This is a genomic window from Acidianus brierleyi, assembly GCF_003201835.2.
Classification (GTDB): domain Archaea; phylum Thermoproteota; class Thermoprotei_A; order Sulfolobales; family Sulfolobaceae; genus Aramenus; species Aramenus brierleyi.
Window position 1 is genome coordinate 1,325,717 of record NZ_CP029289.2, and the last position, 114,220, is coordinate 1,439,936.

General features: G+C 32.1%; 141 protein-coding genes, 10 tRNA genes, 1 other RNA gene and 1 pseudogene (2 of these 153 cut by a window edge). 40 read left to right on the forward strand and 113 right to left on the reverse strand.

Annotated elements, in window-relative coordinates:
• The 30 genes from DFR85_RS22835 to DFR85_RS22980 form a co-directional block, all read right to left on the reverse strand.
• Window positions 1-140: the 5' portion of a 50S ribosomal protein L34e gene (locus DFR85_RS22835; protein ID WP_110270257.1), read on the reverse strand. Its footprint begins 124 nt before the window's first position; 140 of the gene's 264 nt are visible here — the first part of the coding sequence; the start codon lies at window positions 138-140; the stop codon falls past the left edge of the window.
• Window positions 141-615: 475 nt separating this feature from the next.
• Window positions 616-1,203: an adenylate kinase gene (locus DFR85_RS22840; RefSeq protein ID WP_110270259.1), complete on the reverse strand. Its 588-nt coding sequence runs from the start codon at window positions 1,201-1,203 to the stop codon at window positions 616-618.
• A 3-nt stretch (window positions 1,204-1,206) separates the two neighbouring features.
• Entirely contained in the window at window positions 1,207-2,607 is a 1,401-nt protein-coding gene (gene secY / locus DFR85_RS22845) for a preprotein translocase subunit SecY (RefSeq protein ID WP_110270260.1), read from the reverse strand.
• 72 nt (window positions 2,608-2,679) lie between these two features.
• Window positions 2,680-3,111, reverse strand: coding sequence for an uL15 family ribosomal protein (locus tag DFR85_RS22850; RefSeq protein ID WP_110270261.1), 432 nt, complete (start codon window positions 3,109-3,111; stop codon window positions 2,680-2,682).
• Window positions 3,112-3,582, reverse strand: a complete 471-nt coding sequence (locus DFR85_RS22855) for a 50S ribosomal protein L30 (RefSeq protein ID WP_110270262.1) — start codon at window positions 3,580-3,582, stop codon at window positions 3,112-3,114.
• Between the two features lie 8 nt (window positions 3,583-3,590).
• Complete coding sequence (locus tag DFR85_RS22860; RefSeq protein ID WP_110270263.1) at window positions 3,591-4,235, reverse strand: 30S ribosomal protein S5; 645 nt, start codon at window positions 4,233-4,235, stop codon at window positions 3,591-3,593.
• Window positions 4,236-4,237: 2 nt separating this feature from the next.
• A complete protein-coding gene (locus DFR85_RS22865) occupies window positions 4,238-4,834 on the reverse strand; it encodes a 50S ribosomal protein L18 (protein ID WP_110270264.1) in 597 nt (198 codons plus the stop codon).
• 6 nt (window positions 4,835-4,840) lie between these two features.
• Window positions 4,841-5,296, reverse strand: a complete 456-nt coding sequence (locus tag DFR85_RS22870; RefSeq protein ID WP_110270265.1) for a 50S ribosomal protein L19e — start codon at window positions 5,294-5,296, stop codon at window positions 4,841-4,843.
• A 6-nt stretch (window positions 5,297-5,302) separates the two neighbouring features.
• A complete protein-coding gene (locus DFR85_RS22875) occupies window positions 5,303-5,707 on the reverse strand; it encodes a 50S ribosomal protein L32e (protein ID WP_110270266.1) in 405 nt (134 codons plus the stop codon).
• Entirely contained in the window at window positions 5,697-6,251 is a 555-nt protein-coding gene (locus DFR85_RS22880; RefSeq protein WP_110270267.1) for a 50S ribosomal protein L6, read from the reverse strand. The genes DFR85_RS22875 and DFR85_RS22880 overlap by 11 nt, the downstream gene beginning before the upstream one ends.
• A gap of 12 nt (window positions 6,252-6,263) precedes the next feature.
• On the reverse strand, window positions 6,264-6,665 hold the full coding sequence (locus DFR85_RS22885; RefSeq protein ID WP_110270268.1) for a 30S ribosomal protein S8: 402 nt from the start codon (window positions 6,663-6,665) through the stop codon (window positions 6,264-6,266).
• A 5-nt stretch (window positions 6,666-6,670) separates the two neighbouring features.
• Complete coding sequence (locus DFR85_RS22890) at window positions 6,671-6,835, reverse strand: 30S ribosomal protein S14 (protein WP_110270269.1); 165 nt, start codon at window positions 6,833-6,835, stop codon at window positions 6,671-6,673.
• A gap of 14 nt (window positions 6,836-6,849) precedes the next feature.
• The gene (locus tag DFR85_RS22895; RefSeq protein ID WP_110270270.1) at window positions 6,850-7,380 is read right to left on the reverse strand and encodes a 50S ribosomal protein L5; all 531 of its coding nucleotides are present in this window, start codon (window positions 7,378-7,380) and stop codon (window positions 6,850-6,852) included.
• Window position 7,381: 1 nt separating this feature from the next.
• On the reverse strand, window positions 7,382-8,107 hold the full coding sequence (locus tag DFR85_RS22900; protein ID WP_110270271.1) for a 30S ribosomal protein S4e: 726 nt from the start codon (window positions 8,105-8,107) through the stop codon (window positions 7,382-7,384).
• Window positions 8,107-8,493, reverse strand: a complete 387-nt coding sequence (gene rplX, locus DFR85_RS22905) for a 50S ribosomal protein L24 (protein ID WP_110270272.1) — start codon at window positions 8,491-8,493, stop codon at window positions 8,107-8,109. The genes DFR85_RS22900 and rplX overlap by 1 nt, the downstream gene beginning before the upstream one ends.
• A gap of 14 nt (window positions 8,494-8,507) precedes the next feature.
• Entirely contained in the window at window positions 8,508-8,924 is a 417-nt protein-coding gene (locus tag DFR85_RS22910; protein ID WP_110270273.1) for a 50S ribosomal protein L14, read from the reverse strand.
• Entirely contained in the window at window positions 8,925-9,272 is a 348-nt protein-coding gene (locus DFR85_RS22915) for a 30S ribosomal protein S17 (protein WP_246253046.1), read from the reverse strand. It lies immediately after the preceding gene.
• A complete protein-coding gene (locus tag DFR85_RS22920) occupies window positions 9,260-9,517 on the reverse strand; it encodes a ribonuclease P protein subunit (RefSeq protein WP_162582715.1) in 258 nt (85 codons plus the stop codon). The genes DFR85_RS22915 and DFR85_RS22920 overlap by 13 nt, the downstream gene beginning before the upstream one ends.
• Window positions 9,501-9,731: a 50S ribosomal protein L29 gene (gene rpmC / locus DFR85_RS22925; RefSeq protein WP_110270276.1), complete on the reverse strand. Its 231-nt coding sequence runs from the start codon at window positions 9,729-9,731 to the stop codon at window positions 9,501-9,503. The genes DFR85_RS22920 and rpmC overlap by 17 nt, the downstream gene beginning before the upstream one ends.
• Complete coding sequence (locus tag DFR85_RS22930) at window positions 9,712-10,401, reverse strand: 30S ribosomal protein S3 (RefSeq protein WP_110270277.1); 690 nt, start codon at window positions 10,399-10,401, stop codon at window positions 9,712-9,714. The genes rpmC and DFR85_RS22930 overlap by 20 nt, the downstream gene beginning before the upstream one ends.
• 5 nt (window positions 10,402-10,406) lie before the next feature.
• On the reverse strand, window positions 10,407-10,877 hold the full coding sequence (locus DFR85_RS22935) for a 50S ribosomal protein L22 (protein ID WP_110270278.1): 471 nt from the start codon (window positions 10,875-10,877) through the stop codon (window positions 10,407-10,409).
• Window positions 10,878-10,879: 2 nt separating this feature from the next.
• On the reverse strand, window positions 10,880-11,302 hold the full coding sequence (locus tag DFR85_RS22940; protein ID WP_110270279.1) for a 30S ribosomal protein S19: 423 nt from the start codon (window positions 11,300-11,302) through the stop codon (window positions 10,880-10,882).
• Window positions 11,303-11,335: 33 nt separating this feature from the next.
• A complete protein-coding gene (locus DFR85_RS22945) occupies window positions 11,336-12,052 on the reverse strand; it encodes a 50S ribosomal protein L2 (RefSeq protein ID WP_110270280.1) in 717 nt (238 codons plus the stop codon).
• A gap of 12 nt (window positions 12,053-12,064) precedes the next feature.
• On the reverse strand, window positions 12,065-12,316 hold the full coding sequence (locus DFR85_RS22950) for a 50S ribosomal protein L23 (protein WP_110270281.1): 252 nt from the start codon (window positions 12,314-12,316) through the stop codon (window positions 12,065-12,067).
• On the reverse strand, window positions 12,313-13,104 hold the full coding sequence (rpl4p, locus tag DFR85_RS22955) for a 50S ribosomal protein L4 (RefSeq protein ID WP_110270282.1): 792 nt from the start codon (window positions 13,102-13,104) through the stop codon (window positions 12,313-12,315). Before rpl4p ends, DFR85_RS22950 begins: the two co-directional genes overlap by 4 nt.
• Window positions 13,105-13,110: 6 nt before the next feature.
• Window positions 13,111-14,133, reverse strand: coding sequence for a 50S ribosomal protein L3 (locus DFR85_RS22960; protein WP_110270283.1), 1,023 nt, complete (start codon window positions 14,131-14,133; stop codon window positions 13,111-13,113).
• Between the two features lie 51 nt (window positions 14,134-14,184).
• Window positions 14,185-14,922, reverse strand: a complete 738-nt coding sequence (locus DFR85_RS22965) for a putative RNA uridine N3 methyltransferase (protein ID WP_110270284.1) — start codon at window positions 14,920-14,922, stop codon at window positions 14,185-14,187.
• A 2-nt stretch (window positions 14,923-14,924) separates the two neighbouring features.
• A complete protein-coding gene (gene ileS / locus DFR85_RS22970) occupies window positions 14,925-18,068 on the reverse strand; it encodes an isoleucine--tRNA ligase (protein WP_110270285.1) in 3,144 nt (1,047 codons plus the stop codon).
• 76 nt (window positions 18,069-18,144) lie between these two features.
• Window positions 18,145-19,155 (reverse strand): isocitrate/isopropylmalate family dehydrogenase, encoded by a 1,011-nt coding sequence (locus tag DFR85_RS22975; protein WP_110270286.1) that lies wholly within the window; start codon window positions 19,153-19,155, stop codon window positions 18,145-18,147.
• Between the two features lie 12 nt (window positions 19,156-19,167).
• Window positions 19,168-19,761 (reverse strand): DUF447 domain-containing protein, encoded by a 594-nt coding sequence (locus DFR85_RS22980; RefSeq protein WP_110270287.1) that lies wholly within the window; start codon window positions 19,759-19,761, stop codon window positions 19,168-19,170.
• Between the two features lie 10 nt (window positions 19,762-19,771).
• Here DFR85_RS22980 and DFR85_RS22985 point away from each other — a divergent pair, with 10 nt between their 5' ends.
• Window positions 19,772-21,187, forward strand: coding sequence for a M28 family peptidase (locus DFR85_RS22985; RefSeq protein WP_162582718.1), 1,416 nt, complete (start codon window positions 19,772-19,774; stop codon window positions 21,185-21,187).
• Here DFR85_RS22985 and DFR85_RS22990 read toward each other — a convergent pair.
• From DFR85_RS22990 to DFR85_RS23065, 16 genes are all read right to left on the reverse strand, one after another.
• Window positions 21,170-21,895 (reverse strand): HAD family hydrolase, encoded by a 726-nt coding sequence (locus DFR85_RS22990; protein ID WP_110270289.1) that lies wholly within the window; start codon window positions 21,893-21,895, stop codon window positions 21,170-21,172. The genes DFR85_RS22985 and DFR85_RS22990 overlap by 18 nt on opposite strands.
• Window positions 21,896-21,901: 6 nt before the next feature.
• Window positions 21,902-24,112 carry an elongation factor EF-2 gene (locus tag DFR85_RS22995; RefSeq protein ID WP_110270290.1) on the reverse strand — a complete coding sequence of 737 codons (2,211 nt, stop codon included), beginning with the start codon at window positions 24,110-24,112 and terminating at the stop codon, window positions 21,902-21,904.
• An 80-nt stretch (window positions 24,113-24,192) separates the two neighbouring features.
• The gene (gene xpf / locus DFR85_RS23000; protein WP_110270291.1) at window positions 24,193-24,882 is read right to left on the reverse strand and encodes a 3'-flap repair endonuclease Xpf; all 690 of its coding nucleotides are present in this window, start codon (window positions 24,880-24,882) and stop codon (window positions 24,193-24,195) included.
• 25 nt (window positions 24,883-24,907) lie between these two features.
• Window positions 24,908-25,294 carry a prefoldin subunit beta gene (locus DFR85_RS23005; protein ID WP_110270292.1) on the reverse strand — a complete coding sequence of 129 codons (387 nt, stop codon included), beginning with the start codon at window positions 25,292-25,294 and terminating at the stop codon, window positions 24,908-24,910.
• Window positions 25,295-25,519, reverse strand: coding sequence for a hypothetical protein (locus tag DFR85_RS23010; RefSeq protein ID WP_246253047.1), 225 nt, complete (start codon window positions 25,517-25,519; stop codon window positions 25,295-25,297).
• Window positions 25,516-25,950 carry a hypothetical protein gene (locus tag DFR85_RS23015; protein WP_110270293.1) on the reverse strand — a complete coding sequence of 145 codons (435 nt, stop codon included), beginning with the start codon at window positions 25,948-25,950 and terminating at the stop codon, window positions 25,516-25,518. Before DFR85_RS23015 ends, DFR85_RS23010 begins: the two co-directional genes overlap by 4 nt.
• 49 nt (window positions 25,951-25,999) lie before the next feature.
• Entirely contained in the window at window positions 26,000-26,218 is a 219-nt protein-coding gene (locus DFR85_RS23020; RefSeq protein ID WP_110270294.1) for a 50S ribosomal protein L37ae, read from the reverse strand.
• Window positions 26,219-26,232: 14 nt separating this feature from the next.
• Window positions 26,233-27,060 carry an exosome complex protein Rrp42 gene (gene rrp42 / locus DFR85_RS23025; RefSeq protein WP_110271812.1) on the reverse strand — a complete coding sequence of 276 codons (828 nt, stop codon included), beginning with the start codon at window positions 27,058-27,060 and terminating at the stop codon, window positions 26,233-26,235.
• 1 nt (window position 27,061) lies between these two features.
• Window positions 27,062-27,796, reverse strand: coding sequence for an exosome complex exonuclease Rrp41 (gene rrp41 / locus DFR85_RS23030; RefSeq protein ID WP_110270295.1), 735 nt, complete (start codon window positions 27,794-27,796; stop codon window positions 27,062-27,064).
• Window positions 27,774-28,502, reverse strand: a complete 729-nt coding sequence (gene rrp4 / locus DFR85_RS23035; protein ID WP_110270296.1) for an exosome complex RNA-binding protein Rrp4 — start codon at window positions 28,500-28,502, stop codon at window positions 27,774-27,776. Before rrp4 ends, rrp41 begins: the two co-directional genes overlap by 23 nt.
• Window positions 28,503-28,504: 2 nt before the next feature.
• A complete protein-coding gene (locus tag DFR85_RS23040; protein ID WP_110270297.1) occupies window positions 28,505-29,203 on the reverse strand; it encodes a ribosome assembly factor SBDS in 699 nt (232 codons plus the stop codon).
• 9 nt (window positions 29,204-29,212) lie between these two features.
• Entirely contained in the window at window positions 29,213-29,938 is a 726-nt protein-coding gene (gene psmA / locus DFR85_RS23045; protein WP_110270298.1) for an archaeal proteasome endopeptidase complex subunit alpha, read from the reverse strand.
• 97 nt (window positions 29,939-30,035) lie between these two features.
• Window positions 30,036-30,470: an Rpp14/Pop5 family protein gene (locus DFR85_RS23050; RefSeq protein ID WP_110270299.1), complete on the reverse strand. Its 435-nt coding sequence runs from the start codon at window positions 30,468-30,470 to the stop codon at window positions 30,036-30,038.
• Window positions 30,451-31,008, reverse strand: a complete 558-nt coding sequence (locus tag DFR85_RS23055; protein ID WP_110270300.1) for a PHP domain-containing protein — start codon at window positions 31,006-31,008, stop codon at window positions 30,451-30,453. The genes DFR85_RS23050 and DFR85_RS23055 overlap by 20 nt, the downstream gene beginning before the upstream one ends.
• Complete coding sequence (locus DFR85_RS23060) at window positions 30,977-31,423, reverse strand: RNA-binding domain-containing protein (protein ID WP_110270301.1); 447 nt, start codon at window positions 31,421-31,423, stop codon at window positions 30,977-30,979. The genes DFR85_RS23055 and DFR85_RS23060 overlap by 32 nt, the downstream gene beginning before the upstream one ends.
• A gap of 2 nt (window positions 31,424-31,425) precedes the next feature.
• Window positions 31,426-32,070 carry a 50S ribosomal protein L15e gene (locus DFR85_RS23065; RefSeq protein ID WP_110270302.1) on the reverse strand — a complete coding sequence of 215 codons (645 nt, stop codon included), beginning with the start codon at window positions 32,068-32,070 and terminating at the stop codon, window positions 31,426-31,428.
• A 68-nt stretch (window positions 32,071-32,138) separates the two neighbouring features.
• Between DFR85_RS23065 and DFR85_RS23070 the strand changes: the two genes are divergently transcribed.
• Window positions 32,139-33,341 (forward strand): redox-regulated ATPase YchF, encoded by a 1,203-nt coding sequence (locus DFR85_RS23070; protein ID WP_110270303.1) that lies wholly within the window; start codon window positions 32,139-32,141, stop codon window positions 33,339-33,341.
• Here DFR85_RS23070 and spn read toward each other — a convergent pair.
• Genes spn through DFR85_RS23110 form a run of 8 tightly spaced genes read right to left on the reverse strand, consistent with a single transcriptional unit; the run spans window position 33,338 to window position 38,372 of the window.
• Window positions 33,338-34,540, reverse strand: a complete 1,203-nt coding sequence (spn, locus tag DFR85_RS23075; RefSeq protein WP_110270304.1) for a bifunctional sugar-1-phosphate nucleotidylyltransferase/acetyltransferase — start codon at window positions 34,538-34,540, stop codon at window positions 33,338-33,340. The two genes, DFR85_RS23070 and spn, sit on opposite strands and share 4 nt — an antisense overlap.
• The gene (locus tag DFR85_RS23080; protein ID WP_110271813.1) at window positions 34,512-35,162 is read right to left on the reverse strand and encodes a 30S ribosomal protein S3ae; all 651 of its coding nucleotides are present in this window, start codon (window positions 35,160-35,162) and stop codon (window positions 34,512-34,514) included. The genes spn and DFR85_RS23080 overlap by 29 nt, the downstream gene beginning before the upstream one ends.
• Window positions 35,163-35,195: 33 nt before the next feature.
• The gene (gene trmJ / locus DFR85_RS23085; protein ID WP_110270305.1) at window positions 35,196-35,882 is read right to left on the reverse strand and encodes a tRNA (cytidine-2'-O-)-methyltransferase TrmJ; all 687 of its coding nucleotides are present in this window, start codon (window positions 35,880-35,882) and stop codon (window positions 35,196-35,198) included.
• Window positions 35,842-36,453, reverse strand: coding sequence for a HemK2/MTQ2 family protein methyltransferase (locus DFR85_RS23090; RefSeq protein ID WP_110270306.1), 612 nt, complete (start codon window positions 36,451-36,453; stop codon window positions 35,842-35,844). The genes trmJ and DFR85_RS23090 overlap by 41 nt, the downstream gene beginning before the upstream one ends.
• The gene (locus DFR85_RS23095) at window positions 36,405-37,061 is read right to left on the reverse strand and encodes a 16S ribosomal RNA methyltransferase A (protein WP_110270307.1); all 657 of its coding nucleotides are present in this window, start codon (window positions 37,059-37,061) and stop codon (window positions 36,405-36,407) included. Before DFR85_RS23095 ends, DFR85_RS23090 begins: the two co-directional genes overlap by 49 nt.
• Window positions 37,054-37,680, reverse strand: coding sequence for a DUF655 domain-containing protein (locus DFR85_RS23100; RefSeq protein WP_110270308.1), 627 nt, complete (start codon window positions 37,678-37,680; stop codon window positions 37,054-37,056). Before DFR85_RS23100 ends, DFR85_RS23095 begins: the two co-directional genes overlap by 8 nt.
• Window positions 37,681-37,721: 41 nt before the next feature.
• Window positions 37,722-38,060: an RNA polymerase Rpb4 family protein gene (locus DFR85_RS23105; RefSeq protein WP_110270309.1), complete on the reverse strand. Its 339-nt coding sequence runs from the start codon at window positions 38,058-38,060 to the stop codon at window positions 37,722-37,724.
• Window positions 38,061-38,063: 3 nt separating this feature from the next.
• Entirely contained in the window at window positions 38,064-38,372 is a 309-nt protein-coding gene (locus DFR85_RS23110; protein ID WP_110270310.1) for a 50S ribosomal protein L21e, read from the reverse strand.
• 87 nt (window positions 38,373-38,459) lie between these two features.
• Here DFR85_RS23110 and DFR85_RS23115 point away from each other — a divergent pair.
• Window positions 38,460-38,564, forward strand: a tRNA-Leu gene (locus DFR85_RS23115).
• A 936-nt stretch (window positions 38,565-39,500) separates the two neighbouring features.
• Window positions 39,501-40,548, forward strand: a pseudogene (locus tag DFR85_RS23120) (ISH3 family transposase).
• A gap of 365 nt (window positions 40,549-40,913) precedes the next feature.
• Here the strand turns inward: DFR85_RS23120 and DFR85_RS23125 are convergent.
• From DFR85_RS23125 to DFR85_RS23160, 8 genes are all read right to left on the reverse strand, one after another.
• Window positions 40,914-40,998, reverse strand: a tRNA-Leu gene (locus DFR85_RS23125).
• Window positions 40,999-41,039: 41 nt separating this feature from the next.
• Window positions 41,040-41,140 (reverse strand) — tRNA-Ser (locus DFR85_RS23130).
• 35 nt (window positions 41,141-41,175) lie between these two features.
• Complete coding sequence (gene speE, locus DFR85_RS23135) at window positions 41,176-42,087, reverse strand: polyamine aminopropyltransferase (protein ID WP_110270311.1); 912 nt, start codon at window positions 42,085-42,087, stop codon at window positions 41,176-41,178.
• The gene (locus DFR85_RS23140) at window positions 42,087-42,272 is read right to left on the reverse strand and encodes a 50S ribosomal protein L37e (protein ID WP_110270312.1); all 186 of its coding nucleotides are present in this window, start codon (window positions 42,270-42,272) and stop codon (window positions 42,087-42,089) included. The genes speE and DFR85_RS23140 overlap by 1 nt, the downstream gene beginning before the upstream one ends.
• 14 nt (window positions 42,273-42,286) lie before the next feature.
• On the reverse strand, window positions 42,287-42,514 hold the full coding sequence (locus DFR85_RS23145) for an LSM domain-containing protein (RefSeq protein WP_110270313.1): 228 nt from the start codon (window positions 42,512-42,514) through the stop codon (window positions 42,287-42,289).
• 55 nt (window positions 42,515-42,569) lie between these two features.
• Window positions 42,570-42,659 (reverse strand) — tRNA-Tyr (locus DFR85_RS23150).
• A 573-nt stretch (window positions 42,660-43,232) separates the two neighbouring features.
• A tRNA-Val gene (locus tag DFR85_RS23155) sits at window positions 43,233-43,307 on the reverse strand.
• A gap of 122 nt (window positions 43,308-43,429) precedes the next feature.
• Entirely contained in the window at window positions 43,430-45,349 is a 1,920-nt protein-coding gene (locus DFR85_RS23160; protein WP_432417925.1) for a beta-CASP ribonuclease aCPSF1, read from the reverse strand.
• Between the two features lie 73 nt (window positions 45,350-45,422).
• Between DFR85_RS23160 and DFR85_RS23165 the strand changes: the two genes are divergently transcribed.
• Window positions 45,423-46,481: an NAD(P)-dependent glycerol-1-phosphate dehydrogenase gene (locus DFR85_RS23165; RefSeq protein ID WP_110270315.1), complete on the forward strand. Its 1,059-nt coding sequence runs from the start codon at window positions 45,423-45,425 to the stop codon at window positions 46,479-46,481.
• Between the two features lie 2 nt (window positions 46,482-46,483).
• On the opposite strand, the gene DFR85_RS23170 is transcribed toward DFR85_RS23165, so the two are convergent.
• The 11 genes from DFR85_RS23170 to DFR85_RS23220 form a co-directional block, all read right to left on the reverse strand.
• Window positions 46,484-47,176 carry an FKBP-type peptidyl-prolyl cis-trans isomerase gene (locus tag DFR85_RS23170; RefSeq protein ID WP_110270316.1) on the reverse strand — a complete coding sequence of 231 codons (693 nt, stop codon included), beginning with the start codon at window positions 47,174-47,176 and terminating at the stop codon, window positions 46,484-46,486.
• A 56-nt stretch (window positions 47,177-47,232) separates the two neighbouring features.
• Window positions 47,233-47,318, reverse strand: a tRNA-Ile gene (locus DFR85_RS23175).
• A gap of 47 nt (window positions 47,319-47,365) precedes the next feature.
• Window positions 47,366-48,616, reverse strand: coding sequence for an adenosylhomocysteinase (gene ahcY / locus DFR85_RS23180; protein ID WP_110270317.1), 1,251 nt, complete (start codon window positions 48,614-48,616; stop codon window positions 47,366-47,368).
• A gap of 39 nt (window positions 48,617-48,655) precedes the next feature.
• On the reverse strand, window positions 48,656-49,939 hold the full coding sequence (locus DFR85_RS23185; RefSeq protein ID WP_110270318.1) for a TrpB-like pyridoxal phosphate-dependent enzyme: 1,284 nt from the start codon (window positions 49,937-49,939) through the stop codon (window positions 48,656-48,658).
• 64 nt (window positions 49,940-50,003) lie between these two features.
• A tRNA-Val gene (locus tag DFR85_RS23190) sits at window positions 50,004-50,078 on the reverse strand.
• Between the two features lie 41 nt (window positions 50,079-50,119).
• On the reverse strand, window positions 50,120-50,560 hold the full coding sequence (locus DFR85_RS23195) for a RecB-family nuclease (RefSeq protein ID WP_246253067.1): 441 nt from the start codon (window positions 50,558-50,560) through the stop codon (window positions 50,120-50,122).
• Window positions 50,544-51,515 carry a DNA cytosine methyltransferase gene (locus tag DFR85_RS23200; RefSeq protein WP_110270320.1) on the reverse strand — a complete coding sequence of 324 codons (972 nt, stop codon included), beginning with the start codon at window positions 51,513-51,515 and terminating at the stop codon, window positions 50,544-50,546. Before DFR85_RS23200 ends, DFR85_RS23195 begins: the two co-directional genes overlap by 17 nt.
• Complete coding sequence (gene tfe, locus DFR85_RS23205; protein WP_110270321.1) at window positions 51,493-52,029, reverse strand: transcription factor E; 537 nt, start codon at window positions 52,027-52,029, stop codon at window positions 51,493-51,495. Before tfe ends, DFR85_RS23200 begins: the two co-directional genes overlap by 23 nt.
• Window positions 52,026-52,538, reverse strand: a complete 513-nt coding sequence (locus DFR85_RS23210) for a tRNA methyltransferase (RefSeq protein WP_110270322.1) — start codon at window positions 52,536-52,538, stop codon at window positions 52,026-52,028. Before DFR85_RS23210 ends, tfe begins: the two co-directional genes overlap by 4 nt.
• Window positions 52,539-52,549: 11 nt before the next feature.
• On the reverse strand, window positions 52,550-53,614 hold the full coding sequence (gene hflX, locus DFR85_RS23215; RefSeq protein WP_110270323.1) for a GTPase HflX: 1,065 nt from the start codon (window positions 53,612-53,614) through the stop codon (window positions 52,550-52,552).
• Entirely contained in the window at window positions 53,611-54,102 is a 492-nt protein-coding gene (locus DFR85_RS23220) for a multiprotein bridging factor aMBF1 (protein WP_110271814.1), read from the reverse strand. The genes hflX and DFR85_RS23220 overlap by 4 nt, the downstream gene beginning before the upstream one ends.
• A 70-nt stretch (window positions 54,103-54,172) precedes the next feature.
• Here DFR85_RS23220 and DFR85_RS23225 point away from each other — a divergent pair, with 70 nt between their 5' ends.
• Genes DFR85_RS23225 through DFR85_RS23235 form a run of 3 tightly spaced genes read left to right on the forward strand, consistent with a single transcriptional unit; the run spans window position 54,173 to window position 56,577 of the window.
• Complete coding sequence (locus tag DFR85_RS23225; protein ID WP_110270324.1) at window positions 54,173-55,351, forward strand: proteasome-activating nucleotidase; 1,179 nt, start codon at window positions 54,173-54,175, stop codon at window positions 55,349-55,351.
• A complete protein-coding gene (locus tag DFR85_RS23230; RefSeq protein ID WP_110271816.1) occupies window positions 55,344-55,877 on the forward strand; it encodes a PUA domain-containing protein in 534 nt (177 codons plus the stop codon). The genes DFR85_RS23225 and DFR85_RS23230 overlap by 8 nt, the downstream gene beginning before the upstream one ends.
• On the forward strand, window positions 55,861-56,577 hold the full coding sequence (locus DFR85_RS23235; protein ID WP_110270325.1) for a proteasome assembly chaperone family protein: 717 nt from the start codon (window positions 55,861-55,863) through the stop codon (window positions 56,575-56,577). The genes DFR85_RS23230 and DFR85_RS23235 overlap by 17 nt, the downstream gene beginning before the upstream one ends.
• Here DFR85_RS23235 and tgtA read toward each other — a convergent pair.
• Complete coding sequence (gene tgtA / locus DFR85_RS23240; RefSeq protein ID WP_110271815.1) at window positions 56,551-58,038, reverse strand: tRNA guanosine(15) transglycosylase TgtA; 1,488 nt, start codon at window positions 58,036-58,038, stop codon at window positions 56,551-56,553. The two genes, DFR85_RS23235 and tgtA, sit on opposite strands and share 27 nt — an antisense overlap.
• On the reverse strand, window positions 58,038-58,475 hold the full coding sequence (locus DFR85_RS23245) for an Lsm family RNA-binding protein (protein ID WP_110270326.1): 438 nt from the start codon (window positions 58,473-58,475) through the stop codon (window positions 58,038-58,040). Before DFR85_RS23245 ends, tgtA begins: the two co-directional genes overlap by 1 nt.
• A 55-nt stretch (window positions 58,476-58,530) precedes the next feature.
• Here DFR85_RS23245 and DFR85_RS23250 point away from each other — a divergent pair, with 55 nt between their 5' ends.
• A complete protein-coding gene (locus DFR85_RS23250; RefSeq protein WP_110270327.1) occupies window positions 58,531-58,905 on the forward strand; it encodes a DNA-directed RNA polymerase subunit G in 375 nt (124 codons plus the stop codon).
• A gap of 30 nt (window positions 58,906-58,935) precedes the next feature.
• Here the strand turns inward: DFR85_RS23250 and psmB are convergent, their stop codons facing one another.
• Genes psmB through DFR85_RS23265 form a run of 3 tightly spaced genes read right to left on the reverse strand, consistent with a single transcriptional unit; the run spans window position 58,936 to window position 61,206 of the window.
• Entirely contained in the window at window positions 58,936-59,523 is a 588-nt protein-coding gene (psmB, locus tag DFR85_RS23255; RefSeq protein WP_110270328.1) for an archaeal proteasome endopeptidase complex subunit beta, read from the reverse strand.
• 34 nt (window positions 59,524-59,557) lie between these two features.
• Entirely contained in the window at window positions 59,558-60,826 is a 1,269-nt protein-coding gene (gene hisS, locus DFR85_RS23260) for a histidine--tRNA ligase (RefSeq protein ID WP_110270329.1), read from the reverse strand.
• 2 nt (window positions 60,827-60,828) lie between these two features.
• A complete protein-coding gene (locus tag DFR85_RS23265; protein WP_110270330.1) occupies window positions 60,829-61,206 on the reverse strand; it encodes a ribonuclease BN in 378 nt (125 codons plus the stop codon).
• A gap of 87 nt (window positions 61,207-61,293) precedes the next feature.
• On the opposite strand from DFR85_RS23265, the gene DFR85_RS23270 reads away from it, so the two are divergent.
• Both DFR85_RS23270 and thsB read left to right on the forward strand, forming a co-directional pair.
• Window positions 61,294-61,812 carry a TFIIB-type zinc ribbon-containing protein gene (locus tag DFR85_RS23270; protein ID WP_110270331.1) on the forward strand — a complete coding sequence of 173 codons (519 nt, stop codon included), beginning with the start codon at window positions 61,294-61,296 and terminating at the stop codon, window positions 61,810-61,812.
• Window positions 61,813-61,872: 60 nt separating this feature from the next.
• Window positions 61,873-63,534, forward strand: coding sequence for a thermosome subunit beta (thsB, locus tag DFR85_RS23275; protein WP_110270332.1), 1,662 nt, complete (start codon window positions 61,873-61,875; stop codon window positions 63,532-63,534).
• A 7-nt stretch (window positions 63,535-63,541) separates the two neighbouring features.
• On the opposite strand, the gene cedD is transcribed toward thsB, so the two are convergent.
• The 6 genes from cedD to DFR85_RS23305 are packed head-to-tail and all read right to left on the reverse strand — an operon-like array spanning window position 63,542 to window position 69,042.
• Window positions 63,542-65,140, reverse strand: coding sequence for a DNA-translocating ATPase CedD (gene cedD, locus DFR85_RS23280; RefSeq protein ID WP_110270333.1), 1,599 nt, complete (start codon window positions 65,138-65,140; stop codon window positions 63,542-63,544).
• Between the two features lie 23 nt (window positions 65,141-65,163).
• Window positions 65,164-65,535: a hypothetical protein gene (locus tag DFR85_RS23285; RefSeq protein WP_110270334.1), complete on the reverse strand. Its 372-nt coding sequence runs from the start codon at window positions 65,533-65,535 to the stop codon at window positions 65,164-65,166.
• A gap of 2 nt (window positions 65,536-65,537) precedes the next feature.
• Window positions 65,538-65,783: a Urm1-like protein gene (gene urm1 / locus DFR85_RS23290; protein WP_110270335.1), complete on the reverse strand. Its 246-nt coding sequence runs from the start codon at window positions 65,781-65,783 to the stop codon at window positions 65,538-65,540.
• A 2-nt stretch (window positions 65,784-65,785) separates the two neighbouring features.
• Window positions 65,786-66,007 (reverse strand): 30S ribosomal protein S17e, encoded by a 222-nt coding sequence (locus DFR85_RS23295; RefSeq protein ID WP_110270336.1) that lies wholly within the window; start codon window positions 66,005-66,007, stop codon window positions 65,786-65,788.
• A 42-nt stretch (window positions 66,008-66,049) separates the two neighbouring features.
• Window positions 66,050-67,201, reverse strand: coding sequence for a fructose-1,6-bisphosphate aldolase/phosphatase (fbp, locus tag DFR85_RS23300; RefSeq protein ID WP_110271817.1), 1,152 nt, complete (start codon window positions 67,199-67,201; stop codon window positions 66,050-66,052).
• Between the two features lie 38 nt (window positions 67,202-67,239).
• A complete protein-coding gene (locus DFR85_RS23305) occupies window positions 67,240-69,042 on the reverse strand; it encodes a ribosome biogenesis/translation initiation ATPase RLI (RefSeq protein WP_110270337.1) in 1,803 nt (600 codons plus the stop codon).
• Between the two features lie 565 nt (window positions 69,043-69,607).
• Here DFR85_RS23305 and DFR85_RS23310 point away from each other — a divergent pair.
• Window positions 69,608-69,949, forward strand: coding sequence for a hypothetical protein (locus DFR85_RS23310; RefSeq protein WP_110271818.1), 342 nt, complete (start codon window positions 69,608-69,610; stop codon window positions 69,947-69,949).
• 405 nt (window positions 69,950-70,354) lie between these two features.
• Here DFR85_RS23310 and DFR85_RS23315 read toward each other — a convergent pair whose 3' ends face one another.
• The 6 genes from DFR85_RS23315 to DFR85_RS23340 form a co-directional block, all read right to left on the reverse strand.
• On the reverse strand, window positions 70,355-71,107 hold the full coding sequence (locus DFR85_RS23315) for a hypothetical protein (protein WP_246253048.1): 753 nt from the start codon (window positions 71,105-71,107) through the stop codon (window positions 70,355-70,357).
• Between the two features lie 150 nt (window positions 71,108-71,257).
• Window positions 71,258-72,253 carry a hypothetical protein gene (locus tag DFR85_RS23320; RefSeq protein WP_246253049.1) on the reverse strand — a complete coding sequence of 332 codons (996 nt, stop codon included), beginning with the start codon at window positions 72,251-72,253 and terminating at the stop codon, window positions 71,258-71,260.
• A gap of 540 nt (window positions 72,254-72,793) precedes the next feature.
• Window positions 72,794-73,111, reverse strand: a complete 318-nt coding sequence (locus DFR85_RS23325; protein ID WP_246253050.1) for a hypothetical protein — start codon at window positions 73,109-73,111, stop codon at window positions 72,794-72,796.
• Window positions 73,098-73,475 (reverse strand): hypothetical protein, encoded by a 378-nt coding sequence (locus DFR85_RS23330; RefSeq protein ID WP_110270339.1) that lies wholly within the window; start codon window positions 73,473-73,475, stop codon window positions 73,098-73,100. The genes DFR85_RS23325 and DFR85_RS23330 overlap by 14 nt, the downstream gene beginning before the upstream one ends.
• Window positions 73,453-74,106, reverse strand: coding sequence for a CRISPR-associated protein Cas4 (cas4, locus tag DFR85_RS23335; protein ID WP_110270340.1), 654 nt, complete (start codon window positions 74,104-74,106; stop codon window positions 73,453-73,455). The genes DFR85_RS23330 and cas4 overlap by 23 nt, the downstream gene beginning before the upstream one ends.
• Window positions 74,107-74,155: 49 nt before the next feature.
• Window positions 74,156-74,320: a ribbon-helix-helix domain-containing protein gene (locus tag DFR85_RS23340; protein ID WP_110270341.1), complete on the reverse strand. Its 165-nt coding sequence runs from the start codon at window positions 74,318-74,320 to the stop codon at window positions 74,156-74,158.
• A gap of 297 nt (window positions 74,321-74,617) precedes the next feature.
• On the opposite strand from DFR85_RS23340, the gene DFR85_RS23345 reads away from it, so the two are divergent.
• The gene (locus DFR85_RS23345) at window positions 74,618-74,782 is read left to right on the forward strand and encodes a transcription factor (protein WP_110270342.1); all 165 of its coding nucleotides are present in this window, start codon (window positions 74,618-74,620) and stop codon (window positions 74,780-74,782) included.
• 24 nt (window positions 74,783-74,806) lie between these two features.
• Here DFR85_RS23345 and DFR85_RS23350 read toward each other — a convergent pair whose 3' ends face one another.
• From DFR85_RS23350 to DFR85_RS23365, 4 genes are all read right to left on the reverse strand, one after another.
• Window positions 74,807-75,172: a hypothetical protein gene (locus tag DFR85_RS23350; RefSeq protein WP_110270343.1), complete on the reverse strand. Its 366-nt coding sequence runs from the start codon at window positions 75,170-75,172 to the stop codon at window positions 74,807-74,809.
• A gap of 428 nt (window positions 75,173-75,600) precedes the next feature.
• Window positions 75,601-76,515 (reverse strand): hypothetical protein, encoded by a 915-nt coding sequence (locus DFR85_RS23355; protein WP_110270344.1) that lies wholly within the window; start codon window positions 76,513-76,515, stop codon window positions 75,601-75,603.
• A 133-nt stretch (window positions 76,516-76,648) separates the two neighbouring features.
• Complete coding sequence (locus tag DFR85_RS23360) at window positions 76,649-77,929, reverse strand: tyrosine-type recombinase/integrase (protein WP_110270345.1); 1,281 nt, start codon at window positions 77,927-77,929, stop codon at window positions 76,649-76,651.
• Window positions 77,930-78,028: 99 nt separating this feature from the next.
• A tRNA-Arg gene (locus tag DFR85_RS23365) sits at window positions 78,029-78,103 on the reverse strand.
• Window positions 78,104-78,144: 41 nt separating this feature from the next.
• Here DFR85_RS23365 and rpiA point away from each other — a divergent pair.
• The 8 genes from rpiA to rnpB all read left to right on the forward strand — a co-directional run bounded on the left by rpiA (window position 78,145) and on the right by rnpB (window position 81,411).
• A complete protein-coding gene (rpiA, locus tag DFR85_RS23370) occupies window positions 78,145-78,843 on the forward strand; it encodes a ribose 5-phosphate isomerase A (protein ID WP_110270346.1) in 699 nt (232 codons plus the stop codon).
• On the forward strand, window positions 78,800-79,150 hold the full coding sequence (locus DFR85_RS23375) for an SWIM zinc finger family protein (protein ID WP_110270347.1): 351 nt from the start codon (window positions 78,800-78,802) through the stop codon (window positions 79,148-79,150). Before rpiA ends, DFR85_RS23375 begins: the two co-directional genes overlap by 44 nt.
• Entirely contained in the window at window positions 79,147-79,302 is a 156-nt protein-coding gene (locus DFR85_RS23380; protein ID WP_162582720.1) for a hypothetical protein, read from the forward strand. Before DFR85_RS23375 ends, DFR85_RS23380 begins: the two co-directional genes overlap by 4 nt.
• A gap of 3 nt (window positions 79,303-79,305) precedes the next feature.
• Window positions 79,306-79,626: a transcription elongation factor gene (locus DFR85_RS23385; protein ID WP_110270348.1), complete on the forward strand. Its 321-nt coding sequence runs from the start codon at window positions 79,306-79,308 to the stop codon at window positions 79,624-79,626.
• A complete protein-coding gene (locus DFR85_RS23390) occupies window positions 79,580-80,338 on the forward strand; it encodes a phosphoglycerol geranylgeranyltransferase (protein WP_110270349.1) in 759 nt (252 codons plus the stop codon). The genes DFR85_RS23385 and DFR85_RS23390 overlap by 47 nt, the downstream gene beginning before the upstream one ends.
• A 3-nt stretch (window positions 80,339-80,341) precedes the next feature.
• The gene (locus tag DFR85_RS23395) at window positions 80,342-80,515 is read left to right on the forward strand and encodes a preprotein translocase subunit Sec61beta (RefSeq protein ID WP_110270350.1); all 174 of its coding nucleotides are present in this window, start codon (window positions 80,342-80,344) and stop codon (window positions 80,513-80,515) included.
• Between the two features lie 25 nt (window positions 80,516-80,540).
• Window positions 80,541-81,113, forward strand: a complete 573-nt coding sequence (locus DFR85_RS23400; protein ID WP_110270351.1) for a CBS domain-containing protein — start codon at window positions 80,541-80,543, stop codon at window positions 81,111-81,113.
• Window positions 81,100-81,411: RNase P RNA component (gene rnpB / locus DFR85_RS23405), an RNA gene on the forward strand. Before DFR85_RS23400 ends, rnpB begins: the two co-directional genes overlap by 14 nt.
• Here rnpB and DFR85_RS23410 read toward each other — a convergent pair.
• On the reverse strand, window positions 81,398-81,895 hold the full coding sequence (locus tag DFR85_RS23410) for a DUF367 family protein (protein ID WP_110270352.1): 498 nt from the start codon (window positions 81,893-81,895) through the stop codon (window positions 81,398-81,400). The genes rnpB and DFR85_RS23410 overlap by 14 nt on opposite strands.
• A 55-nt stretch (window positions 81,896-81,950) precedes the next feature.
• Here DFR85_RS23410 and DFR85_RS23415 point away from each other — a divergent pair, with 55 nt between their 5' ends.
• Window positions 81,951-82,199 carry an Lrp/AsnC ligand binding domain-containing protein gene (locus DFR85_RS23415; protein ID WP_110270353.1) on the forward strand — a complete coding sequence of 83 codons (249 nt, stop codon included), beginning with the start codon at window positions 81,951-81,953 and terminating at the stop codon, window positions 82,197-82,199.
• Window positions 82,196-83,506 (forward strand): tRNA(Ile)(2)-agmatinylcytidine synthase, encoded by a 1,311-nt coding sequence (locus DFR85_RS23420; RefSeq protein WP_110270354.1) that lies wholly within the window; start codon window positions 82,196-82,198, stop codon window positions 83,504-83,506. The genes DFR85_RS23415 and DFR85_RS23420 overlap by 4 nt, the downstream gene beginning before the upstream one ends.
• A 67-nt stretch (window positions 83,507-83,573) precedes the next feature.
• Here the strand turns inward: DFR85_RS23420 and DFR85_RS23425 are convergent.
• Window positions 83,574-83,647: transfer RNA gene (locus tag DFR85_RS23425), tRNA-Ala, on the reverse strand.
• 520 nt (window positions 83,648-84,167) lie between these two features.
• Here DFR85_RS23425 and DFR85_RS23430 point away from each other — a divergent pair.
• Window positions 84,168-85,358: a Cdc6/Cdc18 family protein gene (locus DFR85_RS23430; RefSeq protein WP_110270355.1), complete on the forward strand. Its 1,191-nt coding sequence runs from the start codon at window positions 84,168-84,170 to the stop codon at window positions 85,356-85,358.
• On the forward strand, window positions 85,336-85,854 hold the full coding sequence (locus DFR85_RS23435; protein ID WP_110271821.1) for an endonuclease dU: 519 nt from the start codon (window positions 85,336-85,338) through the stop codon (window positions 85,852-85,854). The genes DFR85_RS23430 and DFR85_RS23435 overlap by 23 nt, the downstream gene beginning before the upstream one ends.
• Here DFR85_RS23435 and DFR85_RS23440 read toward each other — a convergent pair.
• The 4 genes from DFR85_RS23440 to cyaB are packed head-to-tail and all read right to left on the reverse strand — an operon-like array spanning window position 85,833 to window position 88,566.
• Window positions 85,833-86,744, reverse strand: a complete 912-nt coding sequence (locus tag DFR85_RS23440; RefSeq protein WP_246253052.1) for an acyl-CoA thioesterase — start codon at window positions 86,742-86,744, stop codon at window positions 85,833-85,835. The two genes, DFR85_RS23435 and DFR85_RS23440, sit on opposite strands and share 22 nt — an antisense overlap.
• 4 nt (window positions 86,745-86,748) lie before the next feature.
• Window positions 86,749-87,273, reverse strand: coding sequence for a nicotinamide-nucleotide adenylyltransferase (locus DFR85_RS23445; RefSeq protein WP_110270356.1), 525 nt, complete (start codon window positions 87,271-87,273; stop codon window positions 86,749-86,751).
• A complete protein-coding gene (locus DFR85_RS23450) occupies window positions 87,228-88,034 on the reverse strand; it encodes an SAM hydrolase/SAM-dependent halogenase family protein (RefSeq protein ID WP_110270357.1) in 807 nt (268 codons plus the stop codon). Before DFR85_RS23450 ends, DFR85_RS23445 begins: the two co-directional genes overlap by 46 nt.
• Window positions 88,006-88,566 carry a class IV adenylate cyclase gene (cyaB, locus tag DFR85_RS23455; RefSeq protein ID WP_110270358.1) on the reverse strand — a complete coding sequence of 187 codons (561 nt, stop codon included), beginning with the start codon at window positions 88,564-88,566 and terminating at the stop codon, window positions 88,006-88,008. Before cyaB ends, DFR85_RS23450 begins: the two co-directional genes overlap by 29 nt.
• On the opposite strand from cyaB, the gene DFR85_RS23460 reads away from it, so the two are divergent.
• Genes DFR85_RS23460 through DFR85_RS23485 form a run of 6 tightly spaced genes read left to right on the forward strand, consistent with a single transcriptional unit; the run spans window position 88,565 to window position 93,701 of the window.
• Window positions 88,565-89,575: an RsmB/NOP family class I SAM-dependent RNA methyltransferase gene (locus tag DFR85_RS23460; RefSeq protein WP_432417927.1), complete on the forward strand. Its 1,011-nt coding sequence runs from the start codon at window positions 88,565-88,567 to the stop codon at window positions 89,573-89,575. The genes cyaB and DFR85_RS23460 overlap by 2 nt on opposite strands.
• A complete protein-coding gene (locus tag DFR85_RS23465) occupies window positions 89,554-90,063 on the forward strand; it encodes a hypothetical protein (RefSeq protein WP_162582722.1) in 510 nt (169 codons plus the stop codon). Before DFR85_RS23460 ends, DFR85_RS23465 begins: the two co-directional genes overlap by 22 nt.
• 48 nt (window positions 90,064-90,111) lie before the next feature.
• Complete coding sequence (gene radA / locus DFR85_RS23470) at window positions 90,112-91,086, forward strand: DNA repair and recombination protein RadA (protein WP_110270361.1); 975 nt, start codon at window positions 90,112-90,114, stop codon at window positions 91,084-91,086.
• 34 nt (window positions 91,087-91,120) lie between these two features.
• A complete protein-coding gene (locus DFR85_RS23475; RefSeq protein WP_110270362.1) occupies window positions 91,121-91,633 on the forward strand; it encodes an HIT family protein in 513 nt (170 codons plus the stop codon).
• Between the two features lie 26 nt (window positions 91,634-91,659).
• Complete coding sequence (ilvA, locus tag DFR85_RS23480) at window positions 91,660-92,874, forward strand: threonine ammonia-lyase (protein ID WP_110270363.1); 1,215 nt, start codon at window positions 91,660-91,662, stop codon at window positions 92,872-92,874.
• A gap of 53 nt (window positions 92,875-92,927) precedes the next feature.
• Window positions 92,928-93,701 (forward strand): prephenate dehydratase, encoded by a 774-nt coding sequence (locus DFR85_RS23485; protein WP_281351088.1) that lies wholly within the window; start codon window positions 92,928-92,930, stop codon window positions 93,699-93,701.
• Here DFR85_RS23485 and DFR85_RS23490 read toward each other — a convergent pair.
• The 5 genes from DFR85_RS23490 to DFR85_RS23510 form a co-directional block, all read right to left on the reverse strand.
• Entirely contained in the window at window positions 93,694-94,659 is a 966-nt protein-coding gene (locus tag DFR85_RS23490) for an Lrp/AsnC family transcriptional regulator (RefSeq protein WP_210433945.1), read from the reverse strand. The two genes, DFR85_RS23485 and DFR85_RS23490, sit on opposite strands and share 8 nt — an antisense overlap.
• 30 nt (window positions 94,660-94,689) lie before the next feature.
• On the reverse strand, window positions 94,690-96,090 hold the full coding sequence (locus tag DFR85_RS23495) for an NAD(P)/FAD-dependent oxidoreductase (protein ID WP_110270365.1): 1,401 nt from the start codon (window positions 96,088-96,090) through the stop codon (window positions 94,690-94,692).
• Window positions 96,090-97,106 (reverse strand): adenylosuccinate synthetase, encoded by a 1,017-nt coding sequence (locus DFR85_RS23500; protein WP_110270366.1) that lies wholly within the window; start codon window positions 97,104-97,106, stop codon window positions 96,090-96,092. Before DFR85_RS23500 ends, DFR85_RS23495 begins: the two co-directional genes overlap by 1 nt.
• Window positions 97,107-97,231: 125 nt before the next feature.
• Window positions 97,232-98,275 (reverse strand): formate--phosphoribosylaminoimidazolecarboxamide ligase family protein, encoded by a 1,044-nt coding sequence (locus tag DFR85_RS23505; protein WP_110270367.1) that lies wholly within the window; start codon window positions 98,273-98,275, stop codon window positions 97,232-97,234.
• A complete protein-coding gene (locus DFR85_RS23510; protein WP_110270368.1) occupies window positions 98,272-99,270 on the reverse strand; it encodes a formate--phosphoribosylaminoimidazolecarboxamide ligase in 999 nt (332 codons plus the stop codon). The genes DFR85_RS23505 and DFR85_RS23510 overlap by 4 nt, the downstream gene beginning before the upstream one ends.
• A gap of 52 nt (window positions 99,271-99,322) precedes the next feature.
• Here DFR85_RS23510 and purB point away from each other — a divergent pair, with 52 nt between their 5' ends.
• The 4 genes from purB (at window position 99,323) to tes (ending at window position 103,556) form a co-directional block, all read left to right on the forward strand.
• Complete coding sequence (purB, locus tag DFR85_RS23515; RefSeq protein ID WP_110271823.1) at window positions 99,323-100,693, forward strand: adenylosuccinate lyase; 1,371 nt, start codon at window positions 99,323-99,325, stop codon at window positions 100,691-100,693.
• 6 nt (window positions 100,694-100,699) lie between these two features.
• A tRNA-Thr gene (locus tag DFR85_RS23520) sits at window positions 100,700-100,789 on the forward strand.
• 14 nt (window positions 100,790-100,803) lie between these two features.
• The gene (locus tag DFR85_RS23525) at window positions 100,804-101,742 is read left to right on the forward strand and encodes a thiamine-phosphate kinase (protein WP_110270369.1); all 939 of its coding nucleotides are present in this window, start codon (window positions 100,804-100,806) and stop codon (window positions 101,740-101,742) included.
• Window positions 101,743-101,810: 68 nt separating this feature from the next.
• Window positions 101,811-103,556, forward strand: coding sequence for a tetraether lipid synthase Tes (gene tes / locus DFR85_RS23530; protein WP_110270370.1), 1,746 nt, complete (start codon window positions 101,811-101,813; stop codon window positions 103,554-103,556).
• On the opposite strand, the gene DFR85_RS23535 is transcribed toward tes, so the two are convergent.
• The 7 genes from DFR85_RS23535 to DFR85_RS23565 all read right to left on the reverse strand — a co-directional run bounded on the left by DFR85_RS23535 (window position 103,549) and on the right by DFR85_RS23565 (window position 108,370).
• Window positions 103,549-104,187, reverse strand: a complete 639-nt coding sequence (locus tag DFR85_RS23535; RefSeq protein WP_110270371.1) for a 2,5-diamino-6-(ribosylamino)-4(3H)-pyrimidinone 5'-phosphate reductase — start codon at window positions 104,185-104,187, stop codon at window positions 103,549-103,551. The two genes, tes and DFR85_RS23535, sit on opposite strands and share 8 nt — an antisense overlap.
• A 166-nt stretch (window positions 104,188-104,353) precedes the next feature.
• The gene (locus DFR85_RS23540; protein ID WP_110270372.1) at window positions 104,354-104,872 is read right to left on the reverse strand and encodes an MBL fold metallo-hydrolase; all 519 of its coding nucleotides are present in this window, start codon (window positions 104,870-104,872) and stop codon (window positions 104,354-104,356) included.
• Window positions 104,869-105,582, reverse strand: a complete 714-nt coding sequence (locus DFR85_RS23545; protein WP_110270373.1) for a phosphoribosyltransferase family protein — start codon at window positions 105,580-105,582, stop codon at window positions 104,869-104,871. The genes DFR85_RS23540 and DFR85_RS23545 overlap by 4 nt, the downstream gene beginning before the upstream one ends.
• Before the next feature lie 88 nt (window positions 105,583-105,670).
• Window positions 105,671-107,086: an Asp-tRNA(Asn)/Glu-tRNA(Gln) amidotransferase subunit GatB gene (gene gatB / locus DFR85_RS23550; RefSeq protein ID WP_110270374.1), complete on the reverse strand. Its 1,416-nt coding sequence runs from the start codon at window positions 107,084-107,086 to the stop codon at window positions 105,671-105,673.
• Between the two features lie 13 nt (window positions 107,087-107,099).
• Window positions 107,100-107,495 (reverse strand): cytidine deaminase, encoded by a 396-nt coding sequence (gene cdd / locus DFR85_RS23555; protein WP_110270375.1) that lies wholly within the window; start codon window positions 107,493-107,495, stop codon window positions 107,100-107,102.
• A complete protein-coding gene (gene upp, locus DFR85_RS23560; RefSeq protein WP_110270376.1) occupies window positions 107,470-108,120 on the reverse strand; it encodes a uracil phosphoribosyltransferase in 651 nt (216 codons plus the stop codon). Before upp ends, cdd begins: the two co-directional genes overlap by 26 nt.
• Before the next feature lie 4 nt (window positions 108,121-108,124).
• On the reverse strand, window positions 108,125-108,370 hold the full coding sequence (locus tag DFR85_RS23565; RefSeq protein ID WP_110270377.1) for a 30S ribosomal protein S28e: 246 nt from the start codon (window positions 108,368-108,370) through the stop codon (window positions 108,125-108,127).
• A gap of 68 nt (window positions 108,371-108,438) precedes the next feature.
• Here DFR85_RS23565 and DFR85_RS23570 point away from each other — a divergent pair, with 68 nt between their 5' ends.
• Window positions 108,439-108,624: a 50S ribosomal protein L24e gene (locus tag DFR85_RS23570; protein WP_110270378.1), complete on the forward strand. Its 186-nt coding sequence runs from the start codon at window positions 108,439-108,441 to the stop codon at window positions 108,622-108,624.
• Window positions 108,625-109,065 carry a nucleoside-diphosphate kinase gene (gene ndk / locus DFR85_RS23575; RefSeq protein ID WP_110270379.1) on the forward strand — a complete coding sequence of 147 codons (441 nt, stop codon included), beginning with the start codon at window positions 108,625-108,627 and terminating at the stop codon, window positions 109,063-109,065.
• On the opposite strand, the gene infB is transcribed toward ndk, so the two are convergent.
• Complete coding sequence (gene infB, locus DFR85_RS23580) at window positions 109,039-110,835, reverse strand: translation initiation factor IF-2 (protein WP_110270380.1); 1,797 nt, start codon at window positions 110,833-110,835, stop codon at window positions 109,039-109,041. The two genes, ndk and infB, sit on opposite strands and share 27 nt — an antisense overlap.
• Window positions 110,836-110,992: 157 nt before the next feature.
• Here infB and DFR85_RS23585 point away from each other — a divergent pair, with 157 nt between their 5' ends.
• The 3 genes in view from DFR85_RS23585 to DFR85_RS23595 are tightly spaced (at most 56 nt apart) and all read left to right on the forward strand, a layout consistent with a single transcriptional unit that may run on beyond the window.
• On the forward strand, window positions 110,993-112,213 hold the full coding sequence (locus tag DFR85_RS23585) for an NAD(P)-dependent malic enzyme (protein WP_110271824.1): 1,221 nt from the start codon (window positions 110,993-110,995) through the stop codon (window positions 112,211-112,213).
• Between the two features lie 56 nt (window positions 112,214-112,269).
• Complete coding sequence (locus tag DFR85_RS23590; protein ID WP_110270381.1) at window positions 112,270-112,521, forward strand: DNA-directed RNA polymerase subunit H; 252 nt, start codon at window positions 112,270-112,272, stop codon at window positions 112,519-112,521.
• A gap of 5 nt (window positions 112,522-112,526) precedes the next feature.
• Window positions 112,527-114,220, forward strand: partial view of a DNA-directed RNA polymerase subunit B gene (locus DFR85_RS23595; RefSeq protein WP_110271825.1) — the 5' portion only. 1,681 nt of this gene lie beyond the right edge of the window; only the first 1,694 of its 3,375 coding nucleotides appear in the window; its start codon is at window positions 112,527-112,529; its stop codon lies off the right edge, out of view.

Below are 114,220 nucleotides of genomic sequence, written 5' to 3' on the forward strand. Positions count from 1 at the left end.
GTGCCTCTAAGGGGTTTCTTACATATTGCACACACGGCAGGTGAATTTTTATGCCTTTCAAAATGTATACTAGATTTATTACTAGGTAATTTTATATGCACTTTTCTCCATGACCTAGATCTAAATTCAGGTTTGGTCATACTACTCAGTGTGAAAATATTTTTTATAGTTTAAATAATCTTCGGACGTCTTAGCGAAATAGGCGTGAATAACACAAATGATAATATAAATATTATCAGACTACCCAGTTCTAAATAATACTTATGACCAGAAATATGTGTTATAAATGGTATATTAAATGGTAAATATACTGGAACTGAAAAATACGTCAGAACTAAAAATAAATCTATCATATAAAAAACTATAAGCAATAAGGACTGAAAAAACGAGTACATATAAAGCTTTGAATTGTACGTCTTCATTTCAGGAGATATCTTCTTATATATTCTTTCTTTCCTTTTGTTTGAGACTACTTTACCTAAACGTTGATCATAATATTCTAATTTCTTTATAACGGAAATAAGCTTATTATATATGAATATTTTATAAAACACATAAATAGCGAAATTTGATAAAAAAGATATAGATATTATAAAAAATATAATAAAATTCATTTTACATCATAGAATCTATTATGACATTTGCCGCTACTCTTGGATCTCCTTCGACATTATTCACAATCTTTACTGACGCGCCTACTAGAACTGCAGAAGCTACTGCAGCGTATCTAGCAAAATTTATTGTTTCAGTAATTATCTCAATATTACTATAATCAGACCTTATTCTATCCTTATCCCTCGATTGTCGTTTTAAGATATTATTAGGATCACTTTCTATTAAAAATATTACGGTTGGTGATAATATTTCTATTATATGCTTTGGTAGTCCTGGTAAATACCCCGAATTAGTTCTTATAACAGCATGCGTATCTATAAAACTTAAACCTTTATCACCTAAATCTTCAGAATCTTTAACTATTTTCTTTGCTGCCTCCAATTGTAATTCCCTTTGCTTTGGTAAAGGAAGCTTCCTTATCTCGTCTCTATTATTTACATATTTTTGATCTAATGCTATATTTAGCATATAGTCTCCGTAATTCATTATCTTATATGGAATTTTCTTTTCCTTAAGTATCTCTGAGACCATTGATAATACAGTAGTTTTTCCTACTCCCGGTATCCCGGTTACTATACCCATTTTCATTAATTATTCACCTATAATTCTCTTTAATAAAGGATACATCTCTATTGATCTCTCATATGCTAATAAACTATAGTATTGCATTGCTATTGACACCGCTAATATTAGACCTACTCCAGTACCATACACTCCTAAAAACGTTGCAAATACTGCTATAAGACTAACAATAAGAGAACTAAAGAAAGCAAGAGGATATATATATCTAGCTAAAATAGCCTCAATCATTCTTGGACTACTTCTCATGCCTGGTATTTCTATACCTGCATCTGCTAATGATCTAGCTTGAGTAGCTGGATCCAAACCTGCTACCTCAACCCAAACTAAGCCAAACATTACTCCTAAAACTAGGAAGACTATAGCATAAATTAACGCGCCTAATGGATCTACTACTACTGCATAAACACTATGAGGTATAGTTGTATTAGGAGGTGGAAATACAAATGCCGAATCTATAGCGCTTAAAATCTTCTGAACACTAGGAGATACATAAGATGTGAGAGTAGAGAATAATTCTATATCAGCACCGAGTACACTTACAAATATTACTGGAATGCTACTTACATATAGAAAGTTAAGAGGTACTGTTCTTCTTATTCCCCTTAACTTTTGAGAGGTAACTGGAATATTTATGTTAATAGACTCTAGATATATGATAAGTATTGTAAGTCCTATTGTTGACACTAAACCTACTAGATCTGGCTGGAAAGGTTTAGTTGTATTAACTATTAGATCTAAAAGATTTCCGTGAGATATCAAAGTAGCAACTAAAGATGGGAAGAAACCTACAGGTAAATTCTGAGAAGAAACGGTTACAATACCAAACATATACCAAAACATTATTTTCATTACTCCTGCCAATATGAACAGACTAACGCCAGATCCTAGTCCCCAACCTTTCTGAATCATTTCGTCTAATAATAATATAAAGAACGTGGCTACTATTAGCTGGCCACCTATTATCAATGCAAAATTTAATCTTGAAACACCAGCTGATCCTGACAAAGCAAATCCAAATAGAAACGCTTCAATTATTATAAAAATGAACGCTAATCCTTTCTGGGCCTCAGTAAATGTTGCCCTATCATCTTCATTATTCAAATTTACATTTATAAGTTTAGATCCTACTAAAATTTGCATTATTAAACCAGCCGTTATTATCGGACCAATACCAAGTTGAGCTAATGTGCCAGCAGTAGAAGCAAAAATTACTTGCTCTAAAAGAAAATTACTAAAAAAAGAGGAATTAGACAATTGAAGACCATACAGTGGGACTGATGACATTACTAAATAAATTGCAACAGCTACTATAGACCAAATTAGCTTTTGATTTAAAGAAGGTTTCTGCTCCGGCTTAGTTACAGCCGGTAGAACTTGCCCAAGTTTAGCCAAGAAATCCGTAAATGACATAAACTCTCAAAAGACTTTTACCAAAACTAGTTTAAATATTCTATCATCAATACAAACTTCTTAAAAAAAGCTTTATTTTTCAGGAGATATAACCTGGCCGCCTATCTTCATAATCTTTTGCTTAGCTTTTTCACTTGCTTCAGCAATTTTTATTATAATAGGCATATTAACATTTCCACTACCTAATAATTTTTCATATCCATACTTGGTTAAATCAACAACGTTTTTACCGTCCTTTGACTCAATTTCAATTTTACCATTATCCAATAGATTACTTAATTGCCTTAGTGTTATAACCGCCTTAGTATATGACGTTGGATTAACAAATCCATGTTTACCGTACCAATCTTTACCATATTTCACTACCCATGACCATTTCTCTTTTCCCATGCCTATCTGTCTGCCTCCTTCCTTACCTCTATCTCTATGTTGGCCTTTTGCGCCCCATCCCATAGTTCTATGTCCTCTCATTTTCCTTGATTTTTTAGCTCTTCTTACCACCATTTAAATCATCCTCTCTATTAATTCGAGTATTTTATCCCCTCTATATCCAAATTCTCCACCAGTACCATAAGGCTTATTCACTTTACCTTTAAAACCTCCTCTTGGTGGATGCAAACGTATAGGCAATTTAAATAAATTATCGTATTTATTTACTATAACCTTACCTTCAAGAATACCTTGCTTCAAATCTTCTAAACTCATAGACAATTTTTCTTTTACAAAGTTTTCATTAACAAAATCTCCGTTAATAGTATGTATTCTACTTAATAGAAGATCTATAGCTTTATCATTAGCTTTACCCCATGTTATATAAGACTGGACTTTCATTAACATGCCTCTTATAGAGTCATTATCAGGATATATCATGGCATTAAATTGCTTCTTTAATCGCAACATTTCCAATGTTTCTTCTAGGTTCCATGGAGCAGATGCAGATCCTCTAATTCGAATAGCTATTATGGAGTTGCTCATTATACTGTTCACCTCTTCCTAGCCCAATCGGCCGGCGTAACAAATCTATATGTATTATATAGAGCATTATAACCAGCTTTTATAAAATTCTCTGTAGTTCGCGTTTCTCCGCTACTAAATGACCATACGTCCTTTAAACCAGCATATGTAAGTAAATTCTTTAGTATACTGCCTGCTACTAAACCTGTACCTTTTGGAGCTGGCCTTAAAACTACCTCTACACTTCCAGCTTTACCAGACACTGTAAAAGGAAGACTGTGAGGCTCTCCACATGTACATTCCCAACTACCGCATCCTCTTCTTACTGGAATTATATTCATTTTAGCATCTCTAACGGCTTTTTGGATAGCAACTCTAAGCTGCTTAGCTTTTCCATTCCCAATACTGACATAACCATCATAATTTCCCATTACAATCAAAACTTTATATCTAGATAACTCGCCAGCATCAGTTTGCTTCTGTACCATCCTTATATCTATAACTTCGTATTTCAAATTAGGAAGTAAAGCATCAACTATTTCCGGTTCTGCTATTGGAAGATTTTTTTCAAATAATTCCTTCATAGAAGTTATCTTTCCTTCCTTAACTAATACACCTACCTTAGTTCTAGGTTTCCATTCCTCTATATTTGATACAGGAACCTCTTCCGTCATAATTATCCACCCATACTTTTAATCTTATTTAAAGTCTCGTCAAAATGAGAGACTAAATCTTTAGGATTTAATCCTCTACCAAGATATCCAGAAAATATTCTATTAAACTTATCTGGATTTTCCTTTTCCAGCTTTTCTGCATAGTTTACTATATGCTTACCTTTTATTCTATCTTCGTCAAATTCCAGCTCATCCCCAATAGGTATATTTATTCCCGCATCCACACTGCCTTTGATGGCATAAAATATTCTTGAGCCTTTTATAGGAGTAAATAGGCCTATATCAGCAACTACACTAGAAATACCTGCTTTTTTGGCCCTAAGACCCAACAAATAGCCTGTCAAGTAAGCTGCAGAAGTATTATTACAGTCTCCCTTCCATCCATATTTCTTACATAATTCTATTGAATGAGCCATTACTACCGTACTATCTCCATTAGGATTAAACGCTACTATCTGCATAATTACATACTTATTAGTTAATCTAACGACAAGCCTAGTAGCTTTACTCAAAACATATGTATATCTTTTATAATAGTTAGTTTTTCCTTCTCTTCTTCTACTAAATTTCACTCTATAATTTGGACCTAAAGATACCATTAACTTTCACTCCTTTATTTTACCTGATTGCTTAAGCGAATTTCTAACATCGCCCAAACTCTTAAATGTACCGCCTTTAGCTTTTTTATAATATAACCTATAAGTACGCTCATCTATAGTCCCACTATCTCTTAGCCATTTAATATATTGTCTTATCTTCCTTATTCTATTTATCCATTCACTACGTGGTTGAACTCTAGCACCTTTTTTACCATTCTTACTACCTTGTCTTCTTCCTTCTCCTTTTATCCTTCTATTCTTACGCCTTAATTTAACTCTTGAATTACTTATACCACGTTTTTTCTCAATGATAATTTTTCCATCCGCTATCAATTTCTTAATATCTGACCTAGTCAAAGCATCTTTTATTTCATCTAAATTTTCTTCAGGTAACTTAACATTATTTATGCCAACATTCGCTATATCGGCAGCCAATCTTTTTTGTAAATATAGATCCGGCAACTTCTATCACCCATTAGCTACTCTTATTCCATACTCATTGGCCTTTTTAACAATTTCCATTCTTTTTCTTAATCCTAAATTACCATTTATTATTACAATAACATTATTTTTTTCATCTTCCCTTATTTTGGATAAATCATTAATATTAGAAACATACACTGGCTTTAGACCACTAGGATGAAAATATCTTATCATTTTTGGTTTAATATACCCAGTAGAGACTAACTTAGGAAATCCTTTAAGCCTTAGCCTAGATTTATTATCTATACCTCTAGGCCTTATCCACTTATTTTGCCTCTCTAATTTAAAGTATTTATCCCAGTCGTAACGTAAGAAATCTGGCTTTTTAGAACTATATTTAACTTTAAGCTCTCGTATCTTAGATGGTTCTAAAATATTTTTATTGCTCACTACCAACTACCTCCTTTTTATAGATATATATACCGTCGGAAAAAACTCTCCTATCGAAACCTTTTATTTTTGATGTAGATTCTATATTAGCTGCAGTTTGCGCAACTTTTTCTAAATCGGCTCCTTCGACTATTATATCTTCACCTTTTACTGTAACTTTTACTCCTTGTAAAATCTTTGCTCTTCTAATGTTTTTTTCGCCTATTAAATTTGTGATTTGCACTTCATTTCCTACTACTTTAACCGATGTTGGAAAATGCGTAAATATTATTTTTAAATAATATCTATAACCTTTAGTAACTCCTACAAAAATATTTTCAATCTCACGTTTTATGCTATATAAAGTAGCTTTTTGTTGTTTTGTGCCAAAAGTAGACTCGAAAATAATCTTATTGCCTACTAAATTCATTTGGATACCTTTTGCAAAAGAGAAATCCTTTTCTACTTCTGCCTTAGGACCTTTTATTACTATTTTATTATTACTAAGATTAACGGATATATTTTTTGGAATTTCTAACTCTTCATGAATTAAAGAGTACTGCATTTTATTCTCACCTTAGTATACATACCCTAAAGCATTACCGCCTATACGTAATCTAGCAGCATCTTTATGCGACATTACTCCTTTTGATGTAGACACTATTATTAAGCCTATTTCTTTTGAAGGAAGATAACGCCTAACATAGTCTGGCAAATTAATCATATCCCTATAGTTTAAAGAATATCTGGGAGTTATTGGGCCGCACTTATTAATTCTGCCTAGCAATTGTACGGTTATCTTTCCCCATCTACCGTCATCTATATATTCAAACTCTCCAACATAGCCTTCCTTTTGCATTACACGTAACACGTTAATTATCAATTTAGAAGCAGGCATTATTATAACCTGCTTATTTCTTCTTACTTCATTATTGTTAATGGAACTTAACGCATTTGTTAAAGGATTTAAAACTACCATTCAAATCACCTTAATTTCTTAAAACCTAAAGGACCAGCTACTTCTCTAAAGCATTGTCTACATAAATATATATCATATTTCTGAATCACAGAATCTGTACTACCACACCTTTTGCATACTTGTACTCCTTTTCCATGCTTCCTTTCTGCCGGAGGCTTAAATTTACCCATTTACATCACCATGCTTATATAATTGTAACACCTAATGTCTCCTTTAAAAAAGTCATTGCTTCCTCTTTACTTACTCTTTGGGACTTAGGTATACTACTTCTATTTCTCTTTCTTCTACCTATTCTATATCCAGGCTTTTCTAAGGTTATTGCGATATCCATGCCGAAAATACCAACTTCTGGATCATATCTAACACCAGGAATAACCACATGTTCTGCTATACCAAAACTAACATTCCCAGAATCATCAAAACTAGATGATTTTAATCTATAATTTATTGCAGGAAGAACTTTCTTTAGAAATTCAATTCCTTTATCCCTTCTTAGCGTAACTTTTACTCCTATTGGCTGCCCTTTTCTAACACCAAAATCTTTTATTGATTTTTTAGCTCTAGTATATACAGGTTTAGCTCCAGTTAACTCTTGTAACAAATTATATGCCTTTTCTAGCCTTTCTCCAGATTCTCCTAGACCAATGTTTACTGTAACCTTAACAAGTCTAGGCATCTGCATAGGATTTTTAGATAATTGTGTTTCTTCTGCCATTTTACTCCACCTTTATAACAGGCTGTGTAGTTCCTATAGCCATGATATTTTCTAAATTGCTCTCATAAGTTTTACCATCTTTAGATTGAATATTTACTACGCTATACACTCTTCTTTTATATTGAGACATTTGTATCTTACCTATTATGCCATGACGACCAGCGTTTTTACCTCCTATTATTATACCATAGTTTCCCTCCTTTAGCTCATATGTTTCAAGAATCTCTTGATTTGGAAGTGCTATTTTAAGAGTAGTTAATGTACTATATTTGTATTCGGCGATATTATCCTTTATAATTTGAATATTACGTCCACTATCTAAGTTAAGTTGCAAATCACCGTTTTTAACCAAAGATTTATTCAATATTCTAACAAGTTTAAAAGAAGACTCCTCTCTAGGTATCTCGATAGCCTTTAGGAATCTTGCGTTATCTGGAATAATTCTGTAATATAAATCTGCAGAAGGAATAGATATTACATCCATTAATCCAACTGGAAATCTATAATCTAATCTAACCTTTCCATCTACTAAGACTTCCCCAGAAGATATTATAGTCTTGGCTTCTTTTAACGTTACAGCCGCATGTATATAGTCCCTTAACAATATTGATAAAGGAACACTTTGATTAAGCGAATGAGCACCAGGTACTGTTCTAACAGTCCATTTATATTGCTTTTTACTTATAAGCAAAAACCATGGAGAAGCATTTCTTGTTATATGAACCATTATGATTCACCCTTAGGACTTTCATTAGTCTTCCTTTTTCTTTCAATTAAATCTTTTCTTTTGGAATCTGCAACATCTAACTTAGTTACAATAACCTTAGAAGCATGAATCCAAACATAAATAGGAGTTCCGTCAGCCTTTTTCCTAGTTAAGCCTTCTATAGCTACTCTGCCATTTTTAGTATCTACAGCTGCTACTTTACCTTCAAAGCCTGCGTGCTCTCCTCTAGCTACTTTAGCCGTATCCCCTTTTTTAACACTAATTCTGCTTATTCCATATTCTTTCTCTACTTCATCGGAAACTGGTGCAACAAGATTGACTTTTCTCTTATGATAAGCCATATTATATAGAATTTTCCTTTGCTTAGATGGTTTAGAAGTAACCATTAGTTTCACCTTAGCTAAATAATTAAAGTAGCCAAACTAGCTACTTTCGGCCATCTTTCAGCAGCTTCTCTAGCTACTGGACCTCTTACTTCCGTACCTTTAGGTGTCCCATCTGGATTAACTATAACCACTGCATTATCCTCAAATGAAATCCAGGTTCCATCTGCTCTTCTTAATGGCATTTTTTGCCTAATTATTACGGCTTTAAATTTCTGCTTCCTAACCTCAGGTGTACCTTTCCTTACAGATACAAAAACTAAATCTCCTACATTTGCGAAAGGCACCCTTCTTAACACACCTCTATATCCAAATACGCCTACTATAACAGCCTCTTTACCCCCACTATTATCCGACACTGTCACACTAGAATAATTCTGAAGAGCTGGAGTCCTTCCTTTTCTAGAACCTAACATTTGAAGTTTTTCTGACATTTATGCACCACCTACTTTTCCTACCACAACATAGGATACTGATTTGGCTATAGGTCTACATTCTGCTATTATAACGTTATCTCCCTCTTTAAGATTTAAACATGGAGGAACATGCACATGAATTCTGCTCCTTCTTCTCTCGTATCGCTTATATTTTGTATTATAATGAATATGACTTTTCTCAAAAACTCCTGTCTTATTAGCTCTAAGTTTTATTATTTTTCCTTCAAATATCATTCCTCTAACCTTTAACTTACCATGAAATGGACAATATTTATCATTGCACACACTTTCAGGCAAGCTTATGTTAGGAATTCCTATATTTTTACTCTGACTCACCTTAACCACCTTTTATTAACCCTTTTTGACGGTTTAGACACCAACTTACAACCAGAAATAATAATATGGCATCTTTTAAAATCTAACTCATAAAAACCATTGCTTTTCATTATCGTTAAATATCTATTACCAACCTTGATACGAAAAGTATTCTTAGTTTCAAAAACTATTATACCAGACGTTCCAATAAGAATAGGATTAGAATACCCCAAAATTTTTATCTTAAAACCTATAAAATCAATGCTTCTCTTCACGATGGCTATTCCTTTTTTTCTCATTAATAACTGTTTTAAGCCTTGCTATATTCTTTCTCATATTCCTAATAGACGCTGTGTCCTTTATTGTACCTACCCTAGCTTCGGCTCTTAATTTTATTAAATCAGCAATAGTATCTTGTAGCCTTTTATTTAGATCTTGAATTTCCAATTTTCTTATATCTTCTAGGAAATCATTGGTTTTGTGAGGCATTGACACCACCAGTTGTTCCAGATTCATCTATAAATTTAACATTTGTTATAGTTACTCCACCTTCTGTTGATTTAGGAGCTTCTCTAAATGTTATCTTATCTAATGGCTTCAATGGTTTAGTTATTACCACTTCGACTCCATATATACCCATTTTTAGAGTAGCTATAGCTATTGCCCTATCTACTAATAGATCAAGACTATTTCCTGACTTGTACACAGTACCTTCCTTTAGTTTCTCATATTTAGCTCTTTCCGATGTTATTTTCCCACTTACTATAACTTCTGCACCCATTGCGCCAGCATTCATTATTCTCCTTATTGTTATAAAAGCTGCCCTCCTAAAGTGATAACCCTTTTCTAATGTAACTGCAAGCCTAAATGCCATTACTCTAGCATTAAGTTCTGGATTTTCTACATTTGTAACTGTAATTTGCGGATTTTCTAAGTTGAAGAATTTTTCCAAGACTTGTGCCAATTGCTTTATAGTTCTACCACCTTTTCCTATTATCATTGCTGGCCTATTAGCATAGATTATAACTCTAGTTCCTATTGGAGTTTTTATTATATCTGTTCCTGCATATTCTGCCATATAGAATTGCTTAGCTAGATATTCATCTACCATAACTTTTACCATAGATTTTTGTAAAAAATATTTCCTAACATTTACCATTTATATCACACCTCTGCAACTATAACTTCTATATGTGATGTTCTTCTATTTTTTGCAGTAGCTCGCCCAAAAGCTCTAGGCATATATCTTTTCAATATTAACCCTTTATGAGCTGCAATATGAACTATCTTTAGACTATCTGGATCTAGACCTTTTGACACAGCATTAGCTTCAGCATTTTCTAAAGTTTTAAGAACGTACTTTGCAGCCTTTATAGGATATCTGCCATCTTTAATATGCCATTTAGTTTCTAACCCTGATTTATGTGAGGCTCCAGTAGAATATCTCCAATAAGGTACTGCTTCCTTCTTCTCTATTACCTGGTCCAGATACTTTTTAGCATCTTGCAATTTTTTACCACGAATTGCTTTACATACATTATAAAGATCTTTAATAGATACTGATACGTTTCTACTTACTGCTTTGCCTTGTTTGGTTTCGTCTATATTTAATAATGGATAATTCCATCCGCTCATTTTTATCCCTTCATAGCTAGGAATAGACTTGATCTTGTAGCCTTTAATCCAGGCTCTCCATGCTCTACTTTCTTTGTGCTTATTGAGAATTCCCCAAGGTAATGGCCTATCATTTCTGGAACTATCTGAACTTCTACGAATTCTTTACCATTATATATACCGAATTTTAGTCCAACCATTTCAGGCAATATTACCAAATCTCTAACGTGAGTCTTTATAGTCTTGTCTAAATTACCCTGCCTTCTAAGTTTTCTTATTTTCTCTAGAAGCCTACGTTGATGATTATTAAAGCCTCTAACTAGTGATCTTCTTTGCCTGGATGGAAGCAATTTTATGAACTCATCCATAGGCATTTCGATTAACTCGTCCAAATTTTTACCTCTATATGTAAACTTTTTCCATTCGGGCGGAAACTCAATTGACATTAAAACTCACTCCTTTTATAAGCTTATAAAATTTCACTTTCTTTCCTTCCTCCCTGTTCTTCTAGCTGCTATATGGCCTACTTTTCTTCCTGGCGGTGCGTTTCTAGATACTGTACTAGATCTACTTACACTAGCATGTAATCCACCACCGTGTGGATGATCTACAACGTTCATTGCTACTCCTCTAACATGTGGCCATACCTTAGCTTTGACTTTATATTTCCAATAGTTATTCCCTGCTTTTAATAAAGGTTTTTCTAGAGCTCCGCCTCCAGCTATTACACCTATAGTAGCAAGAGCATTATACATAACCTCTTTTATTTTTCCAGAAGGCATTCTAATTAAGACCTTATTTCCAGCTTTACCAACTATTATGGCATAAGACCCTGCAGACCTAGCATAACGTCCACCATCGCCCCTATATTTTTCTACATTAGAAATCATTGTACCTTCAGGTAAACTTCCAACTTCGACTATATTACCCAAGGATGAAGGAGCACCTTTCCCTATTTCTATTTTCTGATTAATAACTAATCCTTGTACAGCTTGAGTGTAAAACGAAGTACCATCTTCTAACTTAACTTTAGCCACCGGCGCTAGCATACCAGGATTATGAATTATGTCAATTACTTTGCCTATCTGATATCTAACAACACTAGGATATCTTACCTTTCCAACCCTAAGCCATCCCGGATTTCTAAAATTTATATTACCTCTTCCAGCTCTTTGTTGTAATAATTTTTTACCCATTTATTATCACCTTTATAATATTCCTAATTTATGAGCTACATCTAATGCCTTAAATTCTGGTTTTAACTTAATATATGCCTTCTTCTCGCCGGTAGGAGATATACTCACATTTATCTTAGCTACCTTAACGCTGAACATTTTTTCTATTTCAGACTTTATCTGAGTTTTAGTTGAACTTTTATTTACCACAAGCACTATAGTATTTGTGGATTCTATCAATTTCGTAGCTTTTTCTGTTGCTAAAGGTTCTATTATTACGCTCATAATAATCCACCTAATCTTCTGTTAAGTATATCTAGTGAGCTCTCAGTATATATAGTAAGTCTTCCTGGCTGAGCACCAGGAGCTAAATGAATAACACTAACAATACCTGCATTAACAACATCAACTCCTGGTATATTTTTAGCTGCTAATAATAGCTTGCTAACATCATGCGAAATTATTAGTGGACCTACTGGAATTTTGTATTTTCTTCCTCTCATTTTACCTTTTCCGGCTCTTATCTTTATTCCATCCTTAACTCTATATACGTCGTCTATAACTTTTATTTTACTTAATACTGATAGTAGCTCTTTTGGTTTACTTATACTTGCTAGCTCGTCAGTTACAACTATAGGTAAATTATCAATAGTAAATTTATGGCCTCTCGACGTAACAAATAATTTATCTGCAGTAGCTGAAATAGCACTAATAGTAGCTAGTCTTTTCTCCTTCTCATTTATTTCTTCTATAATCTTCTCTCTTAATGTGGGTGGGAAAGCAGCCCTACCTCCTACAGTATTGGGTGCTAATGCACCTTCTCCTGTAGTTCTTATTCTAGGAACTCTTGCTAAACCTAAATTTATTCCGAAACTAGAAGCCGGCGTTCTTTTACCCGCCATAGGATCTCTTGCCTTAGGCTGCAATGATCTTGTAAGTGAAGCATAAAATGCACGTCTAATCAAATCTTTTCTTACTGGATAGCTAAAAATTAATGGAAGTTCTATTTCCTTTAAACTACTACCGTCCAAACTCAAAATATTTGATTTCCTTACTTGTAATTCATAATACATTTAATTTCACCCTTGCTTACTGTTTAGATCTATATATGTAATGTTTTGTGGTGTAGGAGTTATCTCGTATGGTCTGATTGCATAACGTAAAAATAAAGGTCTTTTCCTTACGCCTATAGTAGATCCTTTAAGTAAAATATATGTATTCCTAACTTGTCCATATTTAACAAAACCGCCTTTAGGATTTATCTCATCTATCTTGTCACTTATTTTCAATATAAGCTTATTATATTCAGTTCTTCTATGGAATCCCATTTGCCCAGGCTGAGGAACATAACTAGGTGTTCCTAAGGAAGGACCCTTCGTACCTACTTTCCTACTTCCTTTCCTATGCTTATGCCATCTAGGTAATTCCTGTACGCTATATCTTTTTACAACCCCTTCAAAGCCTTTACCTTTTGTTACACCTATTATATCAATTAATTGGCCTTCTTTGAGCACAGAATTCACTGTCATGGGCTTACCCAGTATACTTAGAGCATAATCTAATTGAGCATTTAAAGTTCCTCCACCTATTTGAATTTCTGTAATGTCTGGAGTCTTCTTACCCAACGCAGGTACTAGTTTAGGTTGAGTTGCAACAATTAGCCTTAAAAATAATAAATTATTTATGTTATCCTTTATCTTATTTAGGAAAGCGCTTTGCTTTTCTGAATTTATCTTTATATTCCTTATTCTTCTTTCCAAATGTATATCAGAAGGCAAATTTGCCCAATATTCTGTAATGCTAGCAGGTTCTCCTTTACTAGTTATTCCATATGCCTTTATTGCTAAAGGAAGTATTGGAGGAGTTTCTATAACAGTAGATGGCACGAATATTTCCTTGCCAAAATTATCAGATCCTCTCGTATTATCTATCATATAAACATGAGTCATTCCTACCTTGTATCCTACAAATCCTAATAACGTCGGATTCTCATAGTTAACTATTGGCCAAGATCTAGGAGTAGGCAAGATTTCTTCTGCCCTTTTCCTAGGTCTTAGACCTGAGGAACCTCTTCTAGGTGATGCAAGCTTACGATGTCCCAATCCCTATCCCCTTTTCTCTTATTCCATGCTTCTCGCTGGTTATAAATGTATCTATTCTATTATAAGATTTAAAATGGAAAGCGAAGATATTAGAGCCTCTTCTGTCCTAATATCTGATACACCTTGTTTTGGAATAAAGTTATATGACTTAATAAGAAATTCTAAGCCTAATGTATTTAGTAAATTCCCCTTAGGCGGCCCAATTAATAGAGTTATCCCATTTTTTTCATATAAATCATTTATTTCTCTTTTATGCAAAAAAGGGTCTTTCCCATTTCTACTACCTATTATCAAATTCTTTTTGGTTTTTATGCTGTCTAAATCACATTTTATGAGTTTAAATCCAGAATAATATATATAAGGATATTTTATATAGTCAAGTTCAACTGAATCCAAGATTAATACTGAAGAATCTTTTATATTTAAGTTACGCTTAAGACCAAAATCTCCTCCTTTACCTATCCTAACTTCGCCTTCTGTTGGTAATCTATGCACAATATGAGAATAAATATTCATTGGAGATAGTAAGCCAACCTTACTAAGTTCTTTTTGTCTTGGAATTGTTCTCTTTAAATATGGAGGTAATATGGCATAATCAAAGATCTTTCTTATAATATTATACAATTTGGGTGAGTCATTAATAATATATAATTTAGATACTCTAAATATTAGAAGATATCTAAAAATTTCAGAAACTTTAAGAGTCACCTCTTCTATTGACGATTCAACACTTAATATGGAAGAAAATAAGGCTACATTTAGTTCCTTTCTCCTTGGAAATTCAAACATTGTTAAACCTTTTTTATTCCAATTGTATATTTCTCATCCTCAATATCCCAATCATTGATAAGTTCGCCTTCTATTTTATTAGTTACAACATCTACGGCTCTTGTTTCAGACTTTATATAATCTTTCCACTTGTTTATGATCGAATATTTATCTTCTGGAGATTGTATATAAACTAGTATATTATCTAGAACATTAAGATTCATACTCTTTCTCATAAACTGGATTCTTCTTATTAAATCTCTGATTATGCCCTCCTCTTCCTCTTCTTTACTCAATTCTTTACTTATTGCTATAGCACCTTTATCAAATCGTGCAATAGTATATCCCTCAATTACAGATTCCCTTATAGTAACATGAGTTAAATTGAGTGAAACCTCAGTACCGTCTAACATAAAGGTATGAGTTCCCTTTTCAAGAATATCTTTTGCTACTATCTCTGAATTTTGATTAATATATTGTACTATTTTAGGCGTATTTTGTCTAAATTCTTTGCCTATAGATCCTGAATTTGGATCAGCAACAACTTTACTAAATGACTTAAGGGACTCTATCCCCATTATCTCTAAGTTTTTCACATTAAGAGTAGATTTTAGAATGTCAGTAACCAGACCTATAGACTTTATATCATTTTCAGAATTTAGAAATACGTACGCAGATTTTAACGGCCATCTTAATTTTATACCAGCACGAGCTCTAGCATTTAAACCTGCTTCGTTTATCTCTTTAACTAAATTTATAGCATATTCAAGCTCGTCATTTATTAATTCGTTTTGAGCTTCCGGTATTGACTCCATACTTACTGATAATTTGCCATTTATTACAAACTCCTTGTATATTTTCTCTGCGGTATAGGGAATGACTGACGATGCTAAAATTATCCAGTTTTTCAGAATATAATACAATATATAATACATTGCTATTTTAGATGGGTCGTTAGACTCTATCCATGCTCTATTCCTTATTAGCCTTAAGTAGAATCTACTTACATCGTCCACTAAAAACTGAATTATAGCATTAGCTAGCTCATGAACTTTATAATATTTCATAGACTCTTTTATTCCTTTCAATACTCTATTAAATCTAGAAAGTATCCAGTAATCTTCTATCTTTAGAGCATTTTTTATATCATTAAACGTATATTTTTCTGGATTAAAATTATCTAAACTCATATACATACTTGCAAAAACATAAACATTCCAGACTACTTGTAAATCACGCTTTGTTAGTTCTATAGATTTCCAAGAAAATTTGGCGTCTTCCCATGTAGTATTCTTTAATAGCCATAGTCTTAAAACATCTCTTCCATATTTATCTATAACGACTGAAGGTTCTACATAATTACCTAAACTTTTGTGCATTTCTCTTCCTTGTTCGTCTAGCATAAATCCGTGGACTAATACCGATTTGTATGGAGCCTTATCATCTAATATAACCCCAGATCTTAACAAACTAAAGAACCAGCCTCTAAGCTGATCATGCCCTTCTAGAACTAGATCCACAGGAGACAATTTTTCCCATTTTTCTTTCCAATTTTCGCCCAAACTAGCAAAGAACGCTACACCGCTATCAAACCATACGTCAGCTACATCAGGAACTCTATAAGCTTCTTCACCGCATATAGGGCACTTTAACTTAACATTATCTATCCACGGCTTATGAAGATCATTAGGAACACTGTCTATTGCTAACTTCTTTAATTCTTCCACACTACCTACGACAGTTACATGATTATTCTTACAAATCCAGATTGGTAAAGGATTTCCCCAAAATCTCTGTCTACTTATTACCCAATCTCTAAGTTCTTTTACCATGTTACCTATTCTCGTCTTACCCCAATCAGGAATCCACTCTACATTATTTATCTCATTTAATAATTCCTGTTTTACCTTGGTTACCTTAATAAACCATTGTTGAATAGCCCTTAATATTAAAGGAGTCTTACATCTCCAGCATATTGGATATCTGTGAACAATCTTCGTACTAATTAATAATGCGTTTCTAGCTTTTAGGTCTTCAATTATTTCTATTGAAGCATCCCTAACATATTTACCCTTATACTTTCCTGCTTGTTCTGTCATATTTCCTCTATCATCTACTAACATAACTATTGGGGAACCGATTCTTTTTCCTAAATCAAAGTCTACATCTCCGTGACCAGGAGCTGAGTGAACTAATCCAGTACCGTCTTCTAAACTCACTAAATTTCCTCCATCTACTACTTTATGATATGCATCTAGATTATTTTGTGCAGGTACAAGATCTTTTAATGGATTCTCGTAATTGAGGCCTAGTAATTCCTCTCCTTTATACACTTTTAATACTTTATAATTGGAAATCTTAGCTTCAGTCATTACGTTCTTTACTCTCTCTTCAGCTATTACATAGATCTCATTGCCTACCTCAACATCGGCATAATTATAATCCTTATTTATCATAACAAAGACATTAGCAGGTAACGTCCAAGGCGTAGTTGTCCATATTATTAGATACCTATTATTTTGACCTTTTATCTTAAACTTCACATAAATTGATGGATCTTCTTGGTCCCTATATTCGGATACTTCATAGTCAGATAATGTAGTCTCACAACGCGGACACCAATGAAGAACCTCTACGTCTTTTTCTAATAGTCCTTTTTCATAGGCTTTCTTTACAATTGCCCAAGAATTACTTATGTATGTGCTATCAAGAGTATAGTAAGGTTTATTCCAATCCATGAAAACTCCTATATTCATGAAATTTTGCGTCATAGAAGACGCATTTTTCAATGCAAAATCTTTACACAATGAAACAAACTTATCTACGCCCACTTTGTCTATAATATCTTGCTTTTTAGTTATCCCTAGTTGCTTTTCTACCGCAACTTCTATAGGAAGACCATGCGTATCATAACCAGGCTGATCGTAAACTCTAAAACCACTGAGTCTTTCATATCGTAAAATACAGTCTTTTATCACTTTATTCCATATAGTTCCTATATGTGGTATAGGAGCAGATGGATAAGGAGGACCATCTATAAATAGGAACTTAGTCTTATTCTGAGAATTATATTCCTTTAACTTCGAATATACATTAGCTTTACTCCAAAAATCTATTATCTCGTTCTCTATTTCTTTTAAATCAAATTTATTTTCTAAAGGCCTTATTGAGGATAATTCGGTCCACCTACCTACTATTACTGCTAAGCTTTAAAAATATGACTCAATAATTGAGCAAATGAGATCACTTAATCCTTTGATATATTACGTCAGACATTTGGCTAAGCTTAGTGTTACCTCCTACATCAATCGTAGTATATTTATTCTCACTATATACTGAAATTATAGAATCTAGCAAAGAATTAGATGCTTTTAGATATCTATTATCTTTAGATTTATCATATAGATATTCGAATAACATTGACACAGATAAGAGAAATGCCGTCGGATTAGCTATATCTTTCCCAGCTATGTCAAACGCGGCTCCGTGAACTGGCTCGAATAAAGCTTTATTATCGCCTATATTAGCAGAAGGAGCTAAACCTAAACTACCTGCTATTTGTGCTGCTTCGTCACTTAAAATATCGCCATAAACATTAGTCGTTACTATAACATCAAACATGTTAGGATTTCTAACTAGATTAGCGGCAGCAGCGTCAACATACATTTCATTATACTCTATTCCCTTAATGACATTTCTGCAAGCTTTTGCAAAAAGCCCATCCGTAATTCTCATTACATTGGCTTTATGTACACATGTAACTTTCTTTTTACGTTTAACAGCATAGTTTAGAGCAACATGAGCTATTCTCTCAGAAGCTTTTCTGGTTATTATTTTCATTCCTACTGCAGAATCGTTATCTATTAAGTACTCATATCCCTTATATAGATCTTCAGTATTTTCTCTAACTATGAGGATATCTACATTGCTATATTTAGACTGAACGTTAGGCAAAGTCTTTGCTGGTCTTATGTTAGCGTACATATCATACATTTGCCGTAGTTTAACTACTACGTCCATAGCACTTTCGCCTACTGGCCCCTTTAAAATTACATCAGCCTTATTGATTACATCTATAGTCTGCTGAGGCAACGCTGTACCATATTTAGCTAAAGCCGAATCACCTGCTTCAACTTCAATTATATCTATCTTAAGATCATAGTTCTCTATTAATTTTCCTAAAATTCTCTTGCTAGCGTTTACTATTTCAGGTCCTACACCATCTCCTGGGATTAACGCTAATATAAAGCTCATAATGGAGAATAGCTATTCTAATTTATAACCTTTAGAGACTATCTTATTTTCCAGATCTCTTATTATATCTTCCATATCTGGTGAAAGTCTTTTAGAAGTTTTCAATTCATAGTTTATTATATTAAGTAATTTCAATACTTCCTTATTTGGCAAAATATCTAATCTTGTAAAATGAACTAGTGCATCTATTAGTAATGAGTATCCTCTACTAAATCCTCTATGCACATTACTTCCAATTTCTATACTATATGGATCTAATAGAAATATACTAGGATTATCGTTATTTAATTTTATACACTTAGCAAATATTATTTCGTATATCGATTCATCATTTATTATAGGTAAGGCATTTTTTATGGTATAATTTATATTGCCAAATAGAGAATTGTAAAATATTCGCGGATTGTCTGTAATATGAATAGAGCACTTAGGAATTTTTGATATATTTGAATATGTTAAAGTATTTCTATATATTTTAGCCGAAATATTATCTCCCTCTCTTATAATTCCTATTGGAGATAAATTATTCAAAACGCCAGTACTACCTAAAATACTCTCATAAACGCCATCTTTTGGAAAAATATCTTTAATATTAATTTGGATCATTATGAATCTAATGATTTATGAAAGGATAAAAGAGCTTTCAAGTATGGGCGAAATTGTAGCTGGAGATCAAAAGGAAAGAAAACTTATAAGCAAATTTGAAAAGATGTTTTCTAATATAGATGATAGGAAAATAGTTCCAATAGAAGTACTAAATTATAGTTCTGAAACATATATGGAAGGAGAAAAGAAAATAGAAGCAATCTCACTTCCATATTCTCCAGATATAGATTTTGATGGGAAAATAGTAAGAGATTTCAAATCTTGTAACAATTCTGGAATACTAATTATTTTAGATAATCTATATGATATAAATAAATTTTATATAAAAGCACTAGAAAATCAATGTCAATTCATAGTATTCACATTGGACAATAACCTTAGAAAATATGTCGTAAAAACTCCCCCTTTTCTTAATTTATCAGCATCAATTCCGCCTCCAATACCTGCTTTTTATATAAGGAAAAATGATTTGGATTATATAAGAGAAAAAATCTCTATTAAAAATTTAACCAAAATAAAAAGGACAACTGGTTATATATTTGAAATAATTAAAAATGCAAAAAAAGATGATAAGATATATGTATCAGCTCATCATGATCATTGGTTTACGGGTGAGCATGATAATTTAGCTTCTCTTGCATTATTCCCAGAAATAGAAAGCAGTATCTATGAATTGCATCTAATAACGTTTACCGCAGAAGAAGCTGGAGCATTAGGATATAGTTCTTTTTCATGGAGTTTTGGGTCAAGATATTATTTAGATAATGTAGTAAAAAATTTAGATAATATAATATTAAATATTAATTTAGATAATATAAACCCTTTTAGTCCTGTAGTAAAAATCTCACCTGGATTATTCACTTTATCCACTAAATATTTTAATGTAAAAAGGGAAATTGAAATATATAGTGACGGATATAGTTTTTTCAAGAAAGGAATTCCTTCACTTACTATTGAAGGAATTAATCCAAACTATCATAGCGATAATGATACTGTGAATAAAGATGAAGAAAAAGGGTTTTACGATATATTACATAAAATTAATACAATATTAAATACTGAAATTGTAATAGACAATTTAGAAATAAAAGAGAATCTAGTTAATATCATGGAAAATTTACCATTACCGTTAAGAGTAAATCTAGTTAATATCACAAACAATACGTTTTTGGATAAGAAGCCCACAAGCATATATAAACTGTATGGTGGAATATACAACTTTCAGGAAAGATATGCTAAAGTTAAACCTTTTCCGCTAATTTTAGGATTGGATTCTGTTAGAGCGAATACATCTAAGGTTTTTATAGAAGGAAAACCCAGCATGGAACTTAGGCCAGTTGATAAGGAATATTATGCACATCTTATGGAACAATTTATAGACTATTATATAAATAGCATTCATGAATTATCAAAAGATATCTTGTAAGCTTTTTATATTCCTAATAACTAGGTCAGCATAAAGTTCGGCAAATTTAACTTTATTTTGTCTATCTATAAGTATGGAATTTAGGCCAGCTTTTTTTGCCGCAAGACAATCCTTTACAGGATCATCCCCTACCATCACGCACTGATCAGAACTAAGGCTTAATTTCTCACATCCTACTATAAAAGGTTGAACACTAGGTTTCGGTTTTATATTATTTTCTCCACCTATCACTATTATATCAAAATATTTGATGAGAGGAAAATTTTCTAACCGTCTAGATTTACTTCCTCCTTCTCCATCACTATTAGTTATTATGCCAAGTTTATATCCTTTCTTCTTCAGAAAATCTAACGTATCTTGAACGTCATCGAACACTTTTGTATCACTAGCTATTGACCAATATAATGATACCCATTCAAAAATTTGCTCTTTATTTACTGATATTCCGAGTTTTTCAAGAATTTTTTCAATCCATATTGTCCTATCATATACTCCTTCAGAATCTAATTTGCATGAAATAGATGTTACTATCTCATTTATTTCTGAGCTAGAAATATTTAGCGAAAGATTATTGTCAATTAAATATGTATATAATTCTTTAGATAATACGTCTAAAGCTCTCTTAGAATTAGTTTCAAAATCTACTAGCGTATTATCAAAATCAAAAAATATGGCTCTAATTTTTTCAAATTCGTTATAGTCTTCCATATATTTTCACGATAAAAAGTCCTCTGGCTTTGGCAATTCTTTTGGTAGTCCTTTTCTCTCTCTAATTTTCATTATAACGTCTACTAGTAAGCTATCTGGAACTGGCGCCCATCTACTGAACTCTGTTCCCCAAAAAGCTCTACCTCCTGTTGATCCTCTTAAATCGCTAGCTATTTCATAAGATTCTGCCACTGGTATCTCGGCCGCTATTCTTGCTGCACTACCTACTTGAGACATATTCAATATTTTACCTCTTTTTCTAGTTAATACTGAAGTAACATTACCTACTAAATCCATTGGAACTCTTATATCTAGCTTTTGTATGGGCTCCAATAAAGTTGGTTTTGCAGTTAAGAAACCTGCAAATATTGCATTTCTAACTGCTGGAAATATCTGTGCTGGACCTCTATGCGCAGGATCTTCATGTATAACGGCATCATGTAATGTCACTTTTAATCCTCTAACTGGCTCATGAGCTAATGGGCCTTCTTTCATAGCTAACCTAAATCCTTGAAGTAAAGTGTCTATTATTTCTCTCAGATGCTGAATACCGCTTGTCATGTCTACAAATACATTTACATTTTCATCTATAGCAATTATCTTCTTCGCTTCGTCATAATCCCATTCAGCCTGATCCCTTAAAATCTTAGCCATTTCTTTAGAATCCATATCTTCTTTTATAGTGCCATTTGCTATTAGATCAACTGTCTTATCGTTTAATGGTTCTACGCTAATATAGAATTTATTATGCTTATTTGGAGACTTTCCTTCAAATACTTGACTTTTTGCCCTTATACTTTCTCTATACACTACAATTGGAGGACTAGTTACAACGTCCACGCCATAATTGTCCTTAAGTAATTGTAATGATACTTCCACATGAAGGAATCCCATCCCAGATACTAAATACTCTCCAGTTTCTTCATTTATTTTTACAACTAAATTAGGATCTTCTATGCTTAACTTTCTTAATGCATCAATCATCTTGGTTAGATCCTTAGGATTTTTGGGCTCAATAGCTACCGTTACTACAGGTTCAGAAACATAATGCAACGTCTCAAAGCTACCTTGTAAAGCCTTATATTCTGGGGCTATTAATGTCTCACCAGCTCTAGCCTTGTCTAAGCCTAATGCTGCGGCAATATTTCCTGCAGGTATTTCATCCGCTAATTCTCTAAACTGTCCCATATATATACTTACTTGCAGAACCTTTTGAGGAGCTTTAGCGTTAACCAACCATACCTCTTCTCCTGATCTGAGAGTACCTGAGAATACTCTTCCAGTAGCTACTAAACCTGCATGTGGATCTACTTTCATGTCTGTTATCATCATAACTATAGGTCCATTAGGATCAGAGTTTAACATTGCCTTAGCTAATTCATTATTAAGGTCTCCTTTCCAAATCTTAGGAATTCTATACTTTTGAGCTTCTATAGGATTTGGAATAAATTTAATTACAGTATCTAAAAGTGCCTCATTTATAGGAACTTGATTAGCTAGTTCTTCAAGTTTTGATTTATCTGGTGCAGTATATGCGTCAATAACATTCTTCATGTTAATTCCTTTCTTCTGTGCAATAGGTAAACTAAATCCCCATTTGTCCTTTGCGGATCCAAAAACTACGTTACCTGCAGTAGGGTTAATCATCCATTTTTCTTTAAATTCTGGTTCCGCATATATGTCTATAAGATTATTAACTTCTTTTATTATGTCAAGTAACTTCTGCATCATTTCTTGAGGTCCTAATTTAAGTTCCTTTATCAATCTGTCAACCTTATTTATAAATAGAATTGGTCTAACTCTTTCTTCTAGGCTTTGACGTAGTACAGTTTCAGTCTGAGTCATTACACCTTCTACTGAATCGACTACGACTATCGATCCGTCTAAAACTCTCAAACTTCTTGTGACTCTACCACTAAAATCGACATGACCTGGAGTATCTATTAAGTTAATTACATAACCCTTGTTCTCAAATTCATGATAAAGGCTTACGTTTGCAGCTTTTACCGTTATACCTCTTTGTTGTTCAACCGATAAATAATCCAATGCTAATGCTTCACCAGCTACTTTAGGAGAAATTATACCAGATGCAGCAAGCAGTTGATCGCTTGTAGTAGTCTTTCCATGATCTACATGAGCTATTATTCCTATATTTCTAACTCTTTCCCTATCTTTCATCAAACCTAGTACTTCTTCTGTTGTTTTGAATCTAGGCAATTATATCACCAAACGTAACCTAACTACTAGTTTATATAAGTACTATTAAAAGGTGACTATCAAGTTTTTTGACCTTATTTTCAAATAAAATCTAACAATGATTTCTTACTATTATTCTCTGAAGACGAATAAGGGGTGTTAATTATTTTATATATTTCTTCCGCTTTTTTCCTGCTTCCTATGGCCTTCTCTATGTCCGAAATATTAGCATTACAAATATTTTTTATTGTGCCAAATTTTTCAAGTAGTTTTTTAGCTAATATTTCACCAATTTGAGGAAAAGACTCTACTATATATTCTTGTTCTTCCTTTATATTCTCAAATTTTGGTTTATCATGAAGACTAATACTCTTTTTCTTATTGTCATTTAGCTGAAATTTTTCAGCAAGTTTCTTTAAGATTTCAGCCGATTCCTGTTTATCTATCGAATAAATAACTCTTAAATTTTGAATGGTCATTACAGAAATTAGTGCTGAATTTACAGCTTTCCAGTTATTAGTTATTTTATATATTCTGTTTAAATTACCTTCTATTAGCAAAAAAGATATATCATATGAGCTCGTAAGTCTCCCTATCTGATCAAAAAATCTCTTATCAAATATAGAATTCACTAAGTCTATAACGCTTTTTCTTTCAACTGCTATATTATCACCGACTATATAATCTCCTACGGAAAGTTGCCTTAAAAAAACTGTTATACCTAGGCTACGTAGAATGCTTGGAATGCCACTAGCTTCTTCTCTATCATCGGCATAGATCCTTATCATTATACTTTACATACATTAACGACTGTTTTTAAGCTTTTGGAGGAACTGTTGATGAACCTCCTTGTGGATAATAACGTTGTAATAATTCATTAACTTTTCTTTGAAGATCATCAAATTGTTTTTTAAGTAAATCTTCCTGTTTTTGATAAGTTCTTGATCTAAGTTCTAAAATTTCCTTTCTATCACTTAACTCTTTCTCTATTGTAGACTTATCTTTCTTAACCAATAAGTTCCCTAGAATTTTATATATGATAGTATCTGCGGGTAATGTAGACAATTCTTCTAGGACTTTATTTACTTCCCTTAGCTCACTATCTATAACACTTTTTTCATACCCTAATCTTTCCAATTGACTTTGGAGTTGTTGTAGCTTTAATAACTGAGTCTGAACTTCAGGAGGTAATTTTTCTGCCATTTATTTCACCTCTTCTATTACTCTCAGAATCGTATATATCCAGAATATATAAGAATTCATTATAGCTCTTCCTCTTGTTATACTAGGAGATTTAATATCTATCTTAAATGGTGAACTTGATATAGAAATATAATTTAAATCTATTTTTTCCAATAAAATGGATTTAGACACTATATTTTCAATATCTTTTGGAAGATCTTTTAACTCAAGTGAAATCGTGATCATATTAAAAGCCTCATCGAAAGACCTATTTTATATCCTTTAAGGTCAGTAAAATATATTTCGCATTCTTTCTCACTTAGTTTAATTATATTTAAAAATGATTCACATCTTGTTAATCTAAAAAGATTTATATCTGTGATAAAATCCATAATCTTTGTACATTCCATTTTATTTATACATGGATTTCTAGGTATTTTTTTGTCTTTAATGTCAGAAACTAGGGATATACTACTAATTCGAAATTTATATTTCAATAGAATTGCATTATACGAGATACTATATAATTCCAAATATGAAGGATTACCTTTATACGTAAGAATAAATAACAAAAACCTAGCTCCAATATCGTACGATATATGAAGAATTTGTTTAAAGCTTTGCCTACCCCTATTTATTTTTAGAGAATTAGGTATTATAAGTTCTAATTCATTCAAAAAACTTCTAGTTCTTTTAGACGCATCCCTAGAGGATGTTATTATTATATCAGTACGGGGTGTATGCAAGACCAGCCCATTTAGCTCCACATTTTTTGCAATACCATATGCCTGATGATATTCGTACTACTTTACCAGAACTTTTACAAACTGGACATTGATACTCTGCATATCTTCTCTCCATTATTTCTTTCCATTTTTTCCTTAACGTAGAACCATATCTAGGACCTAATCTTCCTGCAACTCCAACTACCTTGTATTTAGCCATTGTTAATCATCTTCTTATATATTTAATTGCTTTTTAAGTTCTTCTAAAAGCTTCTCACTAGAAGATCTAGCAATGTTTTCTATATTTAAAATCTCTTGTAAAGTAAAACTTCCTTGTCCAGTCTTTTGCATTCCTACTATTCTACCTTCTGGCGTATATGATATAGATAATTTGGCATCTGCTATTCCTTCTTCCTCTAGATCTGGGTCAATTACTATGTACTTGCCTATTTTAGCAGCTGTTATAGTTACCACAGGAAACATTATAGGAACTCTATCACCTTTTTCTTCTCTTATGATTTTTATTTCTCCATTATCATTCAAAACTTTAGGTAGTTTGGCATTATACAATGCCGCTACTGCTGCTAACGTGGAAGCATCTAAAACATTTCCTCCATAATCCAAAACATAGATATCAACCCATACTGTCCAAACTTTTTTCCCTGCTTCTATAACTAGTTTATTAAGGTCTACTGCCTTAGAATCCCTTAAGCTCCTATCTACAACCCTAGATAACTCTATTGCATTTTCGTCTGGTGGGCCTGGTTCAAAAGTTTCATACGCTAAAGGTAATAGTTCAACATTTACTACTAAATTACCTTGAGAAGGAGTATCGACAAAAGGTTCTTCCTCTTCTACTTTCACCCCAGCCAATACTGAGGTATCTCCAAGTTTTACTAAGGCAGAACCATCAGCCTTCTTAGCATAATCCAAGGTTATATTTAAAGGTCTATAATCGGTGAGTTTTCTACCATCTTCTCTTACTCCTCTTTCCAACATATGTAATATACTTTCCTTTTTAATTAAAGGAATTACATTTTCATTAGATGGAGTTACAGACATTTTAACTCTCCTCCTTAAGTTCAGCGTATCTATTTTTAAGAACATCTTTTTCCATATTATAAATAATATTTATTCCTTTCATTGATAGATCCATAGCTTGTTTAAACTCATCTGGTGTCATATTTCCGTTTAATTGTATAAGATTAATCTGACCTAAAGCTGGCATCATAGCAACTGGCATATCGGCTTCTCCCCACATATCTTCAGGCTCATTTAAATCCAAAACTACTATTCCGTCTGCCTTTCCTACCGCTACTGCTGCTATAAGATCCTTAACTGGAATTCCTGCGTCAACTACAGCCAAAGATGCTGCCATAAGAGATGCTAATCTTGTTCCTGCGTCAGCTTGAATAACTTCCATAAAAACATCGATAGAAGATCTTGGAAATTCTTCTACTAATATTGTTGATTCTAGAGCTTCTCTAATAACTTTTGAAAGTTCTATCTCTCTTCTACTAGGTGCTGGATTCTTTCTTTCGTCTGTAGAAAAAGGAGTCATATGATATCTTACTCTAAGTACTGCTCTATTTGGAAGTGCTAGATGTCTAGGATGCATTTCTCTAGGTCCATATACAGCAGCCAAAATCTTAGTATTACCAACTTGAACTAAAGAAGATCCATCAGCGTTTTTTAATACACCTATTTCCATTTTCATTGGCCTGAGCTCATCTGGCTTTCTTCCGTCTAGACGTTTTCCGTCATCTAAGATTAGTTTAGGTTTTTGAAGCTGAATCATTTATCTCGCCTACTTTTTCTTTAATTAAATTTTTAATTCTATCAGTTAAACCCTTAGTATGCGATTCTTCTTCAATTGTTTTTATAGCTAGAATTAAAATATTTTCTTTATCTTGAGAGGGACAGTTTGCCCATATTCTTCCATTCTGTGCCACTGTTATTTCGCATCCTGTCTCAGTAGTTAATACTTCAAGCATACTTTTGTTCTTACCTATAACTCTAGGAACTTTTACTGGCATAATATCAATTACTGTTCCAGAAGAAATTCTACCTAATCCCTTGCCTTTTATACTAAGAACAGGATCTATTGTCCTATCAAAGTTTTCTAACTTAGCTATTACATAATCTCCTATATCCATATATTTTCTTATATCTTCACCAACATTTACAGCTCTGCCTAGTAGGGATGACGCTGGAAGATATGCTGAATACATGGACTTTATATCTAATATCCAACCATATAATTCTATATCCTCTATCAAGCCAATTACAGTATCTCCAATTTTAGGGTAGTAATGAGGACCTTCTAGTGGTATTATTTCGAATACTGGATCTTTAGACTCAAATATTCCTATTACAGTTGAGTAATATTTAGTACCGACTTTATAAAAGTATGGAGACCAAGGTATCTGAAAATTGCCCTCTGCTACCAGATCCCCTGGTACTACTATACTTCTATTTTGGAAATAGAGTTTGTTTGACGACATTTTTATCTCACTTGTACTACTTTTACTTCTACTTCACCTTTAGTTATAGAGTTTAGCTTATCAATAACTTCTTCTTGAGCTCCTGCTGGTATTTCTATTTCTGCTATTAAAGATCCGTCGGCTAACCAATTAGTTTTCTTTACAGATCCTAAATTTTGTAAAGTAGATTTTATTTTAGAACTATATTTTGCTGAAACTTTTATTTCTAAAAGCGCCCTAGCTAATTTGATAGGTATTATTTTTGTTAACTCATGAATTATTTGCATAGCTTGAGCCTCGGGATCTTTATTTATATCTATTTGAATTTTTGCTTGTTCCATAGCCATTTCTAACCTAGCTGGTGGAATAGGCAAACCAGTTTTTGGATCCACAGCGTTCCTATGAATAAAATCTAATACTTGTTTACGTTTATTCTCTACAAGTTCCTTTCTTTGTTCAGACGTTAATGGTATTTCTCCCTTTAATAATATGTCTTTTACTACAGTTTCAAAATCTGTAGACCCAAAAACTTTTTTTAAAGCTGAAGGAGAAGCTTTTAGACCTCTCTTAACATCCTTATATATTGTATCTGAAACCACAATATCTGAAACAGGAATATTCTTTCCAGATCTAAATAAAAAAGCTTCCTTAGGTTTTACTAGTATTTCGAATCTTTCTCCATGTGACTCATACTTTACTATTATATAATCCTTTGTAGGCATTTAATTTTATCACCCCAATTTTTGAAGTATATCATTCCTTTCTTCTAATGTTAACTTTCTGAAGATTCCAGTATTTGCTGCGCCATACCCTATTTCTATTTCATTAGGACCTAGTTTTTCTCCAGGCTGTTTAGTAGCCTTAAGTGCATTAATCGCAAGTGTAATTGTATCTTCAACACTTAGATCGTCTTTATAGTTCTTTTGTAAAAATTCAGTAGCTGTAGTATAATTTTCGCCTATAGCTACCGCTAGGTATGGCATAAATTGACCGCTTGGTTCAGTCATGAAAAGTTTAGGCGTACCTTTGTCTACTCCTCCTATTATTAACGATACACCAAAAGGTCTAACTCCTCCATGTTGAGTGTACATCTGCTTTACGTCTGCAACTAACTTAGTCAAATAATCTATACTAATAGGCTCATCATAGATTAATTTATGTTGTAATGATGAATTCCTAGCATAATCTATAAGTACTCTACCATCAGACGCTAATCCAGCAAAACTGCATCCCACATGGTCATCAATTAAGAATATTTTTTCTACACTATCTATATCCACTAGAAGAGACTGTTTCTTTTCTCCCAATATTACGACAGCATTCTTTGTCTTGACTCCTAATGTTGTCCATCCCTTTTTTACTGCTTGAAATGCATAGTCTACTTGATATAAATCTCCATCTGGAGAAAATATTGTTATTGCTCTATCATATCCCATAGCTGCTGGTCCGAATGCCAAATATTATCCCAGACTATACTACTTCAGAGTAATTAATAAAAGTGTTATATATCAGATCGTCGCAGGGTACATCATAATACAGTCTGGAGCGGCCTCATCACATACTCATAAGTTTTTTAGCTCTCTTTAAACTACCAGTTGTCCTAGTTGCCACTATTAAAACTTTCGTATTATTAATTTCTTTGACTAATGGTAGTGATGCTATAACTACTTTATAACCTGCTCTGTTTGTAGATATAACGCCTTGTAATTTATTTGGATCATAAAAAACAACTTTTGGATTAGAAATTTCTAACCACATATTTCCTAATAGCTCTTTTACTGATCTCCTTATAGCATCCTCTATAGTTTTGTTTGAAATATTTATATTTTCGTTTTTCGACAAAATTATATAAAAAAGTATATATCGTTTGGATCTTATGCTTCGCTTATTAATGATTTTTTTTGTGTAAATATTTTTATTTTTAATCACATATAATGTCAGCATTATTAACCAGACCAAAAGTACTAAGTCAATAATTATTTGAAGCATGTATTAAGAGTTTCAAAGGATTATCATAAATCCATCGTAAAGCCTCTTCTTCATCCGCTCCATGGATAACAAGGTAGTTTAATTTAGAGATAGGTGTCCATATCTCATTTATATCTTGTGAGTAAGAAGAAAAAACCACATTAAACCATTTGTACGCCAACGGAATTATTTTATATATTAAATATGATGAGGAAGAAGGAAGTGGTATTTCTACAAATTTATTATGTTGCCTTAATAAGTTCAGTGAAGTTTTTTTAAGGATTCTGAAATTACTATCATCTATTATTATACCAGATATTTTACTATTTATAATGCCATATCTTAACACGTCCTTAGATAAGGGCTTAAGAAAAATCAGCCTTTTTTTCTTGATCGAGGCGATACCATTCTTAAACTCTTTTAAATTTGACGCAATTATAGTTTTTCTTAAATATTTATATGAATATTGGAAATTATCTTCTAAAAATGATATATTATATCCAACTTTCTTTAATATTGGCAATAGATCATGATTCTTTATGCAAGTCTCTATTAACAAATTGCTTAAGTTCCTCCTTGAATTCCTTTAATCTACCCCCAGTACCTATTATAACTTTTATAATATCATCACCATCTTTGAGAGCTAATTTATTCTTAGCTATTAGAAGTTGTTTATCTAGCCTTAAATGAACTTTACTTTTTTCTACTCTAGAATCTAGCGTACTTAACAAGTAGATTATGTCTGCCTTGTCAAATTTTGATAACAACGTATCAAGTATTTTACTGCACACTTTCCCTTGAAATAAATATTTTATTTCAATAATTGAATCTCCATAATGCCCCTCTATTCTTTCCTCTTCTATTTCACCTTCCTTAACATAATCTGATAATAAACTATCAATAGCGTACTTAATCTTATCCTTATTTTCAGTTTGATAAGAAAAAACTAGAAATATTATATTATTTAATTTCATTTTCACTTTCCAGGTATCTTATAATTTTGAAGTCTATAGTATTTATTGGCCTCATGTCTTTTCTTTAGTTCTCTCTCTTTCTGCTTCTTAGAATTCTTATGGTTTATGGTATATTTAAGACCTCTTGATTTACTTAATCCCCTAGCTTTCTTACCAGCAGACGTAAGACCTCTAAATACTCTTCTATGATTGGAAGAATTTTGAAGCCACTTGAGATCTTTGTCAGCCTTAATTACTGGATGGTTAGGGTCAACTAGAATTATTTCATAATATTTATAAAGTCCGTCTTCTCCTACATAGTAACTTCCTAGTACTTCTAAATTAGGAAATTTTCTTGCAGCTTTCTCTTCTGCTATCCATCTGTAACCTTTAGAAGGAGAATAACCGTATACCCCCATTCTTTTAGGTCTTCTGCCACTATTAGGTCTAAGCTTATCTGAACCTCCTCTACTTACCCTTACTCTAACTACTGTAAACCCTTGTTTAGCTTTATATCCTATTTCTCTAGCTCTATCTAACCTTGTGGGTTTAGCAAGTCTTACTATACTATTATCATCTCTCCATTCTATCATGCGCGCTTTTATTACATTTTTCCAATTATCTGATTGCCATGTCTTAGATATATAACTATACATTGATAAAGCCATTATTATTCAACCTACTACTCAATAACTAATTAAAAAGTGTGTTGTATCATATTTATGGTAAATATAACATGATATCTATAGGGTTAATAGGCAAAACTAATGTAGGTAAAAGTACATTCTTTGAAGCTGCTACATTATTAGATGTAGAAATAGCTAATAGACCATTTGTGACTATTGAGCCAAATATTGGAATAGCATATGTTAAAAATAGATGTGTGCATACAGAATTAAATGTTACATGTAATCCTAAGAATTCTGTTTGTATAGGAGATTATAGATTTATACCAATAAAATTAATAGACGTTGCCGGTTTGATTCCCGGAGCGCATGAAGGAAGAGGGCTGGGTAATAAATTTTTAGATGATCTAAGAAAAGCAGACGTGTTAATTCATGTAGTAGATATTAGTGGATCTACCAATGATGAGGGATTACCTGTACCTCCAGGTACAAGAGACCCGGAAGAAGACATAAAATTCATAGAAAATGAAATAGACGAATGGTTCTATTCCATAATTATAAAAGATTGGGAGAAATTTTCCAGAATAAGTGATCTGGGAGGAAAAGATATTATCGAATCATTACTTTCTAAATTATCTGGACTTTCAATAAATAGAGAGCAAATAATTAAAACTTTAAGTACTACTAAACTAGAAAATTTAAAACTCATGCAATGGACGAAGGATGATATAAAAATATTTAGTAAAACTTTAAGAGAAATATCAAAACCTATAATAATAGCTGCTAATAAAATAGATATTTCTACTTCTAAGAAAAATTTTGAAAAAGTTAAATCTAAGTATAAATATGTTATACCTACAAGTGCAGAATCAGAATTAGCATTAAGAAAGGCTGCAAAGGCAGGAATAATAGATTATATACCTGGCGAAAGTCATTTCGATATTAAAGAAAAAATAGACGAAAAAAGATATAAAGCATTAGAGTTCATAAAAAATAACATTTTAGAAATATATGGTTCAACAGGAGTTCAACAAGCTATAAACACTGCAGTATTAGATGCATTGAATCAAATAGTAGTTTACCCAGTAGAAGATGAAAGAAAATATACAGATAAAAATGGAAATGTATTACCAGACGCTATATTAATAAAAGAAGGTTCAACACCAAAAGATCTGGCAGCACAAATACACAGCGACCTTGCAAAAGGATTTCTTTATGCTATAGATGCTAAGAAAAAAGTTAGAATAGGGGAAAATTATAAGCTAAAAAATAACGATGTTATAAAAATAGTTTCTACTTTAGCTCATGGTTAGTTTTTGTAAAATTCCCCCTTATTTACGTCTCTATTAACTATAGAACCTGGATATATAGTTGCATATGCTCCTATTTTTATCCCTGGTAAAATTGAAACATTAATACCAGTTTTCACATAACCTCCCATTATTGTACCAAGTTTTTTCCTTCCAGAAGAAATCTTATTTCCTTTTATATTTATTTTCACATTTTGCTCATCAAATCGTAAATTAGCTATTAATGTACCAGCACCTAGATTTACGTTTTCCCCCAGTATACTATCTCCTACATAACTCAGATGTGGAATCTTAGAATTTTCCATGATTACGGATTCTTTAATTTCTACTGAAGCGCCTACTTTATTATTCTGTGTTAAAATCGTATAAGGTCGTAAATATGAATTAGGGCCTATGATACAATCTTTTCCTATATAGACTGGACCTTGAATATAACTACCATGAAGTACTTTAGCCCCTTCTTCTATAACTACTTTACCGATTATTTTGACATTATCGTCAATTTCTCCTAGATTTTTAGGTTCTTTATTATCTAATGCAATCTTATTTACATCAATAACCTGCCAAGGTCTTCCTACATCAATCCAGCTTCCTTTATACTGTACTACAAAAATTTTCTCATTTTTTGCCATTAAATTTACTGCGTCAGTGAGTTCATATTCTCCTCTACTAGAAATAGATATTTTATCTATATATGTAAATATATCAGGATTAAACTTGTATATTCCAGAATTAATAAAATAAGATACGGGCTCCATAGGTTTTTCGATAATCTTTTCTAAAATAGAATTTTTCATTAAAATAACTCCATATTCGGTCGGATTATTCACTTTAACTCCAACAATTGCGTTCTCGGTAAAATTCAATACTGATCTTATTGCATCTTCATCAAAAAATATATCGCCGTAAACTAGCAAAAAATCCTCTGAAATATTGCCTACACTAGCCAATGCTGCAGCAGTTCCAGAATTTTTACCTTGATAATATAGCTTAACCCCTTTAAGCCTATTATAGAAAGCCGAATATTCGGCGCTTAGTTCTGAAGGTATAACAATATATATATCGCTTACATATTTTCTTAACAAATCTATTGTATACTCTATTAACGTACTTCCCAAAACTGGAACAAAAGGTTTAGGTCTAGTATGAGTTATTGGTTCTAGTCTTTCCCCTTTACCCGCTGCTAGTATTACTGCCTTCACTAGTTACTGCAACCTCCTTAGGTAATTCTAATAGCCCTAGTACTTTAGATTTTTCTATTTCTACTTTCCTTAGCGGAGCTATTTTCTTTGTTTCGCTAAATATAGTATTAGATAAGTTTCCAAAAACCATTTCTTGAACAAATTCATCAAATGTATGGGCTTCTGCGTCCTTACGAATAAGGTCTTGCATAATTTTCCTTATTGCAGTTCTTTGTTCTCTATGCAACCTATATGTAGTTAATGCAAGTCCTTTAACTCTTAGCTTATATCCGTCTTTTGTAGCTACGTCTATTACAGTATTTACTTTGGAGCTTTTTCTTCTCACTAGAGATCTTATATAGTCCCTAGATAATTCATGACCATAAAACGCTGTATATAATCTATCGCCATCATGTGAAGCTACTTTAAAATATATGTGAACGTAAACCATACTGAAATCTCCGGTTAAATCGTAAAGCGTAGTTTCTACCTTTCTACCTATAGTCTGATCTACAGTAAAAGCAGGGGTTGAACCCAAAGATATCTCCCCAAAAACTTTTGGAGAGTATATACTATACCATCTCTTCATTTTCCACTTATCTTTTATAGCTCCGCTAGAACCTCTTGAACCTTTTGAAGACATATTAAAAGTCATTTACACATTTAGTATTAAAAGTCATTCTTTATCCTGATGCAAAATTCTAGTATATATCTTCCTTAAGAATCTTATAACTGTTCTAGCTTCTTCCTCATCGCTAACACCTTTAATTAATGCACGTTTTAAAGCGAAATACATTGATAGATCACCTTCATAATTTTTTATAAGATTGAATAATAATTTTGAATATTTATCTATTAAAACTAAAGACTCTGATGTAACTTTCATTTTTCGCGAATCTTTAGTTTTCCACAACTCATAAAGTACTATCCCTACCGCATGAGATAGATTTAACGTAGGATATAGCTTGCTTGCCGGTATATATAATAAAAAATCCGATTTTGCTATCTCTTCTCTAGTTAGCCCTACACTTTCTCTTCCAAATATTAACGCTACTTTTTTACCTCCTATTATATCATTGAGTTCCCATGGTCTTATAGCTTTCCTTAGAATATCTCCTTTAGTATCAGCAATACTTGACGTGGCTATTTTTAGCTCAACACCTTTTATAGCATCATCGAACGAATTTACTATCAACGCATTTTCTAGAATATCTCTACCTTTTGCTGAAAAACTTTCTGCGTTTACAATATTACATTTAGGATTAACTATATACAACTCATCTATATCAAAGTTTTTACACAATCTTGCTACAAAGCCTACGTTATATTCTCCTTCTGGCTCTACTAGTACAACTCTTATCATACAACTCTAAAGCAATTAACTCTTCAAAACCTATAACCTTCTCTACTTTTTTAGAGACTATAAATCCGCGTTTTTTAATATTTCTAAGAATAATTTCCTCATTGTCTAAACTGGAATAAATTGTATATACACGCTTTGCTTGTATTTTATTTAAGAATCTTACTAAAACTTCGCTTCCTATCTTTCCACCAGACCAACTATACTCTATCCATGAGTTGTATTCTTCTACTGGCAAGTAAGGAGGATTAAATATTGCTACGTCCCAATGTATGTCACGAAAGCATTCTAACATGTCACAATTCACTATATTAATATCGACATTATTCAGTTTTGCTGTACATAAAGTAACCAAACTAGCGTAAGGATTTATGTCTACTGCGCTAACTATTCCTTTCATTCTAGCAGCTAATACGCTTAAAATTCCTGATCCTGAACCTATTTCTATGACTTTTTCCCCATTATTAACCTTAATTATCGAAAGGAGCATTTCGCTATCTTCTGCTGGCTCATAAACATTATCATCTAAGCATATGTTAATCCCATATATTTTAGTAGTTCTGAAATTTGACATGGCCTAAAATCCCTTACCTTTTTTTCTTCGTTAGCCTTAATACCACAAATGGAAGCGGCATTTTTAATTTTTTTATTTCTATATTTAGTAATACATTTTAGAATTTTTGTAATATAAGGATCATAATGTCTAATTTTGGTAAATAATACAATTTGAGAAAAAACTTTAGGTGATGGACAAAAAGCTTTAGGGGGTATAATATCTTTTGGAATTATTCTATAGTAATAATTTAGAATAAATGATATAAAAGTTGGATAAGTCATAATTTTATCTACAAAATCCTTTTGTAAAATAAGAAGTAAACTATTAATCTTGTCATTTTTAATCACTTCTTCGAAAAAAACCTCAGTTATAGAATATGGAAAAGACGATATTATCGAACCCCTATATACGGGTAAGTATCTAGCGTCAGATATAACTAAGTTATATTGTCTTATATTAGGAATAAATTTTTTATCTATTTCTATACATAAATCTGGATTTATTTCCTTTGATATTACACCGTTCCCACAACCTATTTCAATAATAGGATATGAAAAATCTAAATACGAAATAAATTTTTCTATAAATTTACTGTCACATAGAAAATTCTGAGAAAGATTAGTCATTTCCTCTTAGCTTATCTAAGTATCCTACATATATTACTTGCTCTTGAGGTTTTCTATGTTCCACTTCTGTAGGATACACGAATAGATAATATTTATCTTTCCTTTCTATCTCAGTCAATATTCTTTCCACTATAACGTCTATAGTGTTCTTTATTCCAGTTCTTTGTTCAATATCAGAAAAACTTTCAAAAGGCTTTTTCTTCCGTTCTTCTAATATAATTCTTAATGTTTTCTTTCCTATACCAGGTAAAAGTTCTAATGCATGCAATTTTATTGTTAATGCGTCAGATTTATTGAAAAATTCTACAAAAACTCTTTCTTTATTTGTGACTATTCGTTTTACTACTCTAGGTAAAGTATCTTTAGCTACACTAGTTAAATCCTCATAACTTATTACTACATCTATTCTTAATGCAGAAGAATTAAACAAATCTACTTTCTCTTCTATTTGAAAATCTTGATCAGAAACCAATGCTTCCATTAATATAAAATAGTCTTCACCGATAACTTGAGCTAACGGTCTATTCTTATGACCTCTGTGTTTATCTAAAGGATTACCTTCCCTTAAATAATCTAGTACATATACAAACCTTTCCTTCGGTCTCCTTCTCTGTAACATATTGCCACTATAATTTATTATTTATATCTCAATAAAAAATATCAACTCTTTAAATGCTTCTTAATAGACTCAATAACTTTCTCCAAATCATCATTGGAATATGTCTTATTATCAATAACAAGAATTGCTCTTAACTCATCAATTGTAGTAGGGCAAATACTAGCTATCATTGCAAGTACTTCTTCTTTCTCTATAATTGGTTTTATTTCATCTAATAAAGAGCTTACATCTTCATTAGAGCACTTTTCTACATTATTCAAATATTCATATACACGTTGAATCATAGGTGACTGTAATCCGCTCTTAATTATTTCATAAATATATTTTTTAGCTTCACTATAAGAAATATAATGCTCATCAATTATCGATTCAGAAGACATAATTTATTCACTTTTATTTGAAAATAAAACAAGATGCTCTGGTCTAACTATAATTAGTTTTTCCTTATTTCCTAGATTCACTTTTACTTCATATGCTTTACCTCTTTTAGAAATAACACTACCTACTTTACCTTGGTATCTCCTATGTGGCATACCATTATGTATTGCAGAGTTTATCTTCACAATAACCTTATCGCCTACCTTGAACTCATACATTAACCTACTTAAAGATGGAATTGCTCCTCTTTCTCTTGGAGATTTCTTTAGTAACTTACGAGATCTAGTCCTATTGCCTCTAGAATGTTTTACCATAATTTTACCCTACAGTAGGTAATAAAGATAGACAAATTAAATTTTTGGGAAAGATATTTAAGGGAATTTATCGCTAAAAATAATAGTGCGGGGATGCCCGAGCATGGTCAAAGGGGGCGGACTTAAGATCTGCCCAGCGTATAAGAGATCCGCTGGCGAAGGCCTGCGTGGGTCCAAATCCCACTCCCCGCATCTTTTGAAGATGCAAGAAATTAATTTTGAGATTAAATTCGTATAAGTGTAAATCAGTTACATGTTATTTATAAGTTAATATATCTAATACAGCGTAATATTAAAATGTAATTATTATAGTTATATTATCATTGCTATATAGACTAGTTGAATTTTCTTAGATATTAAGTTGACTGATAGACATAAAATTCTAAATCTAACGTAAGATTAAAGATAAGCTATACGTTCTCTCTGAAAAATTTGAGAGATCACAAAGTATATTATCATATAATAAACTGCTCAGTTAACTATTGTAATATTATAAGTTCAAAATATTAACTATAACAAAACGCCGAAATTTTTATGTAAATGATTAATAAGATATTTACTCATATTGATATTTTTTGCTTAAATCCCATATTCTGTCTTTTTTAAGGAGTAAGGAAGAGATCTAAAAAATAACTTTAGAAGATTATGAGTAGTTGATATCTAAATATTCTGACTTTTACTGTGAATATAATTAACCTTGAACGTATGTTAGTTTTTAAATTCAGAAGAATTATATAATGACTAAATAATTTGTAATATATCTTACAAATTTCCATTACTAGTGAACTCCTACGGTGATTTTCACGAACAACACTCCTAAACAAGAAGACAAGCTTTACAAGAGTGAGACTAAGAAGACTAGGTATAGGAGAGGAGGTAGTGAAGGCCCTCAAGTTGACCCAATCAAGTAGTTCCTTCGGCTCTTCAAGCCATCGCCTAGCCATGTTAGAGGCAAAGCATGTGGAGCTTACCACGCCCTAACCGGTAGACCCAAAATCATATTAGAAAAAATATCTCTGGTAGGATAATATCGAATTTATAAAAGATAAAGAAATTTATAAGAGTGTAAAGAATTGAAGAAAGGGTTTAAGGTGAGGGAGATGGAGTATTACCACGTGAGATAGGAAGATGGTAACACCCGGTCTCCCTCACCAAAATAACATTCAACAAATAGGATATAAATTACTTTCCATGTTGAACTTCCAAGGGGAAAAGGTATATGAGGTAGCAAAAACTCTCATCTCCGCGTGTTTGTGGAACGACTCTGTAGAGAACAAGTCCAGAGCGTATGACGTATCCCCACAGACCGTGAGGAATTACGTAGAGAAACAAGGGATGGAAGTGATTGAAAAGCTATTGGAAAGAGCTAGGAAAATATCCTTGGAGATATTAAAGGGAGTGAATGAGATAGATCTTTCAATAGACTGGACAACCAAGACGTGGTATGGGAAACCAGTGAAAGGGCTCGGGAGCTCTGAAAAAGGAAACTCGTGGAACTACGCAACTGCAACAACCAAGTATAAGGGGAAAGTACTTTTACTTGCCTTTATTCCGCAAGTGAACGGTATGACTAAGGAAGAGATAGTGAAGATCCTCGTGGAGCAAGTAATGGCAATGGGATTCAAGATAAGGTTGATAACTCTTGACGCTGGTTTCTACACAGTTGATGTGCTCAATTTCATTTCACAGTTTAAGTATATAATTGCTGTGCCTGTTGGGGACGTGAAGGTGTTTGAGGAGTTTGACGGGGATTACACAACTAATAGTAAGTAGGAGGGATGAGCAGGTCAAGTTCAGGCTTCTCGTGTATAGCAAGGAAAAAGTGAGGAGAAAGAAGAGTCTTGTTTATTTTGCTAGGGCTACTAATCTAGATCTGCCCAAGAGGGAAGTGTTGGATTTGTACAATAAGGTAAGAGGTCCTATAGAGACCTCTTATAGGAACATTAAGGCTTTTCTTCCATTTACTAGTTCTACTAAGTTTGTTTTCCGCACGTTGATCTTCGTGCTGGCCATTGTACTCTACTCCTTATATACCATATTCAAGGGGGAGGTGGGGAGAGAGGAGTTTAGATTATTATTAATTCTTTTATTTCCTGATTTATTCAATCCAGAGAATTTTACATTTAATGTAATTGAAACACTTATTTACACTATAGATTTATTTTTAAGGAGGTGATTTTGGGTCTACCGTAACGGACGTGGCTTCCTGCTTCAAAGCCCCACCTTGCCAGTTGTAGAGGGCGGAGCTCCACAGTGAGTGTCGTTCCGATCCCGAGCACTAATGTGACCCTACAGTGTCCCCTTATGTGACTGTTGAATGGAGTAGAAGCGTACCACATAGACCCTCGCTTTAACCAAGGCGGTGACGCTTACTCCGTCAGTGATTGTAATTAAGAGAATATTCGAAAAAGACGTATATAAGCCTTACAAAGGGGTTTATCCATCTCCACGGATGTAGTCTTCCGCTCCCTTTGAACCCCTGAATCTAATAAATGGAGTTAAATTCTTGCATAAGAAATAGTTCCTAAGTATCGTATAAAATGCGGGGAGTGGGACTTGAACCCACGCAGGCCTTCGCCAATAGGGCCTGAACCTATCCCCTTTGGCCTAGCTCGGGCATCCCCGCTTACTAGTATAAATTAACTATAATCTAATAAAAATAACTTGCGCCGGGGACGGGATTTGAACCCGTGTGTCCTTGGAAGGACAGTGGGTAGCTTGCAATCTGGTCTCGAGCCCACCCCCTTAGTCCACTCGGGCACCCCGGCATATAGCATATTAATATACTTCTAAAAAATTAAAATTATGCCGGAATATAAGTAGGATTACTTTCTGTAGATATCTTATTTTGTTTTATCATTTCCTGGCGTATATATTTAGGTATACTGAATATAGTATGATGAGTTTCTCCATCATAAAATCTTAGTTCGCCATTTATCCTTTCCTTAATCTTTTTATCAATATCTTCTTTAGAAAGGTCAATAGGATTAATATAATCAGAAGCGTAAACAAATCCCCATAATCCGTCAAATGCAGGTACGTATACTATTGATGTTACAACATACTGGAAAATATGTTTTAATGTATTATATATAGTGGTAAAAGTATCAGTGTTAAATGATGGAGAAGTAGCTTGAGTAACCATACCTCCGCCTACATTTATATGCTTTTTAAGCTTTTCATAGAATTCTTTTGTATACAATTTGTAAGATGTGTTTCCTAATATAGGATCAGTAAGATCTAATATAATTGCATCATAATTATCGTTATTATTATCAAAAAAATTATATGCATCGCTAATTATTATCTTAGATCTAGGATCATCAAAAGAACCTTTATGCCATTCTTGAAGATATTTTTTTGCAAAGTCTATTACTGACTGATCTATATCTACCATAACGCTCTCAGTAACTAATTTGTGCCTTAATACCTCCCTAAGTGTAGCACCCTCTCCACCGCCTAATATAAGAACATTTTTAGGATTTTTTATGCTTAAAAGTAAAGGATGAACTAACGTTTCATGATATATAAATTCGTCAAATACACTAGATTGAATTTTGCCATCTATAATGAGGGTCTTGCCAAACCTAGTTAATTCCGCTACCATAATTCTCTGATATGATGTTTTTATATCCTCTATTACTCTATCAATCAAATGCCCATGAAACTCACAAGGATATTGCCATTCTAAATGCCAGCTCCATCCATATTGCATTACTTAATCCTTACCCCGTTAACCTTTTTATTCTGCCATGAGTAGCTTCTTATTCTCTTAGATTTTCCAAACCCGCATGCTGCACAGTAGTGTTTAGTTACATTATATGAATTTCTTCCACATCGTCTGCATCTAATATGTGTATAATTGTTATTCATTTTTCCAAATGAAGGTGTACCTTTCATATTACCTCACTGATTTATTGTTGTATAGGCGAAATAAGTATAACATTATCTCCTCTTATAACTATCGTACCTATTTTTTTTCCACTTCCGTCTGACTGAATCTCTTCAGAATCTGAAAGTACTAGATTCATATGTTGATCATAACTCTTTAAAGTTCCTCTGACTTCCTTACTTCCCTTTAGTTTTACTAGTACTAAACTTCCTAAAGATTCTGCGAGTAACTTATGCGCGGTTTCTGCCAAAATCTCACCTACACGATAAAAGGAACAACTAATTTATAAATTATTTGACAATTAGTCCCGCCGCGGGGACTTGAACCCCGGACCACCCGGTAACTGCCCTCTATCTACAGCCGGGCGCTCTAAAACCGGGCTGAGCTACGGCGGGTGTACATTGTAAGTTATATTAAGAATAAATAAAAATCTTTCTCCCTATTTTTTAGCCAAACACCTAAACCTAGATAATACTTAGATGCTACCCTAAATTTAAACGCCGTGACAAATATATTATATACTTAATTTAACATTAACTAATATTTTATAAATTCAACATTTAATGAACTAGTACGTACATTGATAAATTTATCTTATCCTAATATTTTAAAAGAGCTAGTTCAAATATAAACATAAGGACAAATTATAATAATATTTGGAAAACTTTAATCAAATTCTGTTTTTATTATACTATCTCATCCTATTTAAATAATTCTGTTATTAACTATTATCTAATATACTGACTTAATTCCTTATTTATGCATCCTCAATTATAGATTTATAATAAGATTAAATTCAAATCTGATAGTACTTAATTCATTTTACCTTTATTTTTCCTATTTAGAGTTCACATAAGCCAAAATAGTATCAATATATATTGTATAATTTTAAAAAGCTAAAAACATTTTCTACTATAATTAAGAAGAATTCGAATAGATTTTCACATAAATGTTAGAACATTATAAGATGGGCCCGCTGGGATTTGAACCCAGGATTACTACCGTGTCAGGGTAGCGTCCTAACCATGCTAGACGACGGGCCCTCGACTAACTTATATATTAACGCATACTTAAAAGATTAATTTATATGAAATTCGTCTTAACGTATAGATTATAAAAATACATATAATCGTATTGGATTACAAAAAAGAGATTTATTGAGAAATTATACTACTCTTAAACTATCAAGTATATTTGGTGCATAAATACTGGCGCTCTTTATCCCTAATCTTTCCTTTTCTTTTTGATTTTCTATTATTCTCATAAAAGATCTTATAGATGAAGCTTCTCCATGATCTAATACAATATTTCTAGGCTTTGGACTTAAGTCTCTTAAAAAGTTAAGTAATTGGATTTTATCTGAATGCCCAGAAAATCCATCTACTGTTTCTACTTCCATGTTTATACTAATGTTTTCTATTCTTCCGTCTCTGTTTATTATCTGAACTTCCTTAGATCCATCTCTTACTTTTCTACCTAATGTTCCTTCAGCTTGATAACTTACAAAAATTATAGAATTTCTCGAATCAGATGCCATATTTTTGAAGAACTCTACTGCAGGACCGCCGTTTAACATTCCAGATGTAGCTAATATTATACTTGGATCTCCTTGGGCAATATCCTCTTTATATCCTTCTATTCTCTTGAACATTTCGGATACAAAGGGATTTTCGTCTTTATAGAGTATAGAATCCCTAACTTCTTTACTTAACCATTCTGGATATGCAGTATGTATAGCTGTAACTTCATCAAATAATCCAGTTACATATACTGGAACTTCTGGAATTAACTTTCTCTTCATAGCATCGTTTATAACGAGCATCATTTCTTGCCCTCTACCTACTGCTAGTACGGGTATGAGAACTTTACCTCCTCTACTTATGGTCTTATTAATTATTTCTATTAATTCGGCTTCAGATTCTTCCCTATTTGTTTGTCTTTGTGCGCCATATGTAGTTTCCATTATAAGTGTATCTACTTTAGGAAACTCATTAACTGCTCTATCTAGTAACCTTGTCTTAGCATACTTAAAATCACCAGTATATACTACGTTATGTAGACCATCTCCTATATGTAAATGTGCCATTGCTGAACCTAGAATATGGCCTGCGTTATAAAATGTTAAACGTATGTCTGGAGCAACATCGGTTACCTCTTCATAATCTAATGTTATAGTATGAACTAATTCTTTTCTTACTTCTTTAGCAGAATACGGTAAAGGTCTACCTTCCTTTTCGGCTACGTCTAAGAGATCTAGTTGCATTAATGCCATTACGTCTCTTGTAGGCTGTGTAGTATATACTGGACCTTCGTATCCATATTTAAAAAGAAATGGTACCATTCCACAATGATCTAAGTGTGCATGTGTAATTATTACCGCGTCTAGATCTTCTAATCTTAATTGATCAATGTCAAGCTTAGGATACATTTTCTCTCCAAAATTAACGCTAGGATTAACACCGGTATCCAAAAGAACTCTACTTTCGCTAGTTTCTACTAGAACTGCAGATCTACCTATCTCCTGAAATGCACCTAAAGCTGTTATTCTCACATATCGATCCTTATATATTACCTCTCTATGTATTCTTTCTCCGAACGTCTTTAGAATTTTTGCTCTATATTCAGTCTCATTATATATATGAGTAAGAACACTTTCTACGGTCTTTGATTTTATAGGGGGTTCTCTAATTATTTCTGGTCTCCAAAATGTTTCTAAGAATATTTTTTGTTGTATTGATCCGCCTTTACCTATAACTAGACCAGGTTTTTTTGCTCTTATTAATACTTCACCTAACTCGTCATCAAATTTTATATCAACTATTTGCGCTTCTTGAGGAACTAGATTCTTTATTATTTCTATTGTTTCTTTTTCATCTTTCCTTATTGACCTATCTGCTTTAATAACTATTCGCTTTTTAATTTCCTTAGCTATTTTTTTTATAGATTCGACATTACTTGATAGAAATGACGGATTTTTAACATATACTGCTATTTCCGGACCTTCGAATTCTATTCTAGTTATTTGCGCATCTTTTGGTAGTCCGTTATATATCGAAGATATTATGCTTAGCCTATTATTAGACACTATACTCACCAAGAAATAGAAACCAACAACATTAATCCTTACTTTTTAATATTTAAATCTTGTCATGTATATTATGGCATCAGAAGAACATATAATAGATTTACCAAAGAGAATTTATGTTGGTAATGGGATAATAGATAAATTACATGAATACTTTTATCAATTAAACTCGTTATCTCCGTTTTTAATTATAACTGGTCATAATATAAGAAAAATTGTAGTAAGTAAAATTCTTGACGAAATAGGAAATATAGAAAGCAATATTGAAGTAGAAGAAGTAGAAGAAGCTAATATTGATGAGGCCACTAGAATAGAGGAAATAGCAAAAAAGATGAATACAAATACTATAATAGGTGTAGGTGGAGGTAAAAGTATAGATATCGCAAAATATACTGCATTTAGACTAAATAAAGATTTTATAAGCATACCTACAGCTCCATCACATGATGGAATAACATCGCCTTTTGCATCAATAAAAGGATTAGGAAAGCCAGTATCTATGAAGGCTAAAGGCCCAATGGCTATTATTGCAGATATAGATATAATGAGTTCTGCTCCTAAAAGGTTAATAAACGCTGGAATAGGAGACACTGTAGGTAAAATAGTAGCAGTTAGAGATTGGAGACTAGCCGCAAAATTAAGAGGCGAGTATTATGGAGATTACACTGCATCTTTAGCTCTTCTTTCTGCAAAACACGCATTAAACTGCACAAAGATAATAAATAGAGACCTAAAATATGGTGTAAGATTACTCACGGAAGCACTAATAAGTAGTGGAGTAGCTATGGGTATGGCAGGGAGTACGAGACCCGCTAGTGGATCTGAACATCTTTTTGCGCATGCTGTAGAGATGTTATACCCTAATTCAGCATTACACGGAGAATTAGTAGGAATCGGAACAATAATAATGGCATATATTCATGGAATAAAATGGAAAGAAATAAAAAGAGCATTAGCTAGGATAGGATTTCCTTTAACTGCTAAAGAGCTAGGAATACCACGAGAAATCGTAATAAAAGCATTAACAATAGCCCATACTATAAGACCAGAAAGATATACAATACTTGGAGATAGAGGATTGACATGGAGTTCTGCTGAAAAAATAGCAAAAGATACTGGAATAATAGATTAAATTTAAAAAACGGACTTATCGTATTTTTCAGTGTAGCTTACAACCGATTCTGGAAGAACAAACGTTATTATATCCTTTGCTAACATGAATTTCCTCATCTGTATATCTTCTAGAAGGAAAATATCCTTATTTACGTTAAAATTAACATTTTTCTTATCATCTGTAATTTCAAAGTTTAGTTTAGGATTACTACCGAACCATCTCTCTAATAAAGCCGAAATTTTTTCCTTATCGTCTTGTAATTGTTTAACTATTTTTACCTGATATAAAATAGTCTTTCCTGCATAAGGATGATTAAGATCTATAATTACTCTTCCACCGCTTACGCTTTTTATAGTAGCTAAAGAACCATCCTGAAGTCTTATTACCATATTTGGATAAGGGCTAATACCTTGTCTTTTTAATTCTCCTAATGATACTATTTTTATTTTTGTAGGATCTCTTTCTCCATATGCTTTATCTGGAGTAACTTCTATGGTTTTTTCTTCGTTTATATTAAAATTATATAATGCCTCTTCAAGCCCTTTTACTAATCTATGTTCTCCTAATATAACAAGTTGTGGCCCATATTTTTTTTCTGAATTGAAAATATTAGCTTTTTTTGCCTCTTCCTCAATAGTTGTATCAATTATTTCATTAGTATCCTTTATTTTTGCAGTATAATCTATATATAGGAAATCATTATCCTTGAACATATGAATCTAGAACCACTAAAGGTTAAGGATTTTAAAATTAGTTGTTAGAAAAGAGATGGGCCCGGAGGGATTTGAACCCTCGACCACTCGGTATCTCAACAGGCTATGAGCCGAGCGCTCTACCTAGCTGAGCTACGGGCCCACTTCTATTTTCTATAAAATAATCCCTTATAAGACTTACGTAAAAAATTATGTGCCGTATTTCCATTGTTTTATATACTCTTTTTGTTCTTCAGTCATGGTCTCTATTTCTATACCCATACCTTTTAGTTTAAGAAATGCCACTTGCTCGTCTATATCTAAAGGTACATTATAAACTCTTTTTTCTATAGATAAATGATTTTTTACAATATAATCTACTGATAAGGCTTGATTAGAAAAGCTAAGATCCATAACCTCACTAGGATGTCCTTCTGCGGCTGCTAAGTTTACTAATCGACCATCTGCCAGTAAATACACTTTATTCCCATTAGGTAATTCGTATTCTTCTGTATATGGTCTTATGGTTCTAATATTTTTGGCTATTTCTTTCAATCCTTTAACATCTATTTCAACATTAAAATGTCCAGCATTAGCTAGTATAGCACCGTTCTTCATTAGGAGTATATGATCTTTGGATATTACGTTTATATTTCCAGTAGCTGTAACAAATAGATCTCCAATTTTAGCTGCGTCTTTCATAGGCATTACATCAAATCCATCCATCAAAGCTTCTAATGCCCTTAACGGACTTACCTCCACTACTATCACTCTAGCTCCCATTCCTCTTAATCTAGATGCTATGCCTCTGCCAACCCAACCATAACCTACTACTACAGCTACCTTACCAGCTATCAAAATATTTGTAGCCCTTAAAATACCATCTATTGCACTTTGTCCAGTTCCTACTCTATTGTCAAATAAGTATTTTGTAAATGCATTGTTAACTGCTATAACGGGATAAAGCAATACTCCTTGTTCTTCCATGGCTTTTAATCTTATTACTCCAGTCGTAGTCTCTTCTGTACCTCCAAATAGTTTAATATTCCTATATTTTTCATGAATAAGAGCATGTAAATCTCCGCCATCATCCATAACAACGTTTGGCTCATACTTTAGAATTTCGTTCATATTATTGTAATAATCTGTTTCTGACTCTCCTTTCCATGCGAAAACATGTATTCCATCATATTTAACAAGAGCCGCCGCTACATCGTCTTGAGTAGAAAGTGGATTACTTCCTGCCAGGTATATATCAGCTCCAGCTGCCTTTAATGTTCTAACTAAAGCTGCAGTTTCTTTAGTTACATGTAAGACTGCACTAATTCTTATACCTTTAAAAGCTTGAGAAGAAGATAGTTGTTGTCTTATGCTAATTAATGCTGGCATATGCATTTCTGCCCATTCTATTTGTTTCTTACCTTGATCTGCAAGTGACAGATCCTTTACATTATATTCCATGCCTAAATAAAGATAAAACTACATTATTAAATTTAAAACCTATTTAAAGCCTAAAACATCGGCATAATTACCTAGATCTAATAATCCATGTCCAGAGAAACTTACAAGTACTGTTTTTTCTTCTCCTTCTTTTTTAGCATTATCAGCTATTTCTTTAAGTATTGGAAGGGCATGACTAGTTTCTGGAGCTGGAATCCAGCCTTCTATCTCCGAAAATATTCTAGCCCACTTAAAGGCTTCTTCTTGGCTATAATCCCGTGATTCAACTATTCCCTTATTCATTAAAAGAGATAATGAAGGAGCAACCGCATGGTATCTTAATCCTCCAGCATATACTGCAGGCGGTATAAAATCATAACCTATAGTGTACATTTTTAGCATTGGGAGTACCTTCCCTGTATCTGGATAATCGTATCTGTAAACTCCTTTAGTCATTTTTGGAACTTCCAGAGATCCAGATGCTATATATTTTCTTCTTATTTTTCCACTTCGTAATTCGTCTCCTAAAAATGGATATGCTAAAGCAGCATAATTAGATCCTCCGCCTACAACTCCTATTATATAATCTGGATCTTCTCCAATTTTTTCCATTTGAATTTTTGCTTCTTGACCCGCAATAGTTTTATATAAGATATCTGAATTAACTACACTTCCTACTAAATATTTTCCTCCATTATTTAAGGCATACGTTATAGCATCAGTAATTGCTATACCTAAACTACCAGGATTATTTGGATCCTTCTCTAAAATCTTTTTTCCATATTCAGTAAAATCTGAAGGACTGGGATGTATCTCTGCTCCATACATTTCTATCATATATTTTCTATAAGGTTTTGCAAAGTAACTAGTTCTAACCATAAATACATATGCTTTCATTTTAAAAAGAGCACTAGCTAATGCTACTGCCGATCCCCATTGCCCAGCTCCTGTTTCAGTAGAAACAAACTTAGCATTATCTAATGTAGCATAATATACATGCGGAATAGCACTGTTAATCTTATGAGAACCGGTATACGTATGACTTTCCATTTTCATATATATCTTAATATAACCACCAAGATATTCTTCTAATTTTTTAGCTCTAATTATAGGCGTAGGTCTACCTACTTGTAAATATCTTTCAATAACCTCATCAGGAATTTTTATATACCTCTGAGTTGAGAATTCATTTTCCAAATCTTTTGATGGTAAAGCTTGTTTTAGAACTCCAAAAGATTTTCCAGTAGGGTCTTGTGGTTGAGGTAAAGGTTCTGGTAAATCCGGAAGTATATTATACCAATTAGTTGGAATCTCGTCTTGAGATAAGTCGTATCTAAGAATCATAATAGACTGTCCCTTTAATAATATTTAAGATTTTAAGTAATTATCTAATAAAGAGATAAAGGAATGGGCCCGTAGGGATTTGAACCCTAGACCTCTGCCTTGTAAGGGCAGCGTCCTAACCAGGCTAGACGACGGGCCCTTACTTTATTTCTATCCGTTTTATACTTTTATAGTTTTCTTTTAGTTTTTGCTATTATTGATTACACAATAAAGTAACGCACCCAAAGAAGCCACTGGACCAATATCTAATTTTATTCTAGGGAGTCTAACTATTTCACCAAGACTTTGTTCAATTTTTGTAAATCCACTTTCTATTCCTGAAAATACTATTAATGTTTTTTTATTATAATCTATACTATCTGGATGCAATTCCTTATCAGAGTAATTTGATAAAAGGTATACGTTATCTGGATGCAATAATTCTATTGCGTCTTTAAGATCAGGTAAAACTATAAACGATTTGCCTTGTTTAAAAGCCAATTTACTTAAATCTGGTATACCTGTTTGCGCGGCAGTCCCACTAACTTTAGTTATTACAAAATATTTAATATCAAAATTAAATACTGCTTTAGAAAAATCCATCAATCTTTGATAACTTGCAATATTATGTAGACCTATCATTATCACCAAAAATTTTCACCTTTATATATGATGCTATAGCATTTGATAAGACTACTGGAACTGATTCACCTATTTGATTATACTGCTCGTCTTTACTACCTATAAAAACATGATCGTCTGGATAGCTCATAAGTCTTGCTTGTTCTCTCACAGTTAGATACCTATCATGAAATGGATGAATAAATCTAGAATTACCTAATATTGTTGGAGCTAGGTCATACGGATCGAGTCTAATATAAACAGGAACATCGCCCCTATAACTTCTAAACATAGTTAAATAATCTCCGTAGCTTAGTTTTGAAATCTCTTTCATTTTCTTTTCTGATAATTCAGTTATTTCATTATTAGGTATATCAAATCTTTCTTCAAGATCATTTATAGCCTCTGCCACGGTAACTTTCTTTTTATCTTTAGCAGGGCATATAGCTATATTCGAAATAAATACTCTAGTTCTTTTAGACGGATTCCCATAATCTTCAGCATGGAGAAAATTAAAAATTGGTTTATAACCATTCTTCATAAATTCTGTAATTAAGGCTTCCTTAAGCTCTCGTGTCTCAACTATTGCTGGTACGTTCTCCATTACAAACACTTTAGGTCGTAATTCTCCTATTAACCTAATATATTCAAGAGTTAGGGTACCACGCTCATCTAAATACAATCTATCTATAGCATTATTCAATCTAAAGGGATTAGCAGCTGTAAAAGGTTCACAAGGAGGACTTCCTATTACAATATCTGGAGGTTTACCTCCTATAAGATCAATTATATCTCTGCTTGTTATATTTCTTATGTCATCCTCGATTGTAATTGTTGAAGGAAAATTCAAAGCATAAGATCTTGCTGCTGAGTGATTTATGTCAATACCTAACAATATTTTAAATCCTTGTTGCCTAAATCCTAATGAAAATCCTCCAGTTCCACAAAAAAGATCAACTACTGTTAGAGGGGCCAAGTTTAGTCTCTTTATCTATTTCATCTTGCAAATCTTTTATCTTCTTCCCTAATACTTCCCTAACTTTTTTAGAGTCATAATATTCTAGTTGTGACCCACAACGCGGGCACTTAAATTCGTTCTCAAAGGCTTCCTCGAAAGTATATTTATTTTTATCTTCTGGACAGATATAGAACTCATTGTTTTCTTCGTACTCTAATCTAGTTTTTAGCTTCTCTAAAATTTCTCTTTTTCTATTTAATAATATATCGTTTATTTGATCTGTATTTACTTTCCAATAATATACGTACCAACCAGTATCTTTATCTCTAGACCGCCTGTAGCTTACTAAACCTTGGTCTGCTAATGCATAAAGTTTTTTCCTTACTTCGTTCACTTTTACTCCTAATTCATTAGCTATTTCATCATCGGTTATTTCTATTTTTCTGTTTAAGAGAAATTGCAAAACATCTAAAACCTCCTCTCCTAATAACTCTTTAGCTAGGCTTGTGACCAAATTATCTATATTACTCATTTTTTAATCACCTTTTTTCCTGCTTTTTGGGGAACAATAAGAAATTTTGAGTCTCCAAATACTATATTTAGTTGTTCTCCCTTATATATTCTATCTAAAAAAATTGCTAAAGCAGCAACTTCAGAATGTGGCTGATTAGAGATTGCTATATTATAATCCGCAGCATGATAATACCAACTTTCTACTTTTTCTGCACCTACAATTACGAGAATGTTATCTAGGTCTGGTATAGTGCCAGCAATACTATTAATATTTATACCATACATAGTAAGATGAATAACTTTTCCGCCGTTGTTTTTCCATTCTTCTACGAGTTTCTTTGGGTTTTTAATAAATGAAAGAGTAAAATAATTTCCTCCCCACTCATTTTTTACCTTTTCTATACTTTTAAGTATATTTTCATCCTCCCCTTCAATATATATCCCCTTAGCGCCGAAAGCTCTGGCAACCAATGCAACATGCGTAGTAACTCTCTTGTCTCTACCTGGCCTATGACCAAGTCTTAGTATATAAATATTTTTTAACTCAGAAGTTTTAATGTTCTCTCCCTCAGCACGTCTATATTATATAACTTAGTTGCTGAAGTAGAAATAACATCAATTATCGGAAAATAAAGTTCATTACTTAGCTTTGAAATAATGTCAAGTTTTCGTAAAACGTCAGTATTATCATGCACTTTATCTACTTTATTAGCAACCATTATTATAGGTTTGCCAGATACACCTATTTCTCTTATTATATTAAATGATGATTTTATCATATCAATTAAGGTAAGATCTGGCAACGAAATATCTACTACCATTAGAATTCCAGACGCATATTTTATTTCTGATAATGTGACAAAGAAAGCCTCAATAATTTGAGGAGGGATTCCTCTTATAAATCCAACTGTATCTACAAGAAGAATCTTTTTACTATCAACCTTTATTGAATATCGCTTAGGCGAAGTTGTGGTAAACATAGAATTATCTACTTTTTGACTGAGCCCAGTAAGTGCGTTAAATATTGAAGTTTTGCCAGCGTTAGTATAACCCGCTATAGCAATACTCGGTAAACCTTCATTTTTAGTCTTTTGGACCTGAATTTCTCTACTTTCCTTTAGATGTTCTAATTCTTTAGATATTCTTGATATTTTTCTATGATAAAGTCTTAAAGTCGATTCTACGCCGTATACTCCTGCGCCTAATGGACCTTGTTGTTCTGTTATTTTAGATTTTTTATACATATCCTTTATTATAGGTAACTCGTATCTTAGCCTAGCTAATTCTATCTGTAGCTTTGCTTCTTTAGATCCAGCATGAAGCGCGAATATTTCTAACAATAGCAAAAGTTTATCTATAACTTTCTTTTCAGGTATTTTCCTATTAAGGTTAATAAAATGTCTTGGCCTAAGTAAATCGAAAATTATTATAGTATCGATATTATTAGACTCTGCAATTTTAGCCAATCTGTCTTCTTGAATATAAAAAAATGAATTAGGCTTCTTAGGTAATTTATATATATCTAAAATCTCATAACCGGCTGTTTCAGCTAATGTTAATGCTTCATCTTTAAATTCGTCTGATACAAAGAGTACTGCTTTCACTTCCTCCCCTCTCTTATGTTTATTATATCACCAAGCGTTAATTCATAATTATTTATATTATTAGAGTTATTATCATTGCTCTCATCAATTTTTACTAATATTTTTATTGATAAGATCCTTTCTAAATCTTTGGCTAGTTGTATTGTTGGTTTTAGTTTTCCAGTTTCAATTCTTTTTACAATATTCTCTTGAACTTTTAATTTTTGCGCCAATTCTTTAGTGCTCATCCCGTGACTCTCTCTAGCTTCTTTAATTATTTTCGGATAGTCATCTACTATCTCCCATATAGTTTCTGTTTGAGTTTTTTTCGTTTGTCTTGATTGTACAGTATTTTGCTTTTTATTTTCAACAATTTTTGCATGACTTTTTATTTTTGAATAACATGCAGGACAAATAGTAATCGTACTACCTTCATAGTTCACAGTAATTCCCTTCCCATGTATTACAGATCCACATAACTCACAGTAATTCTCGGCTTCTTTCTGCATACTATCACTTATATAATAAATGGCAACAAACATTTTTAGTCTATCTCATAAATAAGTATAATGGATAAGTTTGTCTGGAGAATTAGATTTATCTAGGGATAATACTAACTCAGATGAGCAAATAATTAAAATTTTGGAAGAAAAAATTAAAGCATTACAGATTGAAGCTGAAAGTTTAAGAAAAGAGCTAAACTACTATAAATCGGAATTAGAAAAATTACTTAGCCCACCATTAATCGAAGCAGTAGTTCTGGACGTGCTTAATAATAATAGAGTAATAGTACGAAGCACTTCTGGACCTAATTTAGTAGTAAACCTGAGTAATGGAATAGATATATCAAATATAAAGCCGGGATCGTCAGTAGCACTGAATCAGAGAGGTTCTACTATAGTAGAAATCTTGCCTAATAGAGAAGATCCATTAGTTAAATCAATGGAAATAGTTGAAAAGCCAAGCGTGAAGTATAGTGACATAGGAGGTCTAGAAAAGCAAATTCAAGAATTAAGAGAAGTTGTTGAACTACCTTTGAAAAATCCAGCTATCTTTAAAGAACTAGGAGTACAGCCTCCTAAAGGAGTTTTATTATTTGGTCCACCAGGAACAGGAAAAACAATGTTAGCCAAAGCAGTTGCCACAGAAAGTAATTCCACGTTTATCCATGTAGTAGCATCTGAATTTGCACAAAAGTTTGTAGGTGAAGGAGCTCGTATTGTAAGAGAAGTCTTTGAATTAGCTAAAAAGAAAGCTCCTTCTATAGTATTTATTGATGAAATTGATGCAATAGGGGCTAAAAGAGTTGATTTAGGAACTAGTGGAGAGAGAGAAATTCAAAGAACTCTCATGCAACTACTTTCTGAGTTAGATGGCTTCCAACCATTAGACAACGTCAAAATAATAGCAGCTACTAATAGAGTGGATATTTTAGATCCCGCATTACTAAGACCTGGCAGATTCGATAGATTAATTGAAATTCCTTTGCCAGATTTAAAGGCTAGAAAAGATATTTTGCAAATATATATCAAAAAAATGAAAGTTAGATTAGATAATTTCGATATAGATAAAATAGCACGATATACTGAAGGTTTTAGCGGAGCAGATATAAGAAATATTTGTACAGAAGCTGGATATATAGCAATTAGAGAAGGAAGAAGAGAAATATATGTTGATGATTTCATTAAGGCTATAAACAGAGTAAATGAAAACAGAAAAAAGGAAGAATATAAATCAAGAGAAGAGAAATATGCGTGATAGAGAAGAAAAACAATTCGTAACTGAACCTCAGGAGTTAGTTGACTTTGATTTTATCTATCTAAGAAATATTGCTGAATATCAATTTAGGCAAGATATTGCTAATTGTCTTTTTCCAGATAAGTCAATTTTTTTTATACAAAGGTCATTAAATACTTGGAGAATAAGAAATATCTTAAATAAAGATAATTCTTTATATCTAGTACTTAGAGCACAAGATAATCTATTTTCATTAACAAACATTTCAGCAAATATTATAAAACAATGCTCAAAACCACCAGATTTTAGGGTGATAATCTCCAATGATATAGGGAGAATAATAAGAGAAGGAGGGAATGTGTTTTCTAAGCATATAATAAACATTGATAAAGGTCTTAGATCTGGCGATAATGTAATAGTAGTAAACGAAGAAGACGAACTAATAGCCTACGGAAGAATGAAAATATCTGGAGAAGAAGCAATAGAATATAAGAGAGGAGTAGCCGTAAATGTAAAGGGGAGATTAAAAAATGGGAATAATACTTAAGGGAATTAGTGAAAGCGAGCTTAAACATTCTTTCTTTATAACTGGATTTAGAACATTAGGTGAAGTTGGTTACTTGGCAACTAGACATATAGTATTAAAAAGAAGAATGCAACGAATAGGGTTTATAACTACTAAATACTTGAACGGAGTAACTTTTTTGGACGAATATGGAATTGTAACACCTTTCGAACTGTTTTATGACAAAGAATATAACGTAATTGTGGAATTAAACCATATTTTACCAGTTGAAAAAGAATGGAATGTCTTTTCAAGAAAAATTGTTAATTGGGTAAAAAAATTAGAGATAAAAAACGCCATATTAATAGGTGGATTAGATAAAAATTATAAAACTAGTAACGAAAAACTAAAATGGATGAAAACATCTAAAAGTGATTTAAATTTACAATATCCAGAACTTGACAAACAACTAATTATGGTAGGTCCATTAGCATTATTTACAATTTATTCCGAAATTAAAGATGTGCCAGCAACTGTAATACTTCCATATTCAGATAAAGATAGGATAGACCCTGCTGCGGCTGCGGCTGCTGTAGAAGCTATAAATAAAATAGTGGGCTTTGACATAGCTGTAGATGAATTATACGAAGATGCAAAAAAGATAGAGGAAGAAATACGTAAACAACTTGAATACTTACAAAAAGAGGCTAATAGGTCAGGGCTTGATAGACATTATATGTGATAATATAGATTTTTCACAATTAGCAAACTCTATATTATCATATTTTTTGGATTTTATGAAATTGGAAATTTGAGTAATAGTTTTTGAAATGACTTCAGTAGATAATTCAGTAGGCATTTCAAATTGCGCAAGAGGATAAGATTCAGAAATCATCGCTGGTATTAGGCCATAGAATGGTAATGCCACATAAATGTCAGAATCAGAATAGCGTTTTAGTAGAATTCTTCTTACTTTAGAGTCATTTATAACTGGGACTGTTAAATTATCTCCACATATTATAACTGCATTACGATTATGCTTTTGTAAAGAATCCAAGAATCTATAGTGTCTTAAAATTTCTGGTCTTGAAAACGAAGTTTCGTCAAAATAGAAAATACCTTTAATTTCGCCCTTTACTCGTGGATCATATTTTTCAAGGTATTCAGCGTATTTTAATAACCGTCTAAAAGCAGAATATACTGCAGGATGAGAATAAGATTTCTCTTGTAAATATTCAAATAATCTGTTCTCTTTGATAGCTAACTTAGTGTCGTTTATCTCTTCCAAAATTTTATATAAATTATGAAGAGCTAATAGTCTAATTCTACTGTCCTTATCCATTTCCATAAGTTCTTTAGGAGAATATTTAGAACATACTGGACAACTGCAAGGAAAGTAATCTAACTCGTCTAATTTATATGTTCTTGTCCTGGTAATATATCTATTATCCCTGGCATATATTATATACGATGCGGAATCAAATGAATCCACGCCTAAAGCGACAGCGAACGGAATTATTTGTGGAAGCCCTCCTCCAAATAAATGAAGAGGTTTTCCTCTTGAAATATTCGATCTTACAGTAAATATCATATCTATTAATGTGGCATAGTCATACTCTTTCATAATAACTGTAGGACTTCCTAATGCCAGAAATTTATATGACGTATTATTAGCAGCCTTTGCAGAGTATGAAAGTAAGTCTAAAAACTTACCACCCTGAATAGGGTGAACCCAAACTATCTCTTGTTCATCTTTAATAATTTCAAGAGTTTCTTTTCCTCTATATATCGTATCTTCTACAGTTTTTTTTGCATCTTCAAAATTATCTATATTACCAGTTGGAATATCCAAAAAAACTGCAATATCTGGCTTTATTTTAATTTGATAATTAACTATTTCAGAATTATTTATATTAATATTTCCATATTGAAGAATCTGATATGCTCCAGAATCAGTCATTATCGTACTATCAAAATGCAAATCGTCATGTACATTATTTTGTATAACATTATTTTTATATAATATATATGAGTTAGTTATAAACTGTTTAAATTTCAATTGTTTTATATCATCTATAGTTATTTCAGATTTTAATGGATTTACAACTGGAAAGAAAACTGGTGTCTCTAGTTTAGAATGTTTTGTTTCTAATATTCCGATACGACCTGCTAGGTCTTCATCTTTTAACTCAAAATCTCCAATCATTTTAATTCTTTCCTCTTCTTTGACATATAGTCATTATACATGTCATAAATCCTCTGGGCTAGTGGTCCATTACCTTCTACGCCACCTTCAGTTACTTTTATTCGTTCTAAAACAGTTATTACTCCTGCTTCTTCATATACCTTAACATCACCTGGTCTTAGATTCAAAGAATGCTCTATTATATCTGCAAATTCCTTAACATCAAACAAAGGGGCATTCTTGACTAGAATCTCTGTTATATTATTTCCATTTAGTATAACCTTAAAAAATGTATTATTATCGTTATCTTTGGCATTAGATAAGCTTATTATAAAAGGAGTAAGCTCATATGAAGATAATTGACCAGTATATACTCGGTTATTAACAAGCTTTACTATTACTGTTTTATCGAGTAATGAATTTATATCTGAAACTATTCTTCTAACTATACTCATAATTCTTGCCCCATAAAGTTAATATATAAGGATTTAAATAAGGAAATGAAAAATCTTGCTCTCGAAAAATAGTTATGAATATCAAGAATTATGTAGGATTACATCTATAGAACAAGGAGCTATAAGAGGTATTGACGTAATCAAATTAGATTGCGGAAAAATAAAGATAGACGTCGATATGATATCACAAATAAATGTCTTTACGGCCAATCAACAAGTAAAATTCATTATTTCCAAAAATAAACCAGAATTCACTAATAATGATTTTTGTGCACATGGCTATGTAGTAACTGAAAAGCATCAAGAAAGTTACGTTACAATTATTTCATTATTTGGACCTTTAATAAGAATAGTTTCAGACGAAAGCTTCTGTAATAAATATAATATTAGCATTATGGACCATGTATATGTCTGTATTATAAAAACATAACAACTAACAAATTATGCGTTAAAAATAGTCTTAGCTTGATATAAACTCCGTATCTATCTTGTTTTTAGTTATAGTTAATATATCAATTCCATCACCGGACGTGGTATCTCGCTCTATAGAGGCCCTTAATGATGAAATTACCAGATCTCTCCCTTTATCTATAGATAAATCTTCTTTATATGCTGACTCTAAGACTCCTATAGCCACTCTAGCACCAGAACCTACTGCAGCATAAGTATCTTCTAATAAGGATCCAATGGGGTCTAAAACATAGAACTGAGGTTTCCCGTCATCCATTCCTCCAAATAATATCTCTGAGATAAATGGCATGTACTTATACTGGTAAAGCATCACTGATAGTAATTTAGCAGCAGCTTTAGTGGATATTGGCCTATTATTAGATAATTCATAATATTTAATGTTAGCATTCATTATTCTAATAATTGCTTGGAAATCACCAAAAAGTCCTGCTCCAGCTATTCCGAATTTTCCTAGAATAAATACTTTTTTAGCAGATTTACTAAGAACATAACCACCATAGCTTAATCTTCTAACAGCACCTAAAATTACTCCATCATTTAATCTTATTCCCACCGCAGTTGAAGGAAGTTCTTCCATTTTATATCAACAGAATAAATAATGTAGCTACAAGTTATAATATTTGTCTTAAATGTGTAATGAGTTCATCTGAACTTACTATTTCTTGCGATCTAGAAGCAAGATCTTTAAGAACTACTTTTCTAGAAATTTTCTCATTATTACCTACTATAACGGCATATCTTACATTCTGTTCAAAATAGGAAGATAAAAGTTTACCTAAGGACTGCTCTTTTACATTAAGAATAGCTATTATATCTGATGATCTTAATATATCTAATATTGAGAGTGCGTAATCTATTACCGAATCGTCTAGAACTATAACTACTACTTGAGGTGATCTGTAAGTCTCATAATTTATTAGTACTGATGTTCTTTCTATACCTATTGCAAAACCTATTGCTGGAGTATACGTTCCTCCATATATTTCTACTAAATTATCATACCTACCGCCTCCAGCGACACTAAAAGTAACTTTAGGGTGAGTTATTTCGAATATTATCCCAGTATAATATGCCAAACCTCTTACAAAACTTAAATCTACAACAGATCTTATATTAAGATTATTTAGTATGGTAATAGTTTTTTTAAATCTATTAAACTCTTCATCTAGGCATTTTATTCCGATTTTTTGTATTTCTGATTCAACTTCATCCATTTTTAGATTAGAATATAATAATGTATTAATTAGATTTAACACATTATTCTGTGATATATATTTATTCAAAATCTGCATACTCTCGTCTTTTTTACCTTTGTCTATTAAATGTAAAAGATGTTCTTGAACATTTTCCTCAATATTAAATTTTCTAAATATGCTTCTATATAATCCTATATTATTAATTTTTAATAATATAGATTTGGATAATCCTAATTCATTATAAAAATCATAAAGAAGCTTTATAATCTCTATATCGCTTAATATTGAGTTAGAACCTAACATTTCCACTCCAGCCTGTCTAAATTCCCTATATCTACCTAACTGTGGTTCATCGTATCGATATACTCTTCCTATATAATATAGTCTAATAGGTTTAGGCAAATGCTGCATAGAATTTAAGTATAGACGAACTATACTGGGTGTAATTTCTGGCCTTAGAGCTACTTCTCTTTCTGCCTTATCTTTAAATACGTACATAGTATTTCTTATCTCTTCTCCGCTTTTTATTGCAAATAACGCAAAATCCTCTACAATAGGTGTTATAGTTTCTTGATAACCTGCTATCTCTACATGTTTTCTAAATAGCTCTTCCAAATATCTTAACTTTTTAGCTTCAATTCCATAATAATCTTTCATTCCCCTTACAGGTTCGAAAGATACCATTACTAACCCTTCGTTAACTTAGTTTCATCTACATTATAATAAGTTATATCACCGTATTTATCTACTATAGAGAGATATACATCTACTCTCAATGACTTTGATAATTTAACAATTTTTTCCAGGTCTGACACCAATATCGGTTGATTTTCAGTTAATACGTATACTAATGAGCCATGCTCATTTGAATTTTTTTTCTCTATAAATATGAAATCTTGAGATTTTGAGAGAGATATTCTTTTTCCTTTATTCTTAAGATCTATATAAACAACTATCTTGTCCCATATTAATTTATCCTTATCATAATTCTTTTTTACATAATCTATAATTTCATCTATATCCAAATCTATTTGAAATTTTTTTATTATTTCATCTATATCCATATATTATCACCAAACTTTCGATCAAGACACCCACAATTAACATTTGTAAAACAAACGATTTGTATATACTTTAAAACATTATTCTTTATGAAATGCCCATCATGCGGATCAACAAACATAATATGGAAATCAAAAGAAGGAATTGTAGTATGTAGTGACTGCGGTCTTGTAATAGATGATAAAGCATATGACTATTATCCTATTTACTTTGATAAAGAAATTAAAAATACTATAAACTCATTACAGTCTAAAAACATGGAAAGAGATAGTTATAGAGTTATCTCTAAAAAAATAAAAATTACAAATAATTATAATATCAATAGAAATCAAAATGTTGCAAAAAGTAATAATATAATAGCATTAGAACTATTAAAAATGAATTCTAGCGCATTAAAAATATATAATGTGATAAATGATAATGGATACTTATCTGGAACACAGATAAAAACTAAGGTAGCTGTGAGTTTCTATCTAAGTGGATATAATACTAGGAAGATAAGAAGTATTTTAGAAAAACTTCAAATAAACGAAAAATACTTTAGAAAAACCATAAAGAAACTTACTATGAAAGAAAAGATAAGGATAATCGAAATGGCTAACATATGAGAGGAGCAAAAAATTTTTATATAAGCTTTTTCTAAGTGAACCAGAAAAGGTGAATTGGTAATGGCCTCAACTGCTACAGTCGCAACTACACCGGAAGGTATACCTGTTATAATTTTAAAAGAAGGTTCAAGTAGAACTTATGGTAAAGAAGCTGTAAGAGCTAATATAGCCGCAGTAAAAGCTGTAGAAGAAGCGTTAAAGAGTACGTATGGACCTAGAGGAATGGACAAAATGTTAGTAGATAGTTTAGGCGATATTACTATTACAAACGATGGCGCTACAATACTAGACAAAATGGACCTTCAACATCCTGCAGCTAAATTGCTAGTACAAATAGCTAAAGGTCAAGATGAAGAAACTGCAGACGGAACTAAAACAGCAGTAATATTCTCAGGAGAACTAGTTAAAAAAGCTGAGGATCTACTTTATAAAGACGTGCATCCTACAATAATAATAAGTGGGTATAAAAAAGCTGAAGAAGTAGCTTTGCAAACTATTCAAGAATTAGCTCAAACTGTTTCTATAAATGATACTGACTTATTAAGAAAAATTGCAATGACCTCTTTGAGCAGCAAAGCAGTGGCAGGTGCAAGAGAGTATATAGCAGATATTGTAGTAAAGGCTGTAACACAAGTTGCAGAACTAAGAGGAGATAAATGGTACGTAGATCTAGACAATATACAGATAGTTAAAAAAGCTGGAGGAAGTATAAATGATACTCAACTGGTTTATGGAATAGTTGTTGATAAAGAAGTAGTACACCCAGGTATGCCAAAAAGACTTGAAAATGCTAAAATAGCTTTAATAGATGCATCATTAGAAGTAGAAAAACCAGAACTTGATGCAGAAATAAGAATAAATGATCCAACACAAATGCAGAAATTCTTAGATGAAGAAGAAAATCTGATTAAAGAAAAAGTAGATAAAATTTTAGCAACAGGAGCAAATGTTATAATATGCCAAAAAGGAATCGATGAAGTAGCTCAGTCATATTTAGCTAAAAAAGGAGTATTAGCAGTAAGAAGAGCTAAGAAGAGCGATTTAGAGAAATTAGCTAGAGCTACAGGCGGTAGAGTAGTATCAAATATAGACGAAATCTCAGAGCAAGATTTAGGATATGCATCATTAATTGAGGAAAGAAAAGTAGGAGAAGATAAAATGGTATTTGTAGAAGGAGCAAAGAATCCAAAATCTATAAGCATATTAATTAGAGGAGGATTAGAAAGGTTAGTTGATGAAACAGAAAGAGCTTTAAGGGATGCATTAGGTACAGTTGCAGATGTCATAAAAGATGGTAGAGCCATAGCAGGTGGCGGAGCTGTAGAAATAGAAATTGCTAAGAAATTAAGGAAATATGCACCACAAGTTGGTGGGAAAGAACAATTAGCTGTAGAAGCTTATGCTAATGCATTAGAGAGTTTAGTATCTATTCTAATTGAAAATGCAGGGTTTGACCCCATTGATCTATTGATGAAGCTAAGAAGTACTCATGAAAATGAGAATAACAAGTGGTATGGAATAGATCTCTATGCTGGACAACCAGTAGATATGTGGCAAAAAGGAGTAATAGAGCCAGCTCTTGTTAAGATGAATGCAATAAAAGCTGCTACAGAAGCAGCTACATTAGTTTTGAGAATAGATGATGTAGTAAGTGCTGGAAAGAAGAGTGGCGGAGAAAGTAAGACACCAGGCGGAGCTAATAAGCCATCAGAAGAAGACTAACATTTTTTTATAATTTTCTTATCTTTATTAGTAAAGGAGTTTTTGTATTTGGTGCTGATAATATAGCTTCACCAACGTCTAATTTATCTAATGCCGAATAGAGGTTATCTGGTAAAGAAAGAGAATCACGCAATATTTTCTTATCTATATCGGACTTTATTGAATGAATAATTTTTATATTAGTATTCTTCATTACTGCGCTAGATATGGAAGAAGGAGATTGAGATATTATGCATAACCCTACTCCAAATTTTCGTATTTCTGATATTAGCTTATCTATAAAATCATTTTCCACATTAAAGAAATTATGTGCTTCCTCAATTATTAATAACAGTTTTTTATCTGGCTTGTTATTCATATAAAAATCTGTTATATATTTAAGTAAAAATAATCCATACAGTTTTCTTAACCTGATATTATTTATGAAACTCAAATCAAATACTATACCTTTTTTACTTAATAGATCTATAATTTCTGGGTTTGTGTCAGCTGAGAACAATAATTTGCCTTTACTAGTAAATAAAGGATATAGTTTTCTTGCTAATGCATATTTAACTTCCCTCATCCAATTTGATTGATCCTCAGTATTTTTTAATACATCGAGCATATCAGTTAATCTAAACCTCTTATCTTTTCTTAACTTTGATATTATAAGAAATAATAAAAATCTTTGTGGATCAGTTAATTGCAATACGTCTCCTAGAATATCTATAATATCATCTATATCATTAAATTTTAATGGATTTATTTTATATAAATTTCTATAATTGTAGATAGTATAATCACTAAGTTTATTACTATATTCTCCATGCCAATCAAGTATCATTACGTTAAATCCCTTGTTAGAAAGTTCATTAGCTATTAGTGTTGCAGTGTTTGATTTTCCGCTACCAGTGCTACCAAATATTCCTATATGCCTAAGTACATCTGTAGATCTTATGCCAGTAGGAACGGTTTGATTGTGAACTAACATGTCTCCTAATTCTATATCATAGTCTACTATTATTTTATCAATAGTAGGAGACTCCATTTTAATATCCATAACTCGTGCAAAATTGACATTACCGAAAGCTAAAGGAAGCGGTAAAGCTTTATTCGAGACTGGTACTGCTTCCAAAATTATATGAGGTGATACTACTTTAGCTATTTCTAGAATATTATCAAACTCATATAATATTTCATTTTCACAATCTTTACATTCTTTATAAACTACGATAGAAGAAGAAGCTTGCTTACCATTAACACTAGTAAGTATAAGATATTGATAATTTTTATTTCTAGCTATTAATGCGTTTAATAAATTATTTAACTCTTTTTGTAAATCAACTGGATTTTTATCAAATTCTTGCTTACCTATTATTTTTGCTGCTATACCTGAAACATAACTCTCATTCAGATTTAAAGTGAATATATTTCTCCTTATTAGAAATTTCCTAATAGAAATAAAAGACTTTCCCCTTGTTAACACTATTGAAAATACAAAGGTTATTATAAGAACTATTATTAAGTAATATATTATATAACTTGCAATAAGATTTAATGCTACTAACATCAACAATATGGAAGATATTACCAAATAGAAAGGAAGTATCCTTCTGATTTCCATACTAAATATTTTACTAAAATATACTACTGAGACTTAACCGAATACACTGCATTAAATGTTAGTGCTATACGTTCTGCTATGCCTTTTATCTCTATCTTATCAGAAAAATCATTTATATCCTCTTTACAACATGATATTAAATATCCCTTATCTCCTTCCGATACTTTGTTTCTTTCTATACATTCCTTTATCTGAGTAGTGGAATTCAATAATAACATAAAATAAATAGACTTATCCTTAATCTTGGTGTTTTCCACATTAAAAAAAATATAGCAAGCTTGCCTAATTACAGATAATTGTGGTAACTCCTTTACAACTGTTGATACGCATCGGCCATCATAAGTTAGCTTCGATTTAATATCTTGATTCCATATAATCTCTCTAATTGTTAGCAAATTTAACCACCATGGTTTATCGGAATTACTCTTATTTCATTATTGAATAAAACTCTTTCATCATCAGTAAATAAGCGAATGTCTTTATCCCCTACTAAAACTATATATCCAGGTTTAACTTCATCTTTTTCATTTAATATTCCAAGATCCTTTAATTTAGCCTTTATAGAATAAAAACTATTTTCGTAGATTTCTACTGATTTACCATATTGCCTAGATAGTGGGCCTTCGAATACAATTTTTACCAAGCTTACTCCTCTACCTCTTCTTCAGTAGTGTGAACTGTCCTTGCTCTTTTAGCGTACCTAGTTAAATATCCTGCAACTCTGTTTCTAACCTTCTTAGAGTAAATATCTAGATATCTAGATACTAATTCCTTATTTTTTCCATAATCCTCTGTTATTTCATCAGCATATTTTTCATATAGTTCTGCTGAAACTCGTTTTATATCACGTGTATATATATTTCCCATTAAGCATCACATTAACTAAAACATCGATTATACTTAAAAAATTTAATCTGTACCTTGAGACGTATTCTCATAAATACTACGTTTTGCTTTAGTAACATCAGATTCTTTCTTAAATCTAGGCTTTAATTTTTCAGTAATTAACGGTAATGTAGTATACTCCATTTCACTAGGTTCTAATCTATGAGGCATAAATGGACCATGTCTTCTCATGTAGTCTGCAATATCTTCTGCTAATCTTCTAGTTTCGTCAAAAGCTGGATCATCAAATAGATCAGTAGGACCTACTAATCTACCGTTTTTAACATTAAATCCTAATCCTATTAATCTTGGTGGCCCATCAAATCTGGTAGCACGTGCATCTCTTTGTGATACTGGCATTATAGGCCCATAATGGCTTCCTCTCATCCATCCTGGTACTAAATATGGGAATGAAAATGCCTCTAATGCTTCACCTAATGCAGGAAAACCATGTTGAACCCTTATTATCATTACAGGGTCATCTTTTCCTACATATTTACCAGCTATCAAATTTAACCTTTCTATTGACGTTACTGCACCAATGTTATTGTCAGCTTTTCTATAAACTCTTCTTATAACATATTTTGATGGGGTTCCTATTAATCCTAAAATATCATATATTTCTTCTGGAGAATTAAGGATAACGCTTTCTCCTTCAAAAACATCTAATACTTCAAACTTGAATCCTTCATGCATAGTCGGATCTATTACTAAACCTGCTGTATTAAAAGGATCCGCAAACATTTTATACTGCGGATAATTAAAGGCGCCTGGCTCAGTCTTATCGGCCATGAATACCACAAAAGGTTCTGCTGGTCTCTCTTCAATCTCCATTTCCGCTATTCCAGGTCCCATTCCCTTCAAATTACCAGAAAATGTATCAGAAAGAAGATCTTGCCCTGCAGCATATAGTCCTAAGTCTTTTGCAACTTTTGTTGCCTCTTTAAACGCTTCCCATGCAGTTTCATGAACTTTCGTATCAAGTTCTCCTCTATTATGCGTCATTATAAGTTCTAAATCATCACCTACATTTGTAACATAATAATCTATAATTATATTTTGTTTCTTGGCTTCTGCCAATACCTTATTAGCAGCAGCCATAGTATCAGGGTGAACAACGTGATGCCCTGCTAAACTACCTATATCGGCCTTTATTACACTTATAGTAGTCTTCATATCTATCATTCTATACTGAGAGCTATTAAATTTTAGTTTTACTCTCTACTTGTTTCCATTGAATAATATTCTCCCTTGTCCTTTTGTAATCTATCAAGGTAACTATCTAGTTTATTCACTCTAGGCCTTCCACTATCTGCGTCTCTTCTAAAAGTTAGTCCTATTTCCTTTAAGAATATATTCATGCCTTTTCTTAAACTAGTTGGAGAATATCCATGTCCTTCTTTACCAGGTTTACCTAGAAATACTATTAGCCTATCAGATATATAATCATGCAAAGCTAAATCATGGTCTACCATAAATGTTACGGCTTTTCTTTCTCTAGTTATTCTTTTTATTGCTTTAGCTACAATATAACGCTCCTCCACATCAAGATATGAAGACGGTTCATCAAAAACGTACAAATCGGCCTGCTTAGCTAAAGTAGATGCTACGTATAGTTTCTGTAGTTCCCCTCCACTTAAATCCTTTACGTTAGATTCTAAAATTCTATGCAAATTCAGCCTCTTAATAACTTCTACAAAAAACCACGACGAAGAAGAAAGTATATCCTTACTACTATTCTCTAGAAATTGCTGAACGGTACCATTATAGTCCGGAACTAATCGTTGAGGTTTATATGATAAAGATATATTAGGTGGTATTATTTCTCCAAAGTCGGGTTTAATTTCGCCAACTAAAATCCTTACAAAAGTAGTCTTGCCTATTCCATTCTGTCCTACTATACCTATAACTTCTCCTTCTCTAGCGTCTCCTTCATCAATATCTAGGCTAAAGTCTTCCATTTTTTTGCTTATCTTACTCCATTGTATTCTTAACTTTATATTCTTTGAAAAATCTAAATCTGTAAGTTCTTTAAGTAAAAATTTTATTTCGTCCTGCCTAAATTTAATATTTTCTACTGGCAAATAACCATTAAGAAAATTATTTATACCTACTCTAGTAGAATATAATTTAGAAACTTTACCGTATACACTACTTTCTCCAAATATTATACTTATTAAATCAGCTAAATAATCCATAACAATTAGGTCATGATCTACTACTACAGTATATTTATTCCTAGTTAATTCTCTTATACCTTTTGCTACATTAATTCTTTCTTTAACGTCTAAATAAGAAGACGGCTCGTCAAACTCGTACACATCTGCTTCCCTCAATAATGTAGCAGCTACTAGAAGCTTCTGAAGTTCTCCTCCACTTAGATATTGTACAGATTTATCCCAAAAACTATCCATAAACAATAGGGATTTAACTTCATCTATTTTACCTCGTTCATCAACTTTTGACAAAATATCTTTTACTATCCCTTTCAAGTATCGTGATACATATTCTATATATTGAATCTTATGTACAACTTTTAATTTTCTTGAATATAATTTATAAAAATAATCATATAATTCCTTACCTTTAAATCGCTCCAAAACATTAACTGGCTCTAATTTAGCTGTTGGATCTCCAAAATTTGGAATCAACTCTCCACCTAAAATTTTTAATATAGTAGTCTTTCCAGATCCGTTTTTACCTAATATCCCTATTACGTTTCCTTGTTTAAGAATAGGAAGTCCAAAAAGCTCAAATCCATTAATCGTATATCTGTGAATTATATCAGATCCAAACTGGTCTGGTAAGTTAACAATGTCTATGGCATCAAAAGGACATTTTTTAACACAGATACCACAACCAATGCATGTCTCTTCGTATATTATAGGTTTACCCTTAACTGTCTCTGAAAGTTCTATTGCCTTACTTCCAGATCTATTTATTGGGCAAAATCTTATACACTCCAAATTGCACTTATCGGGTTTACAAAAATCATAATTTATTACAGCAACACGCAATCCTTACACCATTCATAACATAATAAAAAGTATAATTTTTAAATTAACTTTTATTTACCATTCATCTTCTTCCCAATCTTCGTCTAGTTCATCTTCCCATTCTTCCTCTTCTAGATCTTCCTCCCAATCTTCTTCCATTGCAAAGCACCATTCAAACCTTGAATAAATAGTACTTATTTTTTTCTCATCTTAAACCTAGCTTATAAAGAAGTAAAAAGCATTAAGATGTTAAAAACTATTACCAATTTTACACATATCACTAAAAAGATCATCTATGAATACAATATAACTTTGATATATTTTTATATATTTCAGTAACAAAGAGTCACAATTTAAAAAGTCTACTAAACGTTACTCCAAGATTATATAATTAGGTATCTCAATAATTATATATTAAAATCGTATTTTTATATATATTAATATAGGATTTTTTATAAAAAATATACCATTTAACTTACTGTTATTGAAGACTTTAAATGTGTAATGTATAAAGTCATATAAAGATTTATCATTTAATGAAGTTATACTGAATGAGTTTATTTTTATCTTTTTTAGTATGAAAATTATGAACTCTAAGATAGAAGCAAAAATAGCACAGATGAGATGTGAAAATAAACCAGTTAAATTAATAGCAAAAAAACTTGGAATAAATAGAGATGACATAGAAGCCATTATTAAAAAATGGATTAATAATACTGATGACTTTTTAAATGACATTATAAAAAATAGAAAGGTAAAAAATCCTAAAGCAGATCCTGGTTTTATAGTAAATTCTATCCAAGATCTTGAAGAATTGTTAAAGAACGATGATGTACTGGATTACATAGCTGTACACAGATCGGATTACCATGATAGATTAATGGATTGTATTAGATATAAAATTTATAGATATTTAAATAAGGAATAATAATAGAAATAGTAGATTTTTTACATTTTTAACATATAATATAAACTAAAAATCGTTAGCCTCTATACATAACTACGACAATGAAAGAAAAGCCTAGCATTATGCATATAAACATGTATATAAACTAGATAATGCAAATAGCTAGACGAAAGAGTGTTAAGTCAGTTCTTTAATTGACGTTGTAAAATCATCTATAAAAATAAAAGAAGAGGCCTTAGGAGAATTCCTCTCCTAACAGCGGACCCGCCGGGATTCGAACCCGGGACCACAGGCTCCGAAGGACTTATACAGTTGCATTTTATTGTATATTGAAAAGTGTTAATGTTGCGTCTAAATATATTTAAACGTTATTAGTTGAAAGTAATGTTCACAATATAATATACTGCAAAGCCTTGTTAATTGCAATTACCTTTTTATTATACCGAATATAGTGCCGTTTTTAACTATTCCTTCTTCCCCTCCTCTGAACATTTCGTAATGTGACTCAATATAAGAAGAATATGTGGAGTAGAACTCCTCTTTACTTAATCCCATCATTTCCCTTATATCCTTCAAAGCTGCTATATCCATAGGATTCTTCACTTTATTATACATTTTATCGAAAAGACTGGGATTGAACTTCTCAGTCTTCTCTATCTTTTTACGTCTAATGATTCCATACACTGTACCGTCTTTTATTATACCTTCTTTTCCGCCCGAAATTAACTCATAATTCTCCAATATATAATCACGGAATTCGCTCATGAACTGCTCAAGGCTCATTCCCAACTGTCTTCTTAGATCATCTATCCTTACATAACCTAAGGAATTCTTCATCATCTCATAAGCCCTATCAAGTTCAGTAGGAGATTTCCTCTTATCCTCTTTAGAACCTATACCGTCTAATAACTGAACAACCTTATCTAACTTCTTATTGATAACATCTAAGTCGTTTGAAGGCATAGACTGAGGAATTAAGCCTAATACCGCTTTTAACTCTCCAATCCATTCTAAGAATTCTTTCCTCTCTTCCTCACTTAGCTTATCCAGGTTAGGGCTTATGTACTTTATCTTATCTATAACTGTTCTATCCACTAATTTCCCTAAATATACCTTCTTTCCATGTTCATACCAATAAAAATACGTTTCTTCATTTTCCCTTCTTCTTATTAGTCCCATGTGTTCCAAATTGGGTAAAAGCATATATAAATTTTACTCCATTTTGGAACATATTTAATTTCAAATTATGTACTTTTATTATAAGAGATCTTTGACTGGCGGGAAATACGTTAATCTCTAGATATAATTGAAAGATAATAATGATAGAATTTAAGTCAAATCGTATATAGTATTATGAGCTATATAATCCGGAACATCTAACTTATTATAAATTCCTACAAAATGCCAATAAGGAATTTTTTCCTTCTTCTCTTTTGGGAGTATTGAAGGAGAATAAGAATTATGGCGTTTCCCAAAGAGCCAATAACCATAGACTTTACCTTGATCTCTTACTTCTACTTGTGAACCTTGAGCTATCATATATGCCATTTTGAGAACGTATTTTAGTACATACTGTTTAGGTGATAGAAATTTCCTATAAGCTGCACCGCTGCTATATTCTATAATTGAATCCTTTGGCGGCTTTCCCTTCCATTTCCCGTTCTTAATACGGTGAATCTCGTTAATCGGTCCTTGTATCCTCTTCTTCTTGTAGTCTAGGTAAGCCTGGAGTATGTTGATCCTTAATGCTGAGCCAAACCTAACTAGAATCTTCTGTAACCACATGTCAAGTAACGCCGTAAATACATATTTACTAATAAGCGTCTTGTCCTTTGATTCTAATTTCCCCTCTTTCATCTTTGTCTCCAGGTCTGAAGGTAAGGAAATATTATAACGCCTAACGTAGTATGTAAGAGCGTCTTCCTTCTTCCTTCCGTACTTCCTATTCCAGTCTATCAGGTAGGGAATCCCAAATATCAGAACATGAAGGTGAAGAGCGTAGTCAGTATGATACTCATAAGCCGTGAAGACCTTAATGTCTTCTCCTTTCCACATCTTCCTAATCCATGCCATCATGTTTGCCTTAAGCTGAGTTAGTATAGAGTCTTGTAAGGGAATGAAGCCGATAATTTTCCCTTTTTGCTTTATTGGATATACTAAGGGGAATATGTGAGGTATTGTAAGCGTAATCATGATCGCGTTCTTGTACTTCTTAAATGCGTTATCTAACGCCGTACTACTCTTAATTAAGTTCATAAACGCCTTCTTTTTATCGTTAAACCTAGTCCTAACGTTCATGATCATAAACTCCTCATCATCATTCATGAAAACCATCACACTACGATCCCACTCCTTTACGTTCTCGTTATATAGAAAAGCGATATCTGAATGCTCTCTAGTGTCAGGGCGAATGGAGACTTTATGCTGAGCGGTAAGTAGTCCTTTCTGTCTGAAAGCGTTAGCCAGGGTAATTACTCTTAGCCCTTTTTTCCGTAGTTCTTGTAATTTTTGTTTGTGATTTGTGTTTAATTCTAAGGTTTTGGAATTGTGATTATTTAAACTCAAGTCAAAGCTTTCATTAAGCCGAAAATTTTTATTAGAAGGTAAAATAAATTGAATGGGTAAACGCTTAAGCTTATACGTAATTGGATAAGTATCTAAACGTTCTACTATGTCTTCTTGAATAAGGGATTTAAGGTGTCTTTCAAGAACCTTATGGGCTGATCGCTTTGATATTCTCCTCTCCTTTGCGTATTCATTAGCCATAATAGTAAGTGAGACTGAATTCTCCTTCTTTAAACGTGAAACAATCCAAAATTCAACAAAAGAATGAGGTGAAGGAGAAAAAGAAGACATATCTTAAGCCTAAGGTCTACTTAGTACTACATCTACTCCCTTTCCTATTGCCTTTTCCCAATAGTAAGCTAAGTTACTAGGCAAACTAATTATATAGTACTTGTTATGGCGTGAAAGCCCTCTTAGACCAATTGGATATATTTCGTTATCTATCCACACGGTAACTATCCATTCATTGCCTATAACGTATTTCTCGTAAGCCTTTGGAACATAGACAAAGTATTGAGAATATTCGTAAAGCTTTCCATTACGTCCTATCCTCTTTACCAACTTCTGAATTCTAACACCGGCAATAAGTATTTGTGAAATGACGTTAGACGTAAGCACTCACCTTATACCTCAGCATTTCCCTTAGTTTATCGGCGTTTCTTATCTCGTAACAGTACTTCTTAGGAGTAAGTAGAACTGCTTTATTCCCGTGAAACTCTATAGTCAGTACTTCCTTATTTCCTTGTTTAATACTAAGACCGTAATCCTCAATCTCTAATGTTAGATAATCCTCATAAGAGATCGTGTCAGCCCTATTAATGCAGTCTATAACGTAATTCCCTATCTCCTTAGGTATAGATATATCGTTTAGGTAAGCCTCTTTAGAGTCTACAAATACGCTTAAGTTAATGTCTTCAATAATTAGGCTTTTGAAATCCCCGAAATCAGTAACCTTAGCCTTAACTTGCGTTATTATCTTCATTAACGCTCACCTTGTGAGGGCAAACCTTAGCGAAAACACAATACTTACACTCCCATTCATGTCTTGGTATTCGTCTCGTGTAAACGTAGTCTTGTACTAGTTCTATCAGCTTATCATCTGATATTCCAGTGTCTACGTAGAATTCGGTTATACGATCCGGCGTTATGTAAAGTAAAATGCCGTGTTCAGCGTTTAACATGTTTACGTAAATCCTTAACTGGAGTACGTGTTCTTCCTTTGGTATGCCCACGTCAGTCTTTGAGGTCTTTATTTCAATAATCACGTTATCCTTTTTCGCGTCAATCCTTCCTACCAGTTTGTAAACCTCATCATCAATCGTTATCTCCTTTGTAACCGGAACTTCTACCTCAGCGTTTAACTCTTCTATCAGTATCCTCTCTACGCTTTCATGAATTAATGAACCTTGTAGTGTTGAAGGATTGTAAGCCTCAGCTAACGTTAGTTCCTTAAACTGTTCCCTCAGTCTAGGCTTTAACGGGCAATATAGTAGGTCTGTAACGTAGATAGTATTACTGTCCTTCTTCTCATGGTTCTTTTTGTCGTTAAAACGCCTTTTGAAGAGCGTTTGTGTGAGGGAAAGATTTTTAAAGATAGAGTTTATACTCTGCATTGACTACACCGCTTTTTCTTGACTTGTGATTGAACCGCTTAGGCTGAGTTCATGATGAATTATCTAAATGGCGTTTAATGAAACGTTTAGCTAACGCTCTTAGTATTGTTGATTTTCCGCGATATCCTTCCTTTTTCACTATCTTATCAAGTGCCTCTACCTCTTCGTTATCAAGTATGACCGATACCTTTACGGGTTTTCTTACCTTTTTCATGCTATTCACTAAGGAAATATATTCGGAAAATGGTGCTTATCAATATTTACCATATCAGAAATAGTATTAATTATTTATATAATTTTTGCCTTAAAACTGTATGCCCAGGAATTTAGTTTTTCCTTATCTGAAGAGATTTTTGCTCTTGTCTCCACTGGAAATTAAGGTCCATTCAGATGGAAGACCTAAAACAATACGTGATTCTTACCCATTAATTTTTTTGTAATACTCTGTGATAGAGTCGAATATAGAGCTAAATCTTATAAAATTCTGTAAGAAGAATATTAATGAGCAAAAATGAACGTGGAAGAATGGGTTAAGGCAATAAAGGAAGACCTAGAAAGAGAAGACTTACCAGAGAGTTATAAGAAAGTCCTTAAGGTAGTGTTAAATCTCATAGAAAGCGGTGACCTAGATACGGCAAAAGAAATAGCCATCAACTTACCACCCATTTTGGAATAAGTGCTTATTCCAATTTGGAACAAGTTACTCCTTTTTTAACACATAACCTTTTACACTTCTCATGATAAATCCTTCTTTTATTGCGAACTGTTTCTCCTCAAAGAATTGCCTTATGCGTTCCGGTAACTGTTGATAGTACTGCTCACTCATGAACCTAACGTTATTTGCATCAGCCTTATCGTAAAGGTAACCTCTAACCTCAAGGACTTTAAAGAACTCCTTTAATGCTGAGAGTAATGGGAAGTAGTCTAAAAGCATATCGTGGTAAGATAAGTTTATTTCACTCTTGTATTTTTTAATCCCCTCTATCTCTTCACGTGAAAGACGTAAAGTAATTGTAACGTGATTCTTTAACCACCTCTGATAATAAGTAGTTCTTCTCCTTGGCATAACGCTTTTACCTTCTCATTTTACGTTTATATGCCTTTCTCATATTGAATGCAATATTGCTTATCAATATTAAATGATGAGAAATACTCGTTAATTTGCGGTAATTTAGATTGAATGCAAGTTTGAATCAACATTGAATCAACAACCTAAGGGCTTTGGTCAAAATTCATTATTATAAAATGTGATGGGATTATCTCTATTTTACTATACTCAAAAAGGAGAAATGCTGTTTTTAAAATGAAAACTGGGAATTATCACGTTAGAAAACCGTTTCTGAAATTGCGTATAGCTAAGAAAATGCCCTAAACTTTACGTGTTCATTATTGTTTCTCTGAAATGAACTTTCCGCAAAAGAGTGAACGTTATAAATGGTTTCGTAGAAATAGATAAATTTGGGATATTTTCTATACTGATTGAAATTTTAGTAACTATCCCTTAACCATTATTACTAAGATGATGAAAGTTATGATAACTACTAAGGTAATTCCTATGTAAAGTGTTGAGAAGGTACTACTAGTATGCTTAGGTTCTGATTCTCGCTCTTTATCATCCCTCTCTATTCTAAGAGAAGGGTCTACATTTCCTTCAATCTCCTTAGCGAAGGAATGCAATAATTCATTATTATTTAGTATATATGTTATTTCTGGTTCTGAAGGAGATGAGGGAGATAGCGTTAATGCCAGGGGATCATATGTTATAGGTCTGGTAGTATCCCTGGCTTTCTTGAGAGTGACATTAATATTAGGTAGAGATTTGTACACATATTCTTTTGTTATTATACTATCTCCTTTAGGTTTGAGAGAAGAAGGAAAGAGCATAGAACCTATACCTAACGCTAAAAGTGGATAGTTGAAAGCCTTAGACTCTCCTAACCTTACTGCTAACTTTCCTAAGGGGCTTAATTCATCAGCGCCAGTTACAAGTAACCTACCCGTATCGGCTAACTCTACTAAACCTGGAATATCGATAAGTCCAAAGGCTATATCACTAATTTTTGCGGGTAAAGGCTCATTAGGGTGATCGGCTAAGTGTCCAAAAGTCCCGCTAATAGGTATAATGTTACTAACTAATTTACTCCCGGCATTGAAGAGCTGCCTCCCGGTTTCTATACCTAAGTTTGACAGAGGGCTAAAAATCGGTGTCTCTTTTACGCTCTGGTTTTCTACGTCTTGTATTGCCTGAGAAAAGGGAATCAACTTATGCTTAAAAATTAAGTCTCCAGTCTCTCTTCCTAACGCTGAGGCATCTGTAAAAAGAGTAGTAAAAAATCCTCTAGTTATCTTATACGATTCTGCTAAAGCGTTTTGTATGTTATTCTCTATTTCGCTGAAGATACTACTCATAATATATTATTATAAGTATATGTGAGATATAACCCTTCATTAGTATTACAATAGCCTCGGGAACATTCTCCATTGTGTGACCTTAATCAATTAAATACATTATATAATTATTAAGATATCCTCTAGTTTAAAACTAGAGTAGTTTAGGTGCATATTTATCATAATTTTGTTGTAACTCAATTTCGCTAATTACAAAATAATGGTTTTGTAAGATTCTGAAGTCTTTAGGAGAAGCTCTCCCTTGAAGGAAGTCTACTATCATTGGATTTGCCCCTCTTTTTAACATATAAGAGGCGAAGAAACTTCTTAAGTCGTAAAGCCTAAATGTACTTCCTAATATCTTCCTCATCTCATTTTCAATTTTAGTCCTTAATATATCTTCTCTAAACGGAAATAATTTAGCCTTCCAGTTCTCTATATCAATACCTTGATTAGGATTAGCAGCTGCAAGTTTCCTTACAGAATTCTCGTATTTTCTTACAAACTCATCATGATAAGGTAAATAGGTCTCTCTCAACAACTTTGCCGTCTTCTCGTGCAGAAATGATATATAAGCCCTCTTAGTCTCATTCTCCTTCATTAATTTAATAATTCTGTGGTCTAAGTCTATCTGATCTACTCTAAGGTTCATAACTTCCCCTACTCTTAATCCAGTTTCGACTAGGAGTAAGAAGAGCGTCTTAGCTCCTAAGTCGTTAATATTTTGGAATATCTGCTTTAGAGAATCTAACGTTAAGATAGGTGGTCTGTATAAGGTTTTTGTTTTAGGAATCTTGAAGGAATCGTAAAGTTCACGGCTTAATATAGGGTTTCTGCTCTTCACGATCTCCTTAATGAAAAGCTTTAGCGTAGTAGCGTAATGTCTCGCCTTGTTCACATTCTTTGATTGCAGATCTAAGATGTATTCCTTAATTCTTTCTGAGGTTAGTTCATAACCTAAGTCTGCCGTAATTCTTCTAATGTTCTGCAAATGCATATTAGCGGTTCTTTTAGCTTTGTTATTCTTAACAAATTTTTCGAATAGGTCTAGGTCCTCTTTAGATACTATATAACTGTTTGATACTGACTTGAGATAATCTCCTAAGTATTGCCATATTAGGTTTATGAAAAAGTTGCGAAAGCTTTCATCTCTAATTGCTTTAATTATAACGCTAAATGCAATTGTAGGATCTATTTCAACTGTCCTTAAGCCGTAAATGATATCTGAAAGTTCCTCAATTGTAAGGAGTTCTGTACATTTCTCAACTACTTCATTTGGTATTGTCTGGATTTTGCCGTTAATATAACGGTTTAATGTGCTTCTGTTAATCTCTAATTGCCGTGAAACGTAACTTAATCCGTGTTTCTCTATAGCTTTTTTGATTATCTTGAGCTTTTTCTCATCATCTAGTTTATTTACGTCTATTTTTGGCATATTTCATATTCACTAAGTTAGAGCTATAACATAGTTGCAAATTTAACCTTTTATGTTGCATTAACGTAAAATTCTATAGATAGAGTAGAACGTAAATTACGGACCCGCCGGGATTCGAACCCGGGACCACAGGCTCCGAAGGCCTGCGCTCTATCCTGGCTGAGCTACGGGTCCCCTCTAGATTTATAAAAAAGTTAATATTAATCAATAATAAAGTGTACGATCCTAAAGAAGTAGTTTCTAACTATGCTTTGCAATATATTGAAAATAAGAAAATAATAGGTATAGGTACTGGAAGAACTGTAAGAAAACTAATTGAGTTAATTATCAAGAATAATATAATAAACAATAAGCTTTACGTAACAAGCTCTATAGATAGTGAATTAGAGATATCTAAAAATGGTGGTACAGTAATTTCATTATATAATGGAAATATTCCTGATATATATATAGATAGCTTTGATTATCTAGTGCCAGTAAACGATTCTTATATAATGATAAAGGGAGGTGGCGGAGCTCTATTGCGTGAAAAATTATTAGCATATTTTGCTAATGAAAGAGTATTTATAGGTGAACAGTCTAAGATTAAAAATTCATTTCCAATAAAGATTCCTATAGAAATAGTCCCAGTAAGTTTAAGTTATGTTATAAATAAATTAAAAAGCTATAAATATAATATAGAAATTAGAGAAAGTAATGGAAAAATAGGACCGATTATCTCTGATAACGGAAATATTATTCTTGATATGTCTGTAAATGGTAAGGCTGACTTATGCGAATTAGATAGCAAACTTAAAGATATACCAGGAATAATAGAAACTGGTATATTTTGTGATAAATTATATGATGAAATCATTATAGGTAATAACGATGGAAGAATCGAAATTATTAAGAAAAGCAGAAATAGCAATTAAATCGAATAGAATTATAAAATTAGAGGCTAGAGACTCTTTCTTTTATATTTTTGTTTTTTTAGGTAATGGTAAAAATGGGAAAGATCATATATTAAATGAGAAAAGTTGCGATTGTAAATCGTTTTTGTTTAATAGAATATATAGAAATACAAACATGTGCTATCATCTAATAGCTCTTAATAAAGCATTAGAGAACGAAGATTTCATTACAATTAAACTTAACTCTAAAGAGATCTTTGAAATAATAACGGATATATATGCTAATGGAAAATCATTAAAACTTAGAAAAGTATATCCAAACAAATGATATTAAGTATAACTCAAATTGTCCTTATAGTTTCTGTTATCCTCATAGCTGGCGGAATAACATATGGTATTTTTATGGAAATTTTAGAAAGCTCAGGAAAGAAAGAAGTATTAATAAGATCAAACAAATCTTCTAAAAGAAAGAGGGAATAAGGAATGGGAGGAAAAAGAAAGAAGAGGACAAAAATTATTCGTCCTAAGCCTAAATTGCCTAAAACATTTGAATGCCCAAGATGTGGAAAAATTTCAATTTCAATTGATATAAAGGATGGCTTAGCTAAGATACAGTGTGGTAGCTGCGGATTATATACTGAAATTGAAGTTCCGCCAGTCTTTGATGAGGCAAACGCATATGGCAAGTTTATAGATCTCTATCTTGATGGAAAGTTGGAAATAAAAGAAGAAAACAAAGATAGTACTGAAGATAAAAATGAAACTGAAGGGGAAAGTAAAGAATTACATTCAACGTCTAATTGAAGAAGGAAGTGTTCTTCATTTTTCGCTTCTTGATCCAGATAAAATTAGCGATATATCTAAGCTTTATGATATAACAAAAAGTCTATATAATTATGGAACTAATGCGTTTTTAATTGGAGGAACTTTAGGAATCTCTTTGGACAAATTAAATAAAATTTTGGAAATACTAGATGATTTCGATATACCAAAAATAATCTTTCCAAGTAATATAAATTTAATAACAGAAAAAGCTGATGCCATATTATTTATGTCACTATTAAATTCTGATGATATATATTACGTCATGGGAGCACAAGTAGCTGCTGCACCCATAATAAAAAAGACAGAAGTAGAAACGTTATCAACTGGATATCTTATTATAGGGAATGGAGGTACTGCGGCTCATATAGGTAGAGCTAGGGTAATACCTTATGATAATATTGATTTAGCAGTAGCTTATTCATTAGCTGCGGAGTATATGGGAATGAACTTTATATATTTGGAAGCTGGTTCTGGAGCTCTTGAGCCAGTTAAACCAGAAATGATAAGGACTGTAAGGAAAACTACCTCGCTTAAGATAATTACTGGAGGTGGCATAAGGACACCTGAAAAAGCCACAGAAATCGCTACAGCTGGGGCAAATATAATAGTAACAGGAAATATAATTGAAAGCGACTTGACGAAGGCATTAAAAATAATAGAAAGTATTAAGAAGATAAAAATAAGTGAATGAGTAATGCCATCTAGTAAAAAGAAAAAAGAAAACGTTCCATTAATGTCGATGGCTGGTTTAGTTAGATATTATGAAGAAGAGAATGAGAAAGTAAAGATTGATCCCAAGGTAGTTATTATTGGAAGCATAGTAATAATAGCTGTTGTCATAGTCTTATCTAAATTAGTTCCAATATGAAACTTCACTATAAAGGCAATGCCAAATGTTTTTTGATATCAAAGAGATAAAAAGAATTAGAGAAAGTATAGGAATTACACAGTCTGAGTTAGCTAAGAGAATAGGTGTTTCTCAATCACTTATAGCTAAGATAGAAAACGGAAAAATAGATCCTAAATTATCTATAGTGAGAAAAATATTTGATGAATTAACTGCGCTAATGGAAGCTAATGATAGTGCAGAAAGAATAATGCATTCTCCTGTAATTGTATCGAAAATAAATGAGAATATTCATGAAATAGTAGAAAAAATGGAAAAATACGGCATATCTCAGATACCTGTAGTTAACTCTTCTGAAGAATTAGTAGGAATAATCTATGATTATATATTACTAAGGAAACTGGCTCTTAAAAATCCATACGAAATAGTTGCAAAAGACATTATAGCACCATTACCACCATTAATAGATGCTAAAACACAATTAACCGAAGTAATGAAACTTCTAACCAAATATCCTGTTACTTTAGTAGTCGATAAAAAATTAAAACCACTAGGTATAATTACTAGAAGTGATTTAATAGGTTATTTAATAAAAAATTATAAGAGAGAGCCACAGTAGGGGGCTACGGTGAAAACTGAGGAAACTCCAGCCTCCTGGCCTAAAGGAGTCTCTATAGAGACAAGGGCAACACCCTTGGCAACTATACAGAAACAAGTACCTTGAAAGCTACATGTGAAAATGATTGTGCCCCTTCCTCTGGTAACGGAGGAAGAAACATGAGAGTAGCTTTCAAGGATGAAAAGATAGACCTCCTAGGAGCAAGTAGAGGGAAAGATGAGACTAGGCCCGATTTCCCTCTAGGACGCATAGCCAAATCCCCCAACATTACAGAAGCTGGGTTATTACTGTGGCTCTCTCAAAAAATCGGATTCTATTTGCAATATCTCCGAGTCAGACTTACCTTCATAAGATTTTAGTAGCTCTCCATTAAGCTCTAGAAATGTATGACCCCATTTTACTTTATTTAGAATCTCTACAGCGATATTCTCCTCTCCTATTATATATAATGACGCAGCAGCTGCTTCTATTGATGACAATTTATATGGCTTAGAATAATTTATAGGATTTCCTGCTAAAAGAAATGGTAATCTTCTAGAAAACTTGTTTTTGAATTTACTAAAAAACTCTATATCAGATTTGTTCCAAGAAGAATCAATAACTGTTAGACCTATATTTAGAATTATTTCTCTATCTTTAATAGAAACTGGAATAGAAGATATAGGATTTAAAACTATACCAAGAGGTTTACGAGTTCTCTTAGCATATCCAAATTTAATTAATCTCTTTCCTGTGCACTTTTTTGGATCATCTTGATCAAGATCAATAATATAAATATTCAACGAACATCGTAAAGTTCTTATAACTTTTAATTTATTAAACTAGTGGTAAAGTAAGTTGGTATCTGCAATAGTTCTTATAAATACAGATGCAGGAGGAGAGGAAGAAGTTTTCGATAAGTTAAAAACTATGAACGAAATTAGTGAAGCATACATAGTATATGGAGTTTATGATATAGTAGCTAAAATAGAAGCTACCGATATGGACTACTTAAGAAATTTTGTAAGTTCTACCATAAGGAAATTACCAAAGGTTAGATCAACTTTAACTATGATCATAATGGAGGGAAAGTCGATTAGAAAATGAGATATAGCGTAGGTATTGACGACCATGATTCACCTATAGCAGGCTGTACAACACATTTTTCGACTATTTTAATAAATTATTTTATTAAGAACAATATTAAACTTTTAGATTATCCTTATTTAATAAGATTAAATCCTAACATACCTTGGAAAACTAGAGGAAACGCCGCAATTAAATTTTCAATAGAATTTAATGGTACAAAGAAAGAACTTGCAGATATCATTTGGGAAAAATCAATAGATTACGTGAAGAATGTTTCTAAAGGATTAGAATATAATAGAAAACCAGGAGTAGCTGTAATTGATTACGAGAAATCTGATAATTTATATAATCTATACTTAAAAGCTGTATCAGACATAATTCCTAGAGATCTAGTTATAAAATACTCAGAAAAAATAGGTGCTGAGTTAAGAGGTTATAGAGGGGTAATAGGTTCATTAGCGGCTATAGGATTTAGAGGTCCAATTACATATGAATTATTAACTTATAGGAAAAGAGAAAATTGGAATAGAAAAAGAGAAATAGATATATCTAGTGTAAAAGCATTTGATGAACTATTTTTTCCGAAAGTTTTTGCCAATATGGATTATATAAAGAAAAAACCACTAATTATTTCTCATGGAAATGATCCAGTATTCTATGGTATAAGAGGACTAGATCCCAATATATTAATAAAGGGATTGGAAACAATTAAGACCAATGAAAAACTTGACATGGCTATGATATTTAAATCTAATCAAGCTACTGATGTCCATATAATAAAAACTGGAAATAGAGTATATCAAACTATTAAAGATTCATGCATAGTTGATGATATCAAAGTAATCAGAGGAGGCGATGTTATAATAAAATGTTTAAACTCAGCTACTTTAATTTGTTATAAAGAAACCGGGGAGTTAAATCTTGCAACAAAAAATTTAATGCACGGAGATATAATAGAATTTGTAGGCTCTATAAAACCTTCATTGGAATTTGGAGAGATTATAGAGATAGAAAGAATACATATTAATAGTCTTGTGAACTCAAAGTTTGCAAATCCGAGATGTCCCAAATGCAACGGATCTACAGAATCATTAGGTAAAAATAAGGGATTTAGATGTAAAAAATGTGGAAATAAATTTCTTGGAAATAAAATGATTATTCGTATACCCAGAAATTTATCTCTTGGAATTTACCAGGCTAGATATTATAGGCATTTAACTAAACCCCTATTCCTAGAAGACTTAGATAATAGCTTTAAATATGAATATATTATGGATTTCTATATTATTTATAATTCAATAAATAATATATTATACTCGAATTAACTTAGTTTTTTATAGTATAATATTATAATGTATAACAAAATTACAAAGCTAAAATAGGGTGCCAATGTGGACCGGCCGGGATTTGAACCCGGGACCTCCCGGATGCCAACCGGGCACTCTTCCAGGCTGAGCTACCGGCCCAATATACTGTGTTATATTTCTAGTATTAATAAATTCTTCCAATATTTTGAGCATTAATTATTTCATTAGTTCATAACACTTATAGTTTCAAGTATTTTCGACTTAAATTTTCAAGTTTCTATATATTTATATAAAAAAGATTTAGAAATAATCATATACATTTAGTGAAATAGTTATAATAAAGAACATACTATAGGCAATATTATACAATTTTTAATTAAGCGACGTCGTTTCCTTAGAAATTCTAAGCAAGATTTTATTATGTAAGAACTCATCCCCTTTGTTTCCTATGGAAATAATAATCGAAAACTATACAAATACCAAACGTTTTTCAATTATACAAAACATAAAGAATTACTGTTTACTAGATCTTTTCAAATATAGCACTCCAGTGGAAAGTTAGGGGTAAGTGACCATTCTTTAAAAACTCCAGTGGAAATAGAGGGGTTTTTAACTGGGGAGTTAAAACAGAGATTTATGTAATGCCTTTTAAGTTATAATAATAATAGCTAGTATTTCGATGAGTGAAATTATAGATGATATACTCAACAGTACTAGGGATTCCCCTATTTTCAAAAATAGGGAATATTTACTACCTGATTATATTCCAAACGAGCTACCTCACAGAGAAGAACAAATAAAGAAATTGGCAAGTATTTTGGCCCAGGTATATAAGGGCAGTAAACCAAACAATATATTTATTTATGGTCTTACTGGAACTGGAAAGACCGCAGTTACTAAATTCGTACTAAAAATATTTCAAGAGAAAATAAAGAACTTTACTTATGTTTATATAAATACAAGGCAAAGTGATACTACTTACAGGATTTTGGCAGATATAATTGAGAATATGGGGGAAAAAGTACCATTTACTGGAATTTCTACAGCAGAACTTTATAGAAGAATGTTAAAAATATTTTTGTCAACTAATAAAATAATAATAATTACTTTAGATGAAATTGACGCTATGGTAAAAAAACATGGAGATGATATATTATATAAGCTAACTAGAATTAATTCTGAACTAGATAAGAGTAAAGTGTCATTAATAGGAATTACAAATGATGTGAAGTTTGTAGATAATTTAGATCCACGAGTTAGGAGTAGTCTGAGTGAGGAGGAACTAGTATTTCCACCATATAACGCTAATGAATTGGAAGATATATTGAAAAGAAGAGCAGTTTTAGCTTTTAAGGACGGTGCTATTAATAATTCTATTATAAGTCTTTGTGCAGCTTTAGCCGCAAGGGATCATGGTGACGCTAGAAGAGCATTAGATCTTTTACGTGTAGCTGGTGAAATAGCTGAGAGATTAAAGTGTAATAGCATCTCAACTGAACATGTGGAAAAGGCTAGAATAGAAATTGAAAGAGATAGAGTATATGAAGTTATAGCTAGTCTTCCATTTCACTCAAAGCTAGTTCTAGTGTCAATAATTTATGGTACCGAAAATAAAAACACAATGACCACTGGAGAAGTTTATGAGCTTTATAAATCGTTGACAAAAACATTAGGAACGGAAATAGTTACGCAAAGACGCGTTAGTGATATAATAAATGAACTTGATATGGTAGGTATAATAACGGCTAAGGTGGTAAACAGGGGAAGATATGGAAAGACAAAAGAAATAAATCTAGCTGTAGATAAGATGATAGCTATTAAAGCGTTAATTGAAAATGATGAAAGACTTGCTAGTATCTGGAATAGATGATGGATATTTTCCTGTAAAATATAAAGGGAAAAAAGGGAAAGCGCCATTAGTCTCTGTTACTTATAACGATTATAAACTAATAGATGTAGATGTAGATTTCATATATGTTGATGGTGATGAAGCTACTATAAAGTTTAATAATTTGCGAAGAGGAGACGTCTCTATATTATACAGTATAATAGTAGGTGGATTTAATTATATAATTCCTTCAGGTAAATATATTATATTTTATGGTAAAAAACCTAATATTACTGAAATAGATAGAGCATTAAAACTTCATTTTGATGATAAACGTAGAGAAGTTATATTATATTATATTTCCAATTTAATTAAAGTGCCAACTAAAAAAGGTAGTGTATATATAAACACAAACCTAGAAATTAGCAAGGCAATCGATATAATAGAATTTTACCAAGTAAATTCTAAATATCCTGAACCTATTCAGACTGCTCACGTAATAGGTAAAGGAATAGGTCAACATGTTAATTCTTCTTGAATTTTTTTAGATAGCTTTATTCTTTCTTCTCTTTCTTTCAAGTCATTATCTACGATAACTTTTTCCTTATCATTAGCCGGTATTAGCTTTGGGATATTCCTAGGTTTTCCATTTTCATCTATAGCTACAAACGAAAATGTAGTCGATGTTACTAACCTTTTTTCACTTGTAAAATGGTTAATTGCATATACTTTGGCTCCTACGTCAAGAGAGGTATTTCCAGTATATTGTACTGCACCTTGTATTTCTAAAATGTCACCAATTCTTACTGGAGTTATAAAATCTGCCGATCCGGCACTTGCTGTAAAAGTATTTCCTTTCGAATAAAGCTTAGCTACTATTGCTAAAGCTTCATCGAGCATTGTATACATTTTCCCTGCATATAATATACCATTGCCAAATCCATGTTCAGGATATATTGTTCTAATATAACTTTTTACGAAAGAAGCATATTTTAACGGTTCATCATAATCTACTGATATTCTTTTCTTTCTTTCCATTCTTTTTTCTTTTCTTATATTTGCTTCAGTATCTGCTGGAATCTTAATCTCTAGTTTTCTTGGTTTATTATTCTCATCTACTGCAACGTAAGTCATTAATGCAGCAGAGGCTAATTCTTCTTTCTCTCCTCTTTTTATACAACCTTTAACTTCTATTTCTACAGAACTTTTCCATGAAGCTTTTGGTAAAGCTACTATTCTTAATATATCGCCTAATCTAGCTGGTTTAAAAAGATATATATAATCTACAGACGCTAACAAGTAATTCCCTTGGCTGATACTTGACATTAGGATTCCAGCACTGTCGATCATCCAGCTCATATATATTCCGCCATGTAATGTTCCAAAATGATTTGTATGCCATGGAAATACATTATAATACGTTTCCAATTTTTTACCACCTTTTGTCGGTGCCTGCTATTTCTTTTAGTCTTTCGTCCCCTTTTATACTTTTTATATATGTATAAACACTATTAGGTACTAATTCTTTCCATTCTTCTCCAGTTATGATCATTTTTCTTATTAAAGTCGAATTATATTTTTCCCTGTTGAATATCGGTGGTTCTTCTACTGCTAGGTTAGCCTCTTTAAATAATCTAATAACTAACGGATTTCTAGCTATAACAAGATTAAAAGATGGCACATATGTTTTTACATGATATGCCCATACACTATTCATCAATATATCTGGAATTGGAATCAAAAAATATCTACTAGAATCTATTTCGTATTCTTCTAGCGCAGTTTTTATCATTTCGATTCTTTCACCTGCAGTAAAAGGATTTGATAATGTGTGACTCTCTTGAGAACTCCCAATTAGTATTATAATTTGATCAGCTTTCTCTAGAGACCATTTTATAACACTTAAATGTCCTAAGTGAAATGGCTGAAATCTTCCTGGATAGAGAGCTCTAAGCAAATTTTGTCACCTATTTTAGCTTTTATTAACTCTGAGGCGTTACCCATATTAATTCCTATTTCAAGAAATCCATACCCGTTCTTATAAGCTAATAATTCGCCTTTTTTACCTTCACCGAAAGTATTAACGTACCTTATATTAAATTTATTAGAATTAATTAAAACGTACCTTATATTGTTTATTCTCTCTTTAATACTAGTAGCCACGTTTCCAAAATGATCTATATAAATTACATTTCCACAAATGATGTTATTATTCTTTGTTTGAATAAATTCTAATTTTTCTATTTCATTCATGTTAAGCTTATTTCCAAAAGTTTCTAAATCTATACCTAATGATAAAAATGCTGCCACAGCTGCAAATATATCTCTCCCATGGAATGTTCTTGATATTTCTCTACTAAGAAATAATTTTTCATTTGTTATCTTCACTATATTTAATATTGAATCATCATGTGCAGCAGGAAATAAAACTCCATTATCTGGACCTACAAAATAATAATTCCTAGACTTTATAATAATTGCTTTTCTTTCTGTACCTACACCAGGATCTATTACTGTGAGAAATATAGTATTTTTTCTAAAATATTTATACGAGGTATAAAGAAGATATGCCCCAGAGATTATATTAAAGTTATTAGCATTTGGAGTTATATAAGTTATGGAGGCGTTAGAATTTATTCTTTTTATTACACCTTCCATAACTCCGTTATAATTATCAGAAATTCCAAAATCAGTTAGAATTGCTATTTGCGGATTCATTTTTTTCCACCAAGAGTTCAAGGTAGGATTTTCTCTCTACTTCTACATTTATATTATATTTTTTTATAAAATCATTTATATATTGTAATAACCTATTTTCATCTGAATTTATTCCTTCTATTTCTATAAAATCACCTAATCCCTCTACTTTATCTAAACATATGTTAAAGTTATTATCTATAAACGTGTGACGCTCTTTAGATACTGAATATACAGGATAAAAATCTAACTTCTGCAAAATTTTTAACATAGCGTTTTCGTCGTTTATTACTACAGTTATCTCTTCTCTGGATTTACTTTTGGACGAAATTTTAGGTCCTTTATATGTAATTTCTGCTGTATCATTTACTTTTCTTATTCGTAATGCCTCATCAGTTTCCTTAAAATTTCTAAATTTCGAGTTTAAATATATATCAGTCTGCTTTTCTACTCCTACATATTTCATCTGATCATTGAGAAGCTTATTTTTAAGTTCTTCTATAGAGATACCTTTAAGTTTTAATTTTACCTCTCTTTCTATTACATCTGGCATAATGAGTACTATTGATAGTTATATAAACGAGTATAAAGAATTATTTAAGTACTCTCCAACATTAAGAGCTAAAGAACTTTCAATTAAGTATGGATTTCTTGATTATATGGTAGAAAGATATCTTGACATTTTTAAAGAGAAAACTGAAGATTTTCTAGAGTCTTGTAGTTATCCATTAATAAAAAGTATACGATGCAATACTTTAAAAATAGAATGTAATGAACTAATAAGAAGACTGGACGAAAAGGGTTTTATCTTAGATAGAGTAAACTGGATTAATTATGGTTTTATTGTCAGAGAAAGGCCTAAAAAACCGTCATTAGGCTCAACTTTAGAATATATGGAAGGATATTATTATATTCAAAGTTTATCTTCCATGGTTCCAGCAGAGGTTTTACATCCTAGTAAGGACGACATTGTACTAGATATGGCTGCTGCTCCGGGTAGTAAAACAACTCAAATGGCACAATTAATGAACAATGAGGGTCTAATAATAGCAGTAGAGAAATTCAGATCTAGAATCAAATCATTAATGTCTAACATAAATAGACTTGGAGTTAGTAATACGATAATAGTAAATATGGACGCAAGAGATTTAATATATCATAATATAAATTTTTCAAAAATATTGTTAGATGCTCCATGTTCTGGAGAAGGTTTAATTCCCGAAGATCCTCAAAGAAGAACTCGAACAAAACCTGAAGATCTTTATAAACTTAGTTTAGTTCAATTACAATTATTATATACTGCATTTATGCTATTACAGGATAATGGAGATCTTGTATATTCTACGTGTAGTATAGCCCCAGAAGAAAATGAGTTCATCATAAATTATGCAGTAGAAGAGCTGGGAATGAAAACAGTAAAAATAGATAAAATACCTGGAGATGAAGGAATAACAGAGTTTAACGGAATAAAATTTTCTAACGATGTTAAAAACTGTATTAGATTATATCCGCATAAGCATAAAACAGAGGGATTTTTCATTTGTCATCTAAAAAAGAAATAAAGTTTAAAATTATTGATTATAGGGAATTATATGAATATATTTCTTTATTATCTAAAGATTACAACTGTTTGTTTGATATAGACTTTTTTAAGAGATATAATATCATTAAGTCATATAATGCTAATTTTAGTCAAATTTTTCTTATTAGTAGTAAAAAAATACCGAATATAGTATTAGATGAACTAAATATATATTCACCTGGAATTTCAATTTTAAAAATATCAAATAAAGTTATATTACCACAATTACCTCTAGGAAATTTAATGGTAAAATATTGTAAAAATAAGTTATCTTTACCAGAACCAATATTAATGAAAATATTATATGGAAAAGATGTAGAAGTTAGAGAGAAATATAGGTTTAAATATGCATTATTAATATCGAAATATAATGAGTTCTTGGGTTTTATAAAAATAAAACAGCATAGAAATGGTAGCAAGATAATACCAGAAAAAGATATAGGATGGTATTTAAGGGAGAGTGGATAAATATAAATTAGCTAAATCATATCTTATTGTTTTAGTAGGTGAAGTAAATTGGCAGATCAAATAGAAGAAAAGAAGAAGACGAAAGGTATTAGTGATTTATCTGGAGTAGGTCAAGCAATATTGAATAAGTTGAATGATTCGGGTTACTCTTCACTTGAATCTATTGCAGTTGCGTCGCCTCAAGATCTTAGCACTGCAGCCGGTATACCTTTAACTACTGCGCAGAGACTAATAAGAGAAGCTCGTGAAGCATTAGATATTAGATTTAAAACCGCATTAGAAGTTAAGAAAGAAAGAGCTAACGTTAGAAAAATAACTACAAGTAGTCAAGCATTAGACGGATTATTGGGCGGGGGAATAGAAACTAGAACAATGACAGAATTTTTCGGAGAATTTGGATCTGGAAAAACTCAAATATGTCATCAAGTATCTGTAAATGTTCAATTACCTCCAGAAAAAGGAGGTCTTTCAGGAAAGGCAGTTTACATAGATACAGAGGGTACGTTTAGATGGGAAAGAATCGAAGCCATGGCTAAAGCACAAGGTATAGATCCAGATTCTGCAATGTCTAATATTTATTATATGAGGGCCATAAATACTGATCATCAAATTGCAATAGGAGATGATTTACAAGAGCTTATAAATAAAGATCCGGCGATAAAAGTTGTTATAGTTGATTCAGTTACATCGCATTTCAGAGCAGAATATGTTGGAAGAGAAAATTTAGCAGTAAGACAACAGAAATTAAATAAACATTTACACCAGCTAGTTAGATTGGCAGAAGTGTATGAACTAGCTGTAATAGTAACAAATCAAGTTATGTCGAGGCCAGATATGTTCTACGGAGATCCTACAGTTGCCGTAGGTGGCCATACATTATATCATACACCAGGTATAAGGGTTCAAGTAAAGAAAAGCAGAGGAAATAGAAGAATAGCTAGAATGGTTGACGCGCCTCATTTACCTGAAGGAGAAGTAGTATTTGCAATTACTGAGGAAGGAATAAGAGATGCTGAAGACTAAAAAACTATTAATTTCTTAAGTAATTAGTCCTTATATGAAAATTCTTTGGGCTCCTTGGAGATCTACATATGTATCTAACTCATCTAAAAATAAATTATCTGAATGTGTATTTTGCGATGTAATAAAGAAATCTGATGATAGGGAAAATCTTATAGTCTATAGAGGATCAAAATCTTATATAATACTTAATAAATTTCCTTATAATCCAGGCCATTTAATGGTGGTTCCATATAGGCATCTTTCTTCAATAGAACTATTAGATGACGAAGAGTATAAGGAGATTTTCTATCTTGTTAAAAAATCTTTATCAGCTTTACGAAAGCTATACTCGCCAGATGGGTTTAATGTTGGAATAAATATAGGTAGAAGCGCAGGTGCAGGTATAGAATCACATGTACATGTCCATATAGTACCTCGATGGAATGGCGATGCTAATTTTATGCCTATAATTTCTAACACAAAAGTTATTTCTGATACATTGGATAATACATATATAAAACTAAGTAAAATGTTAAGTGAACATAATGAAGAAGCTCTCGATCACTGAATAGTGATGTAGGCAGGGTTTTCCTGATGGATTATAATATTCTTCAACAAAAAATAGTAAAAATAAAGGAGTCTATATCTCCGTTTATTCATGAGACTCCGTTAGATTATTCATATACCTTTTCACAAATGATAGGATCTAACATATATTTGAAAATGGAAAACTTGCAAAAAACTGGATCTTTTAAGGTGAGAGGAGCATTTAGTAAGTTAATGAGTCTTTCTTCTTCAGAAAAAGAAAAAGGCGTTATCGCAGTTTCTGCCGGAAATCATGCTCAAGGAGTAGCATATGCATCAAGTGTATTAGGAATAAAATCTATAGTTGTGATGCCAGAAACTGCACCTATTTCTAAGTACTTAGCTACGAAAGGCTATGGAGCTAACGTAATCCTCTACGGTAAGTATTTACATGAAAGCATGCAGAAAGCTCAGGAGATTATTAGAGACACTGGTTCAATACTTATTCATCCATATGACGATATTAATGTGATTTTGGGCCAAGGAACTCTTGGCGTAGAACTTTATAATCAATCCCCAGACTATGTTGTAGTTCCTATAGGTGGAGGAGGTTTAATATCTGGAATAAGTATAGCTCTAAAAACTAAGTATAAAAATACTAAAATTATAGGTGTACAGTCTTATGCTTCTTCTTCATTGAAGATATCTAAAGACTTAGGAAGATTAACAGAAGTAGAACCTTCATTTTCAATTGCTGATGGAATACTAGTAAAATCTCCATCAAAAACAACTTTTGAAATTATAAATGATCTTGTAGATGATATCGTATTAGTTGATGATGATGAAATATCTAATGCTATAGTATTATTACTAGAAAGAAATAAAACATTAGTAGAAGGTGCTGGAGCAGCAAGTTTAGCTGCTTTGATATCAGGAAAAATAAAAATACCTTATGGAAAAAAAGTAATTCCTATATTAAGTGGTGGAAATATTGACTTGTCGTTAATGACACAAATAGTAGATAAAATGCTCTACAAAACTAAAAGAATAGTTAAAATAAGAGTGATAGTTCCAGATAAACCAGGGTATTTGAATAAAGTACTTACATATATTACGCAAATAAGAGGTAATATAATAGACGTCATTCATGATAGAATAAGTAGCGATGTACCTCCTGGTTACACTAAGATTTATGTAATGTTCGAAATTTCCAATATAGAGATGCTAAGTAGCTTTTTGTATGGACTATCCAAAGAAGGGATAGAAGCTAAGATAATAGATTAAGACAATAATATTTAAATATAGAAACTTATAATTTTTTATGTGACCCAAATGGAATTTATTATTTAGGCCCAGAAGGTAGTTTTTCACATCAAGCGTCTACGTTGCTAAGTGGAAAGCTGATTCCAAAGCCTACTATAAAAGATATATTCGTTGCAGTGAATAATAGTTTAGACGCATTGGGCGTAGTCCCAGTAGAGAATAGTATAGAAGGGCCAGTTAATGAGACATTAGATAACCTATTTGCTTTCGACGGAATATATTCCGTATATTCTATAGAAATTCAAATAGATCTTGTATTAGCGTCTAAGAGTGATTTAAGTAAAGTAAAGAAAATATATTCGCATAATCATGCTATAAGGGAGGCGCAAAATAATTTAGAAAAGCTCGGAGTAACTAATTTTGTTCCAGTAGAAAGCACATCTAAGGCAGCATTAATGGCTAATAATGATAGAGAATCAGCCGCAATATGCTCTAGTTTTGCAGCTAAATTGTATAATCTAGAGATCTTATATGATAAAATTCAGGATGGAGTAAATATTACAAAATTTTTAGTAATTTCTAAAAAAATGAGAACAGATGGTAATAAGGCCATATTCCTATTTACCGTACCTCATAAACCAGGAGGTTTGTATAGAGTTATAGAAAAGTTTTATTTAAAAAATATAAACCTTACGATGATATATTCTAGGCCTCTGCGTAATACACCTTGGAATTATTATTTCTATCTAGAATTCGAAAATTTCGATAATCTATCAACATTGGAAAAAGATGTAAGAGAAGTAGTAATAGAACTTAAAAATAAAGGCAGTTATACTAAACTTACATGACTATTCCTGGCTTTAAATTATCTAAACTATATAGCAACATATAGCTTTTTGCGCCTGTTATATTTATTGCATGTCTAGCCGCTTCATTAATCACCTTTTTATCTTTTCCATGTAGCATACAGTAGCATAAATAATCCCAAGGTTTATTGCTTTCACGCAATACAACATGTGTAGCTTCGTATAACTCTTCAGCTATTTTAATGCAAGAATATTCTTCATTCTCAGTATTAATAAGTAACATGGCATTGTCTTTTATTCCTACTTTCTCACCGTTTAATGTAGCTCCATAATCTTTTATTACATGAATCTTTTTTAAATCATTAATTAGTTCTATAAGGTCTTCTTCACTATATCCAAATTTTTTTGCTATTTCCATAAAAGGCCTTTCGTTTATAGGTAACGGCATAGATAGATACTTTAATAATTCTTTACTTATACCTATTTCATCAGCTGTAGGTATTTTATCTGGTATTCCTTCTGATTTGCTCCAGGATATTCCTTTAATTATATCATATTTTACACTTAATTTTAGATTTTTCTTAGAATAAAGTATTACATAATCTCTGGCTCCAGCTTCTTCCATTAGACGTTCTATGTTTCCATTTAATTTCTCCCTAGATTCTGCTTTTATGACGAGCCATACATTATATTTTGGATGATTCCTGATAAAATTATGAGTTAATTCCCTTATTCCAAGAGACATTTTCCTATATTTTTCAAGACCATCTAATGGTATATCTGCTGCTACTAGTGCTCCTTCCATGCCTTTGGCTCTAAAATTAACATACATTCCTACTCTCTTTACTATCTCATTATCTATAAGATCTTTAACTCTATTAATAACATAATTTTCAGATAAATTAAGCTTATCAGCTATTTTTTCGTATGGTCTAGCATCTATCGGAAAATTATATTCTAGTTCCATTAATAACCTTTTATCGATATCAGATATTTCCATAAGATGATATTCGTAATTAAAAATAAAAACTTAGCCTAGACCGAGTTTAATAAGAATACCTCTGGCTGCTAGAACTCCAGTAGCTGCTGCTACGTTAATGCCTCTAGATAATCCAACACCGTCTCCTGCCACGTATAGATTATCTACCACAGTCTCCATATTTCTGTCTACCACAGCTTTCATACTATAGTATTTTATCTCTGGAGCATAGAGTAAAGTGTTAGAAGAATATATGCCTGACGCTATATTATCTAATCTTTCTAAACCTTCTATTAGATCTGAGACGACTCTATAAGGTAATCCCATACTTATATCTCCAGGTGTAACGTCTTTAAGTGTTGGTTTAACAGTAGATCTACCTATTCTTTCCCATGTACTTCTTCTGCCCTTTTCAAAATCTATTAATCTTTGTAGTATAGGTTTTTCTCCTCCTAGTCTTGTCATTAATCTAGCAATGCTTTTGCCATATTCTATTGTATCTTCTAACGGGTCTGATAGTTTTATAGTAGTTAGAAATGCAAAATTTGTATTATTACTTTTTTTATCTACGTAAGTTTCTCCATTAACTCCTATGGTTCCATCATCATATACTTCCTTCATTATAAAACCTCTAGGATTTACGCAAAACGTCCTTACTTTATCATCATATTTCCTTGTGTACATTACTATCTTCGGATCCCATACAGCTGATGTAAGTTCTTCTGTAATGAATGACTCTACTTCTACTCTAACGCCTATATCTAAAGGACCTGGCATCATATCAATTCCTAGTTTTTTACTTTGGTCATAAAACCATTTAGCACCAGATCTGCCAGGAGCTACAAGTAATAATTTTGTTTCTATTTCGCCCTTATTAGTTTTTAAATTGAAAGAGTCTCCTCTTTTTTCTATACTAAAAACATCTGTAAGCTCAGATATACCTATACCTAGTTTTTCTATATAGTTTGTTATATTCTCTATAACTTCTGGACTCTTATCTGTACCTATATGCCTTTGTAAAATAGGTATAAATTCTGCGCCAGCTTTAGCAGATCTTTTTTGTATTTCTTTAACTTTTTCCATGTTTGGTTTAAATAATCTGTCTTTAGGAGCACCAAATTTTACTAATATATCATCAACGTAATTTATCAGCTCTTGCGCATTATCCCAACTTCTTAATAATTCTTGTAATTCTCCACCTATATCTGGACGTAAATTTATTATACCGCTGCTAAAAGTTCCAGCTCCCCCTATTCCATAGTTTATATGGCAAGGTGTACAGAAAGTACATTTTTCCTTAGGTGATAATAAAGGGCAGTTTCTTTTAGAAGCTCTAACTCCCTTATCTACTAATAATATTTTATAATTATGACCTTCACTAATGGATTTGGCAAGTTCATATGCTGCAAATAAACCCGCAGGTCCTCCTCCAATTATGACAACGTCGTACATTACTCTTCGCCTATTTTTTCTTTTCTTAGATCTATAGTATCCATGCTATCTTCTCCAGTACCGATAATAGTTATGGGAACTTTTAGCTCTTCTTCTAAATCTTCAATCCATTTCTTTGCTTCTAGTGGCAAATTGCTATAGTTTCTTACTTTATACGAATCTTTAAACAATGTGTCTAGCTTAGTTATTGCGATTTGTGTAGCAGAATTTAATCTTATTGATTCTTTGGCTAATTTAACATTAAATGGAGCAACCCTTCTTTTTCTTCCTGTAACCGTGGCTATTTCTGTGAGACCCAGTTTCTTTGCATCTTCTTCATTTAATTCATTTTCTAAATATCCGTTACCAACTCTAGTTACAAATGATTTAAAAACAACTATAATGTTATTTACATATTTAGGTCCTATTCCTATTTCGCTTAAAACTCCAGACGCCGTAGAGTTTCTACTAGTTACATAAGGATACTCTCCATGATATAAGCTTAGAAATGTTCCTTGTGTACCTTCTATAAGGATTCTGCTATCTTTTTGTAATTCGTCTATAAGCATGTCTGGTACATTCGCAATATAATTTTCCAGCTCTTTATAATCTTTAGCTAGTTTTAAAATTCTTAATATTCGTCTAGCCTCAGCGTATCCTACTCCTTGTCCAGTACTTCCCACCATTTTCATAAGATTTTCATCGTTTCTTTCATCTTTTATTTCTTTGTCTGTTATTATTCCAACATGAGAATCTATTATTACTCTATTATCCGAATCAGTTGATTTTATTTCATTAAATAATTGTTCTAGACTTGTTAGAGCTCCTGGAGCAAGAACTAGCTTAGTAGATTTATTCACGAAAGCAGAAGGTAATATTCTAATTTTCCATGTTTTATTATTAAAAACTACAGTGTGCCCTGCATTAATGGACCCAGTTCTAACAGCATAATTAGGGGAATCATTTATACCTAAATATGATGCTATCTTGCCTTTTCCTTCATCTCCATAAAATCCCCCTACAAGTATATCTAACATAAAACACCGTTTTGATTACTCTTACTCCATACTATAAAAACATACCTTACGAAATTTTGTAATTATAAAATCTAGAAATAAGTCTTCATATTTAATCATCATTTCCGTTAATTAATCATTATGATTTATGTAGTAATTTCATTTAGTCTGTTGTTATTTATTGCTTCTTTAATTTCTATTGCAATTCTTCTACCTAAACTAATAGGTTTTCCAAAATATAGCTTTGAGTATTGACTTCCTATACCCATATATGCGTTTGTGCCTCCTCCAATTCTAGGAGCTACGTCATATACTACCAGATCTAACTCTGGTGTTACGATAAGTTGTAGTGTAAATGGACCTATTATTCCGGGATATTGTAACTTCTTTGTAGCATTTACAAATGAATATCCTATCTCAAAAACTTTTTCTAGAAGACTTTCTCGAATAGTAGCAGGTTCATGTCCAACCTCTATTAATCTAGGAGTTTTATTAAGTTCTAACTGAATATCTGCAGGTAGTTTATAAAATGAATCCCAATCGCTTTGAATTCTTCTATCTATACTTATTATTTCAGTTCTATCAAATAACATACTATTAAAATAATTTATATTAAAATATGCTCCTAATATAAATTCTTCAATTACCATATCTTTTAAGCTTTCTTCATTTATTATATTTTCTTTCAATAATTTATTTAACTTGGTATCAAAATCGTCCTTATTTTTTGCGAAAAAGAATCCTCTTTCTACACGCCTTTTTGCTTCTGGTAATTTAACTATAACTGGCCCGTCAATATTTTCGATTTTATATATTTTGGGCCTCTTTATATTGGCTTCATCAAGAATTTTATAATAATTTTTGTCTCCTAATCTTTCTTCCCACCTTAACATATATTTATTTCCAAAAAATTTCGTTCTCATATTTTCTAAGTTATCATATCCTAGATAGACTGCCATACTTCTATTAGGGACCACTATGGCCTCATTGTAGATTAATTTCTGTTGAATTGAATCAGAATATATTTCTTTAAAATCATTTAATAATATACATTCGTCAACTATATTTTTAAATTCTAAATATGGTCTTTCTCTACCTTTTTTGCATAATGCTATTGTATCAAATCCTTCATCCTTTGCTCCATCAAAAATATCTAAGGCAGAATGGCTAGCCAATGCGGCTATTTTCATGTCGTAACCACATCCAATTTACTTTGTTGGATTGCTATATTTAATTCTCTTGCTATTCTCTTTCCTACACACATCGGTTCATTCCAATAAAGCCATGAATACGGACTTCCGTTTATATATAAGTTAGTTCCAGCAACTATCCTACCAGAGAACTCAAAAACTATTATATCAAGATTATCTGTCACTACTGACTCCAAAGAGAAAGGCCCAATAATACCAGGAGGAACAATATTTTTAGTAGTTTCTACAAAATTATCAGCGTATTCATATGCCTTAGGTAATATACTTTCTCTAGCCACTACTGGAATATTGCCTGCTACAACGAATGTTGGTTCTGTTTCGTTTCCCCATGGCAATCTTTTTAATCCGTCTATATTAGATTCATATCTTATATCTATACCAGTTAATTCTACTCTCTTAAGAATTGGGCTATAAAAAAACTGGAAATACATTGGTATACCTATAACATATTCTTGAATAATAATTTCATCCAAGTTTTTTATAATATTTTTTTCTAATAGCGTGTTAATTCCATTCTTTAACTCAGATTTATTTCTAGCTAAAAAATATCCCTTACCTCCTTTAGCGCCAGGTAGTTTAACTATAACTAATCTATCTACGTCTTCTATACTTTCAAATGATTCTGGAATTTTTATGTTTGATTTCTCAAGTAAGCTCATTTTTTTCTTTTGATTTGATTCCCATTCGAATAAATTTCTATTACCAAAAATTGGAACTTTTATTTTACTTACTCTATCCATTCCTAAGTATTCTATTAAGCTCCCATGTGGTACGAAAATGGAATTATTTATTGAATTTATGTGATTTACTGCTTCATCAAAATTATCATAAACTAGATATTTATCAATAAAAGTAAATCTTTTGTAAAAGCTCTCTCGTTTAGCATCAGTTATTATGGCTGTATTGAATTTCTCTTCTTTTGCACCGTGTAAAATTTGTAATGACGAATGACTTCCTAATGTTGTAATAAACATAAACTTAGATAAATGGAAAACCTATTAAGCTTGATTGCTAGTAGTAGGTGTAATGGACGACGTATGCCCTTTAGAGTGGCGATATGGGAGTAACGAAATGCGACATTTATTTTCTAGAGATCATATAATAAAGACTAGAATAGACGTAGAAATAGCATTACTTAAAGCGTTACAAAAACTAGGTTATGTTACTGTCGATGATATAAAAAAGGTAATAGAAGAGTCAAATAATATAAGAATTGAGGAGATAGACAAATTAGAAGAGAAATTAGGTCATGATGTAATGGCAATGGTCGTGGCATTAGCCGAAAAGTCTGGCGATAGTGGGAAATTTATTCATTTTGGAGCTACTAGTTATGACATAGTAGATACGGCGTATGCAATTATATTTAGAGATGCAATTAACATTATATATAATAAATTAACTAAAATAATAGATAGACTAAGCGAACTATCAGATAAATACAGAAATACTATAATGGTAGGTAGAACCCATGGTCAGCACGCATTACCTATAACTCTTGGATTTAAATTTGCTAACTATGTCTACGAACTAACTAGATCCTTACTTAGAATACTAGAAAGTAAAGAAAGACTGATTAGAGGCAAGATGTCGGGCGCTGTAGGTACTATGGCAGCGTGGAACGGATATGGTATAAAAATAGAAGAATATGTAATGAAAGAATTAGATCTAGAACCTCATGTAATTTCTACTCAAATTGCGCCTAGAGACGGCTTTGCAGAAATAGTTTCCGATTTAGCTATACTAGGTTCTCAACTGGATCGATTAGCTCTAGAAATTAGAGAATTAATGAGACCAGAAATTTCCGAATTAAAAGAAGGAGTTGGAAACAGAATAGGTAGTAGTACTATGCCCCAAAAAGAAAATCCAGTTACTGCTGAAAAAATTAGTGGTTTAGCTAAAATTCTTAGAGGTTTTGTAGTTTCAGAACTAGAAAATATTCCATTATGGCATGAAAGAGATCTTACTAACAGTTCTTCAGAACGAATAATAATTTCGCATTCGTTTATAATAATAGACGAAATGTTAGACAGCGCACTAGAAGTTCTTAGTAATATAATAATTAACAAAGAAAATATGGAAAGAAACTTAAGTATATCTAATGGTCTTATAATGGCTGAAAGTCTAATGATAAATCTTACATTGAAAGGAATGCCTAGACATAAGGCGCACGAGTTAGTTTCTAGGCTCTCTAAAAATGTAAGACTATCTAATAAATCCCTTGAAGAAGTAGCGTTAGAAGATCCAACTGTAAGAAGTTTCTTTTCTGAGAGTGAAATAAAAAATATTCTAGATTATAGAAAATATTTAGGCCAAATTAATGATTTGATAGATAGATCACTAGAGTATTATAAGGACGTGTTAAATCGCGATAATTTAAAAAGTGTAAATGCAAAATGAAATATTGCCGCTGTAGCTCAGCTGGTAGAGCGCCGGCCTCGTAAGGTATATTACCAAGGTAGCCGGTGGTCGCGGGTTCAAATCCCGCCGGCGGCTTAAAGTGACCGATAATGAAACTAAAAGATCTAGGAGAACATAATTTTATCTCAGATATTATTTCAAAGTATTTGGGAAAAGATGTAAATTCGGACGTATTTATTCAAGGGAATAAGGTATATAAGCTGGATGGATTTCAGTTATCATATACTCTTCCTTTTATGGATTATTACGATATAGGTTGGAAAGCCGTTACTGGGACTATTAGCGACATTATATTTTCTTTAGCTTCTCCAAATATAGTAATGGTATCATTAGGTTTATCTAATGATATGGAAGTAAATGATGCAGAGAAAATTATCAAAGGTATTTATGACGCTTCTATTTATTATCACGCTAGATATGTAGGCGGAGATACTAACAATAGCTCCTCATCAGGTTGGATAGATGTTGCAGGTATAGGCGATTTGCTTTGCAACGAGCATCCACAAATAGATAAAGGAGATGTTATCGTTGTAACAAATAAGATTGGTTTTACGTCAAATTTTTTTATATCTTATCTATCTAATTTTAAAATACCTATTTTTCATGATTCACTAGTGAAAATTTCGCATCCAGTTGTAAATACACATTTACCAAGAGTATTACAAAGATTTTGTGGTGCGATATCCTATTCTACAGATATAAGTGATGGATTAGTAATTACATTATATAATATTATCCAAAGATTTAGTGTAGGCATAAAATTAGACAGAATACCTATAAATGACGTAATAGCTAATATGCTTAAAACATACGGATATAGCATTTTTGATATTTTAAAATTCTCTGGGGAAGAGTATGAAGGAATATTTGTAGTTAAAGAAAAGAATTATGAAGAATTTGTTAATGCGCTTAGCATAATAGGCTATAGTCCAATGGAAATAGGTAGAGTAGATGGCAGTAATAGCTTGATATACAACGATAAGAAGTTAAATGAGACCGGTTGGGATAATTTTAAGGGTTGGTTTTAACCAAATAAACCTTTTATTTGGAGAATATACTTAAATATATCATATATCAATTATAGCTTCAGATTTGTATGGCACAAGCAGAACAGACGAAAAATCAAGGATTTAGATTATTACCTGCTCCGTCAAAATTCGAAAATGGAGTAGTAAAATTTGGTGATAGAGAAATAAAAATTGGCGGGCCTTTGCCTAAGCTTGCTACTAATGAGAAGTTAATTAGGGTTACTCACTCATTATGTCCAGTATGCTATAGGCTTTTGCCAGCAACTATTTTTGAAAAAGACGAAAAGATGTATATAAGAAAAGTGTGCCCAGATCATGGAGAATTTGAGGATTTGTACTATGGAGACGTAGGGATGTACTATAAGTTCGATTACTGGGAATATGAAGGAAAAGGACCTAAGGTTCCTTATGTTGATCTTCAATCTCCATGTCCTTTTAACTGCGGTTTATGTCCAATGCATCATCAACACTCAGCTCTAGTCAATCTTGTAATAACTAATAGATGTGATCAAGCATGTTGGTATTGCTTTTTCTTTGCTGAAAAGGCCGGTTACGTGTTTGAACCAACATTAGACCAAATAAAATATATGGTAGATCAATTAAAGAGACAAGATATAACATTAGTTATTCAAGTTACTGGCGGAGAGCCTACATTAAGAGAGGATATAGTAGAAGTAATAAAATTACTAAGAGAGAATGGAGTAAAGCACATTCAGTTAAATTCCTGGGGAGGTACTTTCGCTAAATTGTATTTAGAAGATCCAGATAAGGCTATAAAATACGCGGTAGCTCTAAGAGAAGCGGGCGTAAATACCGTTTATATGAGTTTTGATGGTACTAACAGAAAGACTAATCCTAAGAACCATTGGGAAATTCCGTATACTTTAGAAGCGTTTAGAAGAGCAGGAATGACTAGTGTTGTTTTAGTTCCTACTGTAATAAAGACTGTAAATGATAATGATCTAGGCAACATTGTAAAATTCGCAGCAAAGAATCTCGATGTAGTGAGGGCTGTAAACTTCCAACCAGTTAGTCTCACAGGGATGATGAAAAGAAATATGAGAGCTAAATTCAGGATAACTATTCCGGAGGTTTTAAAGAATATAGAGGATCAAACAGATGGTGAAGTAACTAGAGATAGTTGGTACCCTATAGGTACTTCCGTAGTATTTTCAAGGCTAGTTGAAGCATTAACTGGCAAAGAACAATTTGAAATGGCTAACCATCCAAGTTGTGGAGCTGGAACATACATTTATGTAGAATGGAAGAATAATGAACCTCACTTTATACCTATATCAAAGTTTATAGACCTTGAAGGTTTGCTTGAGTACTTTAAAGAAAAAGCTGACGAGCTTAAGGAAGGTGCCAGTAAATATTGGGTTGGGATGAAAATACTAGCTAACATAAAGAAATTTATAGATAAAGAAAAAGGACCTAAAGACTTTGATGTATTTAAGATGCTTTACAGTGTAGTAATGAATCATAATTATGAGGCATTAGGCGAATGGCATTATAGAACATTATTCTTAGGTACTATGCACTTTATGGATCTCTATAACTACGATATACAAAGAGTGATGAGATGCGACATACATTATGTAACACCTGATGGTAGAGTAATACCATTCTGTACCTACAATGTTTTAAATGATTTATATAGAGACAAAGTACTAAAGGAATATCAAATTCCATTAGAGGATTGGATAAAGAAGTATGGAGAAAATAGTATAGGTGATTCAACAAAATATAAGAGGATGGCAAGCATGTTGGAAAAAGGCGAAATATATAAGGAGACATATAAAGGATTTATTTGAATTTTTTATATATTAAATGGATTTCATTATTACACTCGCATATTTTTGCATCTACTAGTTGTAACCTTGGAGACTCTTCACCATTAAAGCCTTCACCATTAGCCAAGTTAATTCCATTTCCAAATATTCTAGATGAGATAGTTACTCTGATCTCATCATAGCAATTTTCTTTAATAGCATTCCATATTGTATTACCTCCACCTTCTATCATTATTTTTCTTATAGCAAAATTTTCATATAGATCGTTCATAATTTTACATATGGTGATATTGTTGATAATTCGTACTATTATACCCCTAGATATTAGTTTATCTTTCAATATACAATTGTCTTTTTCTGTATATACTATTGTTTGAGGCGGTATTATAAAGATTTTTGAATTTATATCCAAATTAAAGGACTTTGATACTACAACTCTTACCGGATCTTTTCCTTTTACATATTTTAACTTCAGCGATGGATTGTCTTTTCTTACTGTATTTCCGCCAACTAGTACTGCATCTACTTCTGATCTTAGAATATGCTGTCTTATCTTATCATATTTGCAACTAAGTTCACTATAAAAATCCTTTGCTGCTAGCCTCCCATCTATAGAAACAGTGCTAAATATTATAATATATGGCTTATTCATTACTTATTCATTATAGCAAGGTTTTTAAACCAAACTCTGATATCACACTTATATCTGATTTTACAGTCTATACAACAAGTATAGCATACATTCATTTTTGTAATTTTACAGTATTTTAGAAGCCTAGGTCTACCACATGATTCACAGTTTTCTTCGTAAACCATTTTTATATCTTCCAGCAGTCTATATTGTCACATACTATTTTTATATTTTTATCCTCTATGCTTATTTTGGAGTTACCTATAAACATTATATTATTTAATCTTATAATAATTGAACCTAGTGTAGGGGTTTTTGTATTAAATATATACAGATTTTCTATAGTCTCAACATTCTTTCTTAATTCCATAAATACCTCACAGCTATCTATAGTTTGATTATTACAGTTTCCATGTCTTATAGAAATAGAATCTGGATAATGTGAAACTATTTTAGTTCCAAATATTCTATGTATTTCGCATGCTCCTCCTGCAGAATTCTTTAGACAACTTGTTAATATGATATAACTTAATTTATTCTTATCGACTATTATTTCTAAAATACTCCTTATAACATCATTTATATATTCTCCTGATGTAGAGTCTATCAATATATAATATGTTCCAAGATTAACTAAATAACAATTATCTCTAAAATTAGGTAAACCAATTTTATAAATATCTTTAGAAATTCTAGCAATGCTCATATAGTAAACAAGGCATTTATGTTAGCGATGTTTATAAGCTTACGTAGTGCATCTTCTTTAGCTACTATAGCTAATACCAATATGATATCACTTCCAGATTTTTTTAATAAATTATATGAAGTTAATATAGTTTTTCCAGATTTTATTACATCGTCTACTATTATTATTTTATCATTTTTGTTTACTAAGTCCTTCCTAAGATATAGGCTATTTATTACACCTTCACTTTCTTTTATATTTTCCTCATAATATTCCATCTGTATTGAGTCTTTATGCTTCTTTGCTATAATAAGAGGTCTATTTATAGTATCAGCTACCAGAGTAGCAAACGGTATTCCATTACTAGCTATTCCAAATACTTTTGTAACATTTTCTATTTTAGGTATCTTATTCAAGGTTATTTCAACCAAAATTTTAAGAATATTAGGATAAAAAAGAAGAAAAGATGTATCAATAAATCCATCATTATATATTCTTATTCTTTCCTTTACGAAATTGGTTAGAAATTCCTTATTTTTTATTTTATTTATTATATTATTATACTGTATTTCGCTAGGTATTGTAATACCATTCACGTATCTGCATAAAAGACTTTCTTGAATATTAAATAATGATGAGAGCTGTCTATATGTATAGACGTTCTTAAGTTCTCTTAAAATATCTATTATGAATAATCTTTCTCTGAGCTCTACATCTTTAGATTTAATCATTAAATTTATACTCCATATTGCCTAAGATTAAAATTGATGTTCGAGATATTAAGTGCTGAGTTGTGACGATAAACCCACGCTGAGAATTTTATAATCCTAGTCTTTTCCTGATAAGATTGTTGGTAAGTTGCGGGTCTGCTCTATTTCCAGTCTTCTTCATAACTTTTCCTACAAGATAATTTATAACCTTAGGATCATTTTTTGCAGCTATTGCGGCATCTTTTTCCTCCTCTATTACCTCCGATATCACTTTTTCAAGATATTCTTGATCTTTTACCGCTGTTAATTGTGATTTACTGATTATCTCTTTAGGAGACTCTCCATTTAAAATTAAATCTGGTAATATAGACTTTACTATTTTTATAGTTACAATCCCAGAATCAAGCATATTTAATAAATCTGCTATATTATTTGGTGAAGCTTTAGAATCTATTATTCTTAATTTTTTATCGTTTATCCATCGTAAATAGTCATTAACAAGTAAGTTAGCTAATTTTTGATAGTTTTTATATAATTTTGCAGTATTCTCAAATAAATCAGCTAGTGCTTTATCCATAACTAATACATTAGCTTCTTTAAATGATATTCCATATTGTTCAATAAACCTTTTAATTCTAGCATCAGGTAACTCTGGCATTTCTTTACTTATTTTATTTATATACTCTGTATTGATAGGGTACGGAGGTAAATCTGGATCTGGGAAATACCTATAGTCTTCTTCAGACTCTTTTGACCTAGTTGGTACTGTTACCTTTCTTTCAGAATCCCAATGTCTTGTTTCTCTTTTTATTTGAATTCCCTGAGTAACAGCGGCTTTTTGCCTAGCCACCTCGTATTTAATTGCGTCTTCTACATCTTTTATAGATCCTACATTTTTTACTTCTACTCTCTCTCCTCCTTCTATAGAAATATTTACGTCTGCTCTCATTGAACCTTCCATATTGCAATCACATACGTCTAAGTGCTCTAAAATAGATCTAAGTTTTTCTAAAAAATCTTTAGCCTCTTTATGATCCTCTATATCTGGTTCTGTGACTATTTCCAATAATCCAATTCCAGATCTATTATAATCTAATAACGTGTACTTACTAGTTAACATAGATCCTGTAGGATATATTGTCTTTGCTGGATCTTCTTCAATATTTATTCTTCTTATTCTAATAGTCTTGTTATTAATAATAATTTTTCCTGATTTAGCTATTGCCATACTACCTGGTCCATCATATTGAGAAATCTGATAGTTTTTAGCCATATCTGGATAAAAATAATGCTTCCTTGTGAATAGTAACGACGGAGCTATTTCACAATTTAACGCTATTGCAACCATTATGGCCTTATTTAAGGCTTCTTGATTTAAAACTGGAATTGCCCCAGGTAATCCTAAACAAACTGGGCAAACAACAGTATTTGGATCTCTTCCTATATAATCAGTAGGACAAGAGCAAAATAGCTTTGTCTTTAGCGTATTTAAATGAACATGAACTTCTAAGCCTATTTTTGTCATTATTATCTACCTTCTATAGTTTAAACGCGTTAGGTAATAATTCATCCAACTTATATTTAACTATCCTTTTATTCTTATCTAACGTTATAATCTCTATATCATTGGAAAATTCTTCCATTACTTGCCTACATGCTCCACAAGGCATCATACCATTGCCTTCTGAATTAATTATAGCTATTTTTTTGAATTTCCTTTCTCCACTACTTATTGCATTAAATATTGCAACTCTTTCAGCGCATATTGATAAGCCGTAGGAAGAATTTTCTACATTACAGCCTGTTATTATTTTCCCATTTTCAGTAAGAAGCGCAGCACCTACATTAATTTTAGAATACGGTGCATAAGAGTTTTGAGTAGCTTTTAGTGCAATTTCTATTAGTTCTTTATCCGAAGGATCTGTCACCTGCATCCCCTAGGCCTGGAAGAATATATCCTTTTGTATTAAGTTCTGGATCTATGGATATTGTAAATAGATATATATCTGGATATAACTCAAATATTCTTTTAAGTCCATACTGTGATGTTATTACTGACGCTATATACACTCTTTTGGGCTTATTTTTTATTACCTTATCTATAACCTTAATCATTGTACTAGCAGTAGCTATCATAGGATCGGCAATTATAACGTTATCAATACTTTCTCTAATATACGGTATTTTTTCGTAGAAGATATCTACTTCCATTTCTTTAGGAGGTTCTTTTTCTTCTGTTTCTCTCCGTTTTGCAGTTACTACGCCTTGTCTAGCAGCCGGAAATGCTTTTAATAGGCCTTCTACGAGCGGAGTAGCAGCTCTCAGAATATTAATTATTATGACATTTTCTAAGTCAGAGATTTTTACTCCTTTAGTTTTTACTCCTAAAGGAGTTTCAACGTCAATGATTTCGTAATCTAGAGTATTTGCTACTGCATAACCTATTAACCTGCCAAGTCTAACTAAACCTTTTCTGAAATTTATCTGATCTGTATTCTTATTTCTTAATTGAGTCAAAATATGTAATTCTAATGGATCTGATAATAAAAATAAAGGCATATCTTTACCTCTTAGTTGTTAGCTTTCTTGCTTCTCTTTCAGTCTCTCTAAGAATTACTATATCTCCTAATCTAACCGGACCCTTAATGTTCCTTGTTAGAATTCTACCCTTATCCCTACCTTCTAGTACTCTTACTCTAACTTGAGTTACTTCTCCTGTGACTCCCGTTCTATCAAGTATTTGTATAACCTCTGCTGGAAATCCAAATTCTTCTATTATAGACGAAGTTTGAGTTGGTTTTTCGCTCATTTCACACCACTATATTACCTTTAGCAATTCATTTAAATACTTCACTAAAAAAATTATGGTGAGATAGAATGCCATCAACTCATACTTGTAGTTATTGTGGAGGCAATATCCCAGCAGGGACTGGGTTAATGTATATAAAAAATGACGGTACTATATTATGGTTCTGTTCAAGTAAATGCAGAAAATATATGCTAAAATATCGTAGAGATCCTAAGAAATTTAAATGGACTTCATCTTATTCGAGGGTTAGATAAATGTCTATACAAAAAACTTTTGTAATGATAAAACCAGACGGAGTTAAACGAAAACTATCTGGCGAAATAATTCAAAGAATAGAGAAAAAAGGGTTGTCGATAGTAGGCCTAAAGATGGTTAGAATTTCTAAAAATAAAGCAGAAGAACTATATGCTGAACATAATGGCAAATCATTTTTTAAAGATCTAATAAATTATATTACATCTGGTCCAGTAATATGTATGGTTATTGAAGGAGACGAAGCTGTGAGTGTAATGAGAAAAATGATTGGAGCAACTGATCCAAAGGAGGCATTACCAGGAACAATAAGGGGAGATTACGCATTATCGAAATCAGAAAACGTTATTCATGCATCTGATTCTGAGGATAAAGCTAAAAGAGAAATTTCGATATTTTTTAATGATGAAGAAATACTAAACTTGAATATTCAAACCGTATAACGGATCTTCTGTTCTTTTTATATTTATAATCTCTTTTATTACGCTTTTCATATCCTCTGTAATTATATCTTTATAGTTACTAAACAATATTTCTAAATCTTCCTTTGGCACATCAGTATATAATTCTTCGCCTTCATCTATTTGTCTGCCTATCATTATGTTTCCTTTTATGGATAAAGCAACTTCCATACCCTCAGTAGCTTTATCTAAAGTCTTTTTATTATCTTGAATTTGCAGTACTTCGCCTACTCTTCTTCCATCTTTCTTCATTAAAGGATACTTTGGTTTTATTATACCACCAAGAACTTTAATCCCTACTATGACAGGATCGCTTCTTCTAAATACGTATCCAGGCAAAATTTTTATTTTAGCAGGCAAGACTAGTGTATCTAATGTCTTTCTCTTTCTCTTTTCCCTTACATCATTAATATATTTTTCAACATCGTCAATTAATTGATAAATGATATCGTTATAGATGATCTTAATCTTAGAAGATTCGACTCCAGGCAGAGGTTTTACTCTAAAAGCGGCTATTATGCCGTACTCTTCTGCTTCCTTACCAGCAAGTTCTGCTTCTATGATATCTCTTTTACTTATAGGCCCAATATCTGCTAGTCTTACTGGTATATTTCTCTTTTCTAAAGCTCCCACCAATGATTCTAGCGTACCTAAGCTATCTGCTTTTACGACAATCCCTGTAATATTTTTCTGGAATCTAATTTTAGAGATTTCTTCTTTGATTATTTTCTTATATTCATCAAGTCTACTTTCATTATCTACAGCATATAAGGGCGATCCAGCTACTGCCTCATCTAATCCAGTAGCCATTATTTTAACACCAGAAGCTGCATAGACTTCATCCACGCTTCTATAATCTGTCTTTGAAATTCTCATGTCTTGTAATGGCGCAGGTAAAAGTAAGTTTCTGACTTTAGTAACTATTACGTCATTAACGCCTCCTAAAACTATTGTATCATTTCTCTTAAGTATTCCATCATAAATTATGGTATCTATAGTATACCCATATCCTTGATCTTCTTTAACTTCTAATACTACTCCTTTGGCAGGACCTTCTACAAATCCAATTCTTGTTCTCATAAATCTTTGTGTTAAACCAGCTAATAGTGCCAATAGTTCAGGTACGCCTTCTCCTGTTTTCCCAGATACAGGAACTATCGCTATATATTGTGTAAAGTCTTTTACTCTGTCGAACCTTTCGGCGTTAAAATTTAATTGAGCCAATTGTAAAACTAAATTATATATGGCGTTTTCTAGTCTTTGCTGTACAGCTTTTGATTGCTTAGAAAATGATACTAGGAAAGGTTCATTATCGTAAGGTTTCCATCCGGGTATTCTATCTATTTTATTAGCTGCCACCAAGAATGGTACCTTTTTTTCCTTTAATATTTCTATAGATTCGTTAGTTTGCTTTTGAAAACCTTCCATTATATCCACTACTAATATCGCTATATCTGCGACGCTTCCTCCTCTTCTTCTTAAGTTAGAGAATAATTCATGTCCAGGTGTGTCTATAAATAATAAACCAGGAATTTCTAATTTAACTGGAATTATATTTTTTAAAGGCTCTGAAAGTTTTTCTATGACTGAACTAGGAACAAAGCTTGCACCTACTTCTTGCGTCATCTCTCCAGGTTCCTTTTTAACTATTGCTGTTCCTCTTATCTTATCTAAAAGCGTAGTTTTACCATGATCTACATGACCTAATACTACTACTATAGGCTGTCTAAATCTTCTAGAATCTTTACTCATAGAATTCACCTACTGTTAATTTAATTATCAAATCTTTTACTTTTCATAGTTATTATTTTTAAGCTAGTATTTCACTTCAATATAATGTGATTCTCTTTTGGTAGATTATGACAAGTTAGCTGTAGAAACAGCATCAAAGTATAAAGGTAAAATACAAATGATCCCAAAAGTACCTGTAAACTCTATTGATGATTTCTCTATTTTATACACTCCTGGTGTAGCTGCAGTATCTAGAGCAATTAATAAAGATAAGAATCTTTCTTTTCAGTATACTTATAGATGGAATGCTATAGCTATTGTAACTGACGGTACAAGAGTATTAGGCTTAGGAAATGTTGGTCCAGAAGCTGCTATGCCAGTTATGGAAGGTAAATCTTTACTTTTCAAATATCTTGGCGGAGTTGATGCAATTCCTATTACTCTTGGAACAACAGATGCAGAGAAAATTATAGATACAGTAAAAATTCTAGAACCGTCGTTTGGCGGAATTAATTTAGAAGACATAGAATCTCCTAAATGTTTCTATATTTTAGATAAATTGAAAGAAGAATTGCAAATTCCTGTTTGGCACGACGATCAACAAGGTACTGCTGGCGCTACATTAGCAGGATTAATGGGAGCGTTAGAGGTGGTTGGGAAAAAAGCTAATGATATAAAAGTAATTCTTTTTGGGACTGGAGCTGCTAATATAGCTACTGCTAGACTTCTTAATAAATACGGAGTTCCTTATAAAAATATGATATTAATAGACTCTTCTGGAGTACTTTATAAGGGTAGAAATGACGAGGATGCTATAAAAGAGGAAAATGTCTGGAAATATGAATTATTGAAGGAAACTAATAAAGAAAAGATAACTACGATTGAAAAAGCGTTTGAAGGAGCCGATGTATTAATAGCAGCTTCAAAACCTGGTCCTGGTACAATTGATTCTTCTCTAATTTCGAAGATGAACAAAGACGCTATAGTTTTCGCTTTAGCCAATCCAGTTCCAGAAATTTGGCCAGAGGAAGCAAAGAAGGCCGGTGCTAGAATAGTAGGTACTGGAAGAAGTGATTTTCCAAATCAAATAAATAATTCACTAATATTTCCTGCCGTATTTAGAGGAGCTCTAGATGTAAGAGCAAAGACTATTTCAGATGAAATGGTAATAGAAGCCGCTCGAGAATTGGTAGCCTTTGCTAGAGAAAAAGGTTTAAACGATGAGTACATAATTCCTAAAATGACCGAATGGGAAGTATTTCCTAGAGTAGCTGCTACAGTAGGTTTAAAGGCTATTCAGTTAGGTCTATCAAGAATTACACTAAGTTATGACGAGCTATATACTAATGCTAAGTCGATGATAGAAAACGCTAGAAAGCAAATGAAAATGCTAGCTTAAATTTTTATATTCTTGAAAGTATAGGCTTTTTATCATACATTATTTAGGTGTATCATATGCGTTCAGTTTCTAAAAAAATAGATCCTAGGGTTCATCAGTTGGTTCCAAAACATGAGATTCTTCCCATAGAGGAGGCTTATAAAATGCTCAAGCAACTTGGTATAGGTCCAGAGCAATTGCCTTGGATAAGAGCTTCTGATCCAGTTGTGCATGCAATTGGAGCAAAGCCTGGCGATATAATTAAAATTACAAGAAAAAGTCAGACAATAGGAGAATCAGTAGTTTATAGATATGTTATAAGTGGGTGAGAAAAATGCTCAGCATTGATGATAGGTGGGAAATAGTAGAGGCATACTTTAAGTCTAGAGGATTAGTAAGGCAACATTTAGATTCGTTTAATGACTTCATTAAAAATAGATTGCAAGAAATTATCGACGAACAAGGAGAAATAGATACGGAAATACCAGGACTTAAAATAAAATTAGGTAAGATTAGAGTAGGAAAACCTAGAGTTAGAGAAGCTGATAGAGGAGATAGAGAAATAACTCCAATGGAAGCTAGACTAAGGAATCTAACATATGCTGCTCCAATATATTTAACAATGATTCCTGTTGAGAACAATATAGAAGGAGAACCAATAGAAGTTTACGTTGGCGATTTGCCTATAATGCTTAAGTCTATAGCAGATCCTACGTCAGATTTGCCTGCAGAAAAATTAATAGAAATAGGCGAAGATCCTAAGGATCCTGGAGGATACTTTATAATAAATGGCAGTGAGAGAGTTATTGTAACACAAGAAGATCTAGCTACGAACAGAGTTTTAGTAGATGTTGGAAAGGCAGGGTCTAATGTTACACATACTGCAAAGATAATATCTAGCACGTCTGGATACAGAGTTCCTATAACTCTTGAAAGATTAAGAGATTCCACTATACATATATCATTCCCTGCAGTACCCGGTAGAATACCTTTTGTTATACTAATGAGAGCATTAGGAATTTTAACAGATAGAGACATAGTATATGCAGTTTCTTTAGATCCTGAGATACAAAACGAACTTTTGCCTTCCATAGAGCAAGCTAGTTCTATAACTACAAGAGACGATGCGCTAGACTTCATTGGAAATAGAGTTGCTATAGGCCAAAAAAGAGAAAGTAGAATACAAAAAGCTGAACAAGTATTAGATAAATACTTTTTACCTCATATAGGGACTTCTCCTTCAGACAGAATTAAGAAAGCCTATTATATAGGTTTTGCAGTATCTAAGATTCTCGAACTTTACTTAGGGAGAAGAGAAGCTGACGACAAAGATCATTACGCTAATAAACGTCTTAAATTAGCTGGAGATTTATTTGCAAGTTTATATAGAGTAGCATTTAAGGCATTTGTAAAAGATTTAGTATATCAATTGGAAAAATCTAAAGTAAGAGGAAGAAGGCTAGCCTTAAACGCACTAGTAAGACCAGATATTATATCTGAAAGAATAAGACATGCATTGGCAACAGGAAATTGGGTAGGAGGTAGGACAGGAGTAAGCCAACTTTTAGATAGAACAAACTGGCTATCTATGTTAAGTCATCTTAGAAGAGTCATATCTTCCTTAGCAAGAGGTCAACCTAATTTTGAAGCTAGGGATCTTCATGGAACTCAGTGGGGAAGGATGTGCCCATTTGAGACTCCAGAAGGTCCAAATAGCGGATTAGTAAAGAACTTGGCCTTAATGGCACAAATATCTGTAGGAATAAATGACAGAGTAGTAGAGAAGGTTCTTTACGACTTAGGAGTAGTTCCAGTTGATGAAGTCATAAATAGAATAGAAGAAGGTGAGGAAGATGCTTCTACGTATTCTCAATGGAGTAAGGTAATTTTAAACGGTAAACTTGTTGGGTACTATCCAGATGGTGATGAGTTAGCAAAGAAAATAAGGGAAAAGAGAAGAAATGGCGAAATAAGCAATGAAGTAAATTCAGCATTCCTTTCTACTGAATATTACAACGAAGTTTACAT

Coding starts and splice junctions, on each gene's coding strand:
- purB (WP_110271823.1), top strand. CDS start 99,323: ATGGACGACGTATGCCCTTTAGAGTGGCGATATGGGAGTAACGAAATG.
- DFR85_RS22910 (WP_110270273.1), bottom strand. CDS start 8,924: ATGTCAGAAAAACTTCAAATGTTAGGTTCTAGAAAAGGAAGGACTCCA.
- DFR85_RS22850 (WP_110270261.1), bottom strand. CDS start 3,111: ATGGTGGTAAGAAGAGCTAAAAAATCAAGGAAAATGAGAGGACATAGA.
- DFR85_RS22890 (WP_110270269.1), bottom strand. CDS start 6,835: ATGGGTAAATTTAAGCCTCCGGCAGAAAGGAAGCATGGAAAAGGAGTA.
- DFR85_RS23270 (WP_110270331.1), top strand. CDS start 61,294: ATGAAATGCCCATCATGCGGATCAACAAACATAATATGGAAATCAAAA.
- DFR85_RS22880 (WP_110270267.1), bottom strand. CDS start 6,251: ATGCAGTACTCTTTAATTCATGAAGAGTTAGAAATTCCAAAAAATATA.
- DFR85_RS23590 (WP_110270381.1), top strand. CDS start 112,270: ATGCGTTCAGTTTCTAAAAAAATAGATCCTAGGGTTCATCAGTTGGTT.
- infB (WP_110270380.1), bottom strand. CDS start 110,835: ATGAGTAAAGATTCTAGAAGATTTAGACAGCCTATAGTAGTAGTATTA.
- rrp4 (WP_110270296.1), bottom strand. CDS start 28,502: ATGTCGTCAAACAAACTCTATTTCCAAAATAGAAGTATAGTAGTACCA.
- DFR85_RS23080 (WP_110271813.1), bottom strand. CDS start 35,162: ATGTCTTCAAAAGGTTCAAGAGGTTCTAGCGGAGCTATAAAAGATAAG.
- DFR85_RS23315 (WP_246253048.1), bottom strand. CDS start 71,107: ATGGGACTAATAAGAAGAAGGGAAAATGAAGAAACGTATTTTTATTGG.
- DFR85_RS23110 (WP_110270310.1), bottom strand. CDS start 38,372: ATGGTAAAACATTCTAGAGGCAATAGGACTAGATCTCGTAAGTTACTA.
- DFR85_RS23100 (WP_110270308.1), bottom strand. CDS start 37,680: ATGTTACAGAGAAGGAGACCGAAGGAAAGGTTTGTATATGTACTAGAT.
- DFR85_RS23375 (WP_110270347.1), top strand. CDS start 78,800: ATGGAAGAATCGAAATTATTAAGAAAAGCAGAAATAGCAATTAAATCG.
- fbp (WP_110271817.1), bottom strand. CDS start 67,201: ATGAAGACTACTATAAGTGTAATAAAGGCCGATATAGGTAGTTTAGCA.
- trmJ (WP_110270305.1), bottom strand. CDS start 35,882: ATGATAAGAGTTGTACTAGTAGAGCCAGAAGGAGAATATAACGTAGGC.
- upp (WP_110270376.1), bottom strand. CDS start 108,120: ATGCCTTTATTTTTATTATCAGATCCATTAGAATTACATATTTTGACT.
- DFR85_RS23320 (WP_246253049.1), bottom strand. CDS start 72,253: ATGAATGATGATGAGGAGTTTATGATCATGAACGTTAGGACTAGGTTT.
- DFR85_RS23545 (WP_110270373.1), bottom strand. CDS start 105,582: ATGATTAAATCTAAAGATGTAGAGCTCAGAGAAAGATTATTCATAATA.
- cedD (WP_110270333.1), bottom strand. CDS start 65,140: ATGGAAATCAGAAGGATACTTCCTTTCTATTTGGTAATATCTTCCATA.
- DFR85_RS23265 (WP_110270330.1), bottom strand. CDS start 61,206: ATGGATATAGATGAAATAATAAAAAAATTTCAAATAGATTTGGATATA.
- rrp42 (WP_110271812.1), bottom strand. CDS start 27,060: ATGTCTGTAACTCCATCTAATGAAAATGTAATTCCTTTAATTAAAAAG.
- DFR85_RS23510 (WP_110270368.1), bottom strand. CDS start 99,270: ATGTTTATTACAACATTAGGAAGTCATTCGTCATTACAAATTTTACAC.
- DFR85_RS22865 (WP_110270264.1), bottom strand. CDS start 4,834: ATGGTATCTTTAGGTCCAAATTATAGAGTGAAATTTAGTAGAAGAAGA.
- DFR85_RS23330 (WP_110270339.1), bottom strand. CDS start 73,475: ATGAAGATAATAACGCAAGTTAAGGCTAAGGTTACTGATTTCGGGGAT.
- DFR85_RS22930 (WP_110270277.1), bottom strand. CDS start 10,401: ATGGTAAATGTTAGGAAATATTTTTTACAAAAATCTATGGTAAAAGTT.
- DFR85_RS23340 (WP_110270341.1), bottom strand. CDS start 74,320: ATGAAAAAGGTAAGAAAACCCGTAAAGGTATCGGTCATACTTGATAAC.
- DFR85_RS22935 (WP_110270278.1), bottom strand. CDS start 10,877: ATGAGCGGATGGAATTATCCATTATTAAATATAGACGAAACCAAACAA.
- DFR85_RS22900 (WP_110270271.1), bottom strand. CDS start 8,107: ATGGTTCATATAACAAGAAATGCTTCTCCATGGTTTTTGCTTATAAGT.
- DFR85_RS23235 (WP_110270325.1), top strand. CDS start 55,861: ATGGGAATAATACTTAAGGGAATTAGTGAAAGCGAGCTTAAACATTCT.
- DFR85_RS23170 (WP_110270316.1), bottom strand. CDS start 47,176: ATGTTCAAGGATAATGATTTCCTATATATAGATTATACTGCAAAAATA.
- DFR85_RS22965 (WP_110270284.1), bottom strand. CDS start 14,922: ATGTTTGAATTTCCAAGGAGAAAGGAACTAAATGTAGCCTTATTTTCT.
- rrp41 (WP_110270295.1), bottom strand. CDS start 27,796: ATGATTCAGCTTCAAAAACCTAAACTAATCTTAGATGACGGAAAACGT.
- DFR85_RS23005 (WP_110270292.1), bottom strand. CDS start 25,294: ATGGCAGAAAAATTACCTCCTGAAGTTCAGACTCAGTTATTAAAGCTA.
- rplX (WP_110270272.1), bottom strand. CDS start 8,493: ATGGTTACTTCTAAACCATCTAAGCAAAGGAAAATTCTATATAATATG.
- DFR85_RS23140 (WP_110270312.1), bottom strand. CDS start 42,272: ATGAAAGGTACACCTTCATTTGGAAAAATGAATAACAATTATACACAT.
- DFR85_RS23050 (WP_110270299.1), bottom strand. CDS start 30,470: ATGCTTCAAATAATTATTGACTTAGTACTTTTGGTCTGGTTAATAATG.
- psmB (WP_110270328.1), bottom strand. CDS start 59,523: ATGGAAGAACTTCCTTCAACTGCGGTGGGAATAAGATTAAATGATGGA.
- DFR85_RS23385 (WP_110270348.1), top strand. CDS start 79,306: ATGGGAGGAAAAAGAAAGAAGAGGACAAAAATTATTCGTCCTAAGCCT.
- DFR85_RS23565 (WP_110270377.1), bottom strand. CDS start 108,370: ATGAGCGAAAAACCAACTCAAACTTCGTCTATAATAGAAGAATTTGGA.
- DFR85_RS23345 (WP_110270342.1), top strand. CDS start 74,618: ATGAACGTGGAAGAATGGGTTAAGGCAATAAAGGAAGACCTAGAAAGA.
- ahcY (WP_110270317.1), bottom strand. CDS start 48,616: ATGGAATATAATGTAAAGGATCTGTCACTTGCAGATCAAGGTAAGAAA.
- DFR85_RS23475 (WP_110270362.1), top strand. CDS start 91,121: ATGAAAATTCTTTGGGCTCCTTGGAGATCTACATATGTATCTAACTCA.
- DFR85_RS23430 (WP_110270355.1), top strand. CDS start 84,168: ATGAGTGAAATTATAGATGATATACTCAACAGTACTAGGGATTCCCCT.
- DFR85_RS23420 (WP_110270354.1), top strand. CDS start 82,196: ATGAGATATAGCGTAGGTATTGACGACCATGATTCACCTATAGCAGGC.
- DFR85_RS23310 (WP_110271818.1), top strand. CDS start 69,608: ATGAACTCTAAGATAGAAGCAAAAATAGCACAGATGAGATGTGAAAAT.
- DFR85_RS23020 (WP_110270294.1), bottom strand. CDS start 26,218: ATGGCTAAATACAAGGTAGTTGGAGTTGCAGGAAGATTAGGTCCTAGA.
- tfe (WP_110270321.1), bottom strand. CDS start 52,029: ATGAGTAATATAGATAATTTGGTCACAAGCCTAGCTAAAGAGTTATTA.
- DFR85_RS22975 (WP_110270286.1), bottom strand. CDS start 19,155: ATGAGCTTTATATTAGCGTTAATCCCAGGAGATGGTGTAGGACCTGAA.
- DFR85_RS23245 (WP_110270326.1), bottom strand. CDS start 58,475: ATGAGTATAGTTAGAAGAATAGTTTCAGATATAAATTCATTACTCGAT.
- DFR85_RS22860 (WP_110270263.1), bottom strand. CDS start 4,235: ATGACGGAAGAGGTTCCTGTATCAAATATAGAGGAATGGAAACCTAGA.
- secY (WP_110270260.1), bottom strand. CDS start 2,607: ATGTCATTTACGGATTTCTTGGCTAAACTTGGGCAAGTTCTACCGGCT.
- DFR85_RS23505 (WP_110270367.1), bottom strand. CDS start 98,275: ATGAAAATAGCCGCATTGGCTAGCCATTCTGCCTTAGATATTTTTGAT.
- DFR85_RS22885 (WP_110270268.1), bottom strand. CDS start 6,665: ATGGTAGTTTTAAATCCTTTAACAAATGCGTTAAGTTCCATTAACAAT.
- thsB (WP_110270332.1), top strand. CDS start 61,873: ATGGCCTCAACTGCTACAGTCGCAACTACACCGGAAGGTATACCTGTT.
- rpl4p (WP_110270282.1), bottom strand. CDS start 13,104: ATGTATTATGAATTACAAGTAAGGAAATCAAATATTTTGAGTTTGGAC.
- DFR85_RS23185 (WP_110270318.1), bottom strand. CDS start 49,939: ATGATTCTTAGATACGACTTATCTCAAGACGAGATTCCAACTAATTGG.
- DFR85_RS23525 (WP_110270369.1), top strand. CDS start 100,804: ATGAAACTAAAAGATCTAGGAGAACATAATTTTATCTCAGATATTATT.
- DFR85_RS23230 (WP_110271816.1), top strand. CDS start 55,344: ATGCGTGATAGAGAAGAAAAACAATTCGTAACTGAACCTCAGGAGTTA.
- DFR85_RS23105 (WP_110270309.1), bottom strand. CDS start 38,060: ATGTCTTCTGAATCGATAATTGATGAGCATTATATTTCTTATAGTGAA.
- DFR85_RS23540 (WP_110270372.1), bottom strand. CDS start 104,872: ATGAGCATTGCTAGAATTTCTAAAGATATTTATAAAATTGGTTTACCT.
- DFR85_RS23495 (WP_110270365.1), bottom strand. CDS start 96,090: ATGTACGACGTTGTCATAATTGGAGGAGGACCTGCGGGTTTATTTGCA.
- DFR85_RS23395 (WP_110270350.1), top strand. CDS start 80,342: ATGCCATCTAGTAAAAAGAAAAAAGAAAACGTTCCATTAATGTCGATG.
- DFR85_RS23500 (WP_110270366.1), bottom strand. CDS start 97,106: ATGTTAGATATACTTGTAGGGGGATTTTATGGAGATGAAGGAAAAGGC.
- cyaB (WP_110270358.1), bottom strand. CDS start 88,566: ATGCCAGATGTAATAGAAAGAGAGGTAAAATTAAAACTTAAAGGTATC.
- DFR85_RS22945 (WP_110270280.1), bottom strand. CDS start 12,052: ATGGGTAAAAAATTATTACAACAAAGAGCTGGAAGAGGTAATATAAAT.
- speE (WP_110270311.1), bottom strand. CDS start 42,087: ATGCAATATGGATGGAGCTGGCATTTAGAATGGCAATATCCTTGTGAG.
- DFR85_RS23070 (WP_110270303.1), top strand. CDS start 32,139: ATGATATCTATAGGGTTAATAGGCAAAACTAATGTAGGTAAAAGTACA.
- DFR85_RS23040 (WP_110270297.1), bottom strand. CDS start 29,203: ATGCCTACAAAGGATTATATAATAGTAAAGTATGAGTCACATGGAGAA.
- hisS (WP_110270329.1), bottom strand. CDS start 60,826: ATGGTATCTTTCGAACCTGTAAGGGGAATGAAAGATTATTATGGAATT.
- DFR85_RS23490 (WP_210433945.1), bottom strand. CDS start 94,659: ATGGAAATATCTGATATCGATAAAAGGTTATTAATGGAACTAGAATAT.
- DFR85_RS22980 (WP_110270287.1), bottom strand. CDS start 19,761: ATGATCCAAATTAATATTAAAGATATTTTTCCAAAAGATGGCGTTTAT.
- gatB (WP_110270374.1), bottom strand. CDS start 107,086: ATGACAAAAATAGGCTTAGAAGTTCATGTTCATTTAAATACGCTAAAG.
- DFR85_RS23060 (WP_110270301.1), bottom strand. CDS start 31,423: ATGAAATTAAATAATATAATATTTCTAGTTTTTTCTTATCAAACTGAA.
- DFR85_RS23450 (WP_110270357.1), bottom strand. CDS start 88,034: ATGAATCCGCAAATAGCAATTCTAACTGATTTTGGAATTTCTGATAAT.
- DFR85_RS23165 (WP_110270315.1), top strand. CDS start 45,423: ATGGCATCAGAAGAACATATAATAGATTTACCAAAGAGAATTTATGTT.
- DFR85_RS22895 (WP_110270270.1), bottom strand. CDS start 7,380: ATGGCAGAAGAAACACAATTATCTAAAAATCCTATGCAGATGCCTAGA.
- DFR85_RS22985 (WP_162582718.1), top strand. CDS start 19,772: ATGATTTATGAAAGGATAAAAGAGCTTTCAAGTATGGGCGAAATTGTA.
- DFR85_RS23400 (WP_110270351.1), top strand. CDS start 80,541: ATGTTTTTTGATATCAAAGAGATAAAAAGAATTAGAGAAAGTATAGGA.
- DFR85_RS22840 (WP_110270259.1), bottom strand. CDS start 1,203: ATGAAAATGGGTATAGTAACCGGGATACCGGGAGTAGGAAAAACTACT.
- DFR85_RS23095 (WP_110270307.1), bottom strand. CDS start 37,061: ATGACTAATCTTTCTCAGAATTTTCTATGTGACAGTAAATTTATAGAA.
- cdd (WP_110270375.1), bottom strand. CDS start 107,495: ATGCAGGTGACAGATCCTTCGGATAAAGAACTAATAGAAATTGCACTA.
- DFR85_RS22950 (WP_110270281.1), bottom strand. CDS start 12,316: ATGAGCGTAATAATAGAACCTTTAGCAACAGAAAAAGCTACGAAATTG.
- ilvA (WP_110270363.1), top strand. CDS start 91,660: ATGGATTATAATATTCTTCAACAAAAAATAGTAAAAATAAAGGAGTCT.
- DFR85_RS23570 (WP_110270378.1), top strand. CDS start 108,439: ATGCCATCAACTCATACTTGTAGTTATTGTGGAGGCAATATCCCAGCA.
- DFR85_RS22990 (WP_110270289.1), bottom strand. CDS start 21,895: ATGGAAGACTATAACGAATTTGAAAAAATTAGAGCCATATTTTTTGAT.
- DFR85_RS23010 (WP_246253047.1), bottom strand. CDS start 25,519: ATGATCACGATTTCACTTGAGTTAAAAGATCTTCCAAAAGATATTGAA.
- DFR85_RS23390 (WP_110270349.1), top strand. CDS start 79,580: ATGAAACTGAAGGGGAAAGTAAAGAATTACATTCAACGTCTAATTGAA.
- DFR85_RS22940 (WP_110270279.1), bottom strand. CDS start 11,302: ATGTCAATTGAGTTTCCGCCCGAATGGAAAAAGTTTACATATAGAGGT.
- ndk (WP_110270379.1), top strand. CDS start 108,625: ATGTCTATACAAAAAACTTTTGTAATGATAAAACCAGACGGAGTTAAA.
- DFR85_RS23295 (WP_110270336.1), bottom strand. CDS start 66,007: ATGGGAAATATATATACACGTGATATAAAACGAGTTTCAGCAGAACTA.
- DFR85_RS23380 (WP_162582720.1), top strand. CDS start 79,147: ATGATATTAAGTATAACTCAAATTGTCCTTATAGTTTCTGTTATCCTC.
- DFR85_RS23535 (WP_110270371.1), bottom strand. CDS start 104,187: ATGAATAAGCCATATATTATAATATTTAGCACTGTTTCTATAGATGGG.
- DFR85_RS23220 (WP_110271814.1), bottom strand. CDS start 54,102: ATGCAGAAAGAAGCCGAGAATTACTGTGAGTTATGTGGATCTGTAATA.
- tes (WP_110270370.1), top strand. CDS start 101,811: ATGGCACAAGCAGAACAGACGAAAAATCAAGGATTTAGATTATTACCT.
- DFR85_RS23360 (WP_110270345.1), bottom strand. CDS start 77,929: ATGCCAAAAATAGACGTAAATAAACTAGATGATGAGAAAAAGCTCAAG.
- DFR85_RS23065 (WP_110270302.1), bottom strand. CDS start 32,070: ATGGCTTTATCAATGTATAGTTATATATCTAAGACATGGCAATCAGAT.
- rpmC (WP_110270276.1), bottom strand. CDS start 9,731: ATGCCTCACAAAACCAATGATTTCCTAGAAGATATAAGAAAATTGGAA.
- DFR85_RS23350 (WP_110270343.1), bottom strand. CDS start 75,172: ATGCCAAGGAGAAGAACTACTTATTATCAGAGGTGGTTAAAGAATCAC.
- DFR85_RS22855 (WP_110270262.1), bottom strand. CDS start 3,582: ATGAGCAACTCCATAATAGCTATTCGAATTAGAGGATCTGCATCTGCT.
- cas4 (WP_110270340.1), bottom strand. CDS start 74,106: ATGCAGAGTATAAACTCTATCTTTAAAAATCTTTCCCTCACACAAACG.
- DFR85_RS23355 (WP_110270344.1), bottom strand. CDS start 76,515: ATGAGTAGTATCTTCAGCGAAATAGAGAATAACATACAAAACGCTTTA.
- DFR85_RS23585 (WP_110271824.1), top strand. CDS start 110,993: ATGATCCCAAAAGTACCTGTAAACTCTATTGATGATTTCTCTATTTTA.
- DFR85_RS23195 (WP_246253067.1), bottom strand. CDS start 50,560: ATGATAGGTCTACATAATATTGCAAGTTATCAAAGATTGATGGATTTT.
- DFR85_RS23090 (WP_110270306.1), bottom strand. CDS start 36,453: ATGTCAAATTTCAGAACTACTAAAATATATGGGATTAACATATGCTTA.